Source organism: Novosphingobium sp. BAM6 (assembly GCF_057784955.1).
On sequence record NZ_JBYNTR010000001.1, the window covers coordinates 1,701,198 to 1,814,134 of the forward strand.

Genomic DNA, 112,937 nt, shown 5'->3' on the forward strand with positions numbered 1-112,937 from the left:
GCTGCTGGCGCGCGTCTATCCCAACGGCTCGGGCGATGTGAACCACTTCCACGCCGCCGGCGGCATGGGCTGGGTGGTGCGCGAACTGCTCGATGCAGGGCTGGCCCACCGCGACACGCTGACCATCGCCGAGGGCGGCATGGACGCCTACGCCAAGGAGCCGACCTACGCGGACGAGAAGCTCGCGTGGATCGATGCCCCCACCACCAGCGGCGACGATTCCATGCTGCGCCCCGCATCCGACCCGTTCCTGCCCGAAGGCGGCATGCAGCTGGTCGGCGGCAATCTGGGCCGCGCCACCTTCAAGACCAGCGCGGTCGACAAGGAGCGCTGGACGATCGAGGCGCCCTGCCGCGTGTTCGACACGCAGGAAGCCGTCTCCGCCGCGTTCAAGGCAGGTGAACTCGACAAGGACGTAGTCGTCGTCGTCCGCTTCCAGGGCCCGCGCGCCAACGGCATGCCCGAACTGCACAAGCTGACGCCGCCGCTCGGCGTGTTGCAGGATCGCGGCCACAAGGTCGCGCTCGTCACCGACGGGCGCATGTCCGGCGCTTCGGGCAAGGTGCCCGCCGCGATCCACGTCACCCCCGAAGCCCTGCCCAGCGCCGATGGCGTGTGGGGCCCGCTCGCCTTCCTGCGCGACGGCGACGTGGTGCGCCTCTGCGCCGAGGATGGCACGCTGTCGACCACGGCAGACATCTCGGGCCGCGAGCCTGCCCCCGCTCCCGCTTCGGGCGAAGGCATGGGCCGCGAGCTGTTCGCGATGTTCCGCAGCCATGCCAGCGGCGCCGAACAGGGCGGTTCCTCGATGCTCGCGCTGGCCGGGCTCTGACCTCCATGGCGAAAGCTGAAAGCACCCCTGCCGAAAAAGGCGCGACCGAGATCGTTGCCGTCGATATCGGCGGCACGCACGCGCGCTTCGCCATCGCCACTATCGGCGCGGACGGCAGCATCGCGCTGGGCGAACCGGCCACGCTGCACACCAAGGACCACGGCAGCTTCCAGCTCGCCTGGCAGGCGTTCCGCAAGATGCAGGGCGGCACCCTGCCCGATGCCGTCGCCATGTCGGTGGCGGGTCCGGTCGACGACGAGGTGATCCGCTTCACCAACAACCCCTGGATCCTGCGCCCCGCGCGCATTCAAGAGATGCTGGGGCCGACGCGCCAGACCATCGTCAACGACTTCGCCGCAGTCGCCTATGCGGTCGCCTGCGCGGGTGAGGACCAGTTCATCCACCTGACCGGCCCTGCGGACAAGCCGCTGCCCGCCACCGGCACGATAACCGTGATCGGCCCCGGCACCGGCCTTGGCGTCGCGCACCTGTGGCGCGACAACGGCGGCTACCGCGTCCACGCGACCGAGGGCGGCCATGTCGACTATGCCCCGCTCGACCTGATCGAGGATTCGATCCTCGCCCGCCTGCGCAGCCGCCACACCCGCGTCTCTGCCGAGCGCGTGGTTTCCGGCCCGGCCATCGTCGATATCTACGCGACGCTCGCCGCGATGGAGAACAAGCCGATCCGCGAGCAGACCGATGTCCAGATCTGGACCAATGGCCTTGCCGGGACCGACCCACTTGCCGCCGCCGCCGTCGACCGCTTCTGCCTTGCGCTGGGCGCCGTCGCCGGGGACTGCGCGCTGTCGCAGGGCGCCAGCGGCGTGGTGATCGCCGGCGGGCTCGGCTATCGCATGCGCGAAACGCTGGTCCGTTCCGGTTTCCGCGAACGCTTTACGGCCAAGGGCCGATTTGGCAGCATGATGGCCAGGCTGCCCGTCAAACTCATCACTCATCCGCAGCCCGGCCTGTTCGGCGCGGCTGCCGCCTTCGCCAGGGAGCATCTTTCGTCATGACCGCCACCACCGACACTCTGAGCCCGTCCGCCGCCGTCGAGAAGGTGATGCGGCTTGCCCCGGTGATCCCGGTGCTGGTGATCGAGGATATCGAGCACGCCCTACCCATCGCCGAGGCGCTGGTCGCAGGCGGCCTGCCCGCACTCGAAGTCACCCTACGCACCGAATGCGCGATCGAGGCGATCAAGATCATGAAGCAGGTGCCCGGCGCCGTCGTCGGTGCGGGCACCGTGCTGAGCCCCGATGATCTCAAGCGCTCGATCGATGCGGGCGCCGAGTTCATCGTCTCGCCCGGCCTCACCCCGATGCTGGCAGAGGCCGCCTACAAGACAAAGATCCCGTTCCTGCCCGGCACCGCCAACGCCAGCGACGTGATGTTCGCGCTGGAATGCGGGTTCGACCGCCTGAAGTTCTTCCCCGCCATGGCCGCAGGCGGCCCGCCCGCGCTCAAGGCGATCTCGGCGCCGCTGATGGCCGCCAAGTTCTGCCCGACCGGCGGCGTCACCCCGCAGAACGCGCCCGAATGGCTGGCGCTCGACGCCGTGCTCTGCGTCGGCGGCAGCTGGATGGTCCCCAAGGGCAAGCCGGACGTCGCGAAGATCGAGGCAGACGCCCGCCTGGCAGCAGGCCTCGCCCGATGAGCGGTGGCGTCGAAGCCGCTTCCGGCGCCACTTTGAGGAGCGTCGAAGCGCTCGACGCCCGCCTTCGCGAACTGCACCGGCTGACGGCGCAGACGCCCACCTACAACCCGGTCTTCCAGCTCGGCCTCGAACTCTCGCGTGAGCTGGAAGCGGGCACCATGACGCTCGACGATTTCGAGCGCCTTGTCGCCGAGATGGATTGCGAGGGCCTGCGCGCCCGCGCCGCGCGGCTCGACCGCCTGCTCGCCCCCGTCGCCCCGGACGAAAACCTCGCGCGGATCGACGCTGCCGCCACCGGCGATGACTTCACCGCCTTCGCCGCCCACTGGCAGCGCCCCGCCGCGCATGTCGTGTTCACCGGCCACCCGACCTTCCTGCTGACGCAAGCGCAGGGCGATGCCGTCACCCACGCCGCCTCCACCGGCGATCTGTCCGAGGCGTCTGTCTGCGCCGCCTCTCCCGCACGCGACCAAATCACGCTGGATTACGAGCACGCCCGCGCGATGGACGCGATGGCGCGTGGTCAGGACGCGCGTGACGCGATCACCGCCCGCCTGTTCGACATTGCCGCCGCGCGCTGGCCCAAGCGCTGGAAGGCGCTCCAGCCGATGCCGGTGCGCTTCGCCAGCTGGGTCGGCTACGACATGGACGGGCGCACCGATATCCGCTGGTCCACCTCGATCCGCTATCGTCTGGAGGAAAAGGCCCAGCGCCTCGCCCGCTATGCCGCGATGGTCACGCCGCACGCCGCCGAGATCGGCGCGCGCCTGACCCGCGCCGCCGCCCGTGCCGATGAGATGGCCAAGCGCTTCGCCGCCGATCTCGGCTCACCCGATGCCCTCTCCAGCGCCGCCAACACGCTCACCGCCGAGCATCCGGACAAGCTGATCAGCCTGAACGACGTGATCGCCGATCTGGAAGCCGAAGCCCGCGCCGCCGATGGCGAGAGCGCCCGCGCGCTGCTGGTCGCCGCCGCCGCCATGCGCGCCGATGGCCTTGGCATGGGCTGGATTCACTTTCGCGTGAACGCCTCGCAGTTGCAGAACGCGATCCGTGCCCGCATCGACCCGGACGGCACGCTCGACCTCGCCAGTCAGGCCGCGCTGGTCCGCATGCGAGAACTGCTGGCCGAAGTGAAGCCGCTGCGCTCCAACTTCGCCGCGCTGGCGATCGAGAACAGCACCGCCGTGCGCCAGTTCCTGGCGATGGCGCAGATCCTGGCGCATATCGACGCCGACGCGCCGATCCGCATGCTGGTGGCCGAATGCGAGCAACCGACCACGGTGCTCGCCGCGCTCTATTTCGCGCGAATGTTCGGCATCGACGACAAGGTGGACGTCTCGCCGCTGTTCGAGACCGAGACCGCGCTGGAGCACGGCGGTCGCTTCCTCGATGCGGTGCTGGCCGAGCCCGCCTATCGCGATTACGCCCGCAAGCGCGGCCGCGTGGCAATCCAGACCGGATTCTCAGACGCCGGGCGCTTCGTGGGGCAAGTGCCCGCCTCGCTCGCCATCGAGCGTCTGCAGGGGCGCCTTGCCGAAGCCATGGCCGCCAATGGCCTGACCGACGTCGCCGCGCTGATCTTCAACACCCATGGCGAATCGATGGGGCGCGGCGCGCATCCCGCAAGCCTCTCCGACCGTTTCGAATGGCCGATGTCGCCTTGGGCGCGCCGCCGTTTCGCCCGCGCCGCGATCAGGCTGGAGCCCGAAGTCTCGTTCCAGGGCGGTGACGGCTACCTGTGGTTCGGTTCGCCCGAACTCGCGCTCGCCACGCTGACGCGCATGGTAGAGATGCCGCTATGGTCCGCCGATGTCGATGCGCCGACCGATCCTTTCTATCGCCGCACCGACATCAGCCTCGACTTCTATCGCGCGATCCGCTCGGTCCAGCATGCGCACCTTGCCAGCAGCACCTACAGCCGCGCGATCACCGCCTTCGGCCTCGGACTGCTGAACGATACCGGCAGCCGCAAGTCGCGCCGCCAGTCGGACCTTTCCGCCGACCGGTCGATGAACCTGCGCCAGATCCGCGCGATCCCGCACAACGCGATCCTCCAGCAGCTGGGCTTCCCGGTGAACGTGATCGCCGGCATCGGCACCGCGACCGAGGGCAATCTGGAGGACATCGCCGACCTGCTGCGCTCCAGCGAGCGCGGGCGCACGGTGATGCGGCTGGTCCGCGCGGCGAACGCGCTGGCCTCGATCAAGACGGTGGCGGCCTTCGGCGAGCTGTACAACTCCGCCTACTGGGCCAGCCGCCCCTATCGCGGCGACGAGCAGCAGATTTCCGACGGCTGCATGCGGCTGGCGGAATACCTCATCAAGGATGACCGGATGGGCGTGTTCCGTCGCCTCGGCTCGCGCCTGCGTGTCGATGCGATGAAGCTTCACAAGCTGTTCGAGCTGATCCCCGACGAGGCCCCGCTGCCCGACCGCGAGCGTACCCGGCGCAATATCGGCGCCTTGCAGGCGATCCGCCTCGCGCTGTTCCAGCACATGTTCCTGCGCACCGTCAGCGTGCCGCAGTTCAGCCGCGCCAACGACATCAGCCGCGACGACGTGCTGGAGATGGTGTTCACGCTGCGCATCGACGATGCCCTCGCCCAGATGCGCCGCGCCTTCCCGGTGCACTTTCCCTCGATCCGCGACTTCAACGTGGACGAGCCGAGCGACTACCCGGATTCGAGCGCGGGCGGATACGTCCAGATCCACCGCGACTTCATCCACCCCATCGCCCGCTGTCACGACCTCTCGCTGCGGATCACCACCGCGATCGCGAACGAATTCGGCGCGCATGGGTGAATAGGTTCAGGACAGTTGTCGCCATGGCCCGGCATATCGGGCCATGGCGCACGGCCTTGTTCTTTCTGGCGATCCTGACGCCCTGTGTCGTCCTGGCAGCGCTTGACGAATGGCTATCCGACAAGACCGGCTGGCCCGAGGCTTATGGTTTTTCTTGCCATGGTCGATGCTTGATCGAGGACATGTATTACAGCCCCCGCCTGCTGGTGCACCACACCGGCTACGAGATCGGCCTGTTCGCGCTGATCTGGTTCCTGCCTGCGGTTTTTGCGCTGAGCCTCGCGATCATTCTGCTCAGACGCCGGTTGACGCCTTCCCGCAACCGCATTCGCCCGATGGAAGGCTGAGCGCACCCCGGTTCGGCCCACCCCGTCCGGCCCCACCCCGTCCGGCTAGGTCACTGCGTTCCCAAGCCTACCGGCCCTCCCGCTCGCGGGAGAGGAGCGAGACTTGCAGAGCCGCAGGCGATACTAGTCGCAGCGGGGTGGGCCTGCACCACGCAAGCAGGAAGCTAGGCCCCTCTCCCAACCCTCTCCCCTGAAGGGGAGAGGGTTCGGAACCATCGCACCGCTTCAGAACCCCTGCTGGTCCAGTTCGCGCAGGTCCAGCAGTTCGCACAGGCGCGCGCGGGCGATCACGCAGTCGCGCCAAAGCGTGGGGCTGGAGAGGTCCTCCACGGCGATCGTCTCGGGCCAGCATTCGCGCACCAGTGCCTCGATGGCGTCGATCTTCGCGCCGTCGAGCAGGAAGCGCGTATCGACGTGCTCGGGATCGGCGACGACCCTCAGGCGCAGGCAGGCAGGCCCCCCGCCATTGGCCATCGATTCGCGCAGATCGTGGACGAACAGGTGCCGGATCGACCCATTCCCGGCGACATGCGCCTCCAGCCAGTTCCAGACTGACGGCGTGCCTTTCGCCTCGCCCGGCAGCACCAGCGCCGCCTCGCCCGAAGGCAGGGTGACGAGCTGGGCGTTGAACAGGTACGACGAGACCGCATCGGCAAGGCTTACCGCGCTGGCGGGAACCTCGACGATCTCGATCTCGGGCAGCTTGGCGCGCAGTTCGGCATAGAGCCCCTCGCGGTCGGCGAAGGCCAGTTCATGGGTGAACAGCACCCGCTCGTTGGCGACGGCGACCACATCGTTGTGGAACGCGCCTGCGGCAATCGCCTCGGGCGACTGCTGGGCGAAGACCGTGCGCGCCGGGTCGAGGCCGTGAAGGCGCGCCACCGCCTCGCTCGCCTCGCGGTGCTGGCGCGCGGGGAACGGGCCGCCTGCCTCACCATAGACGAACACCTCGATCCCCGGCGCCCAGTGCGCGGCGGCAAGGCGCATGTGGTTGGCCGCGCCCTCGTCTCCGAACGGGGCCGGGATCGGGGCATGGACGGCGAAATGCGCAGAATCGGCGAAGGCCAGCTGCACCTGCGCCAGCGTCTCACGCCATTCGTGGCTGCGGTGCGGCATCGTCACCAGATTGGCGACGGTCAGGTGGCAGCGTCCGTCCACCGTGTCCGGCCCCGGCGAGACGGTGGCGGCATTCGCGGCCCACATCGCGGAAGCCGACATGGCATTGGCGCGCAAGGCCGGGCTGGCCTCGTGCATCGTGGTGCCAAGCTGGCGCAGCCATGCCTCGTCCGGGCGGCGGTGCGGCAGGAACAGGCCCTGCATCAGCCCGCGCTCCCAATTGGCGCGCATCTTGGCGAGGCCCTGCAAGGCCGCCGCGCGCGGGGCCGAGGCCCTGCCGAAATTGCGCGCCGAGGCGAGGTTGCCCAGGCTGAGCCCGGCATAGTTGTGGCTGGGGCCGACCAGCCCGTCGAAATTGATCTCGGTAAGCATATCCGCCCTTTCAGGCTGAAAATTCAGGCAGCAGAGTACGTCACGGTATCGCCGATGGATATGCCCAGCAGCGCGGCGGATTGCTCGTCGAGCGTCACGCCCTCGCCGGTAAGCCCCACTTCGCCGAGCGAGGCCCGGAAATCGATCAGCCGCCCGGTGGCGACGATATGCGAGGGGCTTTCCTCCGGCAGGCCCGCGATCGACACCACGGTATCGCTGCGCGCGCCCGCCAGCGTGCGGATCTGGTCGGTCTTCGCGATCATCGTCGGCCCGCCGTCGAAGATATCGACGTAGTTCTGGAAGGCGAAGTTCTCCGCCTCCAGCATGCGCATCGCCGGGCGGCCGGAGTAGTGCGGCTGGCCCATCACCTGCCGCGCCCCTTCGGAGAGCAGCGCGGTGTAGATCGGGTGCTTGGGCATCAGGTCGGCGATGAACTGGTTGCCGTGCTTGGCGTTGAACTCGTCGGCATCGCGGAACGACATGTCGAAGAAGCGCCCGGCGAGGCCATCCCAGAACGGCGAGTTGCCCGCATCGTCGATCGCCCCGCGCAGTTCGGCCAGCGTCGTCTCGCCAAAGCGCGAACGATGCTCGCGGATGAACAGGTAGCGACTGCGCGCCAGCAGCTTGCCCACGCCCGCCGAACGCTCGGTCGCGTCGAGGTAGAGTCCGCCCACCTCGCTCGCGCCATCCAGATCGGTGCACAGCGTCAGCATCTCGGCGCGGAAGGTGCGGTCCAGTTCGCGCGAGTGCTGGGTGATCCGGCCGATGCGATAGGAGTAGAACGGGAACTCGGTGCCGACCTGCGAGAACGCCTGACAGGTGCCGCGCACCTTACCGGTCGCGGTGTCCTCCAGAATGAACACGAACAGGTCGTTGGCGATCTCCTCGCTGTCGCGCGCGAAGCACTTCGCGGTGCGCTTCAGCTTGGCTTCCAGCGTCGGACGGTCGGGCGGCAGGTTGGTGAAACCGCCGCCGGTGCCCTTGGCCATGCGGTAGAGGGCATCGAGATCGGTCTCGCGGGCGGTGCGCAGAAGGAACGTCATGGGGCCACACCTTGCCGGTCGAGCCGGTACATCACAAGCGCCGTCAGCGCCGCGCGTGCTTCCAGCGAGGAGGCGATCAGGAATTCGTCGGGCGAATGGATCGCGCCACCCAGCGCGCCCATCGTATCGAGCACCGGCACCCCGCAGGCGGCGATGTTGTTGCCGTCGCACACGCCGCCGGTATCCTGCCAGCGCATCGGCTGGCCAAGGTCCGCCGCCGCCTGACTGACGAGGCCATAGAGCGCCTCGGTCTTCGCGCCGACGGGCTTGGGCGGGCGCGAGACGCCCCCGTGGACATGGATATGCACATCGTGCTGCGCCGAGACCGCCGCGATCAGCGCCGCGACTTCGGCCTGCGCCGTCTCGGCAAGCTCGGGCGTGCGCGGGCGCATGTTGAAGTGCAGGATCGCAAGGTCGGGCACGGTGTTGTTCGGCCCGCCGCCCTCGATCCGCGCCGGGTTCACCGTCAGCCCCTCGCGCACCAGCGCGGCCAGCCGCAGCGCGAGGTCGGACGCGGCGAGCACCGCGTTGCGCCCCGCCTGCGGGTTGCGCCCGGCATGGGCAGAGCGCCCGTGGATGACCAGTGCATAGTTGCCCGAACCCGGCCTGGCCCGCGCCATCGAACCGTCGGGCAGCGCCGGTTCATAGGTCAGCGCCGCCAGCTTGCCTTGCGCCAGCTGCGCGATCAGCGCGGCGGAGGACAGCGATCCGGCCTCCTCGTCGCTGTTGATCAGCACATCGTAACCGAGCGTCGGCTCCCCGGCCTGCTCGTAGGCCAGCAGCCCCGCCAGCATCACGGCAAGGCCGCCTTTCATGTCGGCGGTGCCGGGGCCGTGGAGGGTATCCTCGTCCAGCCAGTCGCAGGTCTGGAACGGGTGCGCCTCGGGATAGACGGTGTCCATGTGCCCGGTCAGGATCACGCGCCGTGCCGCTTCGGGCCGCACCGAGAGCACCAGATGCTGGCCATGGGTGACCCTGCGCGGATTCCCTTGTGCATCGACCTTCTCAACCGGCGCGGGTTCGACCAGCCGAACCTCGCCGGGAAGCTGCGCGAAGGCCTCGCTCAGCAGGTCCGCCATCCGCGCGAGGCCGGCAAGGTTTGCCGTGCCCGAGTTCACCGCCGCCCAGTCAAGCGTGTGCCGCAGGATCGGCGCGCGCGCGATCGAGGCAATCAGCGCCTGTTCGGCGCCCGACAGTCCGCTCATGCCGGAACGACGTCGGTCAGCTTGCCCGCCAGTGCAGCCGCGTTGCCGGAAACGCCCGCCGCCTCGAAGCTCGCCATCGGCCAGGCGCAGTAGTCGGCGGCGTAGAAGGCGCTGGGGCGGTGGTTGCCGCTGTCGCCAAGGCCGCCGAACGGCATCGATCCGGCCGCGCCGGTGGTCGGGCGGTTGCGGTTGACGACGCCTGCCCGGCACTCGATCGTGAAGCGCTGCCACAGCGCGTCGGCGGCGCTGACCAGCCCGGCGGACAGGCCGAAGCGGGTATCGTTGGCGGCGGCGATAGCGGCATCGAAATCGGCGACGCGGCGCACCTGCAACACCGGCGCGAAGATTTCCTCGTCAGGCACCTCGATCCCGGTCACGTCGAAGATGGCAGGCGTCACGAAAGCGCCGCTGCGTCCGGCGATCCGCTCGAACGGGCGCAGGACTTTCGCGCCGAGATCGACCAGCGTCGCCACTTGCGCGCGGGCGCTATCGGCGGCGGCCTCGGAAATCAGCGGGCCGATATAGGGCTCGGGCGTTTCGTTCCACGCGCCGATGCGCAGGCGTCCTGCCATGGCATCGACGGCGGCGATCAGGTCATCGGCAAAGGCGGTATCGGGCACGATCAGGCGCCGCGCGCACGAACAGCGCTGGCCGGTGGTGACGAAGGCCGACTGGACGACGACCGAGGCGGCCTCTTCCAAATCCTCGGCATCCCAGACCACCAGCGGGTTGTTGCCGCCCAGTTCCAGCGCAAGGACAACATGCGGGCGATCCGCGAAGAGGTGGCGGAAGAACGCGCCCGCGCCTGCCGATCCGGTGAACAGCAGCCCGTCGATCGCGCCGCCGACCAGCGCCTCGCCGGTCGTCCGCCCGCCCTGCAGGATCGTGAAGACGCCCTCGGGCACCCCCGCCTCGGCCCAGCATTCGGCCATCAGCGCACCGGTGGCGGGGGTCATTTCCGAAGGCTTAAAGACCACTGTGTTGCCTGCCAGCAGCGCGGGCACGATGTGGCCGTTGGGCAGGTGTCCGGGGAAGTTGAACGGCCCCAGCACCGCCATCACACCGTGCGGGCGATGGCGCAGCACCGCCTCGCCGAAGGGTTGCGCCACGCGCTTCTCTCCGGCCCGCTCGGCCTGCGCGGCGATCGAGATCGCCACCTTGCCGATCATCGAGCCGACTTCGGCGCGGCCTTCCCACAAGGGCTTGCCGGTCTCTTTCGAGATCGTCTCGGCCAGCCTTTCGCGGTGGGCCTCCAGCACTTGCGCATAGCGCTGCACCAGCGCCACGCGTTCGCCGAGCGGCATGGCCGCCCAGCGGGGGAAGCCTTCGCGCGCGCGGGCCAGCGCCGCATTGACCTCATCCGCCGAGGCTTCCGGCCCTTCCCAGACGAGATCGCCGCTGGCCGGGTCGAACGAACGGATCATGCACTCTTCTCCTGATGGGCATCCCGCGTCATCGCGAAAATGCCGGTGGCGTTGCCGCTGTCGAACCGCAAGTCCAGCCCGCCGGTCTCGGGGTCCAGATCGCGGCTGATGAATTCGTAGAACGAGCCCGGCACCTCGCGGGTAATCTCCGCGCCCGTCGCATCGCGGAACGGACGGGTCACGCGGTCGGCGAGGAACGCCGTCTGGCGGACCCGGCCCGAGGCCGAGACCTCGACCGAGGGCTTCATCGCAAAGCCCTGTTCGCGCAGGGATTCCGCCAGTGCCTCGACATGGGGAACGCGGGTGGTCGCATGGTTGAAGGCATTGCCCTCGGTGGCGATCCAGCCGCCCTCGCGACTGTGCGCCAGCAGCGTCTCGTAATCAGCAAGCGCAGGCGCGGGGTGCTGGCGATCGAAGGCCGAGAGCACGGCGCGCAGGACCGTCACGCCGTCTTCCAGCGAGCAGGCGCCGTCCGCCGCCAGCCGGTCGAGCGCGGCCCAGCCAGCGGCGTCAATCGGATCGCGCGAGGTGCCGAAGATGGCTTCGGCGGCGACCTGCGCCTCGGGGGCAAGCTGATCGACATGCAGTTCAGACACGAAGAACTGCGGGATCGCCTCTGGAAAATCGACCTGCGCATAAGCGCGCCCGGTCATCTTCAGCGCGGGCAGCGGATAGAGCCCGGCGACCTGATAGCCCAGCGGCGCCAGTAGCCGCGCCATGCCCTCGCACCCGGAAGGCAGCGCCCCGCTAGGCCCGTCGATGGTGCGCAACGCCCCGTGGTCGGACACGATCCGCTCGCCCTTGCTGCGCACGCCTTCGACATAACGGGCAGCGCTGGGCACGCGCTCCAGCAGGTCCATGAACAGCGCGGCATTCAGCGCCCATGCCAGCTGCGCCCGCGACGGTTTGCCCTCCGCATTCCCCGCCAGCGCGGGATCGAGTTCCAGCGTTTCGAGCACAAATTGCGTCGGCTTTTCGCCGATTACCGGCTCAAGCAGCGCTGCGATCAGGGCGGCCATGGGACAATCCTCTTGTATCTTTATTACGTTGCCGGGAAACATAAGCCCCGATTTCGGGCAAGTCCATGCCTGTCGCCCTACCATCTGTGCCCACCGGATCGGACAGAGAAAGACAGAGAGGGGGTAGAGACGGACTGAATACCCGTCAGCGTGCCTCGATCAGGTGGTCTGCGCCCTCATCCAGCTTCAGTACGCCGCGTCGCACCTGATCGCGCTCCATGCTTTCGAACAGCGCCTTGAAGTTGCCTTCGCCGAAGCCGTCGTCGCCCTGCCGCTCGATGAACTCGAAGAACACCGGGCCGACCTGCGCCTCGGCGAATATCTGGAGCAGCAGGCGCGGCGCCTCTCCGCTCGTGGTCCCGTCGAGCAGGATACCGCGCGCGCGCAACTGGTCTACCGGCTGGCCATGCCCCGGCAGGCGCTCCGCCAGCATCTCGTAGTAGGTTTCGGGCGGCGCGGTCATGAAGGGCACACCCAGCGTCTTGAGCGCATCCCATGTGGCAACCAGATCGTCCGAGATCAACGCGATATGCTGGATGCCCTCGCCATTGAACGCGCGCAGGAACTCGTCGATCTGGCCCTTTCCACCTTCACCCTCTTCGTTGAGCGGGATGCGGATCTTGCCGTCGGGCGCGGTCAGCGCCTTGCTGGTGAGGCCGGTATATTCGCCCTTGATGTCGAAATAGCGGATCTCGCGGAAGTTGAAGAGCCGCTCGTAGTAATCCGCCCAATAAGCCATGCGCCCGCGATGGACGTTGTGGGTCAGATGGTCGATCAGCTTGAGCCCCGCACCGACGGGATGGCGGTCGACGCCGGGGAGGTACTCGAAGTCGATGTCGTAGATCGACAGTGCCCCGTCCCCATCCCTTTCGTAGCGGTCGATCAGGTAGAGGATCGCATTGCCGATGCCGCGAATGCCGGGCAACCGCAGCTCCATCGGCCCGGTGGCGACATCCACCGGTTCGGCATCGCGGGCGAGCAGCTCGGCATAGGCGGCCGCCGCATCCTTTACCCGGAACCCCATGCCACAGGCCGAAGGGCCGTGCTCGCGCGCGAAGAACCAGGCAGGCGAACGCGGCTCGTAATTGGTAACGAAATTGATCCCGCCCTGCCGCCACAGCTCGACCTGCTTGGAGCGATGGCGCGCGACGAGCGTGAAGCCCATCGCCGCGAACACCGGTTCGAGCACGCCTTTTTCGGGTGCGGAAAACTCGACGAACTCGAAGCCGTCCAGTCCGATGGGATTGGCGAGTCCAATGGAATTGGCGAAACGATCGGTCATGGGCGGGGCTCTCCGGCAAGGGTGAAGGGTGTCTCGCCGGGCAGCATAGCCCCCGGCGCGATCGGGGGCCTGTGTCGCCCCTCTGCATAAAGCGGCGTGAGATCGAGCCCGGACAGCTGGGCGATCAATTGCTCAAGACTATCGAGCACGAAGTATGTCTGCTGGAACGCATCGATGCGATAGCCGGTGCGCAGCACGCGGGCCGGGTCGAACGGCAGGCGCAGCACCGCGCGGTCTTCCACCGAGAACCGCGTCTCCCCGGCCGAGGACAGGATACCCGCACCGAACGCCTTGAGCGCACCCTCTTCGCGGATCAGCCCGAACTCAATGGTGTACCAGTAGAGCCGCGCCAGCATGTCGAGCGCCCCCATCGCGATAGCCCTTGCGCCCGCGCGGCCATAGAGTTCAAGGAAATCGGCGACGGCGGGGTCGAGCAGCATCGGCACATGGCCGAAGAAATCGTGAAACACATCGGGCTCGACCAGATAGTCCAGCTCGCGCTCCTCGCGCAGCCAGCGAGTCACCGGAAAGCGACGGTGCGCGAGGTGCTCGAAGAACACCGCATCGGGAATGAAGCCGGGAACTGCCACCAGATGCCAGCCGGTCGCCGCCGCGATCACGCGGTTGGCCTCGTCGAAACGGGGAATGCCCCCCGCACAATCGAGCCGCGCCAGCCCCTCGCGGAAAGACCGGGCGGCGTGGGTGACGGCGAGCGCGGACTGGCGCGCATAAAGGCGGCGCCAGCGATCGTGCATCGCCGGAGTGTAAGTGTGCCAGTCCTGCGCGAGGGTGTAATCCTCGCGCGCGCCTTCGTACTCTCCCCGAAGGCCGCTGGCGCTCGTTGACGGCTGCGGCATCTTCATAAGCGCGATGATAGCACTACGCCCGCAGCGAATCCGTGCGGATTGCTGGCCCCACACCGATCCGCTAGAGTGGATTTCACCAAAAACACCCGCAAAGGGAGAGGAACCATGCTGCTCGACGCGTTCGACCGCGCAATCATCGGCGCGCTTCAGGAAGATGCGCGCATGCCCGTGGCGCAAGTCGCCGAACGGGTGTCGCTATCGGCCACCCCGGTCAGCCGCCGCATCCGCCATCTCGAAGAGGACGGCACGATCCAGGGCTACGTCCCGGTGCTCGACCCGCGCCGGATCGGCCTGGAACTCGACGCCTATGTGCTGATCAATCTGGAAGCCCATTCGGACGAAAGCATCCGCCGTTTCGAGAGCGCGATCGATGAACACCCGTACGTCGTCGCCTGTCACGCGGTGACGGGCGAGATGGACTACCTCGTCCACGTCGTCGCCCGCGATGTCGAACATCTCTCGCAGATCACCCTCAAGACTCTGGTGCGCATCCCCGGCGTACGCGACGTGCAGTCGCTGATCGTGCTGGAAACGGTAAAACGCACGCGGGCCTTGCCGCTGGAGTGAGCCGGCGCGACGGGCAGCGGCACGATCGCTCTTCACGACCTTCACGCATAAACGGACTTTCCGCAAACGCCCCCGTAGCTGCCGTTAAAATCCTGTCGTCATCCCAGCGAAAGCTGGGATCGCTTTCGGCATTATGTAACGATAGCAGGATGGGAGGCTGGACCTACATTCTTGCAAACAAGCCGCACGGCGTTCTGTACATCGGAGTGACCAGCAATCTAGCGTTGCGGATGATGCAGCACCGTGCCGGAAGCGGATCGGCATTTTGCCGGAAGTACGGCGTTACACACTTGGTGTTGGTGGAGGAACACGCCGAGATAATTGCCGCCATTGCCCGAGAGAAGGCAATGAAGGCATGGAAGCGTGAGTGGAAAATCGAACTCATCGAAAAGCACAATCCCGGATGGTGCGATCTGTTCGACCGTCTCGTTTGACCGAGAGCGATCCCAGCTTTCGCTGGGATGACGGTATTATGAGAACGTCCGCTTCCCCCCCATAACAGACATTGGTACTCACGGATGGGTTTGTCGGTAACGGCATATCGATTCCGCAGAACCTTGTTGCCCTACGTCATAAGCGAGGCGCCCGGAGCCTGCAGGCCATCCGAACTACGAACAGGCGGAACAAAGCTTTGCCGCGATGCTTGCACCTGCATCCCCTTGCAGGCAGGAGCGTCGTCCTGCCCCTCCCTCCCGCCTCAACAAGGCTGCTGCCAGACCCGATGATCGCCCTGCTTACCCGGTCCGCCCCGCTGCGCTGGTGCGTGCTGATCGCGCTCTCCGCGCTGTTTGCAGGCGGCATGGACCTCATCGGCATTCCCGCCGGGCTGATGATGGGGCCGATGGTCGCCTCGATCCTGTTCGCGGTAAACGGCATCGAGATCAAGGTACCCAAGGCCCCGTTCGTCGCCTCACAAGCGGTGATCGGCTGCCTGATCGCCTCTTCGCTGGGGGCCGAGATCGTACCGCAGATGGCGCGGAACGGCGCGCTGTTCGTCGGCGCGGCACTAGCGACGCTGGTGGTCGCCTTCGGGACCGGCGTGGTGCTCGCCCGGATGCGTGTGCTGCCGGGAGCGGTCGCCGTCTGGGGCTCGGCACCGGGACTTGCCACCGCGATGGTGCTGATGGCGCGCGACAGCGGCGCGGACTATCGCCTCGTCGCCTTCATGACGTACCTTCGCATGCTGATGGTCGCCATCGGCGCGACCGTTCTCTCTCTGGTGCTGGACGCGCATAGCGGCGGCGCCGCGCCCGCGCCCGCTCCGGTGCACGACCCGTGGTTCTGGCCGATCGACCTCCACGGCGCACTCGCCTCGATCGGGGTCTGCGTTATCGGCGCTTTCTTCGGGCGGCTGGTCCGCCTGCCTGCGGGAGACCTGCTAGGCCCGCTGATCCTGGGCACCGCGCTCAACATAGCCGGGCTGATCCCGCACCTCGCGCTGCCGCAGATCGTGCTGGCGGCGGCCTACATGATCGTCGGCTGGGGCATCGGCGCGCGCTTCACCCCGCAGACCATCCAGCAGGCCCGCGCGGCGCTGCTGCCCGTCACGATCTCGGTGCTGGCGATGATCTCGGGCTGCTTTGGCCTCGGCCTCGCGCTCCATTGGGCGACCGGGGTGGACATTCCCACCGCCTACCTCGCCACCAGCCCTGGCGGGATGGCCGCCATCGCCGTGATCGCCGCCAGCTCGCCGGTGAACGTTGCCTTCGTGCTGACGCTCCAGACCGTGCGGATGGCCGCGATCCTGCTGTTCGGCCCGGCGATCGCACGCGCGGTGGCGAAGCGGTTCGCGTAGGCGGGCGAAAGGAAAAGATAACGCAGGGGAGCAGAGCCCCCCTGCACCCCCGTTACGTGTTCCGACGTGATCGTTGCGGCGGAGGCAGGCCTTTCGCTCTGCCTCCCCTTTGCTTCGTCATTCCCGCGCAGGCGGGAATCCAGTCCGACGCTGCGTAAGGAAGCTGGATCCCCGCCTGCGCGGGGATGACGAAATGAAGGAGCGGTGGAGGCAGGACACAAAGCCTGCCCCACACTCCCGGCCAGCGCCGGAAGACGTTCCGGGGGTGCAGGGGGCAATGGCCCCCTGCCGATACCCCTTCCCCCTTAACCCCCGAACCCGACCCTCACCGCGCCAGCACGTTGCGCGCCTGGCTGGCGATCTGGGCGAGCATTGCGGGCGTGATCGGCAGCGCGGTTTCGGCGCGGGCGACCATCGCGCGGAACGCCCGCAGCGCGATCGTATGATCTGTACACCAAGCGTCCACTGCCGCGACCGGCTCGAAGTGGTGGCGCTTGAGCAGCTTGCCGGAGGGTACCGCCGCGGCCAGCCCGCGCAGGAAGTCGAAGCGCATCTGCTGGAAATCGCGCGCGAGCCCGGCGACGAGCAGGCGCTCCCACGGATCGGACGGGGCCATGATCGCGGCGGTCGATTGCGCCCAGTCGAGGCCGAGCGCGGCGCCGATGCGGGTGAAGCCATCGGCCAGACTGCGCGGCTCGTGCCCGGTCTGGGCGGAGAGATCGGCAATGCCCACTGCGCCGTCGAGGTCGTAGACATGCGTCACCATGCCCGCCACGTCCTCGGGCGCGCCCAGCGCGACGAGATCGGCGTGGAGGCGGCGCGAGTGCGCGGCGGCGGCCTCGCCCAGCAGGTCGTGCGTGTTCTTCGCCAGTGCAGAGACGCCCTTGGTCAGGCGCTCGATCAGATCGCCCGGTGCGGTGCGTCCGGCGCCTGCGCGCAGCAGGTCGGCCATCTGCCCGCGCACAGCGACCGCCAGCTTGTCGAACAGGGCGATGCGCGTCGGCTCGCGCATCTCCGCCGTCTCCAGCATGCGCCAGATAGCCGAAAGGCCATAGAGCCGGTCCGCCACGGCGAAAGCGGCAGCGACTTGCGCAAGGCTGGCGCCTTCTTCCTCGGCCAGTTCGAAGGGGTGGACGATGCCGAGGCGGTTGACGATGCGGTTCGCCAGCTTGGTCGCGACGATCTCCCCGGCAAGGCGATGCCCCTTGATGAAGCGGGCGAACTTGTCCTGCATCGGCTGCGGGAAGGCGCCGAACAGCAGGTCCGACAGCGCCGGATCGGTGGCGAGCGCGCTGTGCTCGATGGCGTCCTGCAGCACCAGCTTGCCGCTGGAGAGCAGCACCGCCAGCTCGGGCCGGGTCAGCCCCTGCCCGTCGAGCGCGCGGCGCGTGAGCACCTCGTTCTCGGCAAGCCCTTCGGTGCGACGATCGAGATGGCCGCCTTCCTCCAGCGTCTCGATCAGGCGGAGCAGCGAGGCGGTGGCCGCCGCCCCGCCACGCTCCGCGATAGACAGCGCCATGGCCTGAAGGCGGTTGTCCTCCAGCACGATCCGCGCGACCTCGTCGGTCATCTCGGCCAACAGCACGTTGCGCTTGGCGAGCGGCAGTTTGCCCGCGCGGCCCGCTGCGGCGAGCGCGATCTTGATGTTGACCTCGTTGTCCGAGCAGTCGACGCCCGCCGAATTGTCGATGAAGTCGGCGTTGATGCGGCCACCCTTCAGCGCAAATTCGATGCGCGCGGCCTGCGTGATGCCAAGGTTCGCGCCCTCGCCGATCACTTTCGCGCGCACTTCGTTGGCGCTGACACGAAGGCCGTCGTTAGCGGGATCGCCCACGGTCGCGTTGTTCTCGGTGGAGGCCTTCACATAGGTGCCGATACCGCCGAACCACAGCAGGTCCACCGGCGCCCACAGGATGGCCGAGATCAGCGATTCCGGGTCCACTTCGGCCACATCGAAGCCCAGCACCTTGCGCATTTCCGGGCTGAGCGGGATCGACTTCATCGAACGCGGGAACACCCCGCCGCCGGGCGAGATCAGCGCCTTGTCGTAATCGTCCCAGCTCGAATGCGGCAGCGCGAACATGCGCGCGCGCTCGGCCCAGCTCTTCGCCGCATCGGGATCGGGATCGAGGAAGATGTGGCGGTGATCGAAGGCGGCGACCAGCTTGATCGACTTCGAAAGCAGCATGCCGTTGCCGAACACGTCGCCCGACATGTCGCCGCAACCCGCGACGCGCACCGGCTCGGACTGCACGTCCACGCCCATTTCGAGGAAGTGGCGCTGCACCGAAAGCCACGCGCCCTTGGCGGTGATGCCCATCGCCTTGTGGTCATAACCGTTCGAGCCGCCGCTGGCGAAAGCATCGTCGAGCCAGAACGAACGCTCTGCCGCGATGGCGTTGGCGACGTCGGAGAACTTGGCCGTGCCCTTGTCCGCCGCGACCACGAAATACGGGTCCTCGCCGTCGATCACGGTCACGCCTGCCGGGTGGACCACCTTGTCGCCCACGATGTTGTCGGTGATCGAGAGCAGCGTGTCGATGAACACCTCGTAGCTGCCCTGCCCTTCGGCGGCCCAGCCCGCGCGGTCCACCGAAGGATCGGGCAACTGCTTGGGATAGAAGCCGCCCTTGGCGCCGGTCGGCACGATCACCGCGTTTTTCACGCGCTGCGCCTTCATCAGGCCAAGGATCTCGGTGCGGAAATCGTCGCGACGGTCGGACCAGCGCAGACCCCCGCGTGCGACCGGCCCGGCGCGCAGGTGGATGCCTTCGACGCGCTGCGAATAGACGAAGATCTCGCGCCAGGGCAGCGGCTTGGGCAGGCCCGGCACCTTGGCGCTGTCGAACTTGAACGCGAGCGCGATCTGGCCCGCAGGCGCAAAGGCATTGGTGCGCAGCATCGCCTCCACCACCGCGCGGTAGGCGCGCAGCAGACGGTCGGCATTGATCGAGCTGACGGCGGCAAGGCCGGTGCGGATCGCCTCGTCGGCCTCGGCATGGGCAGCCTCGCGGTCGCCTGCAAAGTCCGGGTCGTGCGCGGCGACGAACAGCTGGAGCACCCCTTGCGTGACCGCAGGCGCGCCGAGCAGCGCGTCGACCACGGTGGGAATGCCGTAATGCGTGCCCGCCTGCCGCAAGTAGCGATACCAGGCGCGCAGCCAGTGAATCTCGCGCCCCGTCAGGCCAAGGCCGGGGACGAGGCGGTTGAACGCGTCGTTCTCGCCCTCACCATTCAGCACACCCGCCAGCGCGGTCTCGATCAGGGCCGCGCGGTCCAGCGCGCCGTCGAGGGACTGGCTGCTCATGCCTTCCAGCACGAAGTCATGGATCGTCGCGGTGCGGCCCGCCTCAAGCCGGGTCGGCACTTCGGCCAGCACGCGGAAACCGAAGTTCTCCAGCGCGGGCACGGCATCGGACAGCGGCAACCCGCCGCCGATCTGGTAGACCTTCAGGCGCAGGCGCCCTGCGGCATCGTCGGCATGGCGATAGAGCCGCACGCCGCGCTGGAGCGCCGGGGCATCGGGATCGACATCCAGCTCACCTGCGCCTTCCGCCGTCAGCAAGCGACGCAGCTGAATCATGTCGGTCGCGGCTTCTGCGGCGCCGTAATCGCTGCGATAGCCGATCGGGAAGGCATCGGCATAGCGCGCGGCGATAGCGGCTGCACGCAAGGTCTCGCCCTGCTGCACGAGTGCGGCCTCGACCGCCTCGGGCCAGCCGCGCAGCAAGACCTGCAACTGATGGTCGAGCGCGTCCTCGTCCAGATCGCGCGAACCTTCGCGAATGTCGAGCGTATAGCGCAGCATCGCCAGCGTGCCGCCATCAACCTGCAGGCTCCAGTCCAGCGTCGGCGCATCGGCGGCCTGTTCGACCATCGCCTGAATGCGCTGGCGCATCTGCGTGGAGAGCAGGTCTCGCGGCAGCCACACGAAGGCGAAAAGGTGGCGCGAAAGCGGGCTTTGCGTCACCAGCAAGCGCGGGCGCGGACGGTCGACCAGCGCGCTCATCGTCGTTGCCAGACGCTCCACATCGTCGCCCGGCAGGCCCAGCACCAGATCGTGCGGCAGGCTGGTGAGCGCATGCGCCAGCGCCTTGCCGCTGTGGCCGTGCGGATCGAGCCCCAGCCGGGCGCCGATTGCGGCCAGTTGCGCGCGCAGGCGCGGCACCCGGTCGGGCGTGGCACTGAGCGCAGCGCTCGTCCAGATCCCGGCATGGACCGACAGCGCAACCAGCTTGCCCTTCTCGACGACGGGAACAAGGAACAGGTCCAACGGTACGCGGCGATGCACGCGCGAGATGCGGTTGGCCTTGACCACCAGCGGCGCGGCGACCTCGCCCTCCGCCAGTCGCGCGTCGAACACCTCGAAGGCGCGGGCATAGCTGGCATCGGAGAGCAGCGAGCGATCCTCACGCCGGCAGATGCCCAGCGTCTCGGCATGGGCGCCGTCCCGCTGCCGGGTGACATGGCCGACTTGCGTGAGCATACCGCCTGCAAACCAGCGCAGCAGGTCCGCGCCTTCGGGATCGGCAACCGTTTCGGCATCGGCCTTCATCGCCGCGACCATCTGCGGCCAGTCGCTCACCGCCGCGCGCACATCGGCGAGCGTCTCTTCAAGCGTTTTCAAAAGGTCCTGCCGGTGACGGGCATCGACGCGATCGCACTCGATGTAGATCATCGATTCGCGCGCGCCCTGATCGGCGGCAGCGCACAGAGTTTCGAGCGCGCCCTTCTTGTCCCGCTTCACGGTGACGACCGGGTGCGCGAGGTGATCGATCACCAGCCCCGCTTCGGCCAGCGCGGCGGCGACCGAGTCGACCAGGAACGGCATATCGTCGTTGACGATGGCGAGGCGCAGGATGCGTCGCTCGTCCTCGGCACCGGCGCTGGCCAGTTCGATGGCGGGGGTCGCGGCTTTGCGCGTGGTCGCGGCGGTCAGCAGGAAGCGCGCGGCCTCGTCCGCCCAGCCGGGCGACACCGGCGCATCGCCGGGCATCAGCGAATCGCGGATCGCGGCGGCAAGCGCAGCCGTCAGCGCGGGCTCAGGCCCTTCGGCCGCCTTGGCTTTCGAGGACGTCTTGGGGGCATTTGCAGTCTTCTCGCCGGCACTCATGCTTCTCTCCGCAGCTTCGGCCGCTCCCGCAAAGGAAGCGGGCGGACACGGCAGCGCGGACCGCATGCTGGAAGCTGGCGGGTCGCAGGGCGTGTCCGGACCGCCAAGTCCTAACCCAGCGATCCGCGCTCGAAAAGCAACAAAATTACAACTGCGTGAAATGCAATCGGGAGAGGAACGAAGGCCTCAGCCCAAAGCCTCAGCCTAAAGCTTAGCCCAGCGCGCGCTCGGCAACTACCAGCGCACCGGTCGGCCCGGCATCGTTACCCAGCAGCGGCGGGACGACGAGTGCCTCCAGTGTGGCCGGGTCGCAATCGCGCAGATAGTCGCCCAGCAGCGCGGGCACGCGCGCTATCGCGGCGGGCAGCAGGTGCGGCTGGCGCTGGCTGACGCCGCCGCCCACGACGATGCGCTGCGGCGAAAGCGACATGATGAGCCCGGCGAACAGCTCGGCCAGATCCTGCGCCACCGCGTCCCAGCCGGGATGATCGACCGGTATCTCGGCAGGGTGGCAGCCAAAGCGCGCGGCGAGCGCGGGGCCGCTGACAAGGCCTTCGACGCAATCGCCATGAAAGCGGCAGGCCCCGGCGAAGGCGTCGCCCGGCGCGCGGCGCAAGCGCATGTGGCCGACTTCAGGATGCAGCATGCCGTGGATCGGCTCGCCCTCAATCAGGATGCCGCCGCCGACGCCGGTGCCGATCGTCAGGTAGACCAGCGAGCCACAGCCCTGCCCGGCGCCGATACGGTGCTCGGCCAGCGCCGCCGCGTTGACGTCGGTATCGAGCCCCACCGGCACGCCCAGCGCATCGGCGATCATCGTGACGACCGGCGCGCCCTGCCAGCCCGGCTTGGGCGTATCGAGCATCACGCCGTAATCCGCCGCCGTGGTGGCGACCCGGATCGGTCCGAACGCGCCGATACCCACGGCATCAATGGGCACACGGCTCTGCCATCCGGCGATCAGCCCGGCCGCGCGGCCCAGCGTCTCGTCAGGCGTTGTCGTCGGGAACTCCTCGCGTTCGAGGATGTGTCCGGGCCGTCCCAGGACCACGATGGTCTTGGTGCCGCCCATTTCGATACCGGCCAGTTCATGCATCACGAGCGCGCCTGTGCCAGACCCGCACGGGGTCCATCAAGCGCCAAATGCAGGAAGGGAGCAAACCCGCCGCCGAAGTGGGCGCGCCCTGCGGGTTTTTCGATGGCAGCGCTATCATCCAGTCCCCGGTAATCGACGAAGCTGGCGACCGAGAGGTCGGGCAGGACCCACCAGCTATAGGCCTGGAACGGCTCGCAGGTCGGATTGACGAAGACCAGCCCGTGACCGTTGAGCAAGGTCCACGGCCCCTCGATCCGGCTCGCTACAGCCCCATAAAGGCCGGTCGGTGCAGCAATGCCCGGCGCAAAGACGTGGCGCTGGGTCGACCAGAACAGGTAGAGCTGTCCGCCATGCGCGACGATGTGCGGACGTTCCAGTTCGTTGTTCGTCCCGCTGGCATCGACCAGCGGCGGCAGGCGGTGAAAACGGCCATCCGTGTCCCGGCGCGCCAGACCGATCACGCCGTTGAACGCGCTGTCGCTACGCGCCGAGGATGCGGTGAACAGCAGGTACTCCTCGCCCTGCGCGGTACGATGCAGGGCCGGATCGCGAAACGCCTTGATCTCGCCCGCGCGTCCGCTGGCGTGATGGCCGCTGAGATAGAACTCGTCCTGTGGCGCGACCAGTTCGCGCAGGTTCGTCCACGCCCCGAACGCCGCGCCATCGCTGGCCTCGCGCAGCATGGTTTCGGCAGCGAACAGGCGCTGGCGGAACGAGAGCCCCTGCTCCCCCTGCTGGCCCACCACCGTGAACAGCAAGGTCACGCGCCCCGCCTCGTCGCACCGGGCCGAACCGGACCATTCGCGGCTGCCCGGCGTGAAGCCGTCCGAGAAGGTCGGCCCCAGCGGCAGGAACGCCCCGTCGATGCGATGATAGTGGTGAATGCGCGCGACGCCGTGGCGCGCTTCGGGATCGTCCAGCGCAGGCGCGGTCAGCGCGAACCACAGCTCACCCCCGCGCCACGGCACCGGCCTGCCCCGAACATCGGCCAGCGGCCAGGCGTCCCACACGTCCAGCGCCGGATCGACTCGAGAAACATCCGAGGCCGCGATCACCGGCGCGCGGTCGAAACCGCCCGCCGCCAGTCCCGACAGGTCGTGCGCCGTCCACCGCAGCGGCGCCGTCACGCGCGAATACCTATAGGCCGGTCATCAATATCAAAGGGGTCATCCATACCACCAAGGGCTGCGCGCCATGACACTGGCTCGTCCATTCTTCACTCTCCCGTTTTGCGGGCACGACTAACCGATGATGCAATCGTTTTACAGACAAATCGCGCTCAAAATGGTCCGCAGAGGATGCTGGCGGGAAGCAGGAGAACCGGTGTACCATCGCCCTGCTGGACCACCGGGCGGGGGGCCTCGAAACCATGCAAGCAAAACTCACACGCCCAAAGCTGCCGCTGGCCCGGATCGTCGAGATGAACCTCGGCTTTTTCGGGCTGCAGTTCAGCTTCGGACTGCAACAGGCGAACATGGCGCCGATCTATGCCGCGCTGGGCGCGCGCGAGGCGACGATGCCGCTGCTGTGGGTCGCCGGGCCGGTAACAGGCCTGATCGTCCAGCCGCTGATCGGCGCGCTGAGCGACAGCACCCGCAGCCATTTCGGGCGGCGCGTGCCCTATTTCCTGATCGGCGCACTGCTGTGCTCGGCCGGGCTGTTCGCGATGCCGCTCTCGCCCGCGCTGTGGATCGCGGCGAGCCTGCTGTGGCTGCTGGATGCCGCCAACAACGTAACGATGGAGCCCTATCGCGCCTATGTCGCCGACCGGCTCTCGCCCGAGCAGCGCCCTGCCGGGTTCCTGACCCAGAGCGCGTTCACCGGCCTTGCCCAGACGCTCGCCTATCTCGCCCCCTCGCTGCTGACTGCGGTGATCGACCGCAACCTGCTCGATGCAAACGACATTCCGGCAGTGGTGCGGGTGGCGTTCGTGCTGGGCGCGGTGATCTCGCTGGCGACGATCGTGTGGTCGGTGCTGCGGGTGCCCGAACTGCCGCCGGACGACGCCGAGCGCGCCCGGCTCGATGCACTACCGCGCAGCATCGCGGCGCCGTTTCACGAACTGCTCGCCGCCTGCGTGCAGATGCCGCGCACTATGCGCCAGATGATGCTGCCGATGCTGTGCCAGTGGTATGCGATCTTCGCCTACTGGCAGTACATTGCCCATGCACTGGCGCGCGGTCTCTACGGGGCGGTGCCCGCGCATTCGCCCGCCTTCCGCGCCGCGACGCTGACCGCACAACAGCTGGGTGCGGCCTACAACCTCGTGGCGTTTCTGGCAGCGCTCCTGATGATCCCTCTGGTGCGCCGCCATGGCCCGCGCGCGATGCACATCGTGTGCCTGTGCGCGGGCGGCGGGGCGATGATCGCGCTGTCGCAGAGCGGCTCGCTGCCGGTGCTGGCGTTGGCCGCGCTGGGCATCGGGCTGTGCTGGGCGGGCATGATGGGCAATCCTTACGTCGTGCTGGCTGGCTGCATCCCGCCGGAGCGCAACGGCGTCTACATGGGCCTGTTCAACCTGTTCATCGTCGTGCCGATGCTGATCGAGACATTGACGCTGCCGCTGCTGTTCCACCCGGTGCTGACCGACGACCCGCGCCATGTCCTGCTGCTGGCAGGGCTGCTGATGCTGGCAGGCGCGCTGGCCACGCGCTTCGTGCAGGGCCCGCAAGGTACGGTCGGAACGCTGTGACACATCCTGTTCGACACACCCTTCCCCCCGCGCCCAAGGCAGTGCTAAGGGTCTTTGCAGGAGAGGCTGAAAACACATGATCGAAAAAGATAGCAGGGGTGCGTCCGGCGAAGATGGACAGGAAGACCCCGTACATGTGCGCACCCTGGCGGATCTCGCCAGGCTGGCGGGCGTATCGGCAGGCACCGTTTCACGGGCGCTGGCCGGCAAGGAACTCGTCAACACCGAAACCCGCGAGCGCATCCAGGCGATGGCGCGCGAACACGGCTTCCGCCCCAACCAGATGGCCAGCAAGCTGCGCACCCGCCGTACCGGGGTGATCGGCGTGGTCATCCCGCTCGGCCACGAGAAGCGCCAGCAGATTTCCGACCCGTTCTTCCTCACCCTGCTGGGCCATCTGGCCGACGCGATGACCGAGAGCGGCTATGACCTCATGCTCAGCCGCACGATCCCCGACGGCACATCGGACTGGCTGGAGCGGATCACCGGTTCGGGCATGGTCGACGGCGTGCTGGTGATCGGCCAGTCGGACCAGTGGGAGGTGATCGAGCAGGTTTCGCGCAGCTATCGCCCGATGGTGGTCTGGGGCCATCACCGCGCGGGGCAGCACCACGTTACCGTCGGCACCGACAACGAGCTGGGCGGGCGCCTCGCCGCCGAACGCCTGATCGCCTCGGGCGCGAAGAAGCTGGCGTTCATGGGCGTGACGCAAGGCATCGAGATCGAGATGCGCCATCGCGGCGCCCGGGCGGCGGCAGAGGCGGCAGGCGTGCCGCTGGTCCATATCCCCGCGCGCCTTGCCGGTGAGGAAATGGACCCGCTGATCCAGGCCGCGCTGTCCGAACCGCTCTACGAGATCGACGGCATCGTCGCCGCGTCCGACCTCATCGCGATGTCAGCGCTGCGCTGCCTGCACGGGCTCAACCGCGCAGTCCCGCGCGAGATCCAGATCGTCGGCTTCGACGACCTGCCGCTCGCCGCGCATACCTCGCCCCCGCTCTCCACGATCCGGCAGGAAATCGCGCTGGGCGCAAAGCTGATGGTCGACAAGCTGACGGCGCTGATCGGCGGCGGCAGTGCGCAAAGCGAGATCACCACGCCCGTGCTGATTGAACGCGCGACCACGCGGGCAAGATGAAAGGCGCGCGGGCCTTGTCGAACGGCCCCGCGCTTCCGACATGACAGGTTCCGGGGGCTGACCGGAGTACCCTCCATGCCTGCCAAGACTGCGATTGCCGCCGTTACCCTGACCATCGGCACCGCCCTGGGCACTGTCGCCAGCGCTGCGACGCCCGGCGGCAATTTCCCCGCCCCGCCGCCCGAACCCGCTGCCTCGGGCAAGCAGGTCGCGGTGTTCGCAGGCGGCTGCTTCTGGGGTGTCGAAGGCGTGTTCCAGCACGTTCGCGGCGTGCGCGACGTGACTGCGGGCTATGCAGGCGGTACACGCCAGTCCGCGAACTACGGCGCCGTCTCCACCGAACGCACCGGCCATGCAGAGGCGGTGCGCGTGGTCTACGATCCCGCCAAAGTCAGCTACGGCACCTTGCTGCGCGTGTTCTTCCAGGTCGCACACGATCCGACGGAGCGCGGCGGCCAGTTCCCCGACCGGGGGCCATCCTACCGCTCCGCCGTGTTCCCGCAGAGCCCACAGCAGGCCGCGCTGGCCAAGGCCTATATCGCCCGGATCGACGCCGCCCACGTCTTCCCGCAGCCGCTGGCCACGACGATCGAAACCGCCGCGTTCTATCCGGCGGAAACATGGCATCAGGACTATCTCCAGCGCCACCCGACCGACAGCTACATCCGCCGCTACGACCTGCCCAAGATCGCCCGCCTGCGCCAGACGCTCCCGCAGCTCTATCGCTGATCTAGCGTCTATCTAACGCTGCTTGAGCCTGCCTGCGAACAGGCGTGCGCTGCCCATCGCCATGCGCGCATGGCGGCGCATCACCGCCTCGGCACCCTCGGCATCGCCCGCAAGGATCGCTGCGATCGCCTCGCGGTGGCCCCGGTGCGCGGCAAGCAGGTGCACGTATTCGGCCTCGCGATCCGCCCAGTCGAGCGCCAGCGCGGCGGCGGAGGCGAACGGCAGATGATCGTTGCGAGCGAGCGCCACTTCGATGGCGCGATTGCCCGAAGCGCCGATCAGCAGTTCGTGAAACGCCAGATTGTAGCCGTGGAAGGCGTCGAGATCGGCATCGTCCAGCCACCCCTTGGCAAAGATCGCCTCCCCCCGGGACAGGCAGGCAGCGAAGGCCTCGGCCTCGGTCTCGGACAGCCCCCGGTCCGCCAGACGCCGCGCGGCAAGGCCTTCCAGCACGCCGCGCACTTCGACGCCGCCCTCGATCTCGTCCTCCGAAGGCTGGCGCGCCGCATAACCGCGCGCGCCCAGCGGCACCACCAGCCCTTCCTGCGCCAGCGCCCGCAGCGCCGTGCGCACCGGCATGCGCGAGACGCCCAGCGCCTCGGCGGTCGGGATCTCGGCAATCCGCTCGCCATCGGGCAGTTCGCCGGACAGGATCATCCGGCGCAGCGAGACGAGGACATGCTGGCCGGGTTTCATGCGCGAAGTCATGACGCGGTCATAGGCGAGCGCCAACCCGGCGCAAGTGTCAGGGCAAGTCTCAGGCGGCGCTGGCTTCGGTCGGCGCCTCTTGTCCACCCGTCTCCGCCGCGATCGCCCGGTCGATCATCATCCGCGATCGCACGCCACCCGCATCGATATTCAGCTTGAGCAGGCGGCGTTCCGGATAGCGCAACAGGTTCGCCTGCTGACGCTCGAGCATCTCCAGATCCTCGCCAAAGATCTTCGCCTGCCCGGCGCGAATGGCATCGGTCATGCCTTCGTCGGCCACGGCGAAACGCCGCGCCATGCCCCAGAAATAGTGGTGCGAGGTTTCGGTTTCGGGCGTGATGAAGTCCACCACCACGCTCGAGGCCTTGTGTTCGTTGGGCGCGTCATAGCCCCCATGGCCCGGCAGCGCGACGCCCACCTCGATCATAACGTGGCTGGGCAGCGAGAAGCGGCAGACCTGCCAGCGGTCGACCGGGCCATCGTCGGGCAGGCCCGCCCCGCGCAGCGCCATCGCCCAGAACGGTGGCGCGATGATCCCTTCCATGTAACGTTCGGTGATGACCTCATCCTCGCCGGTGCGGGTCTTCACCGGGGCCTCGTCGATCTCCTTCTGGCCGATGCTGGAGGCATGCACATAGGTCTCGTGCGTCAGATCCATCAGGTTGTCGACCATCAGGCGATAGTCGCAGGCGATGTGATAGTACCCCCCGCCATAGGCCCATTCCGCGCTTTCGGCCCATTCCAGATGGTGCAGCTTGGCCGGGTCCGCCTGCGCCGGATCGCCGGGCCAGACCCACACGAAACCATAGCGCTCGATGACCGGGAACTTGCGGATCGGCGGGAAGCCCTTCACCCGCTGGCCCGGCATCGCCTCGGCATGACCGGAACAGCCCATCGCCAACCCGTGATAGCCGCAGACCAGTTGCCCTTCGCGCACGAAGCCGAGCGACAGCGGCGCACCACGATGCGGGCAGAAGTCCTCCAGCGCCGCGACCTCGCCCGCGCCATTGCGGAAGATCACCATCTGCTCGCTGCAGATCGTGCGGCCCAGCGGCTTGCCGCCGATCTCGTCCGGCGTGCAGGCAACGTACCAGGCATCGCGCGGCCACGGCGCAGGGGCGAGCGCTTCGGCTCTGGCAGCAGCAGCGGTATCGGCCGGGACGGTTTGCGGGCGGATCAGGGTGTCATGGGTCATTATCGCTCTCCCACTCGCGGACTCGTATCGGCCTCGCGAGAATTGGATCCAATAGATCTCATTGGATCCAATTGGTCAAGCGATGATGCAGGACAGTGCGATGCTCCGCTCTGCACATCAGCGGTAAATCAGAGCTGATCGTCTCGCCCGCAGCTCGGGCGCGCCTTAGATTGCCTCGCCTGCGGCTCGCGCACTGGCCCAGGCCCACTGGAAGTTGTAGCCGCCCAGCCAGCCGGTGACGTCCACCGCCTCGCCAATGGCATAGAGCCCCTGTACCTTGCGCGCCTCCATCGTCTTGGAGGACAGGCCGGCGGTGTCGATCCCGCCTGCGGTGACTTCGGCCTTGGCATAGCCTTCCGAGCCATCGGGCACGAAAGGCCAGCGCGCGAGCTTCTCCTCGGCGGCGCGCAGGGCCTTGTCGGTCAGGCCCGCCATCTCGCCCTCGATGCCCAGACGCCCGCACAGCGCTTCGGCCAGACGGTCGGGCAGCCCCTCGCCCAGCACCTTGCGAAAACCTGTGCGCGGGCGTTCGCGCTTGGCCTCGATCAGCCAGCCGGGCGCCCGATCGGGCAGGAAACGTGTATGCAGCGTGTCGCCGCGCTGCCAGTAGCTGGAGATCTGGAGGATCGCCGGGCCGGACAGGCCGCGATGCGTGAACAGCGCCGCCTCGCGGAATTTCGCCTTGTTGCAGACGATCTCGACCTCGGTGGCGACACCCGAAAGGTCGCGGAACAGCGCCTCGTCGCCGGGCAGCGTCAGCGGCACCAGCGCCGGGCGCGGCTGCACTACCTTCAGGCCGAACTGGCGGGCGAGGTCATAGGCCACGCCGCTCGCGCCCATCTTCGGGATGGAAGGCCCGCCCGTGGCGATCACCAGTGCGGGGGCCTCGAACACGTCAGCGCCAAAGGTCACGCGATAAAGGCCGTCCCCGTGCTCGACACCGCCCAGCGCCTCGCCGCAGCGCACGTCGACGTGGCCTTTCGCGCATTCTTCCAGCAGCATGTCGACGATCTGGCGGGCCGAGCCGTCGCAGAACAGCTGGCCCAGCGTCTTTTCATGCCAGGCGATGCCGTAAGCCTCCACCAGCGCCAGGAAATCGCGCGGAGAAAAGCGCCCCAGCGCCGACTTGGCGAAGTGCGGATTGGCAGAAAGATAGCGATCGGGCGCGGTGTGGATATTGGTGAAGTTGCAGCGCCCGCCGCCCGAGATCAGGATCTTCTTGCCCACCCGCTCGGCATGGTCGAGCAGCAGCACGCGCTTGCCGCGCTGCCCGGCGGTGGCCGCGCAGAACAGCCCGGCTGCGCCTGCCCCCAGCACTATCGCATCGTAGGACCGGCTCATGCCTCTATGTCCGCCGTCTCGCCCAACAGATCGAGCGCCAGCGCTTCGGCGACGCGGATGCCGTCCACGGCGGCGGAGAGAATGCCGCCCGCATAGCCCGCGCCCTCGCCCGCAGGATAGAGCCCGCGCGTGTTGAGGCTCTGCAGATCCTTGCCGCGCGTGAAGCGCACCGGCGAGGAGGTACGCGTCTCGACGCCGGTCATCACCACGTCGGGGTGGTCGTAGCCGGGCACCTTGCGGCCGAACACCGGGATCGCCTCGCGCAGCGCCTCGATCACGAAGGGTGGCAGCACCTGCCTCAGATCGGTGGGCTTCACGCCGGGCTTGTAGCTGGGCTCGACCACGCCGAACGCGGTCGAGGGCTGGTCCTTGAGGAAATCGCCCAGCGTCTGCCCCGGCGCATCGTAGTTCGATCCGCCCGCCACATAGGCCAGCTCTTCCAGCCGGCGTTGCAGCTTGAGCCCTTCGAGCGGGCCGCCCGGAAAATCGCGCTCGGGCGTGACGTCGACGACGAGGCCGGAGTTGGCGTTAAATTCGGCGCGCGAATACTGGCTCATGCCGTTGGTGACGACGCGGCCCTCCTCGCTGGTTGCGGCAACCACGCGCCCGCCGGGACACATGCAGAACGAATAGACGGTGCGACCGTTCTTCGCCTGATGCGAAATCGCATAGGCCGCCGCGCCGAGGATCGGGTTGCCCGCGCACTCGCCGTAACGCGCCTTGTCGATCCAGCTTTGCGGATGCTCGATCCGCACGCCGATGGCGAACGGCTTGGCCTCGGCATAGACGCCGCGTTCGTGGAGAATTTCAAAGGTATCGCGCGCCGAATGGCCGATCGCCATGATGACGTGGCGCGCTTCCAGCCGCTCTCCGTTCGAGAGGTCCAGCGCGGCCAGACGGCGCTCGCCCGTCTCGTCCGTCTCGATCTCGAAATCCTCAACGCGGGTGCTGAAACGATATTCGCCGCCCAGCTGCTCGATCGTCTCACGCATCGACATTACCATGGTGACGAGACGGAACGTGCCGATATGCGGGTGCGCTTCGTAGAGGATATCGTCCGGCGCGCCCGCCTTGACGAACTCGGTCAGCACCTTGCGGCCGAGATGGCGCGAATCCTTGATGCGCGAATAGAGCTTGCCGTCCGAGAACGTGCCCGCGCCGCCCTCGCCGTACTGCACGTTGCTTTCGGGATCGAGCACCGAGCGGCGCCACAGCCCCCAGGTATCCTTCGTCCGTTCGCGCACCGCCTTGCCACGCTCGACGATGATCGGCCTCAGCCCCATCTGCGCCAGGATCAGCGCCGCGAGCAGCCCGCACGGCCCCGCGCCGATCACCACCGGACGCGGGCCGTCCCAGCCCTCGGGCGCGCGGACGGGGAACCTGTAGGAGGTATCCGGCGTCGGACGCACATGTTGGTCGCCCTCGTGACGCGCGAGCACCGCGGCTTCGTCCGCCAGATGCAGATCGAGCGTATAAACCAGCTTGATCGCGCTCTTGCGCCGCGCATCGTTGCCGCGCCGGGCGACGATCACGCGCAGCAGTTCCTCGGGCGCGATGCCGAGGCGCTCGCAGATGGCGCGGTCGAGGTCTTCGCCCGAATGATCGAGCGGCAGCATGAGGTCGGAAAGTCGCAGCATGGCCGCGCCCTTATACAGGATTGCGCGCTTATGCCATCCATCGCCCCGCGATAGGCCTGATTGCCGAAAATAAGGTTCGACTTCGCAATTGTTGCCGCAATGTTTCCCGGTCATGCCGTGTTCAGGTTGGTTTCCGTCGCGATAACCGTACCAGATAGTACGACTCGACACTCTGACACATTTTTTCCTTGGCGAAGGCCGGTATTTCGTTGCAGAAGGAACCATCTTAGGGCTTTGGCGCTTGGTTCGGTGGGGGCACTGGAGCCAAGGCCAACAGGAGGGAAACACTTGGATAATCGAGTACTGGGGGATCCGGTCACACCGGAGTTCGAGCTTGCGAATTACCCGTTCTATCGCCTCATCAGGTTGGCCAGCCGGTACAACAGCCTGATCGAGCAACGACTTCGCACGATCGACCTCGACATCCCAAGCTGGCGCGTGCTGATGATCCTGGGCGAAAAATCGCCTCGGGGCGTGCGTGAGATCGCGCAGAAGGCCGTCATTCCGCTCTCGACGATGACGCGAATCGTCCAGCGCATGGAAATGGCGGGGCTCGTCTCGCTGGCCGCCGCCAGTTATGACGCACGCGTCACCGAAGTGACCATCACCGAAGACGGCGCTGCCCGTCTGGTCAAGGCGCGCGAACTGTCCTCGCCGGTCTACAACCAGGCGATCCGCGGCTTCACCAAGACCGACTTCGACCGTTTCCTGTCGCTGATCGGGCGCATGCACGGCAATCTCGGCGAGTAATCGCCGATCTCCAAAGGCCGACGCCGCGCACGTCGCACGTCGGCCTTTACCGGCCTTCCGTCGAAATAGGCTCGCCGTTCCTTCCTGTTTTGCTTGTGCAGCCGCCGGGGCGATCCTAGATTCGCTCTCGCAATTGCACATGCCGCTCGGGGTATGGGCTCTGGGACTTGGGACGACACGATATGGCCGACACTTCCGCTACGCAGGCACCGGAAGCCGAACTGACGCTGACCCCGCCCGATCCGGTGCCGGTGATCCGCGCCGAAAAGGCCGCAGGCCTCGTCCCCGTCTCCGACGATCAGAAGTCCAAGCTGCAGACCCGCGTCGACGATTTCGTCGATGACCTGATCGCGCAGGACGCCACCTCGCCCGAATTCGGCCGCCGGGTGGACCAGATCACCAACATGGGCCGCAAGGAAATCGCCGAGGCGGCGGGTCAGTCGAACCGCTTCCTCGACCGTCCGGTGCGCGCGATGGACAAGGACAACGGCGTGGGTGCCGACCTTGCCGAACTGCGCCGCACGGTGGAGGATCTCGATCCCTCGACCAAGGGCAACCTGACCGCGCCGCGCAAGCTCTTCGGGGTGATCCCGATGGGCAACAAGTTGCGCAACTACTTCGACAGCTACAAAAGCTCGCAAAGCCACATCAGCGCCATCCTCGCCCGTCTTCAGGGCGGCAAGGACGAGCTGCTGATGGACAATGCCGCCATCGACGTCGAGCGGCAGAACCTGTGGGCCGCCATGGGCAAGCTCGAACAGATGATCTACATGTCCAAGACGCTGGACGAGACGCTGGAGAGCAAGGCCAACGACCTCGATCACACCGATCCGGCCAAGGCCAAGGCGGTGCGCGAGAGCGCGCTGTTCTACGTGCGCCAGCGCACGCAGGACTTGCTCACCCAGATGGCGGTGACGGTGCAGGGCTACCTCGCGCTCGATCTGGTAAAAAAGAACAACGTCGAGCTGATCAAGGGTGTCGACCGCGCCTCCACCACCACGGTCGGCGCGCTGCGCACTGCCGTTACCGTGGCGCAGGCGCTGACCAACCAGCGGCTCGTGCTCGACCAGATTACCGCGCTCAACACCACCACCGCCAAGATCATCGATTCGACCGGCCAGATGCTCAAGGACAACACCGCGCGCATTCACGAGCAGGCCGCCGCCGCGACCATCCCGCTCGAAACGCTGAGCCGTGCGTTCCAGAACATCTACGACACGATGGATTCGATCGACACCTTCAAGCTGCAGGCGCTCGATTCGATGAAGCAGACGGTGACGGCGCTGGAAGGCGAAGTCGGCAAGTCGCGCGCCTATATCGCCCGCGCGCAGGGCGCTTCGGACGCTGCTGCCAGCGGTGACAGCAAGGCCGCGCGCGCCATGCTGGAGGCGCTGGACTGAGCGCGATGGCATCGGGACGCGATATCAGCGTGAAGAAGGAGATCGTGCGCGCCGCCCGTCGCCAGCGGGCGATGCGGCTGGAGCAGGCCCGCCGCGCGCGCTGGGCGCACCGCATGCGGCGGCTGCGCCGCGCATTCCTCGCCGCCGCCGCCATCGTGCTGGCAACGTTCGTGGCCGCGCTGGTGATGGGCGGGCTGCCGTTCACCACCACGCTGCTGGCGATCCTGCTGGCGATGGTCGCCTTCGCCGTGCTCGCCTTCTATCCGCCCAGCCCGCGCCCGCGTGCCGACCAGCTGGGCTCTGCCGAACTCGCCGAACTCGCCGCCAGCACCGAGCTGTGGCTGGAGAGCCGTCGCCGTGCCCTGCCCGCGCCTGCGCTCGACGCGGTGGACATGATCGGTGTGCGGCTGGAGCAGCTTCAACCGCAGTTGCAGACGCTCGATGCCAACGGCCCCGCTGCGCGCGAGGTACGCAAGCTGCTGTCCGAGCATCTGCCCGCGCTGGTCGACAGCTATACCCGCATTCCCGCCTCACTGCGCGGCAAGGCGCACGCGGGCAGCACCCCCGATGCGCAGCTGGTCGAGGGCCTTGGCACCATCGCCGACGAGATCGAGGCGATGAGCCTGGACCTCTCGCAGGGCGATCTCGACGCGCTGGCCACGCGCGGGCGGTTCCTGGAGACGAAGTATGTCGAAGCGCGGCTTACCGCCCCGACTTCGACACCGGCCGCGATACCCGGCCCGACGCCGGGTGCCTCCGATGCTTGAGCTGCTCGGGCTCACCCAGAGCCTGCCCTTCACCGCCGCGATCGGGCTGATGCTGATGCTGGCGCTGTTGCAGGTCGCCGGTGCGGCGGACCTTCTGGGGAGCCATATCGATGCCCAGATCGGGGGCCAGCTCGACGCGCATGCCGGGAGCGATCACGCCATGCCTGTGGACGCCGGACTGCTCTCGCTGATCGGGCTGGGCCGCGTGCCGTTCCTCGTCTGGCTGATGCTGCTGCTCACGCTGTTCGGACTGATCGGCCTTGGCGCGCAGGGGCTGCTGCTCTCGCTGACCGGCCAGCCGTTGACCGCGTGGATCGTCGGCCCGCTGACCGGGATCGCCGCGCTTCCCGCCACCGGCCTTGTCTCGCGCCCGCTCGCGCACCTGTTGCCGAGCGACGAGACCAGCGCGATCCATGTCGGCAGCCTTGTGGGGCGCGAGGGCGAGATCGTCGTCGGCACCGCCAGCCCCGGCAACCCGGCGCGCGCCCGCGTGATCGACACATATGGGCAGGCGCACCATGTCATGCTGGAGCCCGACAGCGCCGACCAGCGCTTCGTCACCGGCGAGAAAGTCCTGCTGGTTCGCCGCGAGGGCGAACTGTTCAAGGCCATCGCCCGCGGCGACCACTATCTGCCGCGGCTGGACGGGTAAAAGCGGGTCAACCCACCGGGCGGCCGATTTCGTAGAACGGGCGGATCTCGATCACGCTGGGCACCGGCATCGGGTTGGGGCAGCGCTTCACCCACGCCGTCGCCTCGTCGAGATCGGCGACGTTCCAGATCCAGAAGCCAGCGACGAGTTCCTCTGCGGGCGTGAACGGCCCGTCGATCACCTCGCGCGCCTCACCATCGAAGGCGACGCGGCGGCCATAGGAACTGGCGCGCAGACCGCGCGCCATCACCAGAACGCCCGCCTTCTCCAGCTCGTCGTTGAACGCGCCCATCGCCGCCATCATCGCGGGATCGAGCGGCGGGTCGCCCTCGCTGAATTCGGTGGCCTTGACCACGACCATGACCTGCATCGCGCGTTCTCCCTCTTCTGTCTTCGCATCCACTCTATCACATGCAATCGACTCGCAGATATCCGGTTTCGCTGGGAAGGTGCTTTCGATTCGTCTATGAACAGTGGCAGACAAGATGAAGTCGAGAGCGGGGCATCGTGCCGACCGCCGCGTCTTGATCAGGAGTAACCCGACGATGTGCGCATGTCGCTGAAAAGCACGCGGCGCTGAACGTCACACTTGTGCTGGATTTCCCGAAAGATCTTCTTCTGACGGTTTTTTAATTCCGGCACATCTTCACGCCACCCGCATTTGCGGCCATCATCGCCGCGACGGCTTTCGCCTGTCGTCGTGATGGGATGCGCTGGCCTGCGGTCGATCCCCACCATCATCGCGACGCGAAACCTGTCGCCCCCGCTTAGCCGTGCGCCCCTTCACCGGGCCTTGCACGGCTGAGCCGGGATGACCTTTCGTGCGGGGCACCCTGCCCCGCCGGCGTCCCTTGAAGGAGATTGATCCATGAACGCTCTTGTCGGTCCGGCGATCGTCGCCGGCATCGCCCTTGTCCTGTTCCTGGGCATCGCCCTGCTGGTCGCCCGGCTCTATCGCCGTGCCAGCAAGGAGATCGCCTTCGTGCGCACGGGCGTGGGCGGCGAGAAGGTGGTGATGAACGGCGGCGCGCTGGTGCTGCCGGTGTTCCACGAGACGATGCCGGTGAACATGAACACCGTGCGTCTGGCCGTGGAGCGCAAGAACGGCGATGCGCTGATCACGCTCGACCGCCTGCGCATCGACGTGAAGGCCGAGTTCTACGTGCGCGTCCGCCCCGATGCGGGTGCCATTGCCATGGCGGCGCAGACGCTCGGCCAGCGCACCATGCATCCGGAAGCGCTCAAGGAACTGGTCGAGGGCAAGTTCGTCGACGCGCTGCGCTCGGTAGCGGCGGGGATGACGATGAACCAGCTGCACGAACAGCGCGCGGATTTCGTGCAGAAAGTGCAGCAGGTGTCGTCCTCGGATCTGGCCATGAACGGTCTTGAGCTGGAATCGGTGTCGCTAACCGGCCTCGACCAGACCTCGATCGAGCACTTCAACGCCAACAACGCCTTCGATGCCGAGGGTCTGACCAAGCTGACCGAGCAGATCGAGCTGCGCCGCAAGGCCCGCAACGACATCGAGCAGGAAACGCGCGTCCAGATCGAGACCAAGAACCTCGAAGCCCAGCGACAGACGCTCCAGATCGAGCGCGACAACCAGTTCGCCAAGCTGGAGCAGGAGCGCGAGGTGGAGATGCGCCGGGCCGAGCAGGCCTCGGAAGTGGCGCGCGAGCAGGCCTTGCGCAGCCGCGAGGCGGAAGAGGCGCGGATCATGGCCAAGCAGATCGTCGATGCCAAGCAGATCGAGGCCGACCGCGCCGTGCAGGAAGCCCGCATCGCGCAGGCGCAGGCGATCGAGCTGGCCCGGCAGGAACAGCAGATCGCGGTGCAGAACAAGAGCCGCGAGGAAAGCCAGGCCAAGGCCCAGGCCGACGAGGCCCGCGCCAAGGCGGTCGCCGCCGAGGAACAGGTCTCGACCAGCCGCGAAACCGAAGTGGCAGAGCGCGCCAAGCGCATCGAGCTGATCGAGGCCGCCAAGGAGGCCGAGCGCCAGGCCATCGCGGTGACGGTGCAGGCCGAGGCGGAGAAGACCGCCGCCGCCAACCGCGCCGAAGCTGCGCGTCTGGAAGCGAACGGTGAGGCCGAGGCCGAAAAGCTGCGCGCCGAAGCCGCCGCGATCCGCTTCGAGGTGGAAGCCGCAGGCCAGCGGGCGATCAACGAGGCGGCGAACCTGCTCTCGTCCGATCAGGTCTCTTTGCAGATGAAGATGGCACTGCTGAAAGTCCTGCCCGAGATCGTGCGCGAATCGGTCCGTCCGATGGAAGCGATCGATTCGATCAAGATCGTGCAGGTCGATGGCCTCAAGACCGGCGGGGCGGCCTCGGGCGTGGTCGCGAACGATATCGGCGGCGGCGCAGGCAATCTGGCGGGCAACGCGGTGAACGCCGCGCTCGCCTATCGCGCGCAGGCCCCGCTGATCGACGGGCTGATGAAGGAGCTGGGGCTGGACGGCTCCTCGCTCGACGCGCTCGCCAAGGGTGCGGTTTCGGCAGCGGAAACTTCGCCTATGCCGCTAGCCGGCGCAGCGGAATAGCACACCACACCCAAACCCGCCCGACCGCGCGCCCTGCGAGCGCGGTCGGGCCTTTCATAATCAACACACACAACGCAGTGCGACGGATCGTTCAGGGAGCCGAAAGCCGTCCGGGCGCAAGCGCGCGCCGTCCGCCTTACAGGCATCGTGCAAGGGGCGGTTGGAAAGCAGCCTTTCGTGACTCAGCCTCCTGCCCCCTTCCCTGTATTGCCCCTGCCTCCTGCCTTGACAGCGGCTCTCGCCTCTGACCATGCGCCCACCATGACACCGGCCGATCGCGATCTGTCTTCGCGTCTCGTCGTGAAAGGTTCACGCGCATGACCTCCCCCGTCTTCTTCGACAGCACCGGACGACGCCGCAAGGTGGTCGGCTTCGTTGTCGGCCTGCTGCTGATCGTCGCGCTGGGCTGGTCGGTGATCTTCGCCAGTACCATCGTGCAGGTGCCCGACGCCTCCGCCCTCAAGATCGGCGGCGAGCGCCAGCAGCCGCTGCCGTTCCGCACCCGCATCGCCCGTCTGCGGCACCACCTGCTACCGGGCGGTCACAACGGCATCAAGGGCCAGCCGCTCTCGATCGCCTATTACGTGCCGTGGGACGAGGACAGCGCCAGTTCGCTGAAGGCGCATTACGATTCCCTCGACTGGATCGTCGCCGCCGACGCGCTGATCGATGCGAAGACCGGTCGCCTGACGGTCCAGCCCGATGCCCATCTGGCCGCGATCATGCGCTCTCGCCTGCACCGCCCGCAGCTGCACATGATGGTCCAGAACTTCGACGGCAAGGCCTGGGCCGGGGCGCCGATGGTCCGCCTGCTGAACAATACCAAGGCCAGCGACGCGCTGATCGCCGATCTGGTTTCCGCCGGTCAGAAGAACAACTGGCAGGGCGTGACGCTCGATATCGAAAACCTGCCCGACAATGCCCTGCCGCGCTATGCCGCTTTCCTGGCAAAGGCGCATGCGAAGCTGCAGGCGGCGAACCTCGGCCTCTCGGTCACGGTGCCTGCCGATGCGCCCGTCTGGTATCTGAAACAGCTGGGCAAGTCGGTCGATCACGTCATGCTGATGGACTATGACCAGCACTGGCAGGGCGGCACCCCCGGCCCGATCGCCGCACAGGACTGGTTCGAGGAGAACCTCGAAACCGCGCGCGGCGTGATCCCGGCGAACAAGCTGGTCGTCGCGCTCGGCTCCTATGGCTATGACTGGCACGACGGCACCGCCGATGCGCTGGCGATCGAAGATGCCTGGCTCGCCGCGCACGACAGCGGCGCCACCCCGCAGTTCGATCCGGCCAGCGGCAACAGCGGCTTTTCCTACGAGGATTCCGGCCACAAGCACACGATCTGGATGCTCGATGCTGCGGCGACGTGGAACCAGATGCAGGTGCTGGGCGATGTCGGCGGCATCGCGCTGTGGCGTCTGGGCAGCGAAGATCCGGGCTACTGGCAATCGCTGAATGCCTTGCGCCACAATTCCCGCCCCGACCTGTCGACCATCGCGCCCTCGCGCGGTGCCGATGTCGAAGGCAGTGGCGAAGTGCTTCGCATCGGCGCCAGCCCCACCGGCGGTCAGCGCACGATGACTTTCTCACCGGACGGCACAGTCACCGGCGAGAGCTATCAGGTGCTGCCAACGCCTTACGTGGTGAACCGGACCGGCGGCGCCGATCCCAAGGTGCTGGCGCTGACCTTCGACGATGGCCCGGACCCGGACTGGACGCCGAAGATCCTCTCGATCCTGGAGGCCAAGCACGTCCCCGGCACGTTCTTCGTGATCGGCGAGAACGCGCTGGAACACCCCGGCCTGCTCCAGCGCGAGAATGCCGACGGCTTCGAGATCGGCAACCACAGCTACACCCACCCGAACATGGCCGAGGAATCGAACCTTGGCACTAAGCTGGAGCTGAACACCACCCAGCGCCTGATCGAGGCCTATACCGGCCGCTCGACCCGCCTGTTCCGCGCGCCCTATTTCGGAGACGCCGAACCGACCACCGCAGACGAACTGGAACCGGCGGCGCTGGCGCAGACGCTGGGCTACACCATCGTCGGCCTGCACGTCGATCCGGACGACTGGAAGCGCCCCGGCGTCGAGCACATCATCAACGAGGTGATGGCGCAGGTGAAGAACGTCACGCCGGACCGCAGCGAGAACGTGATCCTGCTGCACGATGGCGGCGGCGACCGGTCGCAGACGATCATCGCCCTGCCGATCATCATCGACCGCCTGAAGGCCGAGGGCTATCGCTTCGTCACAGTCTCGCAGCTAGCAGGCGTATCGCGCGATGCGGTGATGCCGCCGGTGACGGGCGCCGACCTTGCCGCCGTGCGCGCCGACGTCGGCTTCTTCGCGGCGCTGGCGGGTATCTTCTATATCCTCAAGTGGATGTTCTTCTTTGCCATTTCGCTGGGCATCGCGCGCGCGGTGTTCCTGACCGCGCTGGCGCTGATCGACCGCCGCTCGAAGGATCGCGCACCCGAACTGCCCGCCGATCCCGACGCACGCCCGCTCGTCTCGGTGATCATCCCGGCCTATAACGAGGCGAAGGTAATCGTCCCCTCCATCGCCCGCGTCCTCGCCAGCGACTATGCGCGGATCGAGCTGATCGTCGCCGACGACGGATCGAAGGATGCCACCAGCGAACTGGTCGTCCGCCACTATGGCGACGATCCGCGCGTGCGGCTGATGACGCTGGAGAACGGCGGCAAGGCCAGCGCGCTCAACCGCGCGCTCAAGGCCGCTTCGGGCGAGATCGTCGTCGCGCTCGATGCCGACACGCAGTTCCTTCCCGAGACCATCGGGCGTCTGGTGCGCTGGTTCGTCAACCCGCGCATCGGCGCGGTGGCGGGCAATGCGCGCGTGGGCAACCGCATCAACCTGATCACCCGCTGGCAGGCGATCGAATACGTCACCGCGCAGAACGTCGAGCGTCGCGCGCTCGATGCGCTGGGGGCGATCACCGTGGTTCCGGGCGCCGTCGGCGCCTGGCGGCGCAGCGCGCTGGATGCCGTGGGCGGCTATCCCGAGGACACGCTGGCCGAGGATCAGGACCTGACCATCGCCATCCAGCGCGAAGGCTGGCGCGTCGCCTACGACGTGGAGGCCATCGCGCTGACCGAGGCGCCGGAAAGCTTCACTGCGCTGTCCAAGCAGCGCTATCGCTGGTCGTTCGGCACGCTGCAGTGCCTGTGGAAGCACCGCGCGGTGCTGCGCAAGGGTGAGCCGCGCGGCCTTGCCTGGTTCGGCATGCCGCAGGCCTGGGTGTTCCAGATCCTGTTCGCCGCGATCTCTCCGGTGATCGACCTTGCGCTGCTGATCTCGATCGTCGGCACCATCGTGCGCGTTCAGCAGCACGGCTGGGCGCAGACCCAGACCGACGTGCTGCGCATGGGCGTCTACTGGGTGGTATTCGTCGCGGTGGACCTGATCGCGGGCTGGATCGCCTATCGCATGGAGCCGCAGCGCCAGCGCTTCCCCGGCCTGATGCTGATCGCCCAGCGCTTCGCCTATCGCCAGCTGATGTATTCGGTGGTGATCCGCTCGATCAGCGCGGCCCTTCGCGGGCGCGTAGTGGGCTGGGGCAAGCTGGAGCGCACCGGCTCGGTCAAGGTCGCCGACGCGCCGAAGTAAGGGCAGTCGCTCTAACTTTTTGGTTTATCGCATTTTCCGAGCCATCAGGCGATTCCACCTGATTGGAAAATGCTCTACCTCGCACAAAAAAGGGGCGCCGGTCGGAACCGGCGCCCCCTTTTTCTTGACGCATGCCCGCGAGGGTTATTTGGCCCGCAGTGCGGCAGGCCACGCAGCCCCGCGCTTGCTCATGAGCACGCCGCAGTCGTGGATGCGCTCCACCACGCGGTCGAGATCGAGGCCACCGCGCTGGTACTGCTCGACCTTCGGGCGCAGCGCCTTCTCGATCTCGTCCGCCTTCTCGACCGAGCAGTATCCGCCCGCATAGGAGGGCAGACGTGCGGCGACGAAGATGCCGTTGTCCTTCACCACCATGTCATAGTGCGCGATCAGCCAGCTGACGCCCATGTCGCGGGTTGCCGGATCGGAGATCAGGCCCGCCAGCATCGTCAGCTTGTCCGCACCGCGCAGGCGATCGTCGGAGCCGAACTTGTCCAGCACCCATTGGCCGATGTCCGCCTTGCCGCTCGCGCCCACTGAACGCAGCGCAGCCCTGCGCACCAGCGAATCCTCGCTCGCCACGCCCTTTTCGTAGAGCGCCTGCGCCGCCTGCGCACCGCCATCGGCCACGTAAGCTCCAAAGCCCGCACCGTAGAGCGACTGGTCGAGCGCCGAGGCATCGCCGCCAAGGTATGCACCCGCGGCCTTCACCAGCGCTGCCTGCACCGGCTTGTCTTCGGCCTCGCCCGCCAGCAAACCGATCAGGTTCGTGCGCAGCTTCTGGCGATCCGGGGCGTCCGAGGCATAGGCCCCGGCTTTCGGATCGAAGCCCAGCGCCTTCAGCCGGGGCGCATAAGTCGTATCGAGCAGCGCGCGATAGGCCGGAAGATCGGCCTCCGCGATCAGCCCGCGGGCTTGCAGCCCGGAAAGCCGCTCGCCGCCATCGACCGCCGCGCCCGAATAGGAGTTGGCCGCCATGGCCTTCATCGCCGAGACCAGCAGCGACGGGCTGACTTCGCCCGCCTGATAGCTGGCCCACAGGCTGTCGGTCAGCGCCAGTGCTTCACCCGGCACCAGCGCGGGCGCGGTGGCGATCAGCTTTGCCCATTCGGCATCGGGCATCGAGAAGCGGTAATAGCCGGTGCCGCCCGCATTGGGCATGATCGCCCCGCTGCCCTTGATCGTCATCGTGCCGCTGGCCTTGTCGAGCAGCTGGCACTGGCGCGCATCGCCCACGCGCACGCACAGCGGGATCGTCCAGCTTTGCGCCGGAACCTGCGAGCCCAGCAGCGCATAACGCTTCTGGCTGACCTGCAGGGTGCCGCCCTTGCGCTCCAGATGGACCACCGGCACGCCCTGCTGATCGACGAAGCTCTTCATCGCATCGACCACGCGCGGGTCCTTGGCGGCATCGGCCAGCGAGGCGAAGAATTCGTCGGTCGTGGCATTGCCGTAGGCATGGCGCTGAAGGTGCAGACGCACGCCCTGCTGGAACTTGGCATCGCCGAGATACGCGGCGATCATCGCCACCACCTGACCGCCCTTGCCGTATGTCACCTGATCGAAGGCGCTATCGATCTCGCCGCTGGTGGCGATCGGCTGATGGATCGGACGCCCAGCTTTCAGCGCGTCGATGTTCATCGCCTGGAACGCCTCGTCGATGGCGCCTGCGCCGATCTTCAGATCGGGCTGCCACTCGTTGCCGATGCGATAGCCCATCCAGTTGGCGAAGCTTTCATTCAGCCAGATGTCGTCCCACCAGGCGGGCGTCACCAGATCGCCGAACCACTGGTGCGACAGCTCGTGCGCGACGACCATGCCGAATTCCTGCTTCTGCGAGGTCGACGCCCCGTGATCGAGGAACAGGAGGTCATCGGCATACGTATCGGCGCCCGCGTTCTCCATCGCGCCGCCCATGATCGGCGAACCGATCTGGTCGAGCTTGGGGAACGGGAACGGCTCGCCGAAATACTTCTCCAGCAGGCCGACGATCGGCCCGGTGTTCTGCAATGCGAAGTCCAGCTTGTCCTTGTTTGGCTGGGTGCCGAGCACACGCACGGCCAGTGGTGCGGCGCGCTCGGGCGTCGGCGCGGCCTCGCCCTTGGCGACCGCGAACGGCCCGGTGCCGAAGGCGACGAGGTAGGTCGGCAGCGGCCTGGTCGGCGCGAAGCGATGCACCACCATTTCGGCAGGCGTGGTCAGGCCGTGGGCCTTGTCGTACTGTGCGGCGGGCGAACTGGCATCGACCTTGAGCGGCGTCTCGCTGGCTTCGGACGCGTTGGAATAGACCTGCTGGCCCGCCTCGGTCGTCAGCGTGACGGTGAACGGCGTCTTGAAGCCGGGCTGGTCGAAGCCGGGAAAAGCCCCGCGCGCGTCGATCGATTCGAACTGCGTCCAGGCATACCACTTGTCCGCCACCTTGACGTGGAACAGGCTAGCGCCGCCGTTGCTGAACGGTGCGTCGTAATCGAACACCAGCGTCACCCGGCCTGCGGGGATCTGCCTGGCGAAGTCGAGCCGCACGACGCCCAGTTCATCGACCTGCGTGTACTTCACCGGCACCACCGCACCGCCGACGCGCGCGCTCACGCCTGCCATCGCAAGGTCGCGCCCGTGCATATAGAGCGAGGAGAGCGGCTTTCTGAAATCAACGTCGATCTCGGTATGCCCGGAAAAGCGCGTGCGCTCCGGCTGGATCGTCAGGTCGAGCCGATAGGCGAGTGGCACCGCGACGTCGGACAGCTTGCCCTTGGGGGCATTGGCGTCGGGCACGATCGCAGGCGCCGGGTCTGCGGCAGTCGTGTTCTGGGCCATGGCGGGCTGGCCGAAAGCCAGCGCGGCAGGCGCGGTGGCCAGCAGCAGCACGGCCAGCTTCGGGCGCAGCGACGGGCGCCGAGAGAACGGGGAACGCATTGGGGGGACTCCCTGATTGGTGTGCCGGCGCGGCGACCGGCCATGGCGCGCACTATGATCGTGGCTCGTGCGATGTCCAGCACCGTTCGCCTAGCGGAGAAGACGCTGGTAGAGAGACCTTCTGCCCGTCCCATCATCTGCCCCGCCATCTGTCTTCGTGATGATGCGGATAAGGCATAATTATTGGATGCTATGCCGCATCCGGGTCTAGCCTCTCCTTCGAACACCAGACCGGCGCGCCCCTGATACCAGAGGCGAAGCACCTGCCGGGACACAAGGTCGCATTACGCGGAGAAGGATCGTCATGCCCCAAGGCACCCTTTCGGATTCCCCCGTTTCCGATACGCACACCGCGGAAACGCAATCGTCGGCCATGCTGGTGCTGCGCCAGTTGCAGGCCGAAGGGATCGACTACTTCTTCGCCAATGGCGGCACCGATTTTCCGCCGATTGCCGAGGCCTATGCCCTCGCCCGCAACGAAGGCGTGGCCGTGCCGCGACCGATGGTGATCCCGCACGAGAACCTCGCCGTCGCCATGGCCCACGGCGTCTACATGACCACCGGGCGGATGCAGGCGGTGATGCTGCACGTCAACGTCGGCTCGGCCAATGCGATCAACGCACTGCTCGATGCCTCGCGCGACGAGACGCCGGTGCTGCTGATGGCAGGCCGCTCGCCCTATTCCGAGCGCGGCCGCAGCGGCACCCGCACGCGCTACATCCACTGGGCGCAGGAGATGTTCGATCAGGCGGGCATGCTGCGCGAGGCAGTGAAGTGGGATTACGAGCTTCACCTGCCCGAACAGGGCGCCGATGCCGTGGCGCGCGCCGCACAGGTGGCGCTGAGTGTGCCGCGTGGGCCGGTCTACCTCACCCTCCCGCGCGACGTGATCGCCGAGGATGCGCGCGACAGCCAGCCGATCGCGCCGCTTGCGCCCAACCCGGCCCCGCGCCCCGACCCGCAAAGCCTGGCCACGCTGGCGCGCTGGTTAGGCGAGGCCAAACGCCCGCTGATCGTCACCGCCGCTGCCGGTCGCACCCCAGAAGGCTTCGCCGCGCTCGACAGTTTCGCCCGCCGTGCGCAAGTGCCGGTCACCGCCTTCCATCCGCGCTTCCTGAACTGCGCGACCGACAATCCGTGGTTCGCAGGCTTCGATCCCGCCCCGCTCATCGCCGAGTGCGACCTGCTGATCGCGCTCGACTGCGACGTGCCGTGGATCGACGCGGTGCAGTCTCCCCCCGCCAATGCGCGCGTGGTCCAGATCGGCACCGACCCGGCGCATGTCCGCTATCCCATGCGCACCCACCGCGCCGACCTCAACATCGCGGGCGAGACCGGCGTGGTCCTGCCTGCGCTCGAAGCGATCCTCGGGTTCGACAGCGGCGCCCCCCGGCAAATGCCGGGCGGGCTTCCCGCCTCGCCCGCAGCACCCGGCGCGACGATCTCGCCCGAATACCTCAGCCGCTGCATTGGCGAGGCGATCGATGCCGATACCATCCTCGTCAACGAATACCCGCTGCGGCTGGAGCACTGTCCGCGCACCAGGGCGGGCACCTACTTCGGCCTGAGCGCTGCCGGGGGCCTCGGCTGGGGCCTGCCCGCCGCGCTCGGCGCCAAGCTGGCGAACCCGGAGCGCCTCGTCGTCGCGACATTGGGCGATGGCGCCTATATCTTCGCCAATCCCACCGCCTGCCACTGGGCCGCAGAGGCGCACGGGCTACCGGTGCTGACGGTGATCTTCAACAACAGCCTCTACGGCGCGGTGCGCAATTCCACCAAGGCGATGTACCCCAAGGGCGGCGCCGCCGAGGACGCCTGGCGCATGCTCGCCGAACTCGATCCCTCGCCCGCGTTCGAGACGCTGGTCGAAGCGAGCGGCGGCAAGGGCTTCCGCGTGGAAGACGCCGCCGAACTGCCCGCCGTACTGGCGCAAGCCGTCGCCACCGTGCGCGCCGGACAGCAGACGCTGGTCAACGTGATCTGCCCCTACTGATGCGCCGCACCCCGCTTCCTGACGTCCCGCGTCCAGACGGCGCGGGGCCTGACAGCAGGCGCGCCGCCCCCGCTGGCTGGGGCACGGGCGGGCTGTCCGGGCGGGCCGCCGCGCTGCGCCGTCGCTATCCGGCGATCACCGATCTCTACCCCCTCGCCCGCCGCCGGGTGCCACGCTTCGCCTACGATTTCGTCGCAGGGGGCGTGAACGACGACCTGTGCCTCGCCCGCAACCGGGCCGCGCTCGATGCCGTCACCATCACCCCGCGCTATGGCCGCGACGTGGGCAAGGTCGATCTATCCACCGACCTGTTCGGCCAGCGCTATGCCCTGCCCACCGGGGTTTCGCCGATGGGTCTTGCCGGGCTGCTGTGGCCGGGCATCGACGAGAGCATCGCCGCCGCCGCGCAGGCCGCGCGCATTCCCTATGTGCTCTCGACCGTGGCGAATACCACTATCGAGCGGATCGCCCGGATCGCGCCCGACGTGTTCTGGTATCAGCTCTACAACGTGCCGCGTGACGATCACCGCGTCCTGCGCGACCTGATCGCGCGGGCCGAGGGTGCCGGGGCGAAGGCGCTGGTCCTGACGCTGGACGTGCCGGTGCGCTCCAAGCGTTACCGCGACGTGCGCAACGGCCTGTCGGTGCCCTTCCGCCTGCGGGCGCGCACCGTGCGCGATGTCGCGCTGGCACCGCGCTGGGCACTGTCGATGCTGCGCCACGGCCAGCCGCGCTTCCACAATTTCGACGCCTATCTGGGCGAACGCGCCGCAACGGCGGACATCGCGGGCTATGTCTATCGCGAGATGGCCGGGCCGATGACGTGGGGAACGGTCGCGATGATCCGCGATCTGTGGCCGCGCGCACTGGTGGTCAAAGGCGTGCTCCACCCGCGCGATGCCGAGGAGGCGGGGCGGCTGGGCTGCGAAGGCGTGCTCGTGTCCAACCACGGCGGCCGACAGTTCGATGCCGCGCCTGCCGCCATCGATGCCCTTCCCGCCATTGCCGCAGCGGTGGGCGAGCGGATGACCGTGCTGATGGACAGCGGCATCCAGTCCGGGCTCGACGTGCGCCGGACGATGACGCGAGGCGCACGCGCCGGTTTCGCCGGACGCGCCTTTGCCATGGGCCATGCCGCGCTCGGCCGCGAAGGCCCGGCCCACGTCATCCGCATTCTCGAAGAGGAAATCCGGCTCGCGCTGGCGCAGTCGGGCGCCGACGCGGCCCAATACGCAAAACCATAATAGAACAGCCCGACGGAGAGGACAGGACATGTCACAGGATTATAGCGGGGTTGCCCCGGCGAAGAGGCCCAGCCCGGCAGACACGGGAGGCCATCATGGGGCTTGAAAACGGGGCCGACTGGTTCGTCATCGGCGTCAGCGTCGCCTACATGGTCGGCCTCGCCTTCGTCAGCTATGCGGTGCGCCGCAATGCCCGCACCGCCAAGGGCTTCACCTCGGGCGGGACGACCTACCCGGCGATCTTCATCGGGTTCATGCTGATGAGCGAGTTCATCGGCACCACCGCCAGCGTGGGCACCGCGCAGCAGGCCTATACCGCCGGTGTCTCCGCTGCATGGAACGTCGCCGTGCTGGGCATCGGCTTCCTGCTCTACGCCTGGCTGCTGGCGCGCAAGTTCAACGAAAGCGGCGAGAACACGATCTCCGCCGCGATGGCCAAGTTCTATGGCAACAAGGTGAAGCTGGCGACCTCGATCATCATGATCTGCGCCCTGCAGATCGTCGCCATCTCCACATACGGCTCGGGCGGCGCGGTGCTGGCCCCGCTGCTTTCGGTCGACCGCTCCACCGCGATCATCATCACCGGCGTCGTCGCGGTGCTCTACGTCAGTCTGGGCGGCATGAGCTCGGTGATCTACACCAATGTGATCCACGCGATCCTGAAATACGTGGGCGTGCTCTTGGCGCTCGGCTTCGCGATATGGATGGCGGGCGGCACAACGCATATCGTCGAGGTGGCCCCCGCCAGGATGTTCTCGATCTCGGGCGTCGGCTGGGATCAGGTCTTCGCCTGGCTAGTCGCGGGTGTGGGCGCGGTGTTCTCCACCCAGTACGTGGTGCAGGCGATCAGCACCGTGCCCGATGGCGCCAAGGCGACCCGGGCCAGCTTCTATGCCGCCGTGCTGCTGATGCCCTTCGGCATCGCCGCCGCGCTGATCGGCGTTGCCGCCTCGGTCGCCTTCCCCGGCATCAAGCCGCTCCAGGCCTTTCCCGAAGTGATCGACCATATGGGCGACCTGCCCGCCGCGATCGTCGTCGCAGGGCTTGCCGGATCGCTGTTCGGGACGATCTCGGCGCTCAGCATCGGCACCGCCACGCTGATCTACAAGGACTTCTACCTGCCGATCACCGGCAAGACCGGCGATGATCGCGGCTCGTTGATGTTCGTACGCGTGCTCACCATCGTCGTCGGCCTGCTGCCGATCCCGCTGGCGATCCTGTCCACGCAAGTCGTCGCGGTGACGTTCCTGGCCAAGTCGCTGCGCGCCGCGCTGGCCGTGCTGGTGCTGCTGATGTTCTATGCCCCGCGCTACGGCAGCAAGCAGGGCGCGTTCGTCAGCATCATCCTGTCACTGCTGGGGACCATCGCCTGGTATCTGGCGGGCAACCCCTTCGGCATCGACAACGCCTTCATCGCGGTGGGCACGCCGATCGTGGTGATGACGATCAGCCACTTCCTGCGCCCGCCGTCGCAAAGGACGGAAGCGTCCGCAGACGTTCCAGTGTTGCAGCGATAGGCGGGGATCGGGGGGAGCGGGTCCGTACCGCGCCCCCCTCCTTCCCCGCAGGTCATTGCATTTGCACACGATTGCACGGAAACGCGTTCCCCGGCATTGGCCTTGCCCGGCGGCAACGTACCATCCGGTACATGACACGCCTCACGCTCTCGCCCATCCGCCGCTCCCCCACCCGCCGCATCCTTGCCGCGACCGCGCTCACCCTGTCGCTCGCGGCATCGCTGACCATCCCTGCAATCGCCCAGACCGTAGCGACCAGCAGCTTCACCCCCGCCGATGTCCAGCCGCCGACCATTCCCGGCGTCCCCCCGGCGGGTCGCGAGCCGATGTACAACCCGGCGCAGACCCGCCAGCTGACGCCGCATGTCTGGATGCTGCCCGGCTATCCCAATGCGGTGATCGTCGTGGGCAGGACCGGGGTTCTGGCCGTCGATACCGGGCTTGGCACGCCCAATGGCCGGATCGTCGCCGCCGAGGCGAAGCGGCTGGCACCGGGGCGCAAGCTCTACCTCGTCACCACCCACTTCCACCCCGAGCACGCCGCAGGCTTCGGCGGCTTCCCCGCTGGCACCGTGCTGATCCGCCCGCGCGTGCAGCAGCGCGAACTGGAGCTTGACCACGAACGCATGGTCGCCCGCTTCGCCATCGACAATCCCGAAGTCCTCAAGAACCCGGTGTTCGGCACGCCCGAACTGTTCGACCACGAGCGCGATATCGACCTTGGTGGCGTCCACGTCCGCGCGATCTATGCAGGCCCCGCGCATACCGCAGGCGACACCTCGGTATTCATCCCCGAGGACAGCGTGCTGGTGACCGGCGACACCATCCAGAACCGCTTCGGCCCGACGTTTCTGGGCGGCGGCATCGGTCCCGCACCGTGGCTGGCGACGGTCAAGCGCCTCGCCGTGCTCAAGCCGAAACTGATCATCCCCGACCATACCCAGCCCGGCCCCGGCGCCCGGATCATCGCCGACGAGGAAGCGATCCTGAACGAAATGATCACGCGCACCGCCGCCGCGAAGAAGGCGGGCGAGACCCGCGAACAGGCCATCGCCTCGGTGATGAAGACGATCCGCGCCGAGCGCCCCGGCTGGAACATCGGCCCGCTCGCCGACGATGGCGTCGCCCGCGCCTACGACGCCGCGAAGTGAGCGTCTGCGGGATGAAATCCGCGCTGATCGCCGCGCTCGCCCTCACCGCAATCCCGGTGAGCGCGGGGGCGACGGCGGGCGCTACGGCAGCCCCTGCCCGCACCGTCACCCGCACGGAGATTTCCGCGCCGGGCGCGCAGGCAGTGCTGGACCGCGCCCGCACGCTCGCTCGCCAGCGCGGCTTGCACATGTGCATCGCGGTGGTCGATGCCAGCGGCACCCTCGTAGCGTTCGAGCGGATGGACGGGGCAATCACCGGCTGCGGCGATTCCGCCATCGCCAAGGCCGCGTCCTCGGCGAAATTCGGCGTGGCGACCGACAGCTTCTTCACCCGCGCCCGCGATGCGAACCTGCCGATCGGCTTCGTGCCCGGCATCGTTCCCGCTGCCGGTGGCGCCCCGCTGAAGCAGGGCAGCGTGGTGATCGGCGCCGTGGGCGTGAGCGGCGGCAATGTGGAGACCGAACGCGATCTCGCCGCCGACACCGCCGCGGAAGATAACGCGGCGCCCTGATTTCAGGAAGTTAGCGCGCCCGTTCGAACACTGTCCGAACAAAACTTGAACCCCGGCGCGCGCCATTCCCCGGAAGTTGGCGCGCCCGAGTGGGTTCGAACCACTGACCCCAAGCTTAGAAGGCTCGTGCTCTATCCAGCTGAGCTACGGGCGCGCGCTGCATCGCCCATAGCGTGGTTCTGTCCTCGCGCAAACCTCGACTGCGCGCGCAAGCAGCGCTTTGCGTTTGCGAAAGGCTGCGTTACCCACAACCACATGACCGCGACCACTCCCGACAGCCCCTCCGAAACGCTCTCCCCTTCTGGTCTCGCCCGGATCGACGGGCGGCTGACCGAAAAGCGGCACTTCCGCTATTTCGACTTCGTAATGGTCGCCTTCGTGGTGATCCTGCTGCTCTCGAACCTGATCGGCGCGGCGAAGCAGGCGCAGATCGAGCTGCCGTTGCTCGGCACCGTCAATTTCGGTGCAGGCGTGCTGTTCTTTCCGGTCAGCTACATCATCGGCGACGTCCTTACCGAGGTCTATGGCTATGCCAACGCCCGCCGCTGCATCTGGGCGGGGTTCTTCGGCCTCCTGTTCATGGTGCTGATGAGCGTGGTCGTGGTGCAGATCCCCGCCAACCCCGAATGGGCGCTGGCGTCGGCCACCTACACCATTGCGGGCCATCAGGTGACGGCCCCCAATCAGGCGGCCTACTATGCGATCTTCGGCCAGACCCCGCGCATCGTCTTCGCCTCGGTCGTCGCGTTCTGGGCGGGCGAGTTCGTCAATTCCTTCGTCCTTGCGCGCATGAAGGTGATGACCAAGGGCAAGCACCTGTGGAGCCGCACCATCGGCTCGACGGTGTTCGGCGAAGGCGTGGACAGCGCCCTGTTCTATCCGCTGGCGTTCCTGGGTGTGCCCGGCTTCCCCACCCACATGGTCTTCGTGCTCGCCTTCACGCAGTGGATCGTCAAGACCCTGTGGGAAGTGGTGCTGACGCCGGTGACGTATCTGATCGTCGGCTTCCTCAAGCGGCGCGAAGGCGTGGACGTCTACGACGAGCACACCAACTTCTCGCCCTTCGCGAAAACCGCGTAAATCTGGCTCTGGAACTGCAACGGAGCGTTGTCGGCACACCGCTGAGCCGCTAGTTCCCCGCGCGATGCTCGAACGCCTGCTCCTGTCCCGTTTCCGCAACCATCGCGAGACCGCGCTGGAAGGCACGGCGCAGTTCAACCTGCTGGTGGGCGAGAACGGCGCCGGGAAAACCAACGTGCTGGAGGCGATCTCGCTGCTCTCGCCGGGCCGGGGCCTGCGCCGCGCCGCGCTGGCGGACGTTCCTTCGCAGCAGGGCGACGGCGGTTTCGGGGTCAGCGCCGCGCTGATCACGCCCGGCGGCGATCCGGTGCGCCTTGGCACCGGTATCTCGCCCGAGCGCCCCGGACGACGGCTGGTGCAGGTCAACGGCGCCGAAAGCCCGGCGCTGCGGCTGGCCGAATGGCTCTCGATCGGCTGGCTGACCCCGGCGATGGACCGCCTCTTCGTCGACAGCGCGGGCGCGCGCCGCCGCTTTCTCGACCGGCTGGTGCTGGCGCTGCGACCCGATCATGCCGCCCACGCCAGCCGCCTCGAAAGCGCCCTTCGCGAACGCAACAAGCTGCTGTCCGACGAACGCGCGCCCGATCCGCGCTGGCTCGACGCCATCGAGCAGCAGATCGCCGAGGCCGGGGCAATGGTCGCGCAGGCCCGTGCCGACATGATCGCCCGGCTGGAAGCGCGCCTGCTAGACCTGCCCGAGGCGCCGTTCGCCCGCCCCTCACTCGCCTACGAGCCCGGCGGTCCGACCGAACCCGAAGCGCTGGCGCAGGCCCTGCGCGAAGGCCGCCCGCGCGAACGCGCCGCCCAGCGCACGCTTACCGGCCCCCACCGCGACGAACTGCGCGTCACCATGGCAGGAAAGGACCAGCCCGCCGCCGATTGCTCCACCGGCGAACAGAAGGCGATGCTGATCGCGCTGGTCCTGGCCCATTCGCAACTGGTCGAGGAACTGGCCAGGGTCGGACAGGGCGAACAGCGCCCGCGCCTGCTGCTGCTCGATGAAGTGGCCGCCCACCTCGATCCCTTCCGCCGCGCCGCGCTGTTCGAGCGGCTGCGCGAAGGCTCGGCACAGGTCTGGCTGACCGGCACCGAACTGGCCCCGTTCGATGCGATCACCGGCGAGGCGGCGGTGTGGCGCGTCAGTGGGGGTTCGGTGGTGCGGGAACTGTAGCGCCCGCGCTATCCGGTTGAGCGCTCTTGGGGAGCGCCTTGGCCACCGTGTCCACCGTCATCGCCACCATCGCATCGACGCCGTTCGCCGTCGGATGGATATGGTCGGCCAGCTGCAACTCGGGATGGTTATAGATCGGCGCGAGGAAGAACGGCACCAGCGTGGCGTGATACTGCCGGGCGAGGTCCGGGAAGATTGTATCGAAGGCCTTCACATAGTCCGGCCCGAGGTTCGGCGGCGCCTTCAGGCCCAGCAGAACGACGCGGATGTGCTCGGCCTCCAGCCGCGCAAGGATCTTGCCGAGGTTGTCCTTCGCCTGCTCGGGCGGCAGCGCGCGCAGCAGGTCGTTTCCGCCAAGGCTGATCAGCACGAGGTCGGGCTTCCTCGACTGGTTCTTGAGCGTGAAGTCCAGCCGGGCAAGGCCGTCGGCAGTAGTGTTGCCCGAAACCCCGGCATTGGCGATGCGCGCATTGATCCCGCGCGCGCGCAGGGCCAGTTCCAACCGGTGCGGATAAGCCTCGTCCGAGGCAAGGCCGTAGCCTGCCAGCAGCGAATCCCCGAAGGCGAGGACCGACTGCTCGGCCCCGATCACCTGCAGATCGAGCCCCGCATCGCTCGCCGACGCGCTCGAAGGCGCCTCGGCAGGCGTATCCGACGTGCTGCTGCTGCACCCCGCCAGTGCGAGCCCCAGTCCCAGCGTACAGGCTGCCGTTACCGCCAACAGAACCGGTCGTATCGGACGCATGCGTTCTCCTTCTCGCGCTCTTCTTCGCACCGCAGCACGCATGCCCTTGCCGCATGTGCCTGTCGCCACCCATATAGTTGGCGTGACAAGCGCTTACGACCCCCACTCGCTCTCTGCTCCCGCCATCCATGCGAAGGCCCTGCGCCTGACGCTGGGACAGGGCAGCGCCGCCGTCGAAATCCTCAAGGGGCTGGACCTCACCGTCCCGCAAGGCCAGACGCTGGCGCTGCTGGGGCCTTCCGGCTCGGGCAAGTCCTCGCTGATGGCGGTGCTGTCCGGGCTGGACCGCGCCACGTCCGGCACGCTGGAAGTCGCCGGGCAGGACTTTGCAGGCGCGTCCGAAGATGCGCTGGCCCGCGCGCGCCGGGGCCGGATCGGCGTGGTCCTGCAGGCCTTCCACCTGCTGCCGACGATGACCGCGCTGGAGAATGTCAGCACGCCGCTGGAACTGGCCGGCGAAAGCGACGTGCGCGCCCGCGCCGAGGCGGAGCTGGCGGCTGTCGGCCTTTCGCACCGGCTCGACCACTACCCGGCGCAGCTTTCGGGCGGCGAACAGCAGCGCGTCGCCATCGCCCGCGCGCTGGCCTCGCGCCCGGTGCTAGTCTTCGCCGACGAGCCGACCGGCAATCTCGATGCCGCCACCGGCGCACACGTGGCAGACCTGCTGTTCGCCCGCCGTGCCGAGACCGGCGCGACGCTGGTCGTCATCACCCACGACGAGGCGCTGGCCGCGCGGTGCGAGCGGGTAGTGCGGATCGCCGATGGCGTGATCGCGAGCGACACCCTTGCCTGACGTCCGCTTTATGTCGGCCCCCTCCACGTCGGCCCTGCCCTGGCGCAGCGCCTGGACTCTGGCGAAGCGCGATCTTTCCGCGCGGTTCAAGGGCTTGCGCCTGCTGCTGGCCTGCCTGTTTCTGGGTGTCGGTGCCCTCGCCGCGATCGGTACGCTGACCGGATCGATCCAGCACGAGCTTTCCGTGCGGGGGCGCACGATCCTGGGCGGAGACCTGTCTTTCAGCGTCTGGCAGCGCAGCCCGACCCCACGCGAACTGGCGGAGATGCAGCGCTTTGGCACCACCTCCACCTCGTTCCGGTTGCAGGCGCTGGCGGTTCACGGCAGCCACTCGGCCTCGCTGTCGGTCAAGGCGGTGGACAGTCGCTGGCCACTGGCGGGCGAGCTGGTGCTGGCCGATGGGCGCCATGTCGGCGCACCGCCGAGCGGCGTGGCCTACCTCTCCGAAGGCGGCGCCGCGCGCCTCGGATTGAAGCCTGGCGAGCGCTTCACCATCGCCGGATTCCCCTTGAAGCTCGGCGGCCTGATCGCCAGCGATCCGGAGCAGCTGGGCGACGGCTTCGCGCTGGGCGACCCCGTGATCGTGCCCATCGGCATGCCGCGCGAGGCGGGCCTCACCGCGCCGGGCGCGATGTTCCGCAGCGAGACCAAGCTCGACACAAACGGGACAGAGACGGACACAGGCGGGGTGGAGCGCCTCGCCCAGCACTTCAAAACGACCTTCCCCAACGCCGGGTACGAGATCAGGACGCGCGACAACGCCGCGCCCTCGACCACGCGGTTTGTGGAGCGCATGGGTCAGTTCCTGATCCTCGTCGGCCTCGCCGCGCTGACCATCGCCGGGATCGGCATCGGCGGCGGCGTGTCCTCCTACCTCGAAGCCCGCCGCACCAGCATCGCCACGCTGAAAGTGCTGGGCGCGACCAGCGGCGATATCGCCCGGATCTATGCCTTGCAGGTCGGCGCCGCCGCGCTGGCGGGCAGCCTTGCCGGACTGCTGGCAGGCGTGCTGGTAACGCCGCTGCTCGCCCATGCGCTGGGCACGCTACTGCCGGTGGCGGGCGGCTTCATGATCTCGCCCGTCGCGCTGGCGAGCGCTGCGGGATATGGCCTGCTGGTGGCGCTGGTCTTCGCCGCCCCGCCGCTGGTGCGGGCGCGCAATTTCCCGGCGATGGCGCTGATGCGCGCGCGGGTCTCCCCCTTGCGAACCTCGTGGCGGGCGCTGGTGCTGCCGGTGGGCCTCGGCCTTGCCGGGATCGTCGCGCTGGTGATGGTGAGCGCTGCGCAGCCGTGGCTGAGCGCCGGGTTCCTGGTCGGCGCCGCCGTGATGCTCGGCCTGCTGGCGCTCGTCGGGAGGGGCATTGCCCTGCTCGCGCGTCGCCTGCCGCGCCCCGGAAGCCCGATGCTGCGCGCAGGCCTTGCCAACCTCCACCGCCCCGGCGCGCAAGTGGGCGCGCTCGTCACTGCGCTGGGCTTCGGGCTTTCCGCCTTCGTGCTGATCGCCGGGGTCGAGACCAGCCTCGATGCCGAGATCCACAACACCGTGCCCGACCGCGCGCCGGACTACTTCGTGATGGACCTCCAGCCCGAGGCCGCGCCCGCCTTCCGCGCCGTCGTGGACAAGGCCGCGCGGGGCGCCGAAGTGCGCCTCGTGCCGAACCTGCGCGGGCGTATCCTCGCCTACGGACCCGCAGACCACACGACCCGCGTCGATGACAGCGCGAAATTGCCCGAAGACGCATGGGCCTTGCGCGGCGAGCGCGGCCTGACGTGGTCGGACACGGTGCCTGCAGGCAATGTCGTGACCGCCGGACACTGGTGGGGGCCGCACTATGCCGGGCCGCCGCTGGTCTCGGTGGACGAGAAGCTGGCGAAAGCGGTCGGCCTGAAACTGGGCGATACGATCACCATCGGCGTGCTGGGCGTCGAGCGCAGTGCCAAGATCGCCGCGTTCCGCCGGATCGACTGGGATTCGATGGGCTTCAACTTCGTATTGGTGTTCTCGCCCAATGCGCTGGAGGACGCGCCGCACACGCTTGCCGCAACGATCTCGCTGCCTGCGGGCGCGAAAAGCACCAACCTGCTGCCAACGCTGGTGCAGGCCTTCCCGACCAGTTCGGTGATCGAGACCGGGCCCTTGCTGACCCAAGTGCGCGGACTGCTGGACCAGATGGCCAGCGCGATCCTCGCCGCTGCCTCGGTGGCCGTGCTGGCGGGCCTTGCCGTGCTGCTCGGCGCCATCGCCGCCGCGCGCGCCAGCCGGACCTACGACAACGTGATCCTGCGCGTGCTGGGCGCCAGCCGCGCGCAACTGCTGGCGCTGCAACTGGCAGAGTACGGCTTGCTGGCACTGGTGCTGGCCGTGGTGGCGCTGGGCCTCGGCTCGCTGGCCGGATGGGCCGTGATGACGCAGGTGTTCGGCTTCGGTTGGCAACCGGACTGGGCGCGCGTGGCGCTGGTGCTTGTCGCAGGGCTGGTGCTGGTCATGGCTTTCGCGCTGGGCGGCTCACTACCGCTGCTGCGCGCGAAACCGGCGCAGGCGCTGCGGGAGCTGTGAGGAGACCCATGGCCAACATCTGGAATTTATCCGCAAAACCGAACGACTATCTTTGCGCCCAACAAAGAGACTTGCGGTTCTTCCACGATCGCTTCGTGTGCACGCCAATGGCGGACACATGGGTCACGCCGCCTTTCGAGATTCTCAACAAAAGCAAGAAAGTCGCTGACTTCACCAGCTGGCAGATCGGCAGCATGACATTGCTCGTCAGCAGCCGCGCGAAAAATGCCATCAACGAGCTTTGCGGCGATGATGTGGAGTTCCTGCCGTTCGTGACGGTCAAGAAAACCGAACTGTTTGCGCTCAACGTGCTGCGGACCTGCGCTGTGATCGACTGGTCCGCCTATGGCGATAACACTCGCTCGGGTGGCACACCCTATGCCATGAGCACTCTGCCCGGTGGATTACCGCCACTCTTCAAGGATACACGTGAGCGCAAGAGCATCTTTGCCAGCGATCAGTTTGGACACATGGCTGTCGCGCAAGGACTTACCGGCCTGCGCCTGGCAGATCCCCGGCAAGACATCGGAGGCATTACCATCCGCAGGGAACCCATCAACGAGTTTCCCGGTCTTCAATAATAAGGATTGCGCGTCACCCTGCGCCCTCAGGCGCAGAACACCTGATCGGCCAGCTTGGCGACGCGGCGGGGGCAGTAGCCGCCGCGGGCGGCTGCGGCGTGGAAGTAGAGCGCATCGCCGACGACTGGATCGTGCTCGCCTGCGACCACTTCCTGCGCGACACGCAGGGCAGTGCCCCAGCGACGGTCGCCCGAGAAATCGTAGGCATCGACGTTGAAGAACTGGCCGCGCTGCTTGGCAACGCCGCAGATCGTGGTTGGGAAGCGGCCCGAGCGGGTGCGGTTCACCACCACCTGCGCCACGGCGACCTGCCCGATTTCAGGCTGACCGCCGGATTCGCGCAGTACCACCTTGGCAAGGCAGAGCGTCTCGGCATCGGTATCGTCGGCATCGACCATGTCGCCGGCGGCAGGCGCATCGGCGTGGATCTGTGCCAGCGAGGCGCTCTCGACGACCGGCGAAGTGGTCGATGCGACCGTCGCGGGAACCGAAGCGGCGGGAAGCGGTTGAACTACGGGAATGGCCGAGACCGGCCCGGAAAGCTGCACCAGCGCAGCGGCGCCCAGGGTGAGCAGCGCGATACGGCGCGTTTTCGTCGTATTCATGAAGCCCCCTGAACCCCGGCCTGTCCGGTCCCTTGCCCGTGCGAGAGGCCGCAATTCGGTTCGTCGCACAAGTAAACTGCGACCAGTTGCATCGCCAGCGGGGTGGATGGAGCCTGTTAACGAAGTCTGAAAATGGTGGATTTCCGCCATTTCGGCTTTATGGGACGGCGCATGCGGAGCATCCTGACAGGTACGTTAACCAGCGGATTTCCGGTACTTTTCGGCCTGTCGCCCAGCCGTTTCGACGAAATGCTTGGGGTCATGGGTGCCGACCGGGCCGAAAACGCCCGATCGGCCCGACTTCAGATCGAGTCGATCACTCGTGACGCAGCGCGTCGATGGGGTTCAGCGCCGCCGCACGGCGGGCCGGGAAGTAGCCGAAGACCACCCCGATCACCGCCGAGACGATGAAGGCCATCACGTTGCTGGACATGTCGAAGGTCCATGGCACCTGCATCAGCGGCGTCGCCAGCGCGATCAGCACTTGCGCCAGCAGCAGCCCGACGATCCCGCCAAGGCACGACAGCACAATCGCCTCGACCAGGAACTGCATCAGGACCTCGCGCGCCAAGGCACCGATGGCGAGGCGGATGCCGATCTCGCGCGTGCGCTCCGTCACCGAGACCAGCATGATGTTCATGATGCCGATACCGCCGACGACAAGGCTGATCGCCGCGACGGCGGTGACGATGCCGGTCAGCAACCCGGTGGTCTGGCTGAGCGTATCGGAAATCTGCTTGGTATCGAATATGTTGAAGTCATCCTCCGCCCCTTCGGACAGATGGCGACGCTCACGCAGCAGGGCGCTGAGCGAATCCTGCACCTGCTTGCTCTGGTAATTGGTATCGACGCCGACGAGGATCATGCGCACGTCGGTGGAGCCGATGAAGCGGCGCTGCACGGTCTTGATCGGCATGATCACGACATCGTCCTGATCGCCGCCGAAGCCTGCCTGTCCCTTGGTCTCCAGTGTGCCCACCACGGTACAGCTGACGGTGCCCACGCGCATGCGCTTGCCGATCGGATCGACCACCTTGAACAGATTGGTCTGCACGGTGGAGCCGATGATGCACGCAGCGCTGCCCGCCTGCTCCTCCAGCGGGGTAAACAGGCGCCCGGCGCTCAGCTTCCAGGGCTGGACGGTGAAATAGGCGTTGGTGGTGCCGTTGATCGTGGTGGACCAGTTGGCGCCGTCGTAGATCACCCGCGCGGTGCTCTGCGCCTGCGGGGCCACGGCAACGACACCTGCCACCTGCTGGCGGATCGCCTCGACATCGTCGCTCTTGAAGTCCTGCGGCAGCGCCCCGCCGCCGCCACGCCCGAAGCCCTGTCCGGGGCGCACCATCAGCACATTGGTGCCCAGCTGCGCGATCTGCGCCTGCACCGCCGCCGTCGTCGCCTTGCCCAGCGTCACCATGGTGACGACCGCCGAGACACCGATGACGATGCCCAGGATCGTCAGGAACGAGCGCAGGATGTGGCGGCGGATCGAGCGCAGCGCCAGCATGAACACGGTGCCGAGCATCAGGCGAGTCCCTCGGTGGTGCCGTCCGGCTCCGCGATATCGTATGCAGGCCGGTCAGGCTCGGGCATCTCGCCCGAACGGTGCCCGCGCTCGATCCGGTCGACCAGACCATCGCGGAAATGGACGATGGTGCGCGCGAAAGCGGCCATGTCGGGCTCGTGCGTCACCATCAGCACGGTGATCCCCTGCTCGCGGTTCAGCCGGGTGAGCAGTTCCATGATCTCCACCGAGCGTTCGGAATCGAGGTTGCCGGTCGGCTCGTCCGCCAGCAGCACGTCGGGGCTGGTGACGATGGCGCGGGCAATCGCCACGCGCTGCTGCTGGCCGCCGGAAAGCTCTGCCGGGGTGTGGTCCCACCATTCCTTGAGGCCCACCTTGTCGAGCGCGTCGAGCGCGGCAAGGCGTCGTTCGCGCTTGGGATCGCCGCGATAGACCAGCGGCAGCTCGACATTCTCCAGCGCGCTGGTGCGCGAGAGCAGGTTGAAACCCTGGAACACGAAGCCCAGATAGCGCCGCCGCAGCATCGCGCGCTGGTCGCGGTCGAGCGCCTCGACGTGGTGGCCCTTGAACAGGAACGCGCCGCCGGTGGGCACGTCAAGGCAGCCGAGCATGTTCATCGTCGTCGACTTGCCCGATCCCGAAGGCCCCATCACCGCCACGAAATCGCCGCGCTCGATATCGAGATCGACGCCTTTCAGCGCATGGAACGCGGTCGCCCCCGTGCCATAGACCTTGGTGATCCCGCGCAGCCGGATGAGCGGGGCGGCAGCGGCGGCCATGTCACCCACCCTTGGCGCCGGCCGCGGCGGAACCGGCGGCGGACAACGTGCCGGTAACGACCTGCATGCCCGGCTTGAGCCCGCCCGAAACGACTTCGGTATTGGTGCCGTCGGTATTGCCGGTGACGATCTGAACCGCCTGCGGCTCGCCCTTCTTGCCCAGCACGTAGATCGTCTGGGTGCTGCCGCGTCCGATCGTCGCGCCCTTGTCGGTCGCCCCGCCCCGGCGCGGCGGACCGCCCAGGATCGCCTTGGCGAAGCCGCCGCTGGCGCCTGCCCCTTCGGCAGGCTTGAAGCGCAGCGCAGTGTTGGGGATCATCAGCACGTTCGCCTTGTCGGACGTGACGATATCGGCGGTGGCGGTCATGCCGGGGCGCAGCTTGAGGTCGTTGTTCGCCACCGATAGGTCAGCGGCGTAGGACACCACCTGCCCGCTCGACGACGACGAGCTGGTGCTGCTGGTCGTGCTGGAGCTGGACGAGGAGGACGAGCTGCTGACCGTCAGGTTCGAGCCGATTTCCACCCGGGTGATCTGGGCATCGAAGGCCTGGCCGGGGAAGGCATCGACCGTGAACGTCGCCTTCTGACCGTCCTTCACGGTGCCCACATCCGCCTCGTCGATCGAGACTTCCAGCTTCATCTTGGAAAGATCCTCGGCGATGACGAACAGCGTCGGCGTGCTGAACGAAGACGCGACGGTCTGGCCGGGATCGACCTGACGCGCCAGCACCACGCCCGAAACCGGCGAGCGGATCACCGCATAAGTACGCTGCGTCTTGGTCTGCGCCAGCGAGGCGCGGCTGGCCTCTGCGGTGGCGACGGCCTGCGCAAGCGCCGCCTTGGCGCGCTGCACGTCGGCGCGCGCGGTCTGCATCTCGGTTCCCGAAGGCACCTTGCCGCCCGAGAGGCGATAGACTTCTTCCTGCCGGGCTAGCTGCGCCGTGTTTTCGGCCAGCGTCGCCCTGGCGGTGCCGATCGCCGCGACATTGGCGTTGATCGTCGCCTCGCCCTGCCGGATCTGGTCGTCGATCTGCTCGGGGTCGATCTCGGCGAGCACCTGTCCCTTGGTGACGCGATCATTCACGTCCACCAGCACGCGCACGATCTGGCCGGAAAGCTGCGCACCCACCGTCACCTGATTGGTCGGCGCCAGATTGCCGGTGGCCGAGACGGTCGTCACCAGACGCCCGGTTTCGGCCTTCGCGGTCGCATACTTGGGCGCGTCCGAGCCGCCCATGCAGCGGCTGAGCAGCAGCACGAGCACCACCAGCACGACGATGGCGACGATCCACCAGCGCCAGCGCTGCCAGCGCGTGCGGGGCTTTTCGCCGAGGAAGTCTTCGAGATCGCTGTCCGCCATGGTCTGTCCTGCCGGTGGGGTCTGGTGATCCGTCCCGCTCACTGCGCGGGTCCGGCCTGAAGGTTCGAGGTGTTTGTGGTGGGAGCGCCCGTGGCCGAAAGCCCTGTGGGCATCGGCGTGTTGCCGGTGTCGGGCAGGCGGTTCACATCCCAGCCGCCGCCCAGGGCCACATAGAGCGCGACGACCGCCTGCGCCTTGTCCGACCGCGCCTGCGCCAGCCCGTCCCGCGCCGAGATCAGCGAGGATTCGGCAGTGTTCAGCGTGGTGAAGTCGGTCAGCCCCGAACGGTACTGGCTGCGCGCGAGCACGGCCGAATTGGTCGCCGCATCGAGCGCGATGGCATACTGCACTTCGCGCGCGCGGGCCGCATCGAGTGCGACCATCGCGTTCTCGGTATCCTCCAGCGCGCTGAGCACGGCGGACTTGTAGGCCGCGAAGGCCTCGTCCGCCGCCGCACGGTTCGAGCGCACTTGCGCCGAAGCCGCGCCGCCGTTGAAGATCGTGTGCGACAGCGTGCCGAACAGCGATCCGGTGATCGTGTCGAGCAGGCTGGAGAGGCTCGTCGCATTGCTGGTCAGCGATCCGCCGATCGACAGCGAGGGCAGCAGCGCCGCCTTGGCAACGCCAATCCGCGCCACGGCAGCGGCGAGCGAGCGCTCCGCCGAGCGCACATCGGGCCGCTGGCGCAGGGTATCGGCGGGAACGCCCGCGCCGACGATGTCCTCCCCCGCCAGCGATCCATCGGCAGCAGAGTGCGTCACCGGGATCGGCGTGGGGGTTGCGAGCAACGCCTTGAACGTACCCGGCGCCTGCCCGGTCAGCACGCCGATGCGCGCGACGGCGGTATTGTAGGACTGCTCCAGCGTGGGGATCGTCGCGGCGGTCTGCGCCCGGCTGGCGCGCGCCGTCTCGACATCGACCGAGGTGGTCAGCCCGGCCTGCACGCGCCACTGGGCGATCTGCAGGTTCTCGTCGAGGATCTTCAGGCTGTCGCGCGCATTGGCCAGCTGCGCCTGATAGCCGCGCGCCAGCATGTAGTTCTTCGCGACCTCGCTCTCCACCGAGAGCAGCGTGGTGGCATAGTCGTAGCCGCTGGCCTGATAGGCATCGCGCGAAGCCTCGACCGAGCGGCGCACGCCGCCGAACAGATCAAGCTGATAGCTGGCATCGAGGCCGACCGAATAGTTCGTCGTGCCGCCGCTGCCCGAATAGACATAGCCCGAGGAACCGGCGGTCGCCGCGCCGTTGGCCCCGCGCACCTGCTCATAGCGCGTCGCGCCTGCCGATCCGCTGAGCGTCGGGAACAGCGAGCCCTGACTGACCTTCAGCGCCTCGCGCGCCTGGCGCAGCCGCGCCACCGCCTGCGCCAGATCGAGGTTGTTCGCCGCCGCCAGCTCGACCACTTGCGTCAGCACCGGATCGTCGAACCGGCTCCACCAGCGGGTCAGGTCCTCGCGCGTCGTCGAAGCCGGAACCGACCAGGCATCGGGAACGCCAAGGTCTGCCGCCGCGCGGGTGTGATAGTTCGGCCCGACGGCGCAGGCGCCCAGCGCGCCGCTCATCACCGCGCACAGCGTTACAGTGGGGACAAGATCGAGCCCGGTTCGTTTCATCATGCCAGCCTGAAAGGTCGCGGGTCTGTCGTCCAGCGGGGATTTGTGTCACTGTGTTGCAAATTCACCGGCAGTTTCAAGGCTATTATCGAAATTTCCAGCCGGTGTATTAGTTTTAACCCTGATGCGCGATGACAGGGATCATGGCCTTTTCAGATTCGCTTCCTATCTTTTCGTCATGAACCGCAACGCTCTTCTCCTGCTCGGCTCGGGCGTGGTGGCGCTGGGCGCCATCGGCGGCGCGCTCTATGCCGCCGGAAGGCCCGAAGCGCCTGCTTCTGGCACGGATGCGAAAACGTTGGTCGCGGCGAATGTAACGAAAGCGGCAGCGAATGTGTCTGCCCCTGCCCCCTCACACGCGCCCGCCAGGGACGCAGGCTTCGTCATCAAGCGCATCCTGCCGATCAGCGGCCCGATCCGCTATGGTGACTGGCACTGGGACGATGCGGGCGTACCGCAAGGCCCGATCGTCATCACCGTCGACCTCGACGCCCGCGTGATCTCGGTGTTCCGCGACGGCTACGAGATCGGTACCAGCGCAGTCCTGCTGGGCAGCGATGACAAGCCGACGCCACTCGGCGTGTTCCCCATCACCCAGAAGGACGAGCATCACGTCTCGAACATCTACACCGGCGCGCCAATGCCCTACATGCAGCGCCTGACCAACGACGGGATCACCCTGCACGGCTCGAACGTGGCGCTGGGCTACGTCAGCCACGGCTGCGTCGGCATGCCGGACGATTTTGCCGCCAAGCTGTTCAAGACCACGCATCTGGGCGACAAGGTCTATATCACCCGCGGCAAGTATGTGGGTATGGGCTCCGACCTGACCGGGGGGTAGACAGTTTGGGGTAATTGACCTCCAAGGAGGACTGCGAAGGGTAGTAATCTGCCGTCAGCGACGCTTAAACCATTCTAGGAATGCGCCAGCGCAAAAACAAATGGCAAAGATGAATGTCAAAGACCAGTAAACCCAAACGATAGACGGGGCACTTTTAAGGTGTGACAGGAAGTACTCTGAATTGATATAAATTCCTTCTCCTTTCGTTACGAGAGCCTGCTTGGCTACTAATCCAAGCATAATCGCGAGCATGCCCACCCATACGATTGGGTTCTGAAATTTTTCAATGCGTTCACGCCTCATACGCGGATAATGGCTTTGCACGGCAATGTCCGCAAGGGGGCGCTAACAGACCATCCGCATTTAGCTGCTTGGCCCAGACTCAGGCATCCGGCGCCTTCGCAACGATGCGCTTCGCCGCGCGGGCGGGGGCTTTCGAGAAGCTCCAGCCGCCTGCGTTGGCGCGTACCACCAGATCGCCGATCGAGGCGGGGCGGCCTGCGATCAGCGTTTCCATCAGTCGCGCCACGGCCTGGCCGCGCGGGGGCGTACCGTCCAGTTCGGTGACGATCCGCGCCAGCACCCGCAAGGCGACGGCGCGCGGCGCACGCGGGCGGTAGCGCAGGCCCATCGGCTCTTTCGTGACGCACGAGCGCCATTCCAGCGCGGCCATCCACTCCAGCGCCTCGTCCGCTTCGGCGAGATGCGCGGCGCTCTGGGCTACGGCGGTGATGTCGAGCCAGTCCGCATCCTTGAGCGCCTGCCGGATCCGTACCCGGTCGAAACGCGGATCGGTATTGCTGGGGTCCTGCGCGGCAGCGACGCCCGCCGCCGCGACGACCTGTGCGAGGTCCGCGCGCCGCCAGCCGAGCAAAGGCCGCAACAGACCAAGGTCCTTCGTGCCCGGAACCACACCTTGCGCGCGCGTGCCCGCCAGCCCCGCCACGCCGCTCGCGCGGTTGAGGCGCATCAGCAGCGTCTCGGCCTGATCGTCGGCATGGTGCGCGGTGATGAGTACGGCCAGCCGCCGGTCCTCGATCCAGTCTGCCAGCGCGGCATAGCGCGCGGCGCGCGCCTCGCTCTGGACATTGCCCGGCGCCACGGTGACGCGCAAGGTCCGGTGCGGCACGCCCAGCCCTTCGCACAGCGCCGCGACATCCGCCGCCTCGTTCGCACTCGCCGCGCGCAGGCCATGGTCGACCGTCGCCGCCTCGACCCGCCCCGGCAGCGCGGCGTGCGCGAGCAGCAGCAGCGCGGTCGAATCCGGGCCGCCGGAAATCGCCACGGCCAGCTTTGCCGGTTCGTGCGCGATCCCCTCCGGCCAGATCGCGGCAAGGTCCGCACGGAACCGCGCCACGAGATCGGCGGAAGGGCTCAGCATGGGGTTAGCTGCAAGTAAGCCCACGGCGCGTGGTGTCGTAAGTATCCTTCAGGCGCCCGGCAGCCTCGGCGGTGTAGCTCTGGCTGAACTGATCGAGCGCGATGCAGGCGCGGCGGGTGTCCTTCAGCGCCTTCATCGACACGCCGAGGTACAGCAGGCTGTCCGCCGCACGCGCGCCGGTCTTGTCGGCCTGATAGTTCTGGAGGAACCACTTGGCCGCCTCGGTCGGGTTGCCGTCATCCAGATAGGCACGGCCCAGCAGGTTGCGGCCATAGCTGACCATCGAGTCCTTGGGATACTGGGCCAGATACTGCTTCAGCTGCTGCTGCGCCTCCGGATAGTACTTCGCGCTCCACAGGCGGAAGCCGTAGCTGTAGGCGTCCTGTCCCGGATTGCCGGTCTGCGGCTTTTCGACGCCCTTCACGCCATCGGCCCGACCTGAGCTGGTGGGGGCACCGCTGCTGGGCGCAGGCGCGGTTCCGGCGGAAAGCGGCTGGCTGGGGCCATTGTCCTGCGGCCCATTATCCTGAGGCATCGCCCCCTGTTGCACCGGACCCTGTTGCACCGGCGCCGGAGCGGCCTGCGCGGCGGCGGCCATGTCGTTCATCCGCCCTTCCAGCTGATTCAGCCGGTTGGTGTTCTGCTCCACCTGCGAGGTCAGCTGCGCGAGCTGGCGCTCCACTGCGTCCACGCGCGAGAGCATATCGGTCATCGGCGTGGCAGACGGTGCCTGCATGGGCTGGGGCGCGGCAGCGGGCGGCGGCGTGATCTGCGGGAAGAACGTGCCGTCGCCGCCGGGGAAGACCTTGCGCTGGAGAGCGCGCACTTCGGATTCCACCTTGTCGAGGCGGCGCTGGGTATTGGCGTCCTGCGCGAAGGCAGGCGCGCTGCCGGCCAGCATCGCGAAACCGGCCACCACGGCCATGGCTGTCGAGACGGACATGCGGCGCCCGTTAAGGTTACGGACTGCGCGCGACGCGACAATTCCATTCATGAGCTGGTCTTCTCCATCATTCTTGTCGGCCGCTTCCGGGCCGTCACCGCTTCGCTCCTGCCGGGGCGAAACGGAACCGGACCTGAATCGCCGCCCGTCACGACGCGGCGCTGCCGCCGTCAGGCATTCGTTCGACGTGCCTGCCCCAGACCGGCGCGCCTGTCGAGAGCCGGTCAGTTGGAAGAGGTGGGAATCGGCTGTACGACCGGTTGCGATACGGTGGGGATCCCACGCGGCTGTCCTGCGGAACCGTTATCATCGCCCGAAGGCAACAGGTTCACCGGGCCGTGCGACGTGCTGCGCGCCCGACGGGGCACCGGTCGCGAGGCGGCACGCGGCGTAGCGGCAGCGGGCGAGCCGGTGCCTGCTTGGGTCGTAGCTCCCTGCGCCGTGCCTGCCTGTGTGGCGGGCACGGGAGCGGCACCCGCAGCAGGCGCAGGCTTGCCGTCGGCACGAGCGATCAGGCTGGCGGGATCGAGCGCGATATTGCCCATCACGATCGACTGGTCGGCCAGCGGCGGCAGCGTGCGATCGCCCACGGTGATCTTCAGGCCATCGGCGCGGCCCACGCGCAGGACAGGCGCGCGCGCATCGGCAGGCACCGTCCAGCTATCACCCGTGGTCATGACCTTCTGGACCAGCTGCTTGCCATCGGCATCGACCACCTTGACCCACACGCTCGGCTGCGTCGCGGTGATGACCACCGGGCCGCTGGGCGCTGCCTGCGGGGCAGCGGCAGCCTGCTGGGCAGGCTTGGGCGCAGGGGCCGCAGCGCTGGGCTGGTCGGAGATCAGATCAGGCAGCTTGGCCTCGGGCGAGAGGAAATTACCCCAGAACGCCAGCAGCAGGCCGATGACGACGACGATCGCCAGCACGCCGATCCACGCCAGCGCCCGGCTCGGCACGCGCGCGGGATCGCCCGGCTCGAAGCTAGGCAGCGGAGGCGGCGCCTGACGCAAATGGGCAATTTCCAGCTGTTCGCGCACGCGGCGGGCAATGTCGCCCTCGTCCAGCTTGAGCGTGCGGGCATAGGCGCGCGCGAAACCCACGGCATAGGTCGGCGCGGCAAGATCGCCCAGCCGGTCTTCCTCGATGGCGGCGAGATGACGCTCGGCGATCTTGGTCTGCGCGGCGATATCGGCACGGGTCAGCCCCGCCGCCTCACGCGCACGCGACAGGATGGCGCCGGCGGTCTCGTTCCCGCGTTCGGTCGGTGCGTTCTCGCCCAGGGTGTCCTCGTGTGCCATCCAGTTTCCGCAAGGGATTGTGTAAAGGGTATTTGCGATCCGCCTTTACCAAACTCCATGACCGCACAAAGTCAATCATGGCCGTTCGAAGGCGAAGATTTTTCTGCACAGGCAGGCGACGAACCACGCCCGGAACATGACGCAGTGCGCCCCGCTCAGTCGAGCGGAATGCCGCGCTCCTCCGCCCAGGCGGTGATCGTGGCGCGCATGTCGAGCGGCGGCGATGCCAGCCAGCCCTCCATCGCCGCCGCGATCTCGCCCATGTCGACATGGCTGATCAGGTCCTTGATCGGGCCGACCGAGGCCGGTGTGATCGACAGGCGCCGGATGCCCAGCCCCATCAGCGCCAGCGCCTCCAGACGGCGCCCACCCATCTCGCCGCACACGCCGATATCCACGCTGTGTCCGTCGAGCGAGCGCACGACGCGGCGGATGAAGCGCAGGATCGCCGGGCTCAGCCAGTCATAGCGCTCCGCCAGCTTGGGATGCGCGCGATCGGCTGCGAACAGGAACTGGGTAAGGTCGTTGGTGCCCAGCGACAGGAAGCTGATCTTGGGCGCCAGCAGGTCGAGCTGTTCGGCGAGCGCCGGCACTTCCAGCATCACGCCATAGCGGATCGCTTCGGGCAGCAGCTTCTTCTGGCGGCGCAGGAAGGCCAGCTGCCCCTCGAACACTGCCTTGGCCGCGTCGAACTCCCACGGCTCGGCGACCAGCGGGAACATTACATGCAGCACCCGGCCCGCCGCCGCATCGAGCAGCGCGCGCGCCTGCACCTTGAGCAACCCGTCACGTTCGAGAGCGACGCGCAGCGCGCGCCAACCCATCGCCGGGTTCTCCTCGTGCTCGGCATCCTCATTGCGCAGATAGGGCAGCGTCTTGTCGCCGCCGATATCGACGGTGCGGAACATCACCGGCTTGCTGCCCGCCGCCTCCATCACGTCGCGATAGAGCCGGGTCTGGCGTTCGCGCGCGGGGAGCGTGGCGGACACCAGGAACTGGAACTCGGTACGGAACAGGCCGATGCCGTCCGCCCCGGTCGACGACAGGTTCGCCATGTCGTCGCGCAGCCCTGCATTCATCATCACGGTGACGCGCTGGCCATCGCGGGTGACCGGGTGAACGTCGCGCATGGCGGCATAGACCGCCTGCCGCTCACGGCTCTTGGCGAAACGTTCCTCGAAAGCATCGATCACGCCCTGCTGCGGGCGGACCATCACCGTCGCGTGATCGGCATCGAGCAGCAGCGGATCGCCGTCGCGCACTTTGGCGCGCAGGCTGCGCACGCGGCCCAGCACCGGGATGCCCATCGCCCGCGCCACGATCACGACATGACTGGTGAGCGAGCCTTCCTCAAGGATCACGCCCTTCAGCCGTCGCCGGTCGTATTCGAGCAGTTCGGCAGGCCCGAGATTGCGCGCGATCAGGATGGCATCGTGGCGCAGCCCCATCGAGGCCGCCGTGTGCATCTGGCCCGAGACGATGCGCAGCAGACGGTTGGAGAGATCCTCCAGATCGTGCATGCGATCGGCCAGCAGCGGATCGTCGATCTGGCGCATGCGCATGCGGGTGCGCTGCTGCACGCGTTCGATCGCGGCCTCCGCCGTCAGCCCGGAATCGATCGCCTCGTTGATGCGGCGGGTCCAGCCCTCGTCGTAGGCGAACATGCGATAGGTTTCGAGCACTTCCTCATGCTCGCCGCCCACGCCGAACTCGGCCTGGCTGGACATCCGGTCGATCTGTTCGCGCATGCGGTCGAACGCCAGGATCACCCGCTGGCGCTCGGCCTCGGTATCCTCGGCAACGATATGCTCGATGTGGACGCGGGGCTGGTGGTACACCGCCTGCCCCGCCGCCAGCCCCTTGACCAGCGTGAGGCCGCGCAGCTGGTCAGGCCCGGTCTGCGTGGCGTTGAACGCAGCAACGTCCACCTCGTCGATCAGGTCGGCGTTGGTGATCAGTTCGGCCAGCACCATGGCGACCGTCTGCAAGGCCTCGATCTCGACCTCTTCGTAGCGGCGCGGCTCGACGTGCTGGACGCACAGCACGCCCACCGCACGTTCGCGCCGGACGATCGGCACCCCGGCGAAAGAGTGGAACTTGTCCTCTCCGGTTTCCGGGCGATAGGAAAAGTCGGGATGGGCCGCCGCTTCGGCGAGGTTCAGCGTCTCGGTATGATCGGCGATGCTGCCGACCAGCCCCTCGCCTACCGCCATGCGGGTGACGTGGACCGCCTCCTGCGCCAGACCGCGCGTGGCGAATAGTTCGAGCATGCCTTCACGCAGAAGGTAGATTGAACAGACCTCGGAATGGAGTGACTCCCCGATTACCTCCACGACCGTGTTCAGCTTCGCCTGTGCATTGCTGCGCGAAGCCATCACCTCGTGAAGGCTGATGAGGATGTTTCGTGCTGCTTCGACGGCTCCACTGCTCATGCCTTGAAGGACTACCCCAAAGGATCGGCTTTGGGAACGCAGCGGAGCCATCTAATACGTCGGAAATTCGAATTTTATCGCTGAATTTCCAAGTCGGTGTTCACGTCTGCTTGATCGGGGACCGGATTTAGGCCCGCGCGATCTCCTCCTTGAGCCTGAGCTTACGCTTCTTCAGCGCCTGGATTACCCCGTTGTCCGGCATGGGTCGGATCATCTCTTCATGGATCTGCCGATCAAGACCGGCATGCTTGGTGTGAAGAGCGGCGACATGCGAACTATCCATGGACGGTTCTCCTCTTTTTACTGGCGCAGCCGCAACCAGCCTGAAAGCCAGGCGCGATCGAGGGGCCCGGATTGGCGACTCGTCATCCAGGATGCGGCGCAAAGATGATGGAACCACAATCGCGGCATCTTGCGAAGGGGGTGAATGATTCATATCGGTGAGCGGAAGGGCTGCCGCGTCGGACAGGATTCGCCAGCCAAACCGTTCCACCACGTCCGGGGCCGCCGTGAAGGCCCATCAGGAGACCCCGCCGTGACCGAAGAGGAAATGCGCAAGCGCCTGGAAATCCTGCGAACCGACCACCGCGATCTCGACGCGGCGATCGACGCGCTGGAGAAAGCCGGGGCCGGAGACCAGATGCAGATCGCGCGCCTCAAGAAGCGAAAATTGCGCCTGAAAGACCAGATCTCGCAGATCGAGGACTACCTGATTCCCGATATCATCGCGTAAGCCGGGATCAGCCACCTAAGGCACCGTTTCGGCCGTCCGATTTTCGGACAGCCTGCAAGAATGCCTCGATTTCGGCGCCACCCCCGATTGCAGCGATCCGCGCGATCGGAAATAGAGTGGCGCATGACGGCTCCGCTCACGTTCAACTTGCGCATCATCGAAGGGCTCTATGCCGAGGCCCTGATTCTGTCCGATGACGTGCGCCGCGCTTTTGCCGGACCGGCCCAAAGGCAACCGACATGGCTGCAACGCTTTGCATCCGGCCGGGATGTCAAACACCGGAATGACCGCAGCCGCATCGCCCTTTCCACCGAGGGCCTGCGCACGACCACGCGAATGATGCATGCCGTGGCCTGGCTGCTCAACCACCGCGCCTTCCTCAGTGGAGAGATGAGCGCGTTCCAGCTGCGGCGCTGCGGACAGTTGCCGCAGGAGAAGCCCGAAAGCCTGCCTGAAGAAATGCCCGAGGAAGACGCACCCGCCCTCCCCGTGGCCATTACCGCGCTGGTCGAACGCACCCGCCGCTTCCACCGGCGGATCGCGCGCCTCGATCAGGAGTGGCAACGCGGCGCCGCGCCGCGCCCGGACCTGTTGGAGCACCTCACGGCCCGGCTAGAGGCGCAGCACGCGGGCTGATTCCCACTCCTGTCTGCTTCGGAGTCGCCGCCCCGCCATCACGGAGCGCACCCGAGATCGCTGAACCGCCGGACAGCACCAGCGCGAGCGGCCCGCTCGGCGCCCGAGTTCGCCGTCGCCCAACTCGGCAGCCCCGGCTCCGCCGCCCCGACTCGACCGGCCCGCGACAGCCCCACTCGACACTGGCGCCCGCGCCGCCCATATCGCCGGTCATGGAGCTTCCCGCCGATATTCCGCGCCCTTACGAACTGGCCGAGACGGTCGCCCCGCGCGTGCGCCGGGTGCTGGCACGCAATCCTTCGCCTTTCACGTTCACCGGCACGCAAACCTACCTTGTAGGCGAAGGGCCGGACGTGGCGGTGATCGACCCCGGCCCGGACGAACCCGCCCACCTCGCCGCACTGGTCGAGGCCATCGCGAACGCGAAGGTGGTCGCGATCCTGTGTACCCACACCCATCGTGACCACTCGCCCGCCGCCGCACCGCTTTCCGCCATGACCGGCGCGCCGATCATCGGCTGTGCGCCGCTGACGCTAGACGATGATGGCCCCCGCGCCGATGCCGCCTTCGATGCCGACTATCGCCCCGACCGCGTGCTGGCCGATGGCGAAAGCGTCAGCGGCACCGGCTGGACGCTGACCACCGTGGCGACGCCGGGTCACACGTCCAACCACTTGTGCTTCGCGCTGGACGATAGCGGCGTCGTGTTCACCGGCGATCACGTGATGGGCTGGTCCACCAGCGTCGTCTCGCCCCCCGATGGCGACATGACCGCCTATCTCGAAAGCCTCCAGAAGCTCTACGAGCGCGAGGGGGACACGATCTATCTGCCCGCGCACGGCCCCGCCGTCGAGAAACCGCGCCAGCTGGTGCGCGGCATGATCGGCCATCGCCGCCAGCGCGAACGCCAGATCCTGCGCCAGATCGAAGCCGGTCGCCACCTTATCGCTGACATGGTGCCCCACATGTACAAGGGCGTGGACCAGCGCCTGTGGCCCGCCGCCGGACGCTCGGTGCTGGCGCATCTGATCGACCTCGAACGCCGTGGGCTGGTCGCGCGCGAGATCACACATGGCACAGATGAACGCTGGATCGCCCTTTAACCCGCTTTTTCCGCTTGGGAACGCCGCCGCTCACGCCTAGATAGCCCGCCAGACAGCCGGCGCCATGACCGGACCTTAGCGACCAGAGGACACACCATGACCCTGATGCCCGCCGACCTCTCCGGCCTCGACCTGCGCGCCGAGATCGAGCGCCTGCGCAAGGAACGCAACGCCGTCATCCTCGCGCACTATTACCAGCGCCCCGAGCTTCAAGATCTGGCCGATTTCGTGGGCGACAGCCTGGAACTCAGCCGCAAGGCCGCCGAAACCGACGCCGAGGTCATCGCCTTTTGCGGCGTGAAGTTCATGGCCGAGGTCGCCAAGATCCTCAGCCCCGAAAAGACCGTGATCCTGCCCGACATGGCCGCCGGATGCAGCCTTGAGGATTCGTGCCCGCCCGAGAAGTTCAAGGCCTTCCGCGAGGCGCATCCCGATCACATCGCGCTGACCTACATCAACTGCTCGACCGAGGTGAAGGCACTCTCGGACGTGATCGTCACCAGCTCGTCCGCCGAGACGATCCTGGCGCAGATCCCCCGCGACCAGAAGATCATCTTCGGCCCCGACCGCCATCTGGGCGGCTACCTGAACCGCAAGTTCGACCGCGAGATGCTGCTTTGGCCGGGCGTGTGCATCGTCCACGAGGCCTTCAGCGAAACCGAACTGCTCAAGCTGCGCGGCCAGCACCCCAACGCCCCGATCGCCGCGCACCCGGAATGCCCGCCGCACATCGTCGATCATGCGGACTATGTCGGCTCGACCAGCGGCATCCTGCAATATGCCAAGACGATGACCGGCGACACGCTGATCGTCGCCACCGAACCGCACATCATCCACCAGATGCAGGCGGCGCTGCCGAACAAGACCTTCATCGGCGCGCCGGGGGCCGACGGCAACTGCAACTGCAACATCTGCCCGTACATGGCGCTCAACACCATGGAGAAGCTCTACCTCTCGCTGCGCGATCTCACCCCGCGAATCGAGATCGAGGAAACGCTTCGCCTCGGCGCCAAGAAGAGCCTCGATGCGATGCTGGAAATGGCCAACGGCACCATCGGCAAGGGCGATCTGGGGTCGCGCTGACACTGTTCGGATATTGCTGACGCAGCGCAGCAATATTCACTTTTGCACGCGAAGCTGTACCGTTACGGGCACATGTAGCCAGCCCGTAACGCAAGACAAACGCTGGCAAAAATCCGGCATGTAGAATTTGCAATCGCATGCATGAAATTCGCATGATTCTTCGCACCTGCGGGACTGGAAATCCGCGAAAAAGAGGACTAGCTGGCGTGCATCCCAATTCTACGAGCAAGGTCACACAATGTCCGCAATTCGTAACACCTCGATCGCCCGCAAGGCTCCTGTGGCAGTGGCTATCGCCTTCGCCCCGCTCCTTATCGCTGCACTCCCGCTCGTCCGCGCGTTCGGATAAGCCTTTTCGCGGCCGCAAGACGCTGCTCGCAGCAGCTGTCGCGGCCGCGCCGCTTCTCATAGCGGCGACCTCGGCCACACCCGCCGATCCCTATCTCTGGCTCGAAGACATCCACGGCGCGCGCGCCCTTGCTCAAGTCGTCGGCTGGAATGCCGAAACCGAGAAGACGCTGCGGGCCGTTCCCGGCTTCGAAAGCGATCATTCGCGCGCGCTCGCGATCCTTCAGGACGAGAGCCAGATCGCCGAACCCGATCAGGTCATGGGCGATACCGTCACCAACCTGTGGCGTGACAAGGCGCACCCGCGCGGCCTGTGGCGCGAAGCCTCCCTCTCCTCGTTCCGCACCGGCAAGCCGGTCTGGCGCACGCTGATCGACGTCGACGCGCTGGGCAAGGCCGAGGGCAAGAGCTGGGTCTGGCACGGCGCCAACTGCCTCACCCCCGATTACAGCCGCTGCCTGATCTCGCTCAGCCCGGGCGGCAGCGACGCCGATGTCGTGCGCGAATGGGACCGCACCACCGGCCAGTTCGTGTCCGGCGGCTTCACCCTCCCCGAAGCCAAGAGCCAGGTCGCCTGGGAAGATCGCGACACCCTGCTGGTCGCCACCGACTTCGGCCCCGGATCGACCACCACCAGCGGCTATGCGCGCATCCTCAAGCGCTGGAAACGCGGCACGCCGCTGTCCTCCGCCACCGTCATCAAGGAAGCCGCGCCCACCCAGATGGGCATCGGCGCCCATGCAGTGATGGACGGCGACACGCGCCGCATGATCGTGACGCTCAACAAAAGCTTCTACACCAACCAGTCGTGGATCGAGGCGCCGAACGGCAGCCTGATCGCGCTGCCTCTGCCCGAATCGGCGGACCTTTCGGGCGTGGTCGACGGCAAGTTGATCGCGCAGCTGAACCAGCCGCTGGGCGACGTGCCCGCAGGCTCGCTGGTCAGCTGGTCCATCGCCGATGTGCTGGCAGGCAAGCCGGGCACGGCCAGGCGCGTGTTCGTGCCCAGCAAGACGCAGGCAATCGAAAGCGTCGCCACGTCCGACCATGCGCTGTGGATCAAGCTGCTCGACAACGTTTCGGGCCGCCTGCTCGAACTGACGCCGCGCGGGCCTGGCGACGAGAGCATCTGGTCGGAGACGACCGTTGCCCTGCCCGACAAGGCGACAGTCACGCTCGATGCCACCGGCGATGCGCAGGATGCCGCCTTCGTCACCGTGCAGTCGTTCCTGCTGCCGCCCACGCTCTATGCCGTCGATGCCACCGGCACGCCCACGGCGGTGCAGTCGCTGCCTGCCAAGTTCGATGCCTCGCAGTTCACGATGAGCCAGCATTTCGCGACCTCAAAGGACGGCACGAAAGTCCCGTACTTCCTCGCGATCAAAAAGGGCGTGACCGGGCCGGTGCCCGCGCTGATCCACGCCTATGGCGGCTTCCGCCTGCCGCAGACGCCGACCTATCTCACCACCGAGCCATATCGCGCCGGGCCGCTGGCGATGTTCTGGACCGAGGAAGGCAATGCCTATGTCCTCGCCAACATTCGCGGCGGCGGCGAGTACGGCCCCGGCTGGCACGACGCGGCGCTGCGTGAAAAGCGCCAGAACGCCTACGACGATCTCTATGCCGTCGCGCAGGATCTGGTCTCGCGCGGGATTTCTGCAAAGGGGAAGATCGCGGTCTCCGGACGCTCCAACGGCGGGTTGATGGCAGGCGTGGCGCTGACCGAGCGGCCCGACCTGTTTGGCGCGGCGATCATCGGCTCGCCCCTGCTCGACATGAAGCGCTATTCGCACATGCTGGCGGGCGCCTCGTGGATGGCCGAATACGGCAACCCCGATGTCCCGGCGGACTGGGCCTTCATCTCCAAGTATTCGCCTTATCAGAACGTGCGCAAGGGCGTGCACTATCCCCCGGCGTTCTTCTATTCCTCGACCGAGGATGACCGCGTGCATCCCGGCCATGCCCGCAAGATGGCCGCCAAGCTCAAAGCCTATGGCAACACGGTCTACTTCCACGAATACCGCGAGGGCGGCCACTCGGTGGGCGCGGACCCGGCTGAAGACGCGGTGCGTGCAGCGCTGCTCCACGCCTATCTGAAGAAAACCCTGATGCATTGAGACAGAGTCACGCAAGGCACTCAATTGCCCTTGCGTGAAAAACGCGCTGCACTGCGGCATCCCTGAGGCCCGTTCAGGCGTTGCGGGGCTGGATCACTCCCAAGGAGCCAGCCCCATGCGCCTTCCCATACTCGATCACACCACTCTGCAGGGCGACCAGCAAGCCCTCTACGAGGACATGAAGTCCGGCATCGAGAAGAATTTCAAAGGCTTCACCGCCATCGACGAGAAGGCCGATCTGGTCGGGCCATGGAATCCCTGGCTCTCGTTCCCCAAGTTCGGCGGCCCGGTGTGGAACCTCGTGAAGGCGCTGGCCGACAATCCCCTGCTGCCCAGGACCGTGCGCGAGATCGCGATCCTCGTCACCGGCACCTATTTCCATTCCGACTACGAGCTTTACGCGCATATCCATGTCGCCGAGGATCGCGGCCTCTCGGAAGACACCATCCGCACCATCGTCAGCGGCAATCGCCCGCACGATCTCCCGCGCGAAGAGGCGATGGCCTACGACTTCGCCTCGATCCTCGTCGAAGGCGGGGTGATCCCGGAAATCCTCTATCGCGGCATGGTGGAGACCTTCGGGCAGGATGGCACGGCCGAGTTCATCTACCTCGTCGGGCTCTACTGCATGGTCTCGACCACGCTGAACGGCTTCAACGTGCCCGTGCCGCAGGACGGCGACGCATAAGTTTGCTGTCATGCCGGCAACAGCATGACAGATACGGCACCGGCCCTCTCCCCCACCCGCCCTCCCACAGTGTATCCTTGATGGGAGGCCGGGTGGGGGAGAGGACCGGTGCCGCAAACAAAAAGACGCCTACTTCCCGTCGCCCGCCTTGGCCATCGCCAGGGCGGCGGCGAGGAGCACCATGCCTGCCACGTCCGCCACGCCCAGCGTCTCCCCGAAAGCCAGCCAGCCGACCAGCGCGGCGATGGCGGGCTGGGCCAGCAGCGCCATGCCGATCACCAGCGACGAGAAGTGGCGCAGCGAATAGATCAGCAGCCCCTGCCCCACCAGCTGGCTGCTCACCGCCAGCGCTATCAGCGGCGTCCAGTCGTGCGGCATGATTACCTCGCCCATCGCCAGCGCGATGGCGAGCGCGACCGGTGCGCTGGCCGTGGTCGAGACCAGCAGCAGCGGCACCGGCGCCATCCTGGAGCGCACGGCCCCGAGCAGGATGATGTAACCGGCATAGAACACCCCTGCGAGCACGCAGATCACATCGCCCAGCAGGTATTCGCTGCTCACTTCCAGCGAACTGCCCATCAGCAGTCCGGCCCCTGCCAGCGCGGCCAGGATCGCCGCCAGTTCCAGCCCACGCGGCGCCCGGCGCGCCGCGATCATCCCCCAGACCATCACCAGCAGACTGCCCGAATTGCCGAACAGCGAGGCATTGCCGACCTTGGTATGCTTGATGCCGATATGCCAGGCGGCCAAATCCGCGGCGAAGAACACGCCCGCCGCCGCAACCAGCAGCAAAGTGGACCGGCTCGCCGTCCGGGCCCCGGCGGGCAGGCGCAGGGTCGCAATCAGCAGCACCGGCAGCGCCAGCGTCAGCCGCCAGAACGCCGCCGCCACCGGACCGGTATCCGCCAGCCGCACCAGCCATGCCCCAAGCGCCAGCGCGACGTTCGCCGCCAGCAGTGCGCCCAGATGCAGCGGCGTCCAGCTGCGCACGGGAACATGTCCGGTCAGATCCGGGGCGGCTGATTCGAAAGGCTTGGTCGAGGTTACGGTCATGCCGCATCTGCTAGCCCCAGCCCTTCGCACGCGCACCACAAATCGTTGCGGAACCCTTTGCCTCCACCACGAGCGTCCGGACGCGGCAGTCGCGCGGCCACGAGGACCATCGCGCAAGGTTGTGTCGCTAACGGGAAATGAAGGCGCCGGCGCTATCCCAAGGGGGGGAGGGAGGGATAGACGCCGGCGCTCAAGGTCCAGGCCGCCATGGTGCAGGTCGCAGAGGGGGGAGGGAAGAGACCTGCGACGCCCTGGTCCTCAACATCTGTCCGAAAAATCAATACGATGCTCAACGTGGAAACAGCGATTACACGGAGCAGCGTTCACTTCCGGACGGAAGGACTGCGCGCCCCCTACAATCGATTCCCTTGCAACGCAACCCTTCGCAAACGCGAAACGATTGACCATGCACGCGAGAGTGATATTAATATGATATCATATTTAGGGGCAAACGTGATGTCTGATTCGCATCTTCCCATGAACGTCAGCAAAGAACGCGGCACCTGGTCGACCAGTGGCTATGCCGCGCTGCTGGCCATGCTGGCTCTGGTCGTCCTCGTCGTGGCTATGGTCGTCTATATCGCGCAAGCCCAGCCGACGACCGGCGCGGTACTCGGCTTTCTGGCCGTGGTGATCCCCTGCGGGCTGGCGACGGTATTCCTCGCGGCCGGTTTCTACATGGTGCAGCCCAATCAGGCCGCCTCGCTGACGCTGTTCGGCAGCTATCAGGGGACGGACCGCACCACCGGCCTGCGCTGGACCTGGCCGTGGCTGAGCAAGACCAAGGTTTCGGTCCGCGCGAACAACATCGTCTCGGAAAAGCTCAAGGTGAACGACCTGCGCGGCAATCCGATCGAGATCGCCACCAATGTCGTGTGGCGCGTGGCCGATACCGCGCAGGCGCTCTACGACGTGGACGATTACAAGGCCTTCGTCGATGTGCAGGTGGAAGCTGCCGTGCGCTCGATCGGCGCGCGCTACCCTTACGACGATGGCCCCTATAACGATGGCGAGACGGTCGAGATCACCCTGCGCGGCAGCCACGAGGATGTGAACCGCGAGTTGCGCGCCGAACTGATCGACCGCCTGCGCGTGGCGGGCATCACGGTAGACGAATGCGGCCTCACCCACCTCGCCTATGCGCCGGAGATCGCAGGCGCCATGCTGCGCCGCCAGCAGGCCGAAGCGGTGATTGGCGCAAGGCGCAAGCTGGTGGAAGGCGCGGTCTCGATGGTGGAGATGGCGCTCCAGCAACTCTCTGAAAAGCAGGTGGTCGAACTCGACGACGAGCGGCGCGCGGCGATGGTCTCGAACCTGATGGTCGTGCTGTGCGGCGAGCGCGAGACGCAGCCGGTGGTCAACGCCGGATCGCTTTACCAGTAAGTCAGCCGAGCCCTGTATTCATGTCGACCAAGAAAGCCTTCGCCCTGCGTCTCGATCCCGCGCTGCACGCCGCGATCGAGCGCAGCGCGGCGGGCGACATGCGCTCGGTCAATGCCCAGCTGGAAGTGCTGCTGCGCGAGGCGCTGACCCGTCGCGGCATGAAAGTCCCGGTCAGCGAGGCGCCTCGCCGCGGACGCCCGCCCCGCGATGAAGAGGAGTGAGGACACATGGTGAAGGACAAAAGTTTCCCGAATACTGCCGCCTCGCCTGATGGCGGCAGCGACAACGCGTGGTTTGCGCCCAAACGCTTCGGATACGGCTCGGGCCTGCCGGTCGCATGGCAGGGGTGGCTGGCTTACGCCCTGTACTTCGCGCTGGTGTTCGCGCTGGGATTCTGGGGCCGATACGGAGGCGAGAACGCGCGTCTCGGGTCGCTGGTGCTGATCCTGCTGGCGACCGGCCTGCTGGTCGTGCTGTGCGCAAAGAAAACTCGCGGCGGCTGGAAATGGCGTTCGGGCAAGATGGACTGAGCGCCATCGCGGCAGAAGCCCACGATTTTACAACCTGCCCCTGTTTGAGACTGATACCATTTGCGATTTGCGGGCTTTCCGGCGCGATGCGATACAGTCGCCATGCGTATCCCCCTGCCCCCCCGTGCTTCAGGCCTACTCGCCCTGATCCCCGTTGCTCTGGTCTCGACCGCCTCGGTCGCGCAGCAGGCACAGGCAGCCTATACCGTGGCCGAAAGCGGGCGCAGCTATGCCCGGCTGCAGGACGCGGTGGACGCCATCGGCGACGGACGCGGCACGATCCGCTTCGCCTCGATGCGCTTTGCCGACTGCGCGGTGCAGACCAAAGGTGACATCACGTACAGCGCCACCGTACCCGGCCAGTCAGTACTCGACGGCGTTCCTTGCGAGGGCAAGGCGGCGCTGGTGCTGCGCGGGCGCAGTGCCCGGATCGAGGGGCTGGTCTTCGCCGATATCCGCGTGCCCGATCACAACGGCGCGGGCGTGCGGCTCGAAAGCGGCAACCTCACCGTCTCGCAAAGCTGGTTCCGCGATTCCGAACAGGGCGTGCTCAGCGCCGACGATCCGCAAGGCGCGATCACCATCGATAAATCCACCTTCACGCGCCTTGGCACCTGCGAGGGTTCGGGCGGCTGCGCGCACGGGCTCTATATCGGCAATTACGGCTCGCTCACCGTCACCCGCAGCCGTTTCGAGGCGGGTACCGGCGGCCACTATTTCAAGAGCCGCGCCGCGCGCGTGACCATCGAGAACTGCAGCTTCGACGATTCGCAAGGCAAGGGCACGAACTACATGATCGACCTGCCAGAAGGCGCCACCGGGCGCATTGCGAACAACTGGTTTGTGCAGGGGCGCGACAAGGAGAACTACTCCGCCTTCATCGCCGTCGCGGCCGAGCACCACACCCACAGCGCCGATGGCCTGACCATCGTCGACAACAACGCCCGCTTCGCCCCCGGCATCGACCGCCGCAGCGCTTTCGTCGCGGACTGGTCGGGCGATGCGCTGAAGATCGGCGCGAACACGCTGGGGCCAGGCCTCGTCCGCTTCGAGAAGCGCTAACAGGACTGATGCTTGCGAGGTGACGCCCCAGCGCCTACCTCACAAGGTATGATCCGCCTGTTCTCCCTGCTGACCCAAGCCCGTATCGGGCTGCTGATCGTCTTGGCCACGATCGGGTTACAGGCAGCCATACCGATGCAGGCGCCGCTTGAGCGGGTTCAGGGCTCGGCCTTTTCGGCCAGCACTATCGACGTCGCGCTCGTCTCGCTGCGCCGGACCATGGCGCAAGCGCCGCAAGCCGCGCCACTGCCGCAGCCAGCCGTCCTGTTGCTGACGCTGCTGATACCCCTCGCCCTCGCGGCTCTGGCGATCCCGCCTGCTGCACCGCGCCTGCGCCCGCAAACGCGCGCGCCGCCGCCGCGCATCCATCCGGCGCGCCTGCCCGACAGCACCGCGCCTCCGCTGTCCTGATCTGCCCGTCTGCAACGCCGTACCGCTCCCGGTTTGGCTGTGCTCCCACGCATTTCAGGATTAGCCTACATGAACACCCAGACTTCCGGCGCGCTTGGCGCCGACGAACGCGGCCGCGTGGCCGCCCTGCTCGCGCGCTATCCAGCGCTGACGGCCGACGAACTGGCCGATGTAACCCACTGGTTCAAGCGTACCGCCACGCCTCTCGACGTCGGCACGCTGGCTTCGGACACCGCCATTACCGAACAGTACCGCCGTTACCGTGCCGAGCATCTCGACCGCTTCGGTGCGGCGGACATGCTCAAGGCGGCAATCTTCGTCGCTATTTTCCTGGCAGTGGCGGCAATCATCGTGGTGCTGATGCCTTAACCTTACAGAATATGCCCGGTCCGGTCCCGCTTGGTATCGAGATAGCGAGCATTGTGCGGGTTGGGCGGGAGCCGGTGCGGCACCCGCTCGACCACGTTCACGCCCACTTTCTGAAGCGCCGAAACCTTGGCCGGGTTGTTGGTCATCAGCCGGAGGCGCGAGACGCCCAGCAGGTCCAGCATGCGCGCCGCCACCGGAAAATCGCGCGCTTCGGTCGGCAGGCCCAGGCGGTTGTTGGCATCGACCGTATCGAAGCCCTGATCCTGCAACTGATAGGCGCGCAGCTTGTTGACGAGGCCGATGCCGCGCCCTTCCTGCCGCAGGTACAGCAGCACGCCCCAGCCGCCTTGCGCGGCCTCATCCGCCATCGCGTGGAGCGCGGCATCGAGCTGCGGCCCGCAATCGCACTTCAGGCTGCCGAGAATATCGCCGGTCAGGCATTCGGAATGCAGGCGCACCAGCGGAGCGCGGTCGGCATTCTGCTCGCCGATCACCAGCGCGACATGTTCGCGCAGATCGTCGAGCGCACGGAACGCCACGATCTCGGCATTCTCCGCCGCCGCCACCGGCAGCCGTGCCCGCGAGGCAAGGGCTAGGTGCACCGTGTTCTTCCACGCCGCCAGATCCTCGACGCTCACCGCCTGCGCTATTGGGACAGGTTCGGGCGAGACGAGGAAGGCCGGAAGGATGCCCGCCAGCCGCGCCAGCTCCATCGCGGCGCGCGCGCCTTCTGCGTCCTCCAGCGGCTCAGCCACGAACGGTCCGCGCATCGGATAGGACAGGTCGAGCGCGGGATCGGCCAGCGTCTGCGCCATCGCCAGATCGAAGCCGCCTGCGCCCCGGATCAGCACCGGCGCTTCGGGTACTGCCGCCTCGCGCTGGTTGGCGAGCTTGAGCGTTACCGCCCGCGCCGCCGAGATCAGCATGCGCTGCCCGGCGGCGTCCGGCGCGAAACCGGTCTCGGCGGGGAGCAGGACCGGCCCTTCACCCACCCGGATCGCCCAGCCATGGCGAAGCGCGTCAATGGCGAGCGCGACCCGGCGGGTCATTTCAACCGACACCTCCACGCTCAGAACGCGAATTCCGTGATCAGCGGGATGTGGTCGCTCGGCTGCTCCCAGCGACGGGTATCCTCGACGAAGTGGTGCCCGGTCGCCTGCGCGGCGAGATCGGGCGAGGCCCACATGTGGTCGAGGCGGCGGCCCTGGTCCTTCTGGCGCCAGTAGCTGCGATAGGACCACCAGGAATAGTTGCGTTCCGGTGCCGGGATGAATTTGCGGCCCAGATCCACCCAGTCGTGCGAATCGCGGAAGCGTGCCAGCGTCTCGACCTCCAGCGGCGTGTGGCTGACGACTTTCAGCAGCGCCTTGTGATCGTAGACATCCGATTCGAGCGGAGCGATGTTGAAATCGCCGACGATCAGCGTCGGGCGGTCGATCTTCTCGCCCCAGCGGGTCATGCGCTCCAGAAAGTCCAGCTTCTGGCCGAACTTGGGGTTCACCTCGCGGTCGGCCACATCGCCGCCGGCGGGGATATAAACGTTTTCGAGGATCGTCCCCTGCCCCGCGCCCAGCAGTTCCACGCCGACGTGGCGCGCCTCGCCATTGTCCTGCCAGTCATGACGGCTGAAATCGCGGAACGGGATGCGGCTGACCGTGGCGACGCCATGATAGCCCTTTTGCCCGTGGATCGCGCGGTGGGTATAGCCCAGCCGCTCGAACATCTCGTGGGGGAACAGCGGCTCGGCGACCTTGATCTCCTGCAGGCACAGCACGTCGGGCGCATGCTCGGTCAGGAAACGCTCGACCTGATCGAGGCGCAGGCGGACGGAATTGATGTTCCAGGTGGCGATTTTCATGCGCGCAGCCTTAGGAGCCTGATGCCCCCGCGCCAAGGACGCAGCGTCGAAATCGCCTACGAAAAAACCCTCGACCCGGGGGCAGGGGGTCGAGGGTTCGTTCAAGCGTTCGTCACGCTATATCAAAACGGCCCTTAAAGGAGGCGCGGGCAACAGGGGGGAAACCCGCCTCGGACCGTTCTGACAAAGCCCTTTTAGGACGGAGCGCCTGTCTCTTGGGTGAACGAGACGATCAATCCTGTCGCGATTTGTCGTTTATCCCGAACCAACCACGACAAACCGCCCGCGATCAGCGATGCCCCGCCTTCACGCGCGGGTCGTTCCACTTGAAGGCATTGGACGGAATCGCGACGCCATAGCGCTGGTTGGTCAGGCGAATCGTGGTGCGCTGGTTCTGCGCGTCGAGCGCGACCCAGTAGCTCAACTCCAGTCCGCCGGGCGCCGAGGCGTCCTTGGTGAAGATCAGCGTGATGACGCCATATTCGGGATGCGACGAATCGCGCACTTCCACGCTGATGACGTTAGGATTGCCGGTCGGGCGAATCACCCCCAGCTTCGAGACATCGCGCCGGGGATCGATGATCGCGCCAAGCGGGCTATTGCCGATCGGCCAGCGCGAGACCTGGTTGACGTCATAGTCGATCAGCGTCAGCGCCTTGCCGTCGCCCACGATCAGCATGTGCACCGAAGGCTCGTACTGGAAGCGGATGCGCCCCGGTCGCTGGAGCGTAAGCTTGCCGGTCACGACACTGCCGTTGCGGTCGGACTGGGCGAAGTCGGCGGTCATCGTGGTGATGCCGCGAAGCGCGGCCACGACCTGCTGCATCTGCGCAGATGTAGAATCGACCGCCAGAGCCGGGCTCGAAATCGAGACGGCAGGAACGGAAAGCGCGGCCAGAACGGCCGCGCCAACACAGGATCGAAAGGTCTTACGATATCGGTTCATGGCATCCCTTTTGGTTCAGGGCCTTGAACCGACCGTGAACCTTACTTGATCTTCGCTTCCTTGAACTCGACGTGCTTGCGCACGACGGGATCGTACTTCTTGAAGCTGAACTTCTCGGTGGTGTTCCGGGGGTTCTTCTTGGTGACGTAGAAAAAGCCGGTGTCGGCGGTCGACACCAGACGGATCTTGACGGTTGCGGGCTTCGCCATGGCGCTATCCTGTACTCTCTATAGCCGCCTGCCCGGTCTGTTGGCCGGCGTCCTGTCCGAATGAAACACATCGGGCGCCGCGACGCGCCGCCCTTGAAGGTCCGGCCCATTGCGCGATGGAGGCTGGAAAGTCAACCCGCAGCGCCGCTTCAACCACATGGAAACGGCTTGAGAGGGGGCAGAACCGTATATTCCTCGTGCCTGGGCGGAGCATCGAGCGGCGGCATGTCCAGCGCGGGCGGCTCCACATGGGTTTCCGGCAGCCGATCGAGCAGATCGCGAATCAGGGTGAGTCGGCCAAGGCGCTGGTCGTTGAAGTCCACCAGCGTCCACGGCGCCTGCTTGCTATGCGTGGCTTTCAGCATCGCATCGCGCGCCTGCGTATAGGCCTCGTACTTCTCGCGCGCGGCGAGATCCACCGGCGAGAGCTTCCAGCGCTTGAGCGGGTCTTCCAGCCGCTCGTGCAGGCGTTCTTCCTGCTTTTCCTGATCGCAGCCGAGCCAGTACTTGAACAACAGGATGCCATCCTCGACCAGCATCTTCTCGAACTTGGGCACCTGATGCAGGAACGCCTCGACCTGCGATTCGGTGGCGTAGCCCATGACGCGCTCGACACCGGCGCGGTTGTACCAGCTGCGGTCGAATAGCACGATCTCGCCCGCCGTGGGCAGATGCTCGACATAGCGCTGGAAATACCACTGCCCCTGCTCGCGCTCGCTGGGCGCAGAGAGCGCGACGGTGCGGCACTGGCGGGGATTGAGCTGGCCGCCGACGGCCTTGATCGCGCCGCCCTTGCCCGCGGTATCGCGCCCCTCGAACAGGACGACGATGCGCGCGCCGGAGGCTTTCGCCCAGCGCGCCATCGCCACCAGTTCCAGTTCGAGGTCTTCCAGCGCCGCCTCATAGGCTTTGCGCTTGAGCTTCTTGTGGTCATGACCCTTGGACATGACCGGGAGGCTATCAGGCGTGACCGAGCAGGTACAGCGCCAGCGCGCCGACGACGATGCGATACCAGGCAAACGGCCCGAAGCCCGAACGGCTGACGAAGGCCATGAACGCCTTGATCACCACCAGCGCGACGATGAAGGCGACGACGAAGCCGATGCCGATCAGGCCCCAACCGACCGTGCCGGTGCCCGCCATCAGATCGTGGCGTGCGCCCCACAGCTCCAGCGTGGTCGCGCCGATCATCGTGGGAACAGCGAGGAAGAAGCTGAACTCGGCAGCGGTGCGGCGCTCCACGCCCATCGCCAGCGCGCCCATGATCGTCGCGCCCGAACGGCTCACGCCGGGCACCATGGCCAGGCACTGGGCGAGGCCGACGCCGAGGCACTTGACCACCGGCAGTTCGGCAACGCCCGTCAGCGGGCCTTGTTTAGCCACCTTCTCGACGCCGAGGATGGCGATACCGCCGATGATCAGCGCCCAGGCGACCACCACCGGGGCATCGAGCAGCGCCTCGATATAGTGCTTGAGCAGCAGGCCCAGCACCGCAGACGGCAGGAAGGCGATCAACACGTTGCGGGTAAAGCGCACCGAGACGGGCTTCAGCTTGAGCAGTCCCGCCCCGACCGCCCAGAAGGTGCGCCAGAACTGGACAATCACCGCCAGGATCGCGCCCAGCTGGATGACGATGTTGAAGGTCGCCCATTGCGCCGCGTCGTAGCCGAACAGGCGGGTGGCAAGGATGAGATGCCCGGTCGAGGAGACGGGCAGGAACTCGGTGAGGCCCTCGACGATGCCGAGGAGAATTGCGGTGAAGGTCAGGGTCATCGGCCGCAGGTCATGCCGCACGCAGGCCTCAAGTCAAGCCACCGCGAGCCGCATCGAAAAATTAGTGCGATGGGTACTTTTTTACAGGACTCTCCGTGCGCAGCAAAGCCGAGAAAAAACCGGCCGATCACGTAAGCGACCGACCGGTTTTTTTAAACTGCGGATCGGGGTTCTGGCTTACCAGGTCCGCACGCGGTCGGCGGGGGCCTGATAGAGCTTCTCGCCCGGCTTCACGTCGAACGCCTTGTACCACTCATCGAAGTTACGGACGATGCCGTTGATGCGGTAGTGCGGCGGCGAGTGCGGATCGGTTTTCAGGAACTGGCGAGCCTGCGCTTCACGCACGCGCGAGCGCCAGACCTGTGCCCAGGCCATGAAGAAGCGCTGGTCGCCGGTGTACCCGTCGATCACCGGCGCCGGCTTGCCGCCGAGCGAGAGGTGATAAGCCTCGTAGGCGACGCTGAGGCCGCCCAGATCGCCGATGTTCTCGCCCATGGTCAGGCGACCGTTCACGCAGGTCTTGCCATCGTCGAACGGGCAGAAGCTGTCGTACTGCGCCGCCAGCTTGTCCTGGATCTTCTGGAACTTGGCGGTGTCCTCCGGCTTCCACCAGTCGCGCAGGTTGCCCTGCCCGTCGGACTTGGCGCCCTGGTCGTCGAAGCCGTGGCCCATCTCGTGGCCGATCACCGCGCCGATGCCGCCGTAGTTCACTGCCGGGTCCGCCGACAGGTTGAAGAACGGGGGCTGCAGGATCGCCGCGGGGAACACGATCTCGTTATAGGTCGGGTTATAGTAGGCGTTGATCGTCTCGGGCAGCATCATCCACTCCGAGCGGTCGACCGGCTGGCCGATCCGGTTCATCTCGAAGGTGTTCTCCCACGCGCCAGCGGCGATCATGTTGCCCAGCGGATCGGTGGGCGAGAAATCTAGCCCTTCGTATTCCTTGAACTTGGCAGGCTCGCCGATCTTGGGCGTGAAGGCATCGAGCTTGGCGATCGCTTCCTTACGGGTGGCCTCGCTCATCCACGACAGGTTCGCCAGCTTTTCGCCCATCGCCTTGCGCAGGTTGACGACGAGCTGCGTCATCGCTTCCTTTTCGGCAGGCGGATAGTACTTGGCGGCATAGAGCTTGCCGAGCAGTTCGCCCGCCTCGCCCTCGACCATGGCGATGCCGCGCTTCCAGCGCGGACGCTGGGCCTGCGCGCCGCTCAGCACCTTGCCGTAGAACGCGAAGTTGGCATCATCGATGTCGGTCGGCAGCACCGGCGCATAGGAGCGCAGGAAATGCGCCGCGAGCCAGGCCTGCCACGTCGAGACCGGCACGTCGCTGATCAGCTTCGCGGTCGCCGGGACGCCGCCACCGAATTCGGCGGCAGCCTTGGCGGCGTCGATATGCGCGGCCTTGAGTTCGTCGGCTGTCGGCGGCATCTCGTCTACAAGGACGTAGCTCGCCTTGCCCGCGCCCGAGGCTTCGAGGAAGGTCTTGAGCAGATCGCCCTCACCCAGCGCTTCGAATTCGGCGGTGGTCAGCTTGTTATAGGTCAGGTCAGGGTCACGGCTGGCGGCGCGGTCCCAGTCGTTCTGCGCCATGCGCGTTTCCAGCGAGAGCACCGCCTTCGCCGAAGCCGCCGGATCGGCATAACCCGCCTTGCCGAGCAGGAAGGTCAGGTAATCGACGTACTTGGCGCGAATCGCCTTGGCGCGATCATCCTGCCCCAGGTAATAGCTGCGGTCCGGCAGGCCGAGGCCCGACAGGCCGACGCCGAGTGCATAGACGTCGCTCTGCTTCGCATCCGCGCCGACATAGGCGCCCAGCGGCGAGGCATAGCCCGGCGTCGCGAACAGCTTGACAAGATCCTCGGGCGTCTTGGCGGCGTAGATACGCTGGAGATAGGGCTGCACCGGGGCAAGGCCCGCCTTGTTGATCGCGTCCACGTCCATGAACGACTTGTAGGCGGCAGCAATGCGCGCACCGTCGCTGCCAGGTGCCTGCGGCGTGGAGGTCAGGCCATCGAGGATACCGCGAAGACGCACCTGCGACAGGTCCGCCAGCGTATCGAACGAGCCGATGCGGGTCTTGTCGTCGGGGATCGGGTGGCTGGCCACCCAGCCGTTGTTGACGAAGGCATCGAAGTCGTCACCCGGCTTCACGCTCTTGTCGACATACTGGGTCTGAATGCCGAACTGGCCCCAATTGGTCTCGGGCTTGACCTCGGTCGAAGCGGCGGCGGGGGCGGCATCGTCCGCAAGGACCGGCGCGGCGGCAAGGCCCAGCGACAGCGCCGCAGCGGCGACACCGGCGGCCAGCACGCGCTTTGCGCGAGCGGTGGAAAGCAATTCGGGCATGGATACCCCTTTTCGAAAGATCGTTGAACACGCCAAGCGAGGGGGAGCCAGGACGGCTCCTGTGGCACGCACGATAATTACGAAAAGCGGTAACGCCAGTCCTTATTCGCGATCAATATGACAAATCGCTCGAACTATTGTCGAATTGCAACGCGGCAAGACGTGCATAGAGGCCGCCGAGCCGAACCAGTTCGTCATGCGTCCCCTGTTCGGCAATCCGCCCGCCGTCCATCACCACGATCCGGTCCGCCTTGCGCACGGTGGCGAGGCGATGGGCGATGACCAGCGTGGTGCGATGCGCCATCAGCGTTTCGAGCGCATCCTGCACCAGCCGTTCGCTTTCGGCGTCGAGCGCGCTGGTCGCCTCGTCAAGCAGCAGGATCGGGGCATCGCGCAGCAAGGCACGGGCGATCGCCATGCGCTGGCGCTGGCCGCCCGAAAGCCGCGCGCCGCCTTCGCCCAGGAACGTGTCGAGGCCCTGCGGCAGTTCGCGCAGGAAGCCCTCGGCATTGGCCGCAGAGGCCGCGCGCCAGATCGCCTCGTCACCGGCGTCCCAGTTGCCATAGCGCAAGTTGTCGCGCGCGCTGGCGGCGAACAGCACGCCCTCCTGCGGCACCAGCGCAATGCGGCGGCGCGCATCCACCGGATCGGCAGAAGCGAGCGGCACGCCGTCGACCTTGATGGTGCCGCCCTGCGGATCGTAGAACCGCTCGGCCAGTTGGAACAGCGTGGACTTGCCCGCGCCCGAAGGCCCGACGATAGCCACCGTCTCGCCCGGCTCGACCGTCAGCGAGAAATCGTGCAGCGCGGCGAGTTCGGGGCGCGAGGGATAGCGGAAGGTCACGCGCTCGAAGGCGATCTTGCCGCGCGCGGGCACCGGCAGCGCCATGGGCCGCGCGGGCGGCGCGATCTGCGGACGCTCGTCGAGCAGTTCGGCAAGGCGGCTGGCCGCGCCCGCGCCGCGCACCAGATCGCCGTAGACCTCGGTCAGCGAATTGAACGCGCCTGCCACCAGCACGGCGGTGAACACGAAGGCGGCGATGGTGCCGCCGGTGATCGTCCCTTCGGCGACGCCCACCGCACCGCGCCACAGGATCAACGTGATCGCGCCGAGCACGAGGAACATGATCAGCGCGGTCATCACGCTGCGCATCATGAAGCGGCGGCGGGCGATCTCGAACGTATCCTCGACGCTGGCGGCAAAGCGCTCCGCCTCGCGCGGCTCCTGCGTGAAGGCCTGCACGATGGGCAGCGCGTCGAGCACCTCGCCGGTCATCGCGCCGATCTGCGCGACGTGGTCCTGGCTGGTGCGCGACATGCCGCGAAGGCGCCGCCCGAACACCGCGATCGGCACCATCACCAGCGGGATCGCCACGAGCAGCCACACCGTGAGCTGCGGCGCGAGGATGAACAGGTAGACGACGCCCCCTATCGCCATGATGACATTGCGCAGCGCGACCGAGACAGTGGTGCCCACCAGCTGGTCGATGATCGTCGTGTCCGCCGTCATGCGCGAGGAAATCTCCTTGGGGGAGTTCACCTCGAAGAAGCTGGGCGAAAGCGTCAGCAGGTGGTGCTGCACACGGCGGCGGATATCGGCGACGACGCGCTCTCCCAGCCACGAGACCGAATAGAACCGCGTCGCGGTGCCCAGCGACAGCACCACGATCGTCGCGATCAGCGTGACGAACCAGCGCTCGATCGCCGTGGGATCGGCGCCACGCGCGAAACCCTGATCGATGATCTGGCGAAAACCGTAAGGGATGGCGAGCGTCGCCAGCGCCGTCACCAGCAGCGCCGCCCCCGCCAGCGCGACCCGGCCGGGATACCGGAACATCTCGCGCCAGACCATCGTCAGCGGACGCAGCCCCTTGGGCGACTTTCCGGCAACCGCCGATGCGGCCTCTTCGCCGTTGGCCGGCTCAGAGCTAGCGAAGGCAGGATCGACGGACGGCTGCTGCCCCACAGCAAGATCACGGGCGGCAGGCTCAAGAACGGCAGGATCGCGGGAAGATGGCATGGTCTCGCGCCTTACCCCCTCGCCCGCCGCAGGAAAAGGGCCTTGCGGTGGGCTTTGCGGGACGAAATGCCCTATCCCGGCGCCCTTCCGTCACGGCACCGTCACCGCGCGGCTGCCGGGGGCCATCTGGCCCCGAAACGGGACGAAAGCGGGATTTGCCGCATTGCACAATGACGCGTTCGGGTCCAAATTAGGCAGCAAATCGGCCGATGGGCCGTTAACCGTGAGATGTCAGGTAAGAGCCGTCAGGCCTGCGGGCGCGGCCGGGAGAACGCGACTTGCTCTATAACGCCTACGAATTGCAGCGAAATCTGCTCAGCGGCGCATCGGCCTGGGCCTCGGTCGGCGCCGAGATGCTGACCAACCCGGCGTTCCCGATCAGCCAGTTCGGCTTGGGGCCAGTGATGGCATCGGCGCTCGAAGTCTTCGCGCATGCCGCCGCACCGCGCGGAAAACCCACCTTCGCGATCGAAGCGGTGACGATCGAGGGCAAGCGCCACCCCGTCACCGAATCGATCGTCGAGCGGCGCCCGTTCTGCAACCTGCTGCGCTTCGAACGCGCCGGACTTCCCGCCGACGCCCCGCGCCTGATGATCGTCGCGCCGATGAGCGGACACTACGCCACGCTGCTTCGCGGCACCGTGGCGCGCATGGTCGAAAGCAGCGTGGTCTACATCACCGACTGGGCCGACGCGAAGCTGGTCCCGGCATCGGAAGGCCGCTTCGATCTGGACGACTATATCGACTACCTGATCGATTTCCTCGCGTGCATCGGCCCCGGCACGCACATGCTGGCGGTGTGCCAGCCCTCGGTCCCGGCCTTTGCCGCTGCCGCGATCATGGGCCAGCAGAAGCACCCGGCGCGCCCTGCCACGCTGACCATGATGGGCGGCCCGATCGACACGCGCGAGGCGCCCACCAGCGTCAACGACGTCGCCATGCAGCAGCCGCTGGCGTGGTTCGAGCAGAACGTGATCGCCACCGTGCCGCTCGCCTATCCGGGCTCGGGCCGCCGCGTCTATCCCGGCTTCCTCCAGCTGGCCGGGTTCATGGCGATGAATCTGGGCAACCACATGATGAGCCACTACGGCATGTTCCGTCATCTGGTCGAAGGCGACGACGAAAGCGCGGCGGCGACCAAGGCGTTCTACGATGAATATCGCAGCGTCTGCGACATGACCGCCGAGTTCTATCTCCAGACCATCGAGCATGTGTTCCAGCGCCACTCGCTGCCCAATGGCGAGTTCGTGCATCGCGGCGAGCGGATCGATCCCACCGCAATCCGCGACACCGCGCTGCTCGCGGTCGAGGGAGAAAAGGACGATATCTCCGGCATCGGCCAGACCAGAGCCGCGCTCAAGCTGGCGGCCGACCTGCCCGACGACTCGAAGCAGTACTATCTCGTCGAAGGTGCGGGCCACTACGGCATCTTCAATGGCAAGCGCTGGCGCAATCTCGTTGCCCCGGTGCTCGAAGACTGGATGCGCAGCCACGCCCGCAAACCGGAAGCGACGGAGAAATAAGCCAAGTTTTCACGACAAGCCGTTCCCTGCGCGCGCTGGCACGGGGAACGGAAAGGCAGGATGGTTCTGGTCCGTTAAGGTTGATTTTGGTAAACTGTCGGGCATGCGTAAACTGTCAGCCATGAACGGAAAACTCGGTCGCCGCGATATCGTGAAGGGTGGATTGCTGGCGGGCCTCGGCCTGACACTGCCCGCACGCGCCTTTGCCGCCGATCCGCTGGGCCTGACCGGTTCGGATCTCACCAGCGGCTCACCGACCAACCTGCTGGCAAATTCCACGCTCGGCACCGTTCCGGCCAGCCCGGCCAGCGCCGATGCCTATCAGCAGCGCATTCTCGCAGCCGCCCAGCGCGAGATCAGCCGTGTGCGGGCCTCCGTATGGCGCGCCGATCTGGTCGGCATCGCCGATTTCTCGCAGCCTTCGTGGAAGCCGCGCTTCCATTTCGCCAATCTGGAAGACGGCACCGTGCGCTCGTTCCTGCTCGCCCACGGGCGCGGTTCGGACCCGTCGCACAGCGGCTGGTTGCAGAGCTTCTCCAATCAGGTCGGCTCGGAAGCGACATCGCGCGGCGCCTATCTCACCTGCGAGTGGTATCAGGGCAAGTACGGCACCTCGATCCGCCTGCAGGGCCTCGATGCCGACAATTCGCGCGCGCTCGAACGAGCCATCGTCGTCCATCCGGCATGGTACGTTGACGAATCGATGATCGCCAAGTGGGGCAAGCTCGGCCGCAGCGAGGGCTGCTTCGCGATGAGCCAGGCGAACTTCAACGAGGCGCTCTGGCATCTGTCGGGCGGGCGTCTGCTGTTCGCGGACCGCATTGGCGAGGCGTAATTTCCTCCCCCATCACGGCCTTCATTACACCCTGCATCATGGGGCACTAATTCGTCCCGCCCCGCATTATCAGCGGGAACTATAGGCTCGATCACGCGATGTGGCGTTTACTTGCCACCCGGTTCGCGCGACAGACCTTTCGATGACCCTGCCCCTCGACAATGCCGACTGGCCCACTTTCGGCTGGAGCGATGACATTCGCCCCGCGCTGTCGCGTGCCATGGCGGCAGGCCGTCCGGTGGCGCTGGCGACGCTGTTGCGGGTCGAGGGCAGTGCGCCGCGCGGCCCCGGCGCGCAGATGCTGTTCGATGGCAGCACCGCCAGCGGCTATTTCTCGGGCGACTGCATCGAGGGCGATGTCGCCACCCACGCCGCACAGGTGCTGGATGACGGCGAACCGCGCCGCCTGCACTACGGCATGGGCAGCCCGTGGATCGACCTGCGGCTGCGCTGCGGCGGTGCGCTGCATGTCGTGGTCGAACGGGTGGAGGCGGACAGCCCCGCCGCGACGGCGCTGCTCGACCACACCCGCCAGCGCCGGTCGTGCCTGTGGGAGAGCGACGGCACGGTGCAGGCCGTCTGCGCGGCCGAAAGCGGTGCCCCCCTGCTCAGCGCACACGACGATCCGCTGCACTTTGCCCGCCGCTATGACCCGCCGCGCCGCCTGATCGTCTCGGGCGGCGATCCGGGCGCGCTCGCCGCCGCGCAACTGGCGATGATGACCGGGTTCGAGACGATCCTCGTGCGCCCTGACGGCCCGCACCAGCCGCCGCCCTTTGCGGTCTCGCGCTATCTGCGCGGCGAGCCTTCGCAGGCCCTTCCCGAACTCGGCGTCGATCGCTGGACCGCCTACCTCGGCGCCACGCACGAGGACGAGCACGATCTCGGCGGGTGCCTTGCCGCGCTGAAAGGCGGGGCCGCATGGACCGGGATGATCGGCGCCAAGTCGCGCGCGCCCGCCCGTATCGCCGCGCTGCGCGGCGCCGGGGCCAGCGACGAGGAGATCGCCGCGCTGCACATGTCTCCCGGCGTCGCCGGGTTGGGCAAGGCGCCGTTCGAGGTGGCCACCGGCATCCTTGCCGAGATCATGCAGGCGCTCAATCCCGCCCGCGAGCGCGCCTGAGCGTGGCAGGAAACCGCCTCGGATCGCGCCATAACTTCGGCGCGATCGTGCTGGGGGCGGGCCACGCCACGCGCTTTGGCGGCGGCAAGATGCACGCGCTCTTCAGAGGCGAACCGCTGCTGCACCACGCGATCCGGCTGGCGCGCACGGCACCGGTTTCCCGCGTCGTAGTCGTCACGCGCCCCGACACCGCCATCGGCCAGTGGGACGGCGCGCCGCCGGTTGCGCACATCACCCTAGCCAGTGATGCGCTGTCCGAAACCCTGCACACTGGTCTCGCCGCCTTGTCTGGCGTGGATGGCGCCTTCGTGTTTCTGGGCGACATGCCGCTGGTGCCACCGGACATGGCCGCTCACCTCGCCGCCGCGCTGGGCGAGCGCTATGCCGCGCTACCGGTGGTCGGGGAGCGTCCCGGCCATCCCGTACTGCTGTCCGCGCGGGCGATGGCGGATGCGCTGCTTCTGGAAGGGGATGCAGGCGCGGGCCGCCTGCTGCGCTCACGCCCCGATGTGCTCCGCCTGCCCTGCGACGATCCCGGCGTGCTCACCGATATCGACAGCCGCGAGGATCTCGTCCGGGCGGAAACAGAACGATGAGATCAGGCCCCCGAAAATCAGGCATTGCCGGTTTCGCTCGCCAGCAGAGCGGGATCGATGCCTTCGGCGCGCCATGCGGTTTCCCAGCGCTTTTCGGCGGGCGTGTCGAACAGCACCCCGGCGCTTCCTTTCGCGGCGTGCCAGCCATGCCCGCGCAACTCGCCCTCAAGCTGGCCCGCGCCCCATCCGGCATAGCCCAGCGCCATCAGCCAGCGCGCAGGCCCGGTGCCCTTGGCGATCGCGCGCAGCACGTCCATCGAGGCGGACAGCGCGCCGACCGGCTCGACCAGCACCGTGTCGTGGCCGATCCAGTCGGTGGAGTGCAGCACGAAACCGCGCCCCGGCTCGACCGGACCGCCATGGTGGATTTCGCGGTCGGGCGCCGCACCGGGATCGATGCCCAGTTCCTTCAGGATCGCGTGAAAGCGCACCCCTTCCCGCAAAGAGCCGATGCCGACGCCCAGCGCGCCGGTATCGTCATGCACGCACATCACGTTGACCGAGCGGGCGAACCGCGGATCGCCCATGCCCGGCATGGCCAGCAGCAGCCGACCCGTAAGATACTGTTCCTGTGTCACGCCTTTGACTGTACCGGGTCCGGGCGAGCCCGCAAGCACGCCGCGCGCCCTCCCTGCTTCTATCCCCCAAGGAGTAACCCCATGAACCTGCTGTTCGATCTGCCGCCCGCCCCCACCGTGCCCATCGCCGGGTCGGACACCCGCTTCCCGGTCGGCCGCGTGTTCCTTGTCGGGCGCAACTACGAGGACCACGCGAAGGAAATGGGCGCCGCCGTCGACCGCGAGGCGCCGGTGTGGTTCTCCAAGTTCGCCTCGACCGTCTGCGTCACCCCGGCGACGATCCCCTACGCGCCGGGCACCGGGAACTTCCATTACGAGATGGAACTGGTCGTGGCGCTGGGCGCAGGCGGCTTCCGCGTCGCGCCCGAAGACGCGATGGACCTCGTCACCGGCTATGCCTGCGGGCTCGACATGACCCGCCGCGATCTGCAATCGCGCATGAAGAGCAAGCAGTACCCCTGGGACGTCGCCAAGAACATCGAGAACGGCGCGGTGATCGGCCCGATCACCCCTGCGGCGCAGTTCGGCGAGGTGTCCAGCCAGCGCATCCGCCTGACGCAGAACGGCACCGTCAGGCAGGACGCCACGCTCGACCTGCTGATCTGGAGCCTGCCCGAACTGATCGCCGACCTCTCGAAGCTCTATCACCTGCAGGCGGGCGACCTGATCTACACCGGCACCCCGGCAGGCGTCGGCCCCGTGCAGCCCGGTGATGTTCTGGTGGGCGAAGTCGACGGCTGCGAGCCGATCGAGCTGCGGATCGCCGAGCCGGAGTGACTCTGTACGCAGCGTGTACCGAACGGTTAATTGCCGTATAGGCGCGCGCGACTCGAAAAAAGAAGAAAGACACGATCATCTCCTCCTGCCATGCCGTCCGCCCTGCCCTGCTCGCCTCGATCGCGACGCTGGGCGTGCTTGCCCCCCTTGCCGCTGCACAAGCGCAATCGACCGATCCCACGTCGGATGCGAACTCGACCACCGCGAAGTCGCACAAGGGCAAGACCCCGGTCATCGTCGTGACCGGGCGCGGGCTGGCGGACGGCCCGGCGACCCCGGCCTACGACAGCGTGGTGCTGGACCGTGACACGATCACCTCCAGTTCCTCGGGCCGGATCGAGGACGTGCTATCCTCGGTGGCGGGCTTCCAGCAGTATCGCCGTTCGGACAGCCGCGCGACGAACCCCTCGAACCAGGGCGTCACCCTGCGCGCGCTGGGCGGCAATGCCTCCAGCCGATCGCTGGTGTTGCTGGACGGGGTGCCGGTGGCGAACCCGTTCTTCGGCTATATCCCGCTCAGCACGCTCTCACCCGACCGGCTCAGCACGATCCGCGTGACGCGCGGCGGCGGCACCGGCGCTTTCGGCGCAGGCGCCGTCGCAGGCACCATCGAGATGGACAGCGCCGGGCCGGACCAGCTGGGCCTGCTCAATGCCGAGGCACTCGTCGACAATCGCGGCGAGACGCAGATGGATGCCACCGTCGCCCCCAAGCTGGGCAATTCGGGCGGCTATATCGTCGCCAGCGTGCAGTGGGATCGCGGCAAGGGCTTCTGGACCACGCCCGAAGACCAGCGCGTCGATGCCAGCGCCCGCGCGCGCTATGAAAGCCTCTCGGGCTCGATCCGCGCGGTTGCCCCGCTGACCGACGATATCGAGGTGCAGGCCGGTGTCATGGCCTTTCAGGACCACCGCACCTTCCGCTTCCAGGGCGCCGATTCGACGTCTTCCGGCCAGCAGGGCTCGATCCGCCTCGTCGGCCATGGCGACTGGAAGTTCGACGTGCTCGCCTATGTGCAGGCGCAGGATTACTCGAACATCGTCAAGAGCTCGACCAGCTACAAGGAAACGCTCGACCAGCACGCCACGCCCACGCTGGCAGGCGGCGGCAAGCTGGAGATCCGCCCGCCCGTCGGCGACGATCACGTCCTGCGCTTCGGCACCGACCTGCGGCTGACCGGCGGCCACCTGCTGGAATTCCCGATCAACACCACCACCGGCGAGCGCTCTGCGATCCGCCATGCGGGCGGCGACGAATCGGACCTTGGCCTCTATGCGCAGGATGACTGGACGCTGGGCCAGCTGGTGCTGACCGCAGGCGCCCGCGCCGATCGCTGGACGATCCGCAACGGCTACTACACGCAGGACGCCTTCGACGCGACCGAGGACAACATCAACAACCGCTATGCCAACCGCTCGGGCTGGGTCGGCAACTTCCGGGGCGGCGCGGTGTGGCATGTGGCGCCGGTGATCGCGCTGCGCGGCTCGGCCTATACCGGCATGCGCATGCCCACGCTCAACGAACTGTACCGCCCCTTCGTAGTCTACCCCGTCACCACCGAGGCGAACGCCGATCTCAAGGTGGAGAAGCTGCGCGGCTACGAAGCCGGGTTCGACCTGACGCCCGCCACTTGGGCGCGACTGTCGGTGACGGCGTTCTACAACAGGCTGGACGATGCCATCGCCAACGTCACCATCGCCACCAATGTGCGCGAGCGCGAGAACGTCGACGCGATCCGCGCCAAGGGCATCGAGGCGGAAGCCGCGCTGACCTTCGACAAGGTGGGCTTCAACGGATCGCTGTCGTGGACCGATTCGAAGGTCGAGGCAAGCGGCACACAGGCGGCCATCGACGGCCTGCGCCCGGCGCAGGTGCCCAAGCTGATGGCCAGCGGCACCCTGTCGTGGGCCCCGCGCAAGGGCTGGCGCCTTGCGGGCACCGTGCGCCACATCGGCCGCCAGTACGAGGACGACCTCAACACCTACATCCTGCCCGCTGCGACCACCTTCGATGCCTATCTGCAGGTTCCGGTCGCAGGCCCCGTCTCGCTGACCGTGCGCGGCGAGAACCTGAGCAACGAGATGGTCGTCACCCGCAACCAGGACGGCTCGATCGATCTGGCCGAACCGCGCACCGTGTGGGTGGGCGTGAAGCTGGCGATGTAGAGTACATACTGCCGGAGAACCCGCAGCTGCCCACTGGCATCGGGCGGGTTCTCCGGCTAGTCCTGAGCGCAATGGCGCGCCTTACGATCAACGATCACCCCGTCCAGATCGACATGGACCCGCAGACCCCGCTGCTGTTCGCCCTGCGAGACGGTGCGAACCTGACGGGAACCAAGTACGGCTGCGGCGTGGGAGACTGCGGCGCCTGCACGGTAATGGTCGATGGTGCCGCGCTGCGCTCGTGCCTGATCACCCTTTCCGAATGCGAGGGCCGCTTCGTGACCACCATCGAGGGGCTTTCGGCAGACCGCTCGCACCCGGTGCAGCAGGCGATGGTGGCCGAGCAGGCCATTCAGTGCGGGTTCTGCACGCCCGGCATCGTGATGACCGCCGCCGCGCTGCTCAAAGCCAACCCGGACCCCAGCGAGGCGCAAATCCTCGACGCGGTGCCCAACTTGTGCCGCTGCGGCGTTTATCCACGCCTCGTCCGCGCGATCCAGCGCGCAGGCCGCGTCGCACGCCGCCTCGAAACCATCAGCGCCGCGCCTGCCCCCGGCATCACCCCTGCCGATGCCGCGCGCGCCGTCCCGGCGCTGCGCACGCTCCCGAAAACGCAAACCTCAGGAAACACTCCATGAAAGCCACGATCTGGCACAACCCCAAGTGCGGCACCTCGCGCAAGACGCTGGCGATCCTCGAAGAGACCCCCGGCGTCGAGGTGACGGTGATCGAATACCTCAAGACCCCGCCGAGTGCGGAGAAGCTCGCCCAACTCTACCGCGATGCCGGGATCACCCCGCAAAAGGGTCTGCGGCTGCGCGGCACCGATGCGCAGGAACGGGGATTGTCCGAAGCGGACGCGGCCACCGTGCTGGCCGCGATGGAGGCCGAACCGATCCTGATCGAGCGCCCGCTGGTCGAGACCGACAAAGGCGTGCGCCTGTGTCGTCCGCAGGAACTGGTAAACGAGATCCTGTGAACAGAGGGGGCGGACAGCGGGCATTTACCGCATTCACCACGCCCTTCGTCTTGCAATACGATGGCTAATCTGCCAGCGATCCGTCCCTGAGTTTTCAAAGAACAGCGAGTGCGCGCTTCCATGACCAGTACCGAGCTTGCCCGAGAGCCCCTGCAGCAGCGGATCAAGCGCAAGATCAAGCAGACTCTGGGGCCTTGGGGGATCTTCGTCGAAGGCTTCATCCGCAACCCGGTGATGGTCGGCTCGATCGTTCCCTCCTCGCGCTTCACCATCCGCCGGATGCTGGAGAAGGTAGACTGGGAAAACACCAAGCTCTTCGTCGAATACGGCCCCGGCGTCGGCACGTTCTGCCAGCCGGTGCTCGACCGCCTGCCGCGCGACGGCATGCTGCTGGTGATCGACACCAATCCGCTGTTCATCGACTATCTGCGCCGCACCATCACCGACAGCCGCTTCGTCGCGGTCAACGGCTCGGCGGCTGACGTCGAAGAGATCGTGCGCGCACATGGCCATGAAAAGGCGGACTACGTGCTGTCGGGCCTGCCGTTCTCCACCCTGCCCAAGGGTGTGGCGCCCGCCATCGCGGCGGCCACGTACCGCGTGATCCGCAAGGGCGGCGCGTTCCTGGTCTACCAGTTCCGCCCCAAGGCGAAGAGCTTCATGACCCCGCACTTCAAGCGCATCGACGACGCGATCGAACCGATCAACGTGCCGCCGTGCTTCATGTGGTGGTGCTGGAAGGACGAGGACTGATCCTCCCTTCGTTCAGACGCGACGCATAAAAAAGGGGGCGTTCAAGCCCCCTTTTTCGTATCCGATGCGTTCCTTGCTCACTCGAAAGGGCGGCCCGACCCGGCGCTGTCGCCGCTCAGCTGGCGGTGGATCGCCACCAGCACAGCCACCGTCACGACACTTGCCACGGCGTTGAACAGGCCGGAGACCAGCGCCGCCCACAGGGTCGGCAGATTGCCCTCGCCCGCCAGCAGCAGGACCGGCGTGATCAGCGCCATGTTCACCACCATGCCGATGATCAGATAGGCCAGCATCAGCAGGCAGAAGAAGCCGAACAGGCGCAACGCATGGCGCCGGGTCAGCTGCCACGAACGGCGCAGGGCATGGACCGGGTTGAGCAGTCCGTCATTGACCACCACCGGCACCAGCAGCGAGACGCGCACCGCCGCGTGGATCAGCAGCGCGATCCCGAACAGCGACACCACCGCGCCCAGCGCCGCTCCTACCCCGCCCAGCGGCGCGAACAGTACGGCAGGCAGCACCAGCACCGTCATCGTCGCCGCCAGCGCGATCACCATCGTCGCGATCAGCGTGGGCAGCGCGCGGATCGCCGAGGCGATCACCGTGCCCACCGTGGGCCGCGCGCGATCGGCCAGCAGCCGCGCCAGCGCGAAATAGCCGATCAGCTGCATCACCACACTGCCGAGGCCTACGCCAAGCAGCGTGCCGATGTTGTCCATCACCAGCTGGTTCACCAGCGTCTTGTTCTCGAAATTGGTGTAGATCTGCGTTTCCAGGCCGGTCAGCAGCACGCCTGCGAGCAGCGAGGGCAGCAGGAAAAACACCCCCGCCACGGCAAAAAGCACCTCGCGGTTGGCGCGTACCGCCGCGACGCTGTCCTGCCAGGCGCGGTTACTGTCGAATTTCATCATGGGCTCCAACGGCCGGGTTCCGGGGGCAGCCCCCTTAAACCCTCTTGCTATGCGCTGCCAATGACGCCACGCAACGCGGCATGACAAGTCCTGTTTTCACGCAAGCCGACTCCGTCGCCCCTCTTGGTCTCCTCCCCGACACTCTGCCGGGCGATATCGAACTGCGCGTGAGCACGCAGCCGGTGCCCTATCGCGAGGCGCTGGAAGAGATGGCCGCGCGCAATGCCGCGATCGCGGCGGGCGAGGCGCGCGAACTGATCTGGCTACTGGAACATCCCCCGGTCTACACCGCCGGCACCAGCGCGGCTGCTGACGAACTGCTCGACCCGCGCTTCGAGGTGGTCGAGGCCGGGCGCGGTGGACGCTACACCTATCACGGCCCCGGCCAGCGCATCGGCTACGTCCTGCTCGATCTCAAGCGCCGCGCCCGCGACGCGCGCGGCTTCGTCCATGCGCTGGAAGGCTGGGTGATCGACACGCTGGCCGATTTCGGCGTGGACACCTTCCGCTCCGAAGGGCGCATCGGCATCTGGACCAACGACATCGACGGGCGCGAGGCGAAGATCGGCGCGATCGGCGTGCGCATCCGCAAGTGGGTGACGATGCACGGCTTCTCGGTGAACATCCGCCCGGACCTGTCGCACTTCACCGGCATCGTGCCCTGCGGCATCGAGGAATTCGGCGTCACCAGCCTCGAACGGCTAGGTAAGGCCGTGGACACGCCCGCCTGGGACGCTGCGCTGATCGCCCATGCCGAAGCCTTCCTCGCCAAGCTGGAAAGCCCCTGCCCGCCCGCTTCCAAGGCCCCTGTCCAGCCGGGGGAGACTGCCTGATGGCCCGCACCTCGCTCTGGCTCGCTTCGGGCGCACTGGTGCTCGGCATTGCGCTTTCGGGCTGCAACAGCGCCAAGAAGGATGACAAGAACGCCACTGCGGCAGGCGGCGAGCTGCTACCCCGCTCGGCCAGCGACGACATGTTGCCCTACGACACCGTCACCTCGCAGCCCGACCTGCTCGATCCCGAAGCGGCCACGCGCAGCGCCTCCAGCCACGCGCAGGTCGAACAGGACGCACAGGACGAAGCCGACGCTCCCGACGAGGACGACGCCCCCGGTCAGGACCAGGGCGACGACGATGCGACGACAACGGAAACCACCGTACCCGCCGCCCCGGCTGCGGCGACACCGGGAGGGCAGTGAGGGGGCAATTGCTCCGACCTGCCCATCCCGTCTGGGCGGATAGTGAAACCTTGCCGCCGTTCGATCAGGCCTGCGCAGCCAGTGCCTTGCGCTCCGAGACGACCCACCACGCCAGCGTGGCGCAAAACGCGCAAACCGCAGAAAACAGGGCCAGTTCCAACCAGAACCCGGCGCGGGCCAGGCTTATGGTAATCGACCAGGCCAGATCTCTTATCCCGCCCCCGACCCACGGCAGCATACCCAGGCCCTTCAGACACTGCGGAATGGCCAGAACCAGGGCGATGCCACCTGCCGAGAATGTCCACTTGCGCGCCGGGACCCGCAGATCGGCTACCGGGGTCAGGCAACTGAGCCCCATCAGAAGCGCTGCCAGCATCACCAGCATCGTCCTCGCCTCAACATTGGCGGAAACGCCCAGCGCAAAGTTCACTGTCCAGTAATTGGCGAAAGAGAAGATTTCCGAAGCCCCGCCCAGCAACGTCAGAACACCGCACAGTGGCGCCCACGGCAGCAGCGACAAGACCCGCGCGCGCTTCCAGATCAGGACCACCAGATATATCGCGAAAACCAGCGCGAATACCAAGCGAAGCAGCAAGCCACCGATCATCATCAGGATACCGCATTCGCTGGAGCACCCGATGCCCTTGAGCAAAAGCATCAACGCAAAGGTCCCCAGCGGACACCCGATAATCATCAGCCCGCTGGCAATAAGCCATTTCCTTGTAAAAGCCTGCACGTCTGCCCCCGCTCTAACCCGCCGCGCCTTCGATGCACCCGGCGAAAAGCGGCATAGGCGAAAGGGGTGAAGAAGAGGCGAAGCGCTCGGTTAAAATTTGGAAAGCAAGCTTAGAACGTCACGCAGATAGATGTCAGCGCTTCTTCTTCGCGATCGGGGCGTTGAAGTCAGGCTCCTTCTTCGCCACCCAGTCGACAAACTTGCGCACGTCGGGGTTCAGCAGCAAGCCGTCGACGTCCATGCCGTTGCGCTGGAGTTCGGAGTTGGTGAAGGTGGTGATCAGCATCTGCTGACAGATCGGGTGCATCGGCACGGTATCGCGCCCGCCCCGGCTCTTGGGGATCGGGTGATGCCATACGATGGTCTCACCGGTAGGACGCCCGCACAGCCAGCACGGGACGGGCGGCGGGGCCTCCTCCTCGGTGTCGATCTCGGGCTCGTCCCAGCCGCCGTTCTTGCGATGTTTGCGGGCCATGGTATCTCTTCTTGATACTGCGCCCGACCTTCAAGGGAAGATCGGGCGCGTCGTAATCCGGATGGGTAAGGCGAACTGGCCTTACAGCGCCTTTTCGTAGATCGCGTATTCGCGGTTCACGTGGCTGTCGATGGCATCGGCGATGGCGACCATGCCCTGGTTGTCTTCCAGAACCCAGCCGATCTCGCCGCGCTTGCCACCGAACTTGTCTACGGCAGCACGGCGGATGTACTCGATCATCATGAAAGCAAGCTGGCTGGCGAGGCGCGAGGACTGCAGCTTCTTGCGCACGCCCATCAGCGGCACGCGCATGTCGGCGGGCTTGGGCTTGCGCAGCCACAGCGCCAGCTTGATCCAGCCCAGAATGCTCGGCTTGCCGGTGCGGCCGTTCACGCGCATCTGGATCTGGTTGAGATCGGGCAGCGTCATCATGAAGGCCACCGCCTCACCCTCGTACTCGGCGAACTGGATCAGTTCGGGATGGACGAGCGGCTTGAGCTTCTTGCCGGTATGGGCGATTTCCTCGGGCGTGAAAGGCACGAAGCCCCAGTTGTCGGCCCAGGCATCGTTGAGGATGTCGCACAGGATCGCGGCTTCCTCGTCGAAGCGCTTGGGATCGCAGTTGCGCACGCGGATCTTGGCGTTCTTCTCGCCCGAAGAGACGATACGCTGGATCAGCGGAGGGAACTGCTTCGTGATGTCCAGTTCATAGGTGTAGAGCGTCTTGGCAACGGTATAGCCCGAACCCTCGATCCAGCCCTGATAGCCAGGCTGGTGGTGCGCCATCATCACCATCGGGGGATGATCGAAGCCCTTCACCTGAATGCCCGGCTCTTCCCAGACCGAGAGGTTCATCGGCGCGAGCACACGGGTCATGCCTTCCTTGCGCAGCCAGTCCTCGGCCGTGGCGATCAGCGCCTTGGCGACGGCTTCGTCCTCGGCCTCGATCGCGCCCCAGTTGCCAGTGCCCGGCCCCATGCCCTGCTCGACCGGCTGGGTCAGCGCCAGTTCATCGATGTGGGCAGAAATACGGCCCACGATCTTGCCCCCGCGATAGGCCAGGAACAGCTGGACGCGGGCATGGTCGAAGAACGGGTTCTTGCCCGGCGTGAACTTCTCGATCTCCTCCATCCGCAGGTTCGCGACCCAGTTTTGATCTGGCGCATTGTGGCGATAGGCGAAGTCCACGAAGGCAGCACGATCGGCCTTGCTGGAAACGGGTGCGATGACTAGTTCGGCGTTGGCCACGATCCTGCCTTTGTTCCGATGTAGGGAAGAAGAATGGATGCGACCTGCGTGGACTCGCCTCATGTTGTCAAGCGCGGTTAACACTGCACAGCAACATACTCGGCCGGCGACGCGAAAAAGGTTCACTTTGGAAGTAGTACGATGATCGAACAGGATATCCTCGACAGGCCCAATGCGCCCGCGACCGCAAGAGATGTGGCCGCAGATGAGGCAGCGCGTGCAGGCCGTGCGGCGATTCGCAAGAATGGCCCCGAGGACAAGGCGATGATGCGCGCCGCCGCGGAACTGACGCGCGACATCGCGAAGGCACGCCCCGCGATCTACTGGCCCGACATGCTGGCCAATGCCGCCGTCGGCTATGCGACGCTGGCAGGCGCGATCCTGGCCAGCTCGCCGTGGGTGGCGCTGGCCTGCGCGCTGGTCTCGGTGCTGACGCTCTACCGCGCGCTGCTGTTCATCCACGAGCTAACGCATTATCACCGCGATGCCCTGCCCGGCTTCCGCTTTGCCTGGAACCTCTTGGTCGGCGTGCCGATGCTGATCCCCTCGTACATGTATGAGGGCGTGCATTCGCTGCACCACTCGCGCGTGCGCTACGGCACGTCGGAAGACCCTGAATACCTGCCGCTGGCGCTGATGAAGCCATGGTCGCTGCCGGTCTTCGCACTCACGTCGCTGCTGCTGCCTGCCGCTCTGATCGTGCGCGGGGCGATCCTCGTGCCGCTGGGCGCGGTGATCCCGCCCGTGCGCCGTCTGGTGTGGGAGCGCGCATCCTCGCTCTCGATCAACCCCGGCTTCCGTCGCAAGGCGCCCGAGGGCGAGTTCGCCCGCATGGTGTTCTGGCAGGAAGTGGGCGTCTCGGTCTGGTCGATCGCGCTGATCGCCGCGAGCCTCGCCTGGGGCTGGCGTCCCCTGATAATCGCCGTCGCCATCGTCGCTGCCGTCGCCCTGCTCAATCAGGTCCGCACGCTGGTCGCCCACCTGTGGGAGAACGAGGGCGAGCAGATGAGTGTGACCGAACAGTACCTCGATTCGGTGAACGTGCCGCCCCCCGGCGTGATGGCGGGCCTGTGGGCACCGGTCGGCCTGCGCTACCACGCGCTGCACCACCTGCTGCCGAGCCTGCCCTACCATTCGCTGGGCGAGGCTCACCGCCGCCTCGCCGCAAACCTTGCGCCGGGATCGACCTACACCAAGGCCAACTACCCCGGCCTGATGCCGCTGATGAGCCGCCTCGTCGCCAGCACAATGGGCCGCCGCTGAGAGAGGCTTGGGGGCCTGACCGCCCCCTCACCAGCTCAAACGAAAGGGGCCGCGATCATGGCGATCGCGGCCCCTTTCGTTTGAGCTCGTAACTGGCGGAAGCGGTATTATTCCTCGGTCCGTACCAGCACCGTCTCGCCGACCAGCAGGAACAGCACGAAGGGCGCCCATGCCGCGACCAGCGGCGGATAGCCGCCGAAGTTGCCCATCGCCAGCGCCGCATTGTCGAGCACGAAGTAGGCAAAGCCCAGCGCCATGCCGATCACCGCGCGGATCAGCAGTTGCCCCGAGCGCGCCAGTCCGAAAGCCGCGACCGCGCCCAACAGCGGCATCAGCAGCGCCGCCAGCGGGCCGGAAATCTTGTGCCACCACGCCGCCTCAAGCTCGCTGGTGCGCCGCCCGGCGGCGCGCATCGCCTCGATCGAGCGGCTCAGTTCGAAGATGTTCTGCCCGTCCGAATCGATCGAGGTCATCCGCACCTTGTCGGGCGTGATCCCCGGCGCCACGAGGTCCGAGATCGGCTTGGTGCTGGTGGTGTCCGCCACGTCGAAGTGGCGCGGCTTGACCAGACGCCAGCCGGGATTGGCATATGTCGCGGTGGGCGCGCGGGTCTCGCTCAGGATCGCGCCATTGGCATCGCGAACGTAGAACGTGACATTGGTCAACGTCATCGTGTTGCCAGGGCCGGACGCCTGCGCGGCATAGAGGATGTCGCGCCCGTCGGCGAGGTAGACGTTGGCGCGCAGCCCCGTATCCTTGGGCACCGGACCGTACTTCACCGCCTGCCAGGCATCGAGCGTGGCGAACGAGCGCGTCACCACCCGCTCGTTGAACACGAAGCTCAGCCCCGAGATCACCAGCGAGGTCAGCAGCAGCGGCGCCAGCACCTGATGCGCGGAAAGCCCCGCCGCGCGCATCGAGATCACCTCGCTGTTCTGGTTCAGCGTCATCAGCGTGATGATCGTCGCCAGCAGCACCGAATAGGGCAGGAAGCGCGAGATCAGCTGCGGCACGCGCAGGGTGACGTAGTACATCAGCTGCGCCTGCCCGTTGCCGTGGTAGGCCAGAATGTCGCCACTCTCGCCCAGGAGGTCGAGCACCTGCAACACCAGAACCAACATGATCAGCACGGCCAGAATGCGCGTGGCAAACAGCTTGGCCAGATAGAAGGTGAGCGTGCGCGAAGGGAAGAAATCGAACTGCATCAGGTCTTGTCCGCAGCAGGCACGGGAAGGAGAGGCCCGCTCTTGCGGCGGCGGCGCAACAGCGAACGGATGCGCTTGCCGACGATCGCGGCAATCCGCTCCAGCCAGCCGATCGCCTGACCGCCGGGCACATAGGCCACGCGCCAGTACATCCACACGATCAGCGCGGCGAACAGCGCGAACGGCCCCCACAGCCCGAAGACCGGGCTGATCTTGCCGAGCGAGGCCACGTCGCTCGCGTACTCGTTGATCTTGTGATAGGCCACGATCATCACGATCGAGACGAACAGGCCCAGCGCCGAAGTCGATCGCTTAGGCGGGATCGCCAGCGCCACCGCCAGCAGCGGCAGCAGCAGCATCATCACCACTTCGACCATGCGATAGTTGAAGTTCGCCTGGCTGGCGATACGCTCGGCCTTGGGGCGATCCTTGTTCCAGCCAAGGTGCATCAGCTCGGGCAGCAGGTATTCGCGATCGGCGCCGCCGCGCTGGCGGAACTTCTCCACCGCCGGAAGGTCGATCGGCAGGTCGTGCTGGGTGAAGGTCAGCACGCGCGAGTTGTGGCCGGGAATGTCCTGCACCATGCGCCCGTTGTCGAGCCGCAGCACGATGGTGTCGGGCGAGCCGCGGAAGGCGAGGAAGCGGCCCTGCCTGGCCGAGATCGACAGCACCTGGCCCTTGTTGTCTGCCACGCGCACGAAGATGCCCAGCAGCTTGCGGCCATCGTCCTGGCTCTGTTCGATGCGCAGCGCGATGCGGTCCTTCAGGGTGGTGAATTCACCCACCTTGATCGAGGCGCCCAGCGCACCGGACTTCAGCTCGTAGTTCAGCTCTTCGTAGTAATAGCGCGCCAGCGGCTGCAGATAGCCGACATTGGCAAGGTTCACGCCCACCAGCACCAGCGTGATGATGTAGGGCATGCGCAGCAGGCGGGTATAGCTGAGGCCCACCGCACGCATCACGTCGAGTTCGCTGGAGGTCGCAAGCTTGCGGAAGGCCAACAGGATGCCGATCATCAGCCCCAGCGGGATCGCGAGGCTGGCATATTCGGGCATCAGGTTGGCGAGCATCTTGAAGACCACGCCAACCGGCCCGCCCTCCGTCGCCACGAAGTCGAACAGCTTGAGCATCTTGTCGAGCATCAGCAGCGATGCCGCCAGCAGGAAGATGCCGAACATGGGCATCAGCGTGAGGCGCAGGATGTATCGATCTATGGCGGTGATGAATTTCACGGATGCTTTTCGCGTATGCCTGAACCAGACCCCTTAACCGCAAGGCGCGCCGGGCGAAAGCCGTTTATCGGTTCGGGATGCACGCTTAGCCCCACAGCAGCGGCCACAGGACCATCAGCAGGCCCACCAGACTGACGATGTAGAGGAGCGAGCGCAGGCCCTTGATCCCTGCCCAGTAGACCGGAAGATAGGCCACGCGCGCGGCCAGCCAGACCCAGGCGCCGATGTGCGAGACCGTGCCGCTCCGCCCCGCCAGCACCACGCCCAGCAGCGCGGCAACGGCCACCGGGAAGGTCTCCTGAAGGTTCGCCTGTGCCCGGATCACCCGCCCGGTGCGCGGCGGCAACGCGGGCAAGCCGGAGGTTTCGTCGCGTGGTCCCATGTTCCAGTCCACGCCGTACTGGCGCGTACGCAACTGACCCGCGAGCAGGATGTTGAACACCAGAAGCACGCAGCCCCAGGCGAGAACGAGCAGTTCCGTGGCGATTGCGGTGGACGATCCTGTCAGCATGGCCTCAACAACCCCCTGTCCTTCTCCGCGTTCCCGGAGCCCTTCGATGTTGGCAGATTAACAGCGCAGATACCCGTTAGTAACGCAAATACCGGGCGCCGGATGTCGCTACAATCGCGCGACCGCCATGTGGGGGCACTTCAAGCCTTTTCCAGTGTGCACTGAAGCGGGTGCTGGTTCTGGCGCGCAAAGTCCATCACCTGATTCACCTTGGTTTCGGCAATCTCATAAGGGAAAATCCCGCAGACGCCGACTCCCCGCTGGTGGACGTGCAGCATCACCCGCGTCGCAGCTTCCAGATCCATGTGGAAGAAGCGCTTGAGCACCAGCACGACAAACTCCATCGGCGTATAATCGTCGTTTAGCATCAAGACCTTGAATTGGCTCGGCTTCTTGGGCCGGGCACGGGTCTTGGTGGCGACGCCAAGTTCGTCTCCAGCATCGGCCCCGCCATCGCGATCACCGTCATCATCGGCGGCGCGAGGCACGAGAGCGACCCTCGCAAGTCCTGCGGGATCGGCGCTCACAGGCCGGAAGACGGCCGGACGGGGGAAAACTGTCATGGATCGCATGGTGCCCAGAATATCGTAGCGGGACACCTCACGACAAGATGCCCCGCCCAATATTATCTCACGAGCACGACCGGACGCGAGCAAAAAACGCCCGTATGGCCGGTCGGGTCAGCCCCATCAGGCTGCCGTGCGAACCTTTTCCATGGCCAGGCTGAAACGACCCGAAATCGGCGCCATCACATCGCTCATCAGCTTGAGCATGGCTTCGCTGTTCTTCGAGCCGGTGGCGACAGCGCTGTCGAAGTTCTTGCGCATCATGTCGCCCTGCAGCTTGAAGAAGTCGGTCGGCGACTTGGCGGCGGCGAGTTCCTTGATGTCACCGGTGATGGCTTCGAACGAAGCGCGGCTTTCCGAGACCAGCGACGAGCCCATGCCCTGCACGCCTTCGGCCAGGATCTTGCCCGATTCGATCACGGCTTCGACGTTGCCCTTGGTGAAGTCGCTGACTTCGCCGAGAACCTCGGTCCCCTTCTCGAAGGCAGCCTTGGCCTTGGTCTGGGCGTCGCTCATGGCATCCTTGATATTGGCATTCATGTCCATCGTGCTGTCCTCGAGAATGAAGTTGGTAAAAAGTCCTGCGAACGCTGCGGGTGGTGTGACGGTCTTGGGTGCCGTCTCTGCGATAGGTGTCTTGGCGACCGCGAGTTCGGTTTTCTTCGGCTTGGGCGCCGGAGATGCCTTGGCTGCCGGGGCAGGCTTGGGCACTTCGGGCCTCTTGGGCACTTCAAGCTTGCCTGCCTCAAGCTTGGCCGGCTCCAGCTTCACCGGTTCGTCCGCCTTGGCGGCAGGAACCGGCTCGGCCGCAGCGACCGGAGCAGCTGCCGGTTTGGGCGCTGCTGCGACTTCAGCCGGCTTGGCCACCGTCGGCGCGACCGACTTTGTCGGCGATAGCTTGGTGGCGCTCGGCGCGGCGCTGGGCTTCGAAGCTGTCGGCCTGGACGCTACCTGCTTGAGAGGATCCGCCTTGACGGACGCCTTCTTCTCAGCGGGCTTAGCAGTCGGCTTGGGCTTGATGGTGGCTATGGATGCCTTCTGCGGCGTCGTCTTGCTTTTCGCGTCGTCCTGTCCGGCCATTGCCACCTTCCCAAAAAGCCTGCGTGCCGACGCGTATCGAGCGATGCGCTTTCATGACCTCGGCAAACCGGCCGGGGACTCGGCACTCCATTGCTGCAACGCAAAATAGGATGGGCTGCACGCCAAGTCAAGCGCCCCATGCTGCAGTGCAGCATACGTATTTTACGCAGAAATCCGGAGAATTTTCAGACGCAATCCGGACATAACCGGGAGACAATTCCGTTTGTGCGAAAGGGCACACAATCACCTCAAGCGCCATCGCCCGGCACCGCCGCGAGGCGTCTGGCACAATCCTTTGCCATTGGGAATTTCAGCGGTTTACCGACCTGCCGAAAAAGCGCGATCAGCGCATCATCACGTAGCGCCCCGGCGCATCCTCGATCGCCTTGTCGCCGCGACCGCCGGGCCGCCGCTTGCCCCTGGCAGGCAATTTCGCGCCATCGAGCGCCTCGATCCATTCGGCCCAGTGCGGCCACCAGCTGCCTCGATGCTCGTGTGCGCCATCAACGAAAGCCTCCAGCGAATCGACAGGGACGTCGTTCACCCAGTACTGGTACTTGTTGGCGCTCGGCGGGTTGACGACACCCGCGATATGCCCCGATCCCGCCAGCAGGAACGTCCATGGCCCTGCCAGATGGCGCGTCAGCTTCCACACGCTGCGCGGCGGGGCGATATGATCCTCGCGCCCCGCCTGGATATAGCAGGGCGTCGTGATCCGGCGCAGGTCGATCGGCACGCCCCCGGCCTGAAGGGAATCAGGCACCACCAGCCGGTTGTCGCGATAGAGATCGCGCAGATAGTCGCGATGCCAGCGCGCAGGCAGATTGGTGACGTCGCCGTTCCAGTGCAGCAAATCGAAGGCCGGACGATCCTCGCCCTTGAGGTAGTTGCGCTCGACATGCGACCAGATCAGGTCGTTGCCACGCAGGATATTGAACGTCGCGGCCAGATAGCGCCCGTCGAGATAGCCGTCAGGCGACAGCTTGCCGATGGCATCGATCTGCGCATCGTCGACGAAGTTCTTGAGATCGCCCGCCTCCTCGAAGTCCACTTGCGCGGTCAGGAACGTGGCGCTCGCCACCTTGTCGCCCTCGCCCTTCCTCGCAAGGATCGCCAGCGTGGCCGCGAGCGTCGTGCCCGCGACGCAATACCCCACGGTATGGACGGCAGGCACCTTCAGCCGCTCACGCACAAGGTCGATCACGGCGATCTGCGCCGCGATGTAATCGTCCCACACCATATCGGCCATTGATGCGTCGGCGGACTTCCACGAGACCATGAACACGGTGATCCCCTGCTCCACGGCCCAGCGCACGAAGCTTTTCTTCGCGTTGAGGTCGAGGATGTAGAAGCGGTTGATCCACGGCGGGAAGATCACCAGCGGCGTCGCCAGCACCTTGTCGGTCGTCGGCGTGTACTGGATCAGCTGGTAGAGCGGCGTCTCTGCGATCACCTTGCCCGGCGTCACCGCGATATTCTCGCCCAGCGTGAAGGCGCCGGGGCTGGAATGCACGATCTGCCCCTTGCGCAGATCGTCGATCAGGTTCTCGAACCCGCGCACCAGACTTTCGCCCTGCGTCTCCGCCGCCCTGGCCATCGCCAGCGGATTGGTCAGCGGGAAATTCGAGGGGCTGAGCGCATCGGCGACAGCCCGCACGACGAACACCAGCTGTGCCTTGCGGCTGGCATCGACGCCCTCAGAGGCCTCGGCCATCGCCACCAACCGCTGCGAGAGCAGCAGATAGAGCTGATGGATGACG

101 protein-coding genes and 1 tRNA gene (2 of these 102 cut by a window edge) are annotated in these 112,937 nt (G+C 66.8%); 53 read left to right on the top strand and 49 right to left on the bottom strand.

Annotation, left to right across the window (positions count from 1 at the left end; translation table 11 throughout):
• The 5 genes in view from edd to AC3EC3_RS07915 are tightly spaced (at most 23 nt apart) and all read left to right on the top strand, a layout consistent with a single transcriptional unit that may run on beyond the window.
• Positions 1-832, top strand: the final stretch of a protein-coding gene (edd, locus tag AC3EC3_RS07895) for a phosphogluconate dehydratase (RefSeq protein ID WP_488489034.1). It extends 998 nt beyond the left edge of the window; the window shows 832 of its 1,830 coding nt (coding positions 999-1,830); the start codon falls outside the window, past its left edge; its stop codon occupies positions 830-832.
• Positions 833-837: 5 nt separating this feature from the next.
• On the top strand, positions 838-1,851 hold the full coding sequence (gene glk / locus AC3EC3_RS07900) for a glucokinase (protein ID WP_488489035.1): 1,014 nt from the start codon (positions 838-840) through the stop codon (positions 1,849-1,851).
• Entirely contained in the window at positions 1,848-2,492 is a 645-nt protein-coding gene (gene eda, locus AC3EC3_RS07905) for a bifunctional 4-hydroxy-2-oxoglutarate aldolase/2-dehydro-3-deoxy-phosphogluconate aldolase (protein WP_260924346.1), read from the top strand. The genes glk and eda overlap by 4 nt, the downstream gene beginning before the upstream one ends.
• Positions 2,489-5,296 (top strand): phosphoenolpyruvate carboxylase, encoded by a 2,808-nt coding sequence (locus tag AC3EC3_RS07910; RefSeq protein ID WP_488489036.1) that lies wholly within the window; start codon positions 2,489-2,491, stop codon positions 5,294-5,296. Before eda ends, AC3EC3_RS07910 begins: the two co-directional genes overlap by 4 nt.
• Positions 5,297-5,319: 23 nt before the next feature.
• The gene (locus tag AC3EC3_RS07915) at positions 5,320-5,643 is read left to right on the top strand and encodes a hypothetical protein (protein WP_488489037.1); all 324 of its coding nucleotides are present in this window, start codon (positions 5,320-5,322) and stop codon (positions 5,641-5,643) included.
• 225 nt (positions 5,644-5,868) lie between these two features.
• On the opposite strand, the gene AC3EC3_RS07920 is transcribed toward AC3EC3_RS07915, so the two are convergent.
• The 7 genes from AC3EC3_RS07920 to phhA all read right to left on the bottom strand — a co-directional run bounded on the left by AC3EC3_RS07920 (position 5,869) and on the right by phhA (position 13,967).
• A complete protein-coding gene (locus AC3EC3_RS07920) occupies positions 5,869-7,131 on the bottom strand; it encodes an N-succinylarginine dihydrolase (RefSeq protein WP_488489038.1) in 1,263 nt (420 codons plus the stop codon).
• A 23-nt stretch (positions 7,132-7,154) separates the two neighbouring features.
• Complete coding sequence (locus AC3EC3_RS07925; protein ID WP_488489039.1) at positions 7,155-8,174, bottom strand: arginine N-succinyltransferase; 1,020 nt, start codon at positions 8,172-8,174, stop codon at positions 7,155-7,157.
• Positions 8,171-9,379, bottom strand: coding sequence for a hydrolase (locus tag AC3EC3_RS07930; RefSeq protein ID WP_488489040.1), 1,209 nt, complete (start codon positions 9,377-9,379; stop codon positions 8,171-8,173). Before AC3EC3_RS07930 ends, AC3EC3_RS07925 begins: the two co-directional genes overlap by 4 nt.
• Positions 9,376-10,803 (bottom strand): succinylglutamate-semialdehyde dehydrogenase, encoded by a 1,428-nt coding sequence (astD, locus tag AC3EC3_RS07935; RefSeq protein ID WP_488489041.1) that lies wholly within the window; start codon positions 10,801-10,803, stop codon positions 9,376-9,378. Before astD ends, AC3EC3_RS07930 begins: the two co-directional genes overlap by 4 nt.
• Positions 10,800-11,822: a 2-oxoadipate dioxygenase/decarboxylase family protein gene (locus AC3EC3_RS07940; RefSeq protein WP_488489042.1), complete on the bottom strand. Its 1,023-nt coding sequence runs from the start codon at positions 11,820-11,822 to the stop codon at positions 10,800-10,802. The genes astD and AC3EC3_RS07940 overlap by 4 nt, the downstream gene beginning before the upstream one ends.
• A 145-nt stretch (positions 11,823-11,967) precedes the next feature.
• Complete coding sequence (hppD, locus tag AC3EC3_RS07945; RefSeq protein WP_488489043.1) at positions 11,968-13,104, bottom strand: 4-hydroxyphenylpyruvate dioxygenase; 1,137 nt, start codon at positions 13,102-13,104, stop codon at positions 11,968-11,970.
• A complete protein-coding gene (phhA, locus tag AC3EC3_RS07950) occupies positions 13,101-13,967 on the bottom strand; it encodes a phenylalanine 4-monooxygenase (RefSeq protein WP_488489044.1) in 867 nt (288 codons plus the stop codon). The genes hppD and phhA overlap by 4 nt, the downstream gene beginning before the upstream one ends.
• Before the next feature lie 108 nt (positions 13,968-14,075).
• Between phhA and AC3EC3_RS07955 the strand changes: the two genes are divergently transcribed.
• The 3 genes from AC3EC3_RS07955 to AC3EC3_RS07965 all read left to right on the top strand — a co-directional run bounded on the left by AC3EC3_RS07955 (position 14,076) and on the right by AC3EC3_RS07965 (position 16,332).
• Positions 14,076-14,537: an Lrp/AsnC family transcriptional regulator gene (locus AC3EC3_RS07955; protein ID WP_488489045.1), complete on the top strand. Its 462-nt coding sequence runs from the start codon at positions 14,076-14,078 to the stop codon at positions 14,535-14,537.
• Positions 14,538-14,686: 149 nt separating this feature from the next.
• Complete coding sequence (locus tag AC3EC3_RS07960) at positions 14,687-14,971, top strand: GIY-YIG nuclease family protein (protein WP_488487873.1); 285 nt, start codon at positions 14,687-14,689, stop codon at positions 14,969-14,971.
• A 287-nt stretch (positions 14,972-15,258) separates the two neighbouring features.
• Positions 15,259-16,332, top strand: coding sequence for an AbrB family transcriptional regulator (locus AC3EC3_RS07965; protein ID WP_488489046.1), 1,074 nt, complete (start codon positions 15,259-15,261; stop codon positions 16,330-16,332).
• A 325-nt stretch (positions 16,333-16,657) separates the two neighbouring features.
• On the opposite strand, the gene AC3EC3_RS07970 is transcribed toward AC3EC3_RS07965, so the two are convergent.
• From AC3EC3_RS07970 to AC3EC3_RS07980, 3 genes are all read right to left on the bottom strand, one after another.
• Positions 16,658-21,445: an NAD-glutamate dehydrogenase domain-containing protein gene (locus tag AC3EC3_RS07970; RefSeq protein WP_488489047.1), complete on the bottom strand. Its 4,788-nt coding sequence runs from the start codon at positions 21,443-21,445 to the stop codon at positions 16,658-16,660.
• A 211-nt stretch (positions 21,446-21,656) separates the two neighbouring features.
• Positions 21,657-22,541, bottom strand: a complete 885-nt coding sequence (locus AC3EC3_RS07975; protein WP_488489231.1) for an ROK family protein — start codon at positions 22,539-22,541, stop codon at positions 21,657-21,659.
• Complete coding sequence (locus AC3EC3_RS07980; RefSeq protein WP_488489048.1) at positions 22,541-23,668, bottom strand: glycoside hydrolase family 68 protein; 1,128 nt, start codon at positions 23,666-23,668, stop codon at positions 22,541-22,543. Before AC3EC3_RS07980 ends, AC3EC3_RS07975 begins: the two co-directional genes overlap by 1 nt.
• A gap of 242 nt (positions 23,669-23,910) precedes the next feature.
• On the opposite strand from AC3EC3_RS07980, the gene AC3EC3_RS07985 reads away from it, so the two are divergent.
• From AC3EC3_RS07985 to msrA, 3 genes are all read left to right on the top strand, one after another.
• Positions 23,911-25,233, top strand: coding sequence for an MFS transporter (locus AC3EC3_RS07985; RefSeq protein ID WP_488489049.1), 1,323 nt, complete (start codon positions 23,911-23,913; stop codon positions 25,231-25,233).
• A 76-nt stretch (positions 25,234-25,309) separates the two neighbouring features.
• A complete protein-coding gene (locus AC3EC3_RS07990; protein WP_488489050.1) occupies positions 25,310-26,371 on the top strand; it encodes a LacI family DNA-binding transcriptional regulator in 1,062 nt (353 codons plus the stop codon).
• Between the two features lie 75 nt (positions 26,372-26,446).
• On the top strand, positions 26,447-27,100 hold the full coding sequence (gene msrA, locus AC3EC3_RS07995; protein WP_488489051.1) for a peptide-methionine (S)-S-oxide reductase MsrA: 654 nt from the start codon (positions 26,447-26,449) through the stop codon (positions 27,098-27,100).
• Positions 27,101-27,112: 12 nt separating this feature from the next.
• Here the strand turns inward: msrA and AC3EC3_RS08000 are convergent, their stop codons facing one another.
• The 4 genes from AC3EC3_RS08000 to AC3EC3_RS08015 all read right to left on the bottom strand — a co-directional run bounded on the left by AC3EC3_RS08000 (position 27,113) and on the right by AC3EC3_RS08015 (position 31,981).
• Positions 27,113-27,808 carry a GntR family transcriptional regulator gene (locus AC3EC3_RS08000; protein ID WP_488489052.1) on the bottom strand — a complete coding sequence of 232 codons (696 nt, stop codon included), beginning with the start codon at positions 27,806-27,808 and terminating at the stop codon, positions 27,113-27,115.
• Between the two features lie 49 nt (positions 27,809-27,857).
• Positions 27,858-29,003 carry a Rieske 2Fe-2S domain-containing protein gene (locus AC3EC3_RS08005; protein ID WP_488489053.1) on the bottom strand — a complete coding sequence of 382 codons (1,146 nt, stop codon included), beginning with the start codon at positions 29,001-29,003 and terminating at the stop codon, positions 27,858-27,860.
• A gap of 165 nt (positions 29,004-29,168) precedes the next feature.
• Positions 29,169-30,344 (bottom strand): BaiN/RdsA family NAD(P)/FAD-dependent oxidoreductase, encoded by a 1,176-nt coding sequence (locus tag AC3EC3_RS08010; RefSeq protein WP_488489054.1) that lies wholly within the window; start codon positions 30,342-30,344, stop codon positions 29,169-29,171.
• Complete coding sequence (locus AC3EC3_RS08015; protein WP_488489055.1) at positions 30,341-31,981, bottom strand: NAD(P)/FAD-dependent oxidoreductase; 1,641 nt, start codon at positions 31,979-31,981, stop codon at positions 30,341-30,343. The genes AC3EC3_RS08010 and AC3EC3_RS08015 overlap by 4 nt, the downstream gene beginning before the upstream one ends.
• Positions 31,982-32,269: 288 nt before the next feature.
• On the opposite strand from AC3EC3_RS08015, the gene AC3EC3_RS08020 reads away from it, so the two are divergent.
• The 4 genes from AC3EC3_RS08020 to AC3EC3_RS08035 all read left to right on the top strand — a co-directional run bounded on the left by AC3EC3_RS08020 (position 32,270) and on the right by AC3EC3_RS08035 (position 35,550).
• Positions 32,270-32,731, top strand: a complete 462-nt coding sequence (locus AC3EC3_RS08020; RefSeq protein ID WP_260924421.1) for a MarR family winged helix-turn-helix transcriptional regulator — start codon at positions 32,270-32,272, stop codon at positions 32,729-32,731.
• 182 nt (positions 32,732-32,913) lie between these two features.
• On the top strand, positions 32,914-34,131 hold the full coding sequence (locus tag AC3EC3_RS08025; protein ID WP_488489056.1) for a toxic anion resistance protein: 1,218 nt from the start codon (positions 32,914-32,916) through the stop codon (positions 34,129-34,131).
• A 5-nt stretch (positions 34,132-34,136) separates the two neighbouring features.
• Positions 34,137-34,898 (top strand): hypothetical protein, encoded by a 762-nt coding sequence (locus AC3EC3_RS08030; protein ID WP_488489057.1) that lies wholly within the window; start codon positions 34,137-34,139, stop codon positions 34,896-34,898.
• Positions 34,891-35,550: an OB-fold-containig protein gene (locus AC3EC3_RS08035; RefSeq protein ID WP_488489058.1), complete on the top strand. Its 660-nt coding sequence runs from the start codon at positions 34,891-34,893 to the stop codon at positions 35,548-35,550. Before AC3EC3_RS08030 ends, AC3EC3_RS08035 begins: the two co-directional genes overlap by 8 nt.
• A gap of 7 nt (positions 35,551-35,557) precedes the next feature.
• Here AC3EC3_RS08035 and AC3EC3_RS08040 read toward each other — a convergent pair whose 3' ends face one another.
• Complete coding sequence (locus AC3EC3_RS08040) at positions 35,558-35,920, bottom strand: YciI family protein (protein ID WP_488489059.1); 363 nt, start codon at positions 35,918-35,920, stop codon at positions 35,558-35,560.
• A 158-nt stretch (positions 35,921-36,078) separates the two neighbouring features.
• On the bottom strand, positions 36,079-36,291 hold the full coding sequence (locus AC3EC3_RS08045; protein WP_488489060.1) for a hypothetical protein: 213 nt from the start codon (positions 36,289-36,291) through the stop codon (positions 36,079-36,081).
• Between the two features lie 127 nt (positions 36,292-36,418).
• On the opposite strand from AC3EC3_RS08045, the gene AC3EC3_RS08050 reads away from it, so the two are divergent.
• On the top strand, positions 36,419-38,089 hold the full coding sequence (locus AC3EC3_RS08050; protein WP_488489061.1) for a flotillin family protein: 1,671 nt from the start codon (positions 36,419-36,421) through the stop codon (positions 38,087-38,089).
• Between the two features lie 317 nt (positions 38,090-38,406).
• Positions 38,407-41,721 carry a trifunctional glycoside hydrolase family 18/polysaccharide deacetylase/glycosyltransferase family 2 protein gene (locus AC3EC3_RS08055; RefSeq protein WP_488489062.1) on the top strand — a complete coding sequence of 1,105 codons (3,315 nt, stop codon included), beginning with the start codon at positions 38,407-38,409 and terminating at the stop codon, positions 41,719-41,721.
• Between the two features lie 144 nt (positions 41,722-41,865).
• Here the strand turns inward: AC3EC3_RS08055 and AC3EC3_RS08060 are convergent, their stop codons facing one another.
• On the bottom strand, positions 41,866-44,634 hold the full coding sequence (locus AC3EC3_RS08060; protein WP_488489063.1) for a M1 family metallopeptidase: 2,769 nt from the start codon (positions 44,632-44,634) through the stop codon (positions 41,866-41,868).
• 304 nt (positions 44,635-44,938) lie between these two features.
• Between AC3EC3_RS08060 and AC3EC3_RS08065 the strand changes: the two genes are divergently transcribed.
• The 5 genes from AC3EC3_RS08065 to AC3EC3_RS08085 all read left to right on the top strand — a co-directional run bounded on the left by AC3EC3_RS08065 (position 44,939) and on the right by AC3EC3_RS08085 (position 51,051).
• Complete coding sequence (locus AC3EC3_RS08065) at positions 44,939-46,627, top strand: thiamine pyrophosphate-requiring protein (RefSeq protein WP_488489064.1); 1,689 nt, start codon at positions 44,939-44,941, stop codon at positions 46,625-46,627.
• A complete protein-coding gene (locus AC3EC3_RS08070) occupies positions 46,627-47,871 on the top strand; it encodes an alpha-hydroxy acid oxidase (protein ID WP_488489065.1) in 1,245 nt (414 codons plus the stop codon). The genes AC3EC3_RS08065 and AC3EC3_RS08070 overlap by 1 nt, the downstream gene beginning before the upstream one ends.
• A gap of 95 nt (positions 47,872-47,966) precedes the next feature.
• The gene (locus AC3EC3_RS08075) at positions 47,967-49,388 is read left to right on the top strand and encodes a sodium:solute symporter family protein (protein WP_488489066.1); all 1,422 of its coding nucleotides are present in this window, start codon (positions 47,967-47,969) and stop codon (positions 49,386-49,388) included.
• Positions 49,389-49,519: 131 nt separating this feature from the next.
• Positions 49,520-50,539, top strand: a complete 1,020-nt coding sequence (locus AC3EC3_RS08080) for an MBL fold metallo-hydrolase (RefSeq protein WP_488489067.1) — start codon at positions 49,520-49,522, stop codon at positions 50,537-50,539.
• Between the two features lie 11 nt (positions 50,540-50,550).
• Positions 50,551-51,051, top strand: coding sequence for a GlcG/HbpS family heme-binding protein (locus tag AC3EC3_RS08085; RefSeq protein WP_488489068.1), 501 nt, complete (start codon positions 50,551-50,553; stop codon positions 51,049-51,051).
• A 77-nt stretch (positions 51,052-51,128) separates the two neighbouring features.
• Here AC3EC3_RS08085 and AC3EC3_RS08090 read toward each other — a convergent pair.
• A tRNA-Arg gene (locus tag AC3EC3_RS08090) sits at positions 51,129-51,205 on the bottom strand.
• Positions 51,206-51,306: 101 nt separating this feature from the next.
• On the opposite strand from AC3EC3_RS08090, the gene AC3EC3_RS08095 reads away from it, so the two are divergent.
• Entirely contained in the window at positions 51,307-52,131 is an 825-nt protein-coding gene (locus tag AC3EC3_RS08095; protein ID WP_488489069.1) for a queuosine precursor transporter, read from the top strand.
• 64 nt (positions 52,132-52,195) lie between these two features.
• A complete protein-coding gene (gene recF / locus AC3EC3_RS08100; RefSeq protein WP_488489070.1) occupies positions 52,196-53,302 on the top strand; it encodes a DNA replication/repair protein RecF in 1,107 nt (368 codons plus the stop codon).
• Here recF and AC3EC3_RS08105 read toward each other — a convergent pair.
• Positions 53,271-54,047 (bottom strand): arylesterase, encoded by a 777-nt coding sequence (locus tag AC3EC3_RS08105; protein WP_488489071.1) that lies wholly within the window; start codon positions 54,045-54,047, stop codon positions 53,271-53,273. The genes recF and AC3EC3_RS08105 overlap by 32 nt on opposite strands.
• 82 nt (positions 54,048-54,129) lie before the next feature.
• Between AC3EC3_RS08105 and AC3EC3_RS08110 the strand changes: the two genes are divergently transcribed.
• Genes AC3EC3_RS08110 through AC3EC3_RS08120 form a run of 3 tightly spaced genes read left to right on the top strand, consistent with a single transcriptional unit; the run spans position 54,130 to position 57,978 of the window.
• On the top strand, positions 54,130-54,840 hold the full coding sequence (locus AC3EC3_RS08110) for an ABC transporter ATP-binding protein (RefSeq protein ID WP_488489072.1): 711 nt from the start codon (positions 54,130-54,132) through the stop codon (positions 54,838-54,840).
• A gap of 10 nt (positions 54,841-54,850) precedes the next feature.
• Positions 54,851-57,397 (top strand): ABC transporter permease, encoded by a 2,547-nt coding sequence (locus tag AC3EC3_RS08115; RefSeq protein ID WP_488489073.1) that lies wholly within the window; start codon positions 54,851-54,853, stop codon positions 57,395-57,397.
• An 8-nt stretch (positions 57,398-57,405) separates the two neighbouring features.
• Positions 57,406-57,978, top strand: a complete 573-nt coding sequence (locus AC3EC3_RS08120; protein ID WP_488489074.1) for a hypothetical protein — start codon at positions 57,406-57,408, stop codon at positions 57,976-57,978.
• 26 nt (positions 57,979-58,004) lie between these two features.
• Here AC3EC3_RS08120 and AC3EC3_RS08125 read toward each other — a convergent pair whose 3' ends face one another.
• From AC3EC3_RS08125 to AC3EC3_RS08145, 5 genes are all read right to left on the bottom strand, one after another.
• Positions 58,005-58,583 (bottom strand): cell wall hydrolase, encoded by a 579-nt coding sequence (locus AC3EC3_RS08125; RefSeq protein WP_488489075.1) that lies wholly within the window; start codon positions 58,581-58,583, stop codon positions 58,005-58,007.
• A 316-nt stretch (positions 58,584-58,899) separates the two neighbouring features.
• Positions 58,900-60,108 carry an ABC transporter permease gene (locus tag AC3EC3_RS08130; RefSeq protein ID WP_488489076.1) on the bottom strand — a complete coding sequence of 403 codons (1,209 nt, stop codon included), beginning with the start codon at positions 60,106-60,108 and terminating at the stop codon, positions 58,900-58,902.
• Complete coding sequence (locus tag AC3EC3_RS08135) at positions 60,108-60,887, bottom strand: ABC transporter ATP-binding protein (RefSeq protein ID WP_488489077.1); 780 nt, start codon at positions 60,885-60,887, stop codon at positions 60,108-60,110. The genes AC3EC3_RS08130 and AC3EC3_RS08135 overlap by 1 nt, the downstream gene beginning before the upstream one ends.
• A 1-nt stretch (position 60,888) precedes the next feature.
• Positions 60,889-62,247 carry an efflux RND transporter periplasmic adaptor subunit gene (locus tag AC3EC3_RS08140; protein WP_488489232.1) on the bottom strand — a complete coding sequence of 453 codons (1,359 nt, stop codon included), beginning with the start codon at positions 62,245-62,247 and terminating at the stop codon, positions 60,889-60,891.
• A 38-nt stretch (positions 62,248-62,285) separates the two neighbouring features.
• Positions 62,286-63,860, bottom strand: coding sequence for an efflux transporter outer membrane subunit (locus tag AC3EC3_RS08145; RefSeq protein WP_488489233.1), 1,575 nt, complete (start codon positions 63,858-63,860; stop codon positions 62,286-62,288).
• Between the two features lie 178 nt (positions 63,861-64,038).
• On the opposite strand from AC3EC3_RS08145, the gene AC3EC3_RS08150 reads away from it, so the two are divergent.
• Positions 64,039-64,701: a L,D-transpeptidase family protein gene (locus tag AC3EC3_RS08150; protein WP_488489078.1), complete on the top strand. Its 663-nt coding sequence runs from the start codon at positions 64,039-64,041 to the stop codon at positions 64,699-64,701.
• Positions 64,702-65,083: 382 nt separating this feature from the next.
• Here AC3EC3_RS08150 and tilS read toward each other — a convergent pair whose 3' ends face one another.
• The 5 genes from tilS to AC3EC3_RS08175 all read right to left on the bottom strand — a co-directional run bounded on the left by tilS (position 65,084) and on the right by AC3EC3_RS08175 (position 71,038).
• Positions 65,084-66,082, bottom strand: coding sequence for a tRNA lysidine(34) synthetase TilS (gene tilS / locus AC3EC3_RS08155; protein ID WP_488489079.1), 999 nt, complete (start codon positions 66,080-66,082; stop codon positions 65,084-65,086).
• A gap of 4 nt (positions 66,083-66,086) precedes the next feature.
• On the bottom strand, positions 66,087-67,025 hold the full coding sequence (locus AC3EC3_RS08160; RefSeq protein WP_488489080.1) for a tetratricopeptide repeat protein: 939 nt from the start codon (positions 67,023-67,025) through the stop codon (positions 66,087-66,089).
• A 224-nt stretch (positions 67,026-67,249) separates the two neighbouring features.
• On the bottom strand, positions 67,250-68,323 hold the full coding sequence (locus AC3EC3_RS08165) for a helix-turn-helix domain-containing protein (RefSeq protein ID WP_488489081.1): 1,074 nt from the start codon (positions 68,321-68,323) through the stop codon (positions 67,250-67,252).
• 155 nt (positions 68,324-68,478) lie between these two features.
• Positions 68,479-70,755, bottom strand: coding sequence for a phosphoenolpyruvate--protein phosphotransferase (ptsP, locus tag AC3EC3_RS08170; RefSeq protein WP_488489082.1), 2,277 nt, complete (start codon positions 70,753-70,755; stop codon positions 68,479-68,481).
• A gap of 127 nt (positions 70,756-70,882) precedes the next feature.
• Entirely contained in the window at positions 70,883-71,038 is a 156-nt protein-coding gene (locus AC3EC3_RS08175; RefSeq protein ID WP_260924493.1) for a YdcH family protein, read from the bottom strand.
• A gap of 252 nt (positions 71,039-71,290) precedes the next feature.
• Between AC3EC3_RS08175 and AC3EC3_RS08180 the strand changes: the two genes are divergently transcribed.
• The 6 genes from AC3EC3_RS08180 to AC3EC3_RS08205 all read left to right on the top strand — a co-directional run bounded on the left by AC3EC3_RS08180 (position 71,291) and on the right by AC3EC3_RS08205 (position 77,463).
• A complete protein-coding gene (locus AC3EC3_RS08180) occupies positions 71,291-71,488 on the top strand; it encodes a YdcH family protein (protein ID WP_488489083.1) in 198 nt (65 codons plus the stop codon).
• Positions 71,489-71,611: 123 nt separating this feature from the next.
• On the top strand, positions 71,612-72,124 hold the full coding sequence (locus AC3EC3_RS08185) for a DUF1465 family protein (RefSeq protein ID WP_488489084.1): 513 nt from the start codon (positions 71,612-71,614) through the stop codon (positions 72,122-72,124).
• A gap of 212 nt (positions 72,125-72,336) precedes the next feature.
• Positions 72,337-73,227 carry an MBL fold metallo-hydrolase gene (locus AC3EC3_RS08190; RefSeq protein WP_488489085.1) on the top strand — a complete coding sequence of 297 codons (891 nt, stop codon included), beginning with the start codon at positions 72,337-72,339 and terminating at the stop codon, positions 73,225-73,227.
• Positions 73,228-73,323: 96 nt separating this feature from the next.
• On the top strand, positions 73,324-74,310 hold the full coding sequence (gene nadA, locus AC3EC3_RS08195; protein WP_260924501.1) for a quinolinate synthase NadA: 987 nt from the start codon (positions 73,324-73,326) through the stop codon (positions 74,308-74,310).
• A 206-nt stretch (positions 74,311-74,516) separates the two neighbouring features.
• On the top strand, positions 74,517-76,775 hold the full coding sequence (locus AC3EC3_RS08200) for a prolyl oligopeptidase family serine peptidase (protein WP_488489086.1): 2,259 nt from the start codon (positions 74,517-74,519) through the stop codon (positions 76,773-76,775).
• Positions 76,776-76,890: 115 nt separating this feature from the next.
• Positions 76,891-77,463 carry a carboxymuconolactone decarboxylase family protein gene (locus AC3EC3_RS08205; RefSeq protein ID WP_488489087.1) on the top strand — a complete coding sequence of 191 codons (573 nt, stop codon included), beginning with the start codon at positions 76,891-76,893 and terminating at the stop codon, positions 77,461-77,463.
• Between the two features lie 129 nt (positions 77,464-77,592).
• Here AC3EC3_RS08205 and AC3EC3_RS08210 read toward each other — a convergent pair whose 3' ends face one another.
• Positions 77,593-78,516: a DMT family transporter gene (locus tag AC3EC3_RS08210; RefSeq protein WP_488489088.1), complete on the bottom strand. Its 924-nt coding sequence runs from the start codon at positions 78,514-78,516 to the stop codon at positions 77,593-77,595.
• A 477-nt stretch (positions 78,517-78,993) separates the two neighbouring features.
• Between AC3EC3_RS08210 and AC3EC3_RS08215 the strand changes: the two genes are divergently transcribed.
• The 6 genes from AC3EC3_RS08215 (at position 78,994) to AC3EC3_RS08240 (ending at position 82,271) form a co-directional block, all read left to right on the top strand.
• A complete protein-coding gene (locus tag AC3EC3_RS08215) occupies positions 78,994-79,899 on the top strand; it encodes an SPFH domain-containing protein (protein ID WP_488489089.1) in 906 nt (301 codons plus the stop codon).
• A gap of 20 nt (positions 79,900-79,919) precedes the next feature.
• The gene (locus AC3EC3_RS08220) at positions 79,920-80,120 is read left to right on the top strand and encodes a type II toxin-antitoxin system antitoxin (RefSeq protein WP_488489090.1); all 201 of its coding nucleotides are present in this window, start codon (positions 79,920-79,922) and stop codon (positions 80,118-80,120) included.
• Between the two features lie 6 nt (positions 80,121-80,126).
• Positions 80,127-80,429, top strand: coding sequence for a hypothetical protein (locus AC3EC3_RS08225; protein WP_488489091.1), 303 nt, complete (start codon positions 80,127-80,129; stop codon positions 80,427-80,429).
• A gap of 102 nt (positions 80,430-80,531) precedes the next feature.
• Entirely contained in the window at positions 80,532-81,491 is a 960-nt protein-coding gene (locus AC3EC3_RS08230) for a right-handed parallel beta-helix repeat-containing protein (RefSeq protein WP_488489092.1), read from the top strand.
• Positions 81,492-81,539: 48 nt separating this feature from the next.
• Positions 81,540-81,902: a hypothetical protein gene (locus AC3EC3_RS08235; RefSeq protein ID WP_488489093.1), complete on the top strand. Its 363-nt coding sequence runs from the start codon at positions 81,540-81,542 to the stop codon at positions 81,900-81,902.
• Positions 81,903-81,971: 69 nt separating this feature from the next.
• A complete protein-coding gene (locus AC3EC3_RS08240) occupies positions 81,972-82,271 on the top strand; it encodes a hypothetical protein (RefSeq protein WP_488489094.1) in 300 nt (99 codons plus the stop codon).
• Positions 82,272-82,273: 2 nt separating this feature from the next.
• On the opposite strand, the gene ribA is transcribed toward AC3EC3_RS08240, so the two are convergent.
• The 8 genes from ribA to AC3EC3_RS08280 form a co-directional block, all read right to left on the bottom strand.
• A complete protein-coding gene (gene ribA / locus AC3EC3_RS08245) occupies positions 82,274-83,320 on the bottom strand; it encodes a GTP cyclohydrolase II (RefSeq protein ID WP_488489095.1) in 1,047 nt (348 codons plus the stop codon).
• A gap of 20 nt (positions 83,321-83,340) precedes the next feature.
• Entirely contained in the window at positions 83,341-84,129 is a 789-nt protein-coding gene (locus tag AC3EC3_RS08250; protein ID WP_488489096.1) for an exodeoxyribonuclease III, read from the bottom strand.
• 289 nt (positions 84,130-84,418) lie between these two features.
• Positions 84,419-85,075, bottom strand: a complete 657-nt coding sequence (locus AC3EC3_RS08255) for a LolA family protein (RefSeq protein ID WP_488489097.1) — start codon at positions 85,073-85,075, stop codon at positions 84,419-84,421.
• Between the two features lie 41 nt (positions 85,076-85,116).
• On the bottom strand, positions 85,117-85,284 hold the full coding sequence (rpmG, locus tag AC3EC3_RS08260) for a 50S ribosomal protein L33 (protein WP_008831595.1): 168 nt from the start codon (positions 85,282-85,284) through the stop codon (positions 85,117-85,119).
• 149 nt (positions 85,285-85,433) lie between these two features.
• Entirely contained in the window at positions 85,434-86,231 is a 798-nt protein-coding gene (gene ppk2, locus AC3EC3_RS08265) for a polyphosphate kinase 2 (RefSeq protein WP_488489098.1), read from the bottom strand.
• Between the two features lie 13 nt (positions 86,232-86,244).
• Positions 86,245-87,057 carry an undecaprenyl-diphosphate phosphatase gene (locus AC3EC3_RS08270; RefSeq protein WP_488489099.1) on the bottom strand — a complete coding sequence of 271 codons (813 nt, stop codon included), beginning with the start codon at positions 87,055-87,057 and terminating at the stop codon, positions 86,245-86,247.
• Positions 87,058-87,234: 177 nt separating this feature from the next.
• Entirely contained in the window at positions 87,235-89,403 is a 2,169-nt protein-coding gene (locus AC3EC3_RS08275; protein WP_488489100.1) for a M13 family metallopeptidase, read from the bottom strand.
• Positions 89,404-89,515: 112 nt separating this feature from the next.
• Positions 89,516-91,423, bottom strand: a complete 1,908-nt coding sequence (locus tag AC3EC3_RS08280; RefSeq protein ID WP_488489101.1) for an ABC transporter transmembrane domain-containing protein — start codon at positions 91,421-91,423, stop codon at positions 89,516-89,518.
• A 278-nt stretch (positions 91,424-91,701) separates the two neighbouring features.
• On the opposite strand from AC3EC3_RS08280, the gene AC3EC3_RS08285 reads away from it, so the two are divergent.
• The 4 genes from AC3EC3_RS08285 to AC3EC3_RS08300 all read left to right on the top strand — a co-directional run bounded on the left by AC3EC3_RS08285 (position 91,702) and on the right by AC3EC3_RS08300 (position 95,500).
• Positions 91,702-92,946 carry a polyhydroxyalkanoate depolymerase gene (locus AC3EC3_RS08285; RefSeq protein WP_488489102.1) on the top strand — a complete coding sequence of 415 codons (1,245 nt, stop codon included), beginning with the start codon at positions 91,702-91,704 and terminating at the stop codon, positions 92,944-92,946.
• A 121-nt stretch (positions 92,947-93,067) separates the two neighbouring features.
• A complete protein-coding gene (locus tag AC3EC3_RS08290; protein WP_488489103.1) occupies positions 93,068-93,781 on the top strand; it encodes a murein L,D-transpeptidase catalytic domain-containing protein in 714 nt (237 codons plus the stop codon).
• A gap of 142 nt (positions 93,782-93,923) precedes the next feature.
• Entirely contained in the window at positions 93,924-94,904 is a 981-nt protein-coding gene (locus AC3EC3_RS08295) for an XdhC family protein (protein WP_488489104.1), read from the top strand.
• A 2-nt stretch (positions 94,905-94,906) separates the two neighbouring features.
• Positions 94,907-95,500 (top strand): nucleotidyltransferase family protein, encoded by a 594-nt coding sequence (locus tag AC3EC3_RS08300; protein ID WP_488489105.1) that lies wholly within the window; start codon positions 94,907-94,909, stop codon positions 95,498-95,500.
• 17 nt (positions 95,501-95,517) lie between these two features.
• Here the strand turns inward: AC3EC3_RS08300 and AC3EC3_RS08305 are convergent, their stop codons facing one another.
• Complete coding sequence (locus tag AC3EC3_RS08305; protein ID WP_488489234.1) at positions 95,518-96,036, bottom strand: YqgE/AlgH family protein; 519 nt, start codon at positions 96,034-96,036, stop codon at positions 95,518-95,520.
• Positions 96,037-96,159: 123 nt separating this feature from the next.
• On the opposite strand from AC3EC3_RS08305, the gene AC3EC3_RS08310 reads away from it, so the two are divergent.
• The 5 genes from AC3EC3_RS08310 to AC3EC3_RS08330 all read left to right on the top strand — a co-directional run bounded on the left by AC3EC3_RS08310 (position 96,160) and on the right by AC3EC3_RS08330 (position 100,752).
• The gene (locus tag AC3EC3_RS08310; protein ID WP_488489106.1) at positions 96,160-96,855 is read left to right on the top strand and encodes a fumarylacetoacetate hydrolase family protein; all 696 of its coding nucleotides are present in this window, start codon (positions 96,160-96,162) and stop codon (positions 96,853-96,855) included.
• Positions 96,856-96,989: 134 nt separating this feature from the next.
• On the top strand, positions 96,990-99,020 hold the full coding sequence (locus AC3EC3_RS08315) for a TonB-dependent receptor plug domain-containing protein (RefSeq protein WP_488489107.1): 2,031 nt from the start codon (positions 96,990-96,992) through the stop codon (positions 99,018-99,020).
• Between the two features lie 71 nt (positions 99,021-99,091).
• A complete protein-coding gene (locus AC3EC3_RS08320) occupies positions 99,092-99,658 on the top strand; it encodes a (2Fe-2S)-binding protein (protein ID WP_488489108.1) in 567 nt (188 codons plus the stop codon).
• A complete protein-coding gene (locus AC3EC3_RS08325) occupies positions 99,655-99,999 on the top strand; it encodes an arsenate reductase family protein (protein WP_488489109.1) in 345 nt (114 codons plus the stop codon). Before AC3EC3_RS08320 ends, AC3EC3_RS08325 begins: the two co-directional genes overlap by 4 nt.
• A 120-nt stretch (positions 100,000-100,119) precedes the next feature.
• Positions 100,120-100,752: a class I SAM-dependent methyltransferase gene (locus tag AC3EC3_RS08330; RefSeq protein ID WP_488489110.1), complete on the top strand. Its 633-nt coding sequence runs from the start codon at positions 100,120-100,122 to the stop codon at positions 100,750-100,752.
• 77 nt (positions 100,753-100,829) lie between these two features.
• Here AC3EC3_RS08330 and AC3EC3_RS08335 read toward each other — a convergent pair whose 3' ends face one another.
• Positions 100,830-101,663: a lipoyltransferase gene (locus AC3EC3_RS08335; RefSeq protein WP_488489111.1), complete on the bottom strand. Its 834-nt coding sequence runs from the start codon at positions 101,661-101,663 to the stop codon at positions 100,830-100,832.
• An 80-nt stretch (positions 101,664-101,743) separates the two neighbouring features.
• On the opposite strand from AC3EC3_RS08335, the gene lipB reads away from it, so the two are divergent.
• Together lipB and AC3EC3_RS08345 are read left to right on the top strand one after the other, a co-directional pair.
• Positions 101,744-102,496 (top strand): lipoyl(octanoyl) transferase LipB, encoded by a 753-nt coding sequence (lipB, locus tag AC3EC3_RS08340; RefSeq protein WP_488489112.1) that lies wholly within the window; start codon positions 101,744-101,746, stop codon positions 102,494-102,496.
• Positions 102,496-102,861 (top strand): hypothetical protein, encoded by a 366-nt coding sequence (locus AC3EC3_RS08345; protein WP_488489113.1) that lies wholly within the window; start codon positions 102,496-102,498, stop codon positions 102,859-102,861. The genes lipB and AC3EC3_RS08345 overlap by 1 nt, the downstream gene beginning before the upstream one ends.
• A 64-nt stretch (positions 102,862-102,925) precedes the next feature.
• Here AC3EC3_RS08345 and AC3EC3_RS08350 read toward each other — a convergent pair whose 3' ends face one another.
• The 3 genes from AC3EC3_RS08350 to AC3EC3_RS08360 form a co-directional block, all read right to left on the bottom strand.
• Positions 102,926-103,519, bottom strand: coding sequence for a hypothetical protein (locus AC3EC3_RS08350; RefSeq protein WP_488489114.1), 594 nt, complete (start codon positions 103,517-103,519; stop codon positions 102,926-102,928).
• Positions 103,520-103,730: 211 nt separating this feature from the next.
• Complete coding sequence (locus AC3EC3_RS08355; protein WP_260924563.1) at positions 103,731-104,072, bottom strand: hypothetical protein; 342 nt, start codon at positions 104,070-104,072, stop codon at positions 103,731-103,733.
• A gap of 81 nt (positions 104,073-104,153) precedes the next feature.
• Positions 104,154-105,320: an N-acetyltransferase gene (locus AC3EC3_RS08360; protein ID WP_488489115.1), complete on the bottom strand. Its 1,167-nt coding sequence runs from the start codon at positions 105,318-105,320 to the stop codon at positions 104,154-104,156.
• A gap of 141 nt (positions 105,321-105,461) precedes the next feature.
• Between AC3EC3_RS08360 and AC3EC3_RS08365 the strand changes: the two genes are divergently transcribed.
• Positions 105,462-106,583 (top strand): fatty acid desaturase family protein, encoded by a 1,122-nt coding sequence (locus AC3EC3_RS08365; RefSeq protein WP_260924565.1) that lies wholly within the window; start codon positions 105,462-105,464, stop codon positions 106,581-106,583.
• Between the two features lie 107 nt (positions 106,584-106,690).
• Here the strand turns inward: AC3EC3_RS08365 and lptG are convergent, their stop codons facing one another.
• The 5 genes from lptG to AC3EC3_RS08390 all read right to left on the bottom strand — a co-directional run bounded on the left by lptG (position 106,691) and on the right by AC3EC3_RS08390 (position 110,964).
• Entirely contained in the window at positions 106,691-107,788 is a 1,098-nt protein-coding gene (gene lptG / locus AC3EC3_RS08370; protein ID WP_488489116.1) for an LPS export ABC transporter permease LptG, read from the bottom strand.
• Positions 107,788-109,020: an LPS export ABC transporter permease LptF gene (gene lptF, locus AC3EC3_RS08375; RefSeq protein WP_488489117.1), complete on the bottom strand. Its 1,233-nt coding sequence runs from the start codon at positions 109,018-109,020 to the stop codon at positions 107,788-107,790. Before lptF ends, lptG begins: the two co-directional genes overlap by 1 nt.
• Before the next feature lie 85 nt (positions 109,021-109,105).
• Positions 109,106-109,531, bottom strand: a complete 426-nt coding sequence (locus AC3EC3_RS08380; RefSeq protein WP_488489118.1) for an MAPEG family protein — start codon at positions 109,529-109,531, stop codon at positions 109,106-109,108.
• 140 nt (positions 109,532-109,671) lie between these two features.
• On the bottom strand, positions 109,672-110,019 hold the full coding sequence (clpS, locus tag AC3EC3_RS08385) for an ATP-dependent Clp protease adapter ClpS (RefSeq protein WP_488489119.1): 348 nt from the start codon (positions 110,017-110,019) through the stop codon (positions 109,672-109,674).
• Between the two features lie 201 nt (positions 110,020-110,220).
• Complete coding sequence (locus AC3EC3_RS08390) at positions 110,221-110,964, bottom strand: phasin family protein (RefSeq protein ID WP_488489120.1); 744 nt, start codon at positions 110,962-110,964, stop codon at positions 110,221-110,223.
• On the opposite strand from AC3EC3_RS08390, the gene AC3EC3_RS08395 reads away from it, so the two are divergent.
• Positions 110,957-111,286, top strand: coding sequence for a hypothetical protein (locus AC3EC3_RS08395; RefSeq protein WP_488489121.1), 330 nt, complete (start codon positions 110,957-110,959; stop codon positions 111,284-111,286). The two genes, AC3EC3_RS08390 and AC3EC3_RS08395, sit on opposite strands and share 8 nt — an antisense overlap.
• A 234-nt stretch (positions 111,287-111,520) precedes the next feature.
• Here AC3EC3_RS08395 and AC3EC3_RS08400 read toward each other — a convergent pair whose 3' ends face one another.
• Positions 111,521-112,937 carry the 3' portion of a PHA/PHB synthase family protein gene (locus tag AC3EC3_RS08400; RefSeq protein ID WP_488489122.1) on the bottom strand. Its footprint extends 467 nt past the window's final position, so only the last 1,417 of its 1,884 coding nucleotides appear in the window; its start codon lies beyond the right edge, outside the window — the gene reads right to left on this strand; the stop codon is at positions 111,521-111,523.

What these genes read in the sequence shown, in the direction of transcription:
- AC3EC3_RS08025 (WP_488489056.1), top strand. Translation starts at nt 32,914, where the DNA reads ATGGCCGACACTTCCGCTACGCAGGCACCGGAAGCCGAACTGACGCTG.
- astD (WP_488489041.1), bottom strand. Translation starts at nt 10,803, where the DNA reads ATGATCCGTTCGTTCGACCCGGCCAGCGGCGATCTCGTCTGGGAAGGG.
- ptsP (WP_488489082.1), bottom strand. Translation starts at nt 70,755, where the DNA reads ATGAGCAGTGGAGCCGTCGAAGCAGCACGAAACATCCTCATCAGCCTT.
- AC3EC3_RS07985 (WP_488489049.1), top strand. Translation starts at nt 23,911, where the DNA reads ATGCAAGCAAAACTCACACGCCCAAAGCTGCCGCTGGCCCGGATCGTC.
- AC3EC3_RS08105 (WP_488489071.1), bottom strand. Translation starts at nt 54,047, where the DNA reads ATGCGTCCGATACGACCGGTTCTGTTGGCGGTAACGGCAGCCTGTACG.
- AC3EC3_RS08270 (WP_488489099.1), bottom strand. Translation starts at nt 87,057, where the DNA reads ATGACCCTGACCTTCACCGCAATTCTCCTCGGCATCGTCGAGGGCCTC.
- AC3EC3_RS08000 (WP_488489052.1), bottom strand. Translation starts at nt 27,808, where the DNA reads ATGACTTCGCGCATGAAACCCGGCCAGCATGTCCTCGTCTCGCTGCGC.
- AC3EC3_RS08185 (WP_488489084.1), top strand. Translation starts at nt 71,612, where the DNA reads ATGACGGCTCCGCTCACGTTCAACTTGCGCATCATCGAAGGGCTCTAT.
- lipB (WP_488489112.1), top strand. Translation starts at nt 101,744, where the DNA reads ATGACAAGTCCTGTTTTCACGCAAGCCGACTCCGTCGCCCCTCTTGGT.
- AC3EC3_RS08150 (WP_488489078.1), top strand. Translation starts at nt 64,039, where the DNA reads ATGAACCGCAACGCTCTTCTCCTGCTCGGCTCGGGCGTGGTGGCGCTG.
- AC3EC3_RS08130 (WP_488489076.1), bottom strand. Translation starts at nt 60,108, where the DNA reads ATGCTCGGCACCGTGTTCATGCTGGCGCTGCGCTCGATCCGCCGCCAC.
- AC3EC3_RS08225 (WP_488489091.1), top strand. Translation starts at nt 80,127, where the DNA reads ATGGTGAAGGACAAAAGTTTCCCGAATACTGCCGCCTCGCCTGATGGC.
- AC3EC3_RS08060 (WP_488489063.1), bottom strand. Translation starts at nt 44,634, where the DNA reads ATGCGTTCCCCGTTCTCTCGGCGCCCGTCGCTGCGCCCGAAGCTGGCC.
- AC3EC3_RS08045 (WP_488489060.1), bottom strand. Translation starts at nt 36,291, where the DNA reads ATGATGGTGGGGATCGACCGCAGGCCAGCGCATCCCATCACGACGACA.
- AC3EC3_RS08235 (WP_488489093.1), top strand. Translation starts at nt 81,540, where the DNA reads ATGATCCGCCTGTTCTCCCTGCTGACCCAAGCCCGTATCGGGCTGCTG.
- AC3EC3_RS07915 (WP_488489037.1), top strand. Translation starts at nt 5,320, where the DNA reads ATGGCCCGGCATATCGGGCCATGGCGCACGGCCTTGTTCTTTCTGGCG.
- AC3EC3_RS07955 (WP_488489045.1), top strand. Translation starts at nt 14,076, where the DNA reads ATGCTGCTCGACGCGTTCGACCGCGCAATCATCGGCGCGCTTCAGGAA.
- AC3EC3_RS07920 (WP_488489038.1), bottom strand. Translation starts at nt 7,131, where the DNA reads ATGCTTACCGAGATCAATTTCGACGGGCTGGTCGGCCCCAGCCACAAC.
- hppD (WP_488489043.1), bottom strand. Translation starts at nt 13,104, where the DNA reads ATGACCGATCGTTTCGCCAATTCCATTGGACTCGCCAATCCCATCGGA.
- AC3EC3_RS08075 (WP_488489066.1), top strand. Translation starts at nt 47,967, where the DNA reads ATGGGGCTTGAAAACGGGGCCGACTGGTTCGTCATCGGCGTCAGCGTC.
- AC3EC3_RS08220 (WP_488489090.1), top strand. Translation starts at nt 79,920, where the DNA reads ATGTCGACCAAGAAAGCCTTCGCCCTGCGTCTCGATCCCGCGCTGCAC.
- AC3EC3_RS08165 (WP_488489081.1), bottom strand. Translation starts at nt 68,323, where the DNA reads ATGGCACACGAGGACACCCTGGGCGAGAACGCACCGACCGAACGCGGG.
- tilS (WP_488489079.1), bottom strand. Translation starts at nt 66,082, where the DNA reads ATGCTGAGCCCTTCCGCCGATCTCGTGGCGCGGTTCCGTGCGGACCTT.
- AC3EC3_RS08275 (WP_488489100.1), bottom strand. Translation starts at nt 89,403, where the DNA reads ATGCCCGAATTGCTTTCCACCGCTCGCGCAAAGCGCGTGCTGGCCGCC.
- AC3EC3_RS08030 (WP_488489057.1), top strand. Translation starts at nt 34,137, where the DNA reads ATGGCATCGGGACGCGATATCAGCGTGAAGAAGGAGATCGTGCGCGCC.
- AC3EC3_RS08065 (WP_488489064.1), top strand. Translation starts at nt 44,939, where the DNA reads ATGCCCCAAGGCACCCTTTCGGATTCCCCCGTTTCCGATACGCACACC.
- nadA (WP_260924501.1), top strand. Translation starts at nt 73,324, where the DNA reads ATGACCCTGATGCCCGCCGACCTCTCCGGCCTCGACCTGCGCGCCGAG.
- AC3EC3_RS08010 (WP_488489054.1), bottom strand. Translation starts at nt 30,344, where the DNA reads ATGAGCCGGTCCTACGATGCGATAGTGCTGGGGGCAGGCGCAGCCGGG.
- AC3EC3_RS08055 (WP_488489062.1), top strand. Translation starts at nt 38,407, where the DNA reads ATGACCTCCCCCGTCTTCTTCGACAGCACCGGACGACGCCGCAAGGTG.
- AC3EC3_RS08250 (WP_488489096.1), bottom strand. Translation starts at nt 84,129, where the DNA reads ATGAAAATCGCCACCTGGAACATCAATTCCGTCCGCCTGCGCCTCGAT.
- AC3EC3_RS07990 (WP_488489050.1), top strand. Translation starts at nt 25,310, where the DNA reads ATGATCGAAAAAGATAGCAGGGGTGCGTCCGGCGAAGATGGACAGGAA.
- AC3EC3_RS08120 (WP_488489074.1), top strand. Translation starts at nt 57,406, where the DNA reads ATGGCCAACATCTGGAATTTATCCGCAAAACCGAACGACTATCTTTGC.
- AC3EC3_RS08255 (WP_488489097.1), bottom strand. Translation starts at nt 85,075, where the DNA reads ATGAACCGATATCGTAAGACCTTTCGATCCTGTGTTGGCGCGGCCGTT.
- phhA (WP_488489044.1), bottom strand. Translation starts at nt 13,967, where the DNA reads ATGAAGATGCCGCAGCCGTCAACGAGCGCCAGCGGCCTTCGGGGAGAG.
- AC3EC3_RS08125 (WP_488489075.1), bottom strand. Translation starts at nt 58,583, where the DNA reads ATGAATACGACGAAAACGCGCCGTATCGCGCTGCTCACCCTGGGCGCC.
- AC3EC3_RS08040 (WP_488489059.1), bottom strand. Translation starts at nt 35,920, where the DNA reads ATGCAGGTCATGGTCGTGGTCAAGGCCACCGAATTCAGCGAGGGCGAC.
- AC3EC3_RS08210 (WP_488489088.1), bottom strand. Translation starts at nt 78,516, where the DNA reads ATGACCGTAACCTCGACCAAGCCTTTCGAATCAGCCGCCCCGGATCTG.
- AC3EC3_RS08380 (WP_488489118.1), bottom strand. Translation starts at nt 109,531, where the DNA reads ATGCTGACAGGATCGTCCACCGCAATCGCCACGGAACTGCTCGTTCTC.
- AC3EC3_RS08175 (WP_260924493.1), bottom strand. Translation starts at nt 71,038, where the DNA reads ATGGATAGTTCGCATGTCGCCGCTCTTCACACCAAGCATGCCGGTCTT.
- AC3EC3_RS07975 (WP_488489231.1), bottom strand. Translation starts at nt 22,541, where the DNA reads ATGCATGAACTGGCCGGTATCGAAATGGGCGGCACCAAGACCATCGTG.
- recF (WP_488489070.1), top strand. Translation starts at nt 52,196, where the DNA reads ATGCTCGAACGCCTGCTCCTGTCCCGTTTCCGCAACCATCGCGAGACC.
- eda (WP_260924346.1), top strand. Translation starts at nt 1,848, where the DNA reads ATGACCGCCACCACCGACACTCTGAGCCCGTCCGCCGCCGTCGAGAAG.
- AC3EC3_RS08305 (WP_488489234.1), bottom strand. Translation starts at nt 96,036, where the DNA reads ATGCCGGGCATGGGCGATCCGCGGTTCGCCCGCTCGGTCAACGTGATG.
- AC3EC3_RS08355 (WP_260924563.1), bottom strand. Translation starts at nt 104,072, where the DNA reads ATGGCCCGCAAACATCGCAAGAACGGCGGCTGGGACGAGCCCGAGATC.
- rpmG (WP_008831595.1), bottom strand. Translation starts at nt 85,284, where the DNA reads ATGGCGAAGCCCGCAACCGTCAAGATCCGTCTGGTGTCGACCGCCGAC.
- AC3EC3_RS08190 (WP_488489085.1), top strand. Translation starts at nt 72,337, where the DNA reads ATGGAGCTTCCCGCCGATATTCCGCGCCCTTACGAACTGGCCGAGACG.
- AC3EC3_RS08230 (WP_488489092.1), top strand. Translation starts at nt 80,532, where the DNA reads ATGCGTATCCCCCTGCCCCCCCGTGCTTCAGGCCTACTCGCCCTGATC.
- AC3EC3_RS08160 (WP_488489080.1), bottom strand. Translation starts at nt 67,025, where the DNA reads ATGTCCGTCTCGACAGCCATGGCCGTGGTGGCCGGTTTCGCGATGCTG.
- AC3EC3_RS08295 (WP_488489104.1), top strand. Translation starts at nt 93,924, where the DNA reads ATGACCCTGCCCCTCGACAATGCCGACTGGCCCACTTTCGGCTGGAGC.
- AC3EC3_RS08085 (WP_488489068.1), top strand. Translation starts at nt 50,551, where the DNA reads ATGAAATCCGCGCTGATCGCCGCGCTCGCCCTCACCGCAATCCCGGTG.
- AC3EC3_RS08335 (WP_488489111.1), bottom strand. Translation starts at nt 101,663, where the DNA reads ATGATGAAATTCGACAGTAACCGCGCCTGGCAGGACAGCGTCGCGGCG.
- AC3EC3_RS08005 (WP_488489053.1), bottom strand. Translation starts at nt 29,003, where the DNA reads ATGACCCATGACACCCTGATCCGCCCGCAAACCGTCCCGGCCGATACC.
- AC3EC3_RS08070 (WP_488489065.1), top strand. Translation starts at nt 46,627, where the DNA reads ATGCGCCGCACCCCGCTTCCTGACGTCCCGCGTCCAGACGGCGCGGGG.
- lptG (WP_488489116.1), bottom strand. Translation starts at nt 107,788, where the DNA reads ATGCAGTTCGATTTCTTCCCTTCGCGCACGCTCACCTTCTATCTGGCC.
- AC3EC3_RS08205 (WP_488489087.1), top strand. Translation starts at nt 76,891, where the DNA reads ATGCGCCTTCCCATACTCGATCACACCACTCTGCAGGGCGACCAGCAA.
- AC3EC3_RS07940 (WP_488489042.1), bottom strand. Translation starts at nt 11,822, where the DNA reads ATGGCCGCCCTGATCGCAGCGCTGCTTGAGCCGGTAATCGGCGAAAAG.
- AC3EC3_RS08080 (WP_488489067.1), top strand. Translation starts at nt 49,520, where the DNA reads ATGACACGCCTCACGCTCTCGCCCATCCGCCGCTCCCCCACCCGCCGC.
- ribA (WP_488489095.1), bottom strand. Translation starts at nt 83,320, where the DNA reads ATGACCCGCCGGGTCGCGCTCGCCATTGACGCGCTTCGCCATGGCTGG.
- AC3EC3_RS07925 (WP_488489039.1), bottom strand. Translation starts at nt 8,174, where the DNA reads ATGACGTTCCTTCTGCGCACCGCCCGCGAGACCGATCTCGATGCCCTC.
- AC3EC3_RS08240 (WP_488489094.1), top strand. Translation starts at nt 81,972, where the DNA reads ATGAACACCCAGACTTCCGGCGCGCTTGGCGCCGACGAACGCGGCCGC.
- AC3EC3_RS08050 (WP_488489061.1), top strand. Translation starts at nt 36,419, where the DNA reads ATGAACGCTCTTGTCGGTCCGGCGATCGTCGCCGGCATCGCCCTTGTC.
- AC3EC3_RS07965 (WP_488489046.1), top strand. Translation starts at nt 15,259, where the DNA reads ATGATCGCCCTGCTTACCCGGTCCGCCCCGCTGCGCTGGTGCGTGCTG.
- AC3EC3_RS08330 (WP_488489110.1), top strand. Translation starts at nt 100,120, where the DNA reads ATGACCAGTACCGAGCTTGCCCGAGAGCCCCTGCAGCAGCGGATCAAG.
- AC3EC3_RS07970 (WP_488489047.1), bottom strand. Translation starts at nt 21,445, where the DNA reads ATGAGTGCCGGCGAGAAGACTGCAAATGCCCCCAAGACGTCCTCGAAA.
- ppk2 (WP_488489098.1), bottom strand. Translation starts at nt 86,231, where the DNA reads ATGTCCAAGGGTCATGACCACAAGAAGCTCAAGCGCAAAGCCTATGAG.
- AC3EC3_RS07930 (WP_488489040.1), bottom strand. Translation starts at nt 9,379, where the DNA reads ATGAGCGGACTGTCGGGCGCCGAACAGGCGCTGATTGCCTCGATCGCG.
- glk (WP_488489035.1), top strand. Translation starts at nt 838, where the DNA reads ATGGCGAAAGCTGAAAGCACCCCTGCCGAAAAAGGCGCGACCGAGATC.
- AC3EC3_RS08365 (WP_260924565.1), top strand. Translation starts at nt 105,462, where the DNA reads ATGATCGAACAGGATATCCTCGACAGGCCCAATGCGCCCGCGACCGCA.
- AC3EC3_RS08280 (WP_488489101.1), bottom strand. Translation starts at nt 91,423, where the DNA reads ATGCCATCTTCCCGCGATCCTGCCGTTCTTGAGCCTGCCGCCCGTGAT.
- msrA (WP_488489051.1), top strand. Translation starts at nt 26,447, where the DNA reads ATGCCTGCCAAGACTGCGATTGCCGCCGTTACCCTGACCATCGGCACC.
- AC3EC3_RS08115 (WP_488489073.1), top strand. Translation starts at nt 54,851, where the DNA reads ATGTCGGCCCCCTCCACGTCGGCCCTGCCCTGGCGCAGCGCCTGGACT.
- AC3EC3_RS08145 (WP_488489233.1), bottom strand. Translation starts at nt 63,860, where the DNA reads ATGAAACGAACCGGGCTCGATCTTGTCCCCACTGTAACGCTGTGCGCG.
- AC3EC3_RS08320 (WP_488489108.1), top strand. Translation starts at nt 99,092, where the DNA reads ATGGCGCGCCTTACGATCAACGATCACCCCGTCCAGATCGACATGGAC.
- AC3EC3_RS08290 (WP_488489103.1), top strand. Translation starts at nt 93,068, where the DNA reads ATGAACGGAAAACTCGGTCGCCGCGATATCGTGAAGGGTGGATTGCTG.
- AC3EC3_RS07910 (WP_488489036.1), top strand. Translation starts at nt 2,489, where the DNA reads ATGAGCGGTGGCGTCGAAGCCGCTTCCGGCGCCACTTTGAGGAGCGTC.
- AC3EC3_RS08310 (WP_488489106.1), top strand. Translation starts at nt 96,160, where the DNA reads ATGAACCTGCTGTTCGATCTGCCGCCCGCCCCCACCGTGCCCATCGCC.
- AC3EC3_RS08350 (WP_488489114.1), bottom strand. Translation starts at nt 103,519, where the DNA reads ATGCTTTTGCTCAAGGGCATCGGGTGCTCCAGCGAATGCGGTATCCTG.
- AC3EC3_RS08015 (WP_488489055.1), bottom strand. Translation starts at nt 31,981, where the DNA reads ATGCTGCGACTTTCCGACCTCATGCTGCCGCTCGATCATTCGGGCGAA.
- AC3EC3_RS08345 (WP_488489113.1), top strand. Translation starts at nt 102,496, where the DNA reads ATGGCCCGCACCTCGCTCTGGCTCGCTTCGGGCGCACTGGTGCTCGGC.
- AC3EC3_RS08215 (WP_488489089.1), top strand. Translation starts at nt 78,994, where the DNA reads ATGAACGTCAGCAAAGAACGCGGCACCTGGTCGACCAGTGGCTATGCC.
- AC3EC3_RS07960 (WP_488487873.1), top strand. Translation starts at nt 14,687, where the DNA reads ATGGGAGGCTGGACCTACATTCTTGCAAACAAGCCGCACGGCGTTCTG.
- AC3EC3_RS08325 (WP_488489109.1), top strand. Translation starts at nt 99,655, where the DNA reads ATGAAAGCCACGATCTGGCACAACCCCAAGTGCGGCACCTCGCGCAAG.
- AC3EC3_RS08135 (WP_488489077.1), bottom strand. Translation starts at nt 60,887, where the DNA reads ATGGCCGCCGCTGCCGCCCCGCTCATCCGGCTGCGCGGGATCACCAAG.
- AC3EC3_RS08140 (WP_488489232.1), bottom strand. Translation starts at nt 62,247, where the DNA reads ATGGCGGACAGCGATCTCGAAGACTTCCTCGGCGAAAAGCCCCGCACG.
- AC3EC3_RS08035 (WP_488489058.1), top strand. Translation starts at nt 34,891, where the DNA reads ATGCTTGAGCTGCTCGGGCTCACCCAGAGCCTGCCCTTCACCGCCGCG.
- AC3EC3_RS08095 (WP_488489069.1), top strand. Translation starts at nt 51,307, where the DNA reads ATGACCGCGACCACTCCCGACAGCCCCTCCGAAACGCTCTCCCCTTCT.